Genomic DNA, 115,343 nt, shown 5'->3' on the forward strand with positions numbered 1-115,343 from the left:
TCCTACCCTAGCCCTGATAGCAATGGTTACCCCGCAGCTTGCGCCAGAGGGTGGTGGGTTTTAGGTGTGGGGGCCCTTTGGCTTCGCTCATGGTGAGAGCATTGGAGGGCGAGGGCGCGAGGAGTATAAATGGATAGCAGGAAATAGCTCCTAATAAAGTTCGAGAGTTCGAGAGTTTGAGAGTTTGAGAGGGAAGAAATTAAATGTAATGGTAAAGAGGGAATAAAAGAGGAATTTGAAATCCTGATGGATCCTCTGGAGGATATAAAAAAACATTCCGTAAGAATCCTAAATATGTGGGACTCCTACGGAATGGGGATAAAACGAAGTTATATTTCTAGTTAAGAACGTATGATGTTCCGTCTCTTCCGTCTTTTAATTCGATACCTTCTGCAAGCAGTTTATCTCTGATCTGGTCTGAAAGTTCGAAGTTTTTGGATTTTCTTGCCTGGTTTCTCAATTCGATCAAAACTTTTAAGGTCTGATCAAGTTTTTCATTGTTATTTTCTTCTACGGTCTGTAATCCCAGAACGTCGAAGATGAAAGCATTCAGTGTTGACTTTAAGTCTTCAAGATCTTCTGTTGCAATTGTTTCTTTGCCATCTTTCAGAGCAAAGATATATTTCACCGCTTCAAACAGGTGAGCAATCAGGATTGGCGAATTAAAGTCATCTGTTAATGCTTCATAGGCTTTATTTTTCCATTCTTTCAGGCTGAAACCAGATTGTTTTGAATCATCAGGGGTAATAGAAGCCAATACTTTCACAGCTTCCATTAATCTGATAAATCCTTTTTCGCTTGCTATCATGGCATCGTTTGAAATATCCAGAACGCTTCGGTAGTGCGCCTGCAGGAAGCAGAAGCGTACAATTGAAGGGTGGAACGGTTTTTCAAAGAAGTCGTTATCTCCTGTCACCAGCTGCATGGGCAGAATATAGTTTCCTGTAGATTTGCTCATACGCTGAGAATTCATCGTCAGCATATTGGCATGCATCCAGTAATTCACCGGTGCGACATCGTTGCAGGCTTTGCCTTGTGCAATTTCGCATTCGTGGTGAGGGAATTTAAGATCCATTCCTCCTCCATGGATATCGAATGTTTCACCAAGATATTTTGTACTCATTGCTGTACATTCAAGGTGCCATCCCGGAAAACCTTCTCCCCAAGGGGAATTCCATCTCATGATGTGAGCTGGAGATGCTTTTTTCCACAATGCAAAATCCTGTGGGTTTTTCTTTTCTCCTTGTCCGTCCAGGTCTCTGGTATTGGCAAAAAGCTCTTCTATATTACGTTTTGAAAGTTCACCGTAGTTCAGTCCTCTTTTGTTGTATTCTAATACATCGAAGTATACTGAACCGTTGCTTTCGTAGGCAAAACCTCTTTCAATCAGCTTTTGGGTTAATTCTATCTGCTCTACAATATGTCCTGTAGCAGTAGGTTCAATGTTTGGAGGAAGTAAGTTGAACATATCCAGTACTTTGTGGAAATCTACGGTGTATTTCTGTACAATTTCCATAGGTTCCAGCTTTTCAAGTCTGGTTTGTTTTACGAATCTGTCATTATCTACATTTCCATCATCGGTAAGGTGACCTGCATCGGTAATATTTCTTACATATCTTACTTTGTATCCCAAATGCATCAGAGTACGGTAGATAAAGTCGAAAGAAAGGAAAGTTCTTACATTTCCCAAATGTACATTACTGTACACGGTAGGTCCGCAGACATACATTCCGACATTTCCTTCCAAGATAGGTTTGAATATTTCTTTTTCCGCTGTAAGGGAGTTATATAATTTTAATTGCATTTATTTTTAAGTTAAAGATTTAATGATTTTAAAGATTCAAAATTGAGTTAAAAAATACTTTTGTCACAACAAATAATTGTCGTGATAAAAATCTTATCTGAAACTTTTTTAAATTTTATCATAATTAAATCGCTTTTAAATGATGATGCAGATGATCTACATAATCATTGATAATAAACTCCAACGTATAAACCTGCGGTTCTGTTTTGCTAGTATCACAGGTTCTTTGTAATGCTTCATCCGGGATATTTTCTACAATATGAACAATCTGATAGTTCAAGGATTTCCACAGATCAATAAGATCTGAAACAGGAACATTCTGATAGTTCTGAGCTTTCACCCAAAAGTTCTGATCATAAACGATATTCTCGTTCTCTTTGTATTGGGTTACAACAAATCTACGGATATTTGTTAAAGCACTGTCACAAAGATGGCCAATAATTTCTTTTTTGGACCATTTTTCCGGTGCATATTTGTAATTCCATTCGTCTTCAGAAATTGTCTGGAATCTCTGGAGCTCTGCATCAATAATATTTTTAAGGATCTGGTAGTTCATTGTTTATTAATCAAGCTTTGCATGACTTCCCACGTAATGTAAGAATTCCTGTCTTGTGATAGGGTTTGTTCTGAAAATACCACTGAGTTCCGCAGTAATTGTGGAGCTTGCTGTATCTTTTATTCCTCTGCAGTTGACACAAAGGTGTTTTGCATCAATAATGCAGGCTACATCTTTCGTTCCCAATGCTTCTTTCAATGCGTCTACAATCTGCATGGTAAGCCTTTCCTGAACTTGTGGTCTTTTCGCGTAATAATCAACAATTCTGTTAATTTTTGAAAGACCAATTACTTCGCCATTGGAAATATAAGCAACATGGGCTCTACCTATAATCGGTAAAAAGTGGTGCTCGCAAAAAGAGTATACCGTGATATCCTTTTCCACCAGCATCTGGCGGTATTTGTATTTGTTGGAGAAAGTGGAGATTCCTGGTTTGTTTTCAGGAAGAAGTCCTCCGAAAATCTCGTTCACATACATTTTGGCAACACGTCTTGGAGAATCTTTCAGAGAGTCATCTGTCATATCCAATCCCAACGTTTCCATAATTTCACCAAAAAGCTCAGTAATTTTTTCAATTTTTTCCTGTGGCGATTTATCAAAAGCATCTTCCCTTATAGGCGTATGTTCTTTTCCAGTGAAAATATCATCGTCGTTATCAGTAAAATCAACCATTTTTATTTAATTTGCAGCAAAAATACGGATAATATCTGTTCATCTATATTCAATTAGGATGAAAAACATTATCTTTTATAACCAGCTCAGATTAAAAAGCCTATGATTATTGTCGAAGAAGTACAAAACCAACTCCATAAAAGGGAATTTCTGGAATTCCCGGCCCGCCTTTATGAACACGACAAAAATTATATCCGGCCTTTAGATAAACATATTGAGGAGATTTTTGATCCTGCCAAGAATAAATTCTTTAAAAACGGAGAATGTAAAAGGTTTCTGTTTAAAAAGAATGGCAATACCGTTGGAAAAGTAGCTGTTTTTGTAAACGGCTGTTATGAGCAAAAGCAGCCTACGGGAGGAATTGGCTTTTTTGACTGTATTAATGATCAGGAAACTGCCAATTTTATTTTTGACCATTGTAAGGAGTGGCTTCAAAGAAAAGGAATGGAAGCAATGGACGGACCTATCAATTTTGGGGAACGGGATAAATTCTGGGGACTTTTAATTGAAGGTTTTATTGAGCCTTTATTTGGAATGAATTACAATTTCCCTTATTACAAAAATCTTTTTGAGAATTATGGGTTTCAGATTTATTTTGAGCAGCTTTGTTTTACGAGACCCATATTTGCAGAAGTCTCAAGAATCTTCACCATTGCGCATGAAAAGAACAGAAGAAATCCTGCGATTTCTGCACAATCTATGAAAAAGAATAATCTGCCGAAGTTTGCCAAAGACTTTACAGAGATTTATAATAAAGCATGGGCATCTCATGGAGAAGGAAAGCATCTTGAACAAGCAAAAGTTCTGAAGATGTTCAACACCATGAAACCTATCATCAATGAACATATCTCCTGGTTTGTATACGAAAACGAAAAGCCGATTGCGATGTGGATCAATATTCCTGATCTCAACCAGTGGTTTAAATATCTGAACGGGAAATTCGGGATTTTTCAAAAGCTTAAATTTTTGTTTTTAAAACGTTTTAAAAAGAATGAAAAAATGGTGGGGCTTGTTTTTGGTGTTGTCCCCGAATGGCAGAAGAAAGGTATTGACGGATATATGATCTGGGAAGGAACTCAGCATTTGAGAAAACATACGGATTTTACCATTACGGAGCTTCAATGGATTGGTGATTTTAATCCAAAAATGATCAAGATTGCAGAAACTCTTGACACCACAGTAACGCGCAAGCTTGCTACTTACCGGTATTTGTTTGACAGAAATAAGGAATTTGAGAGACACACTAGACTATAGTTAAATACTTTAACAAAACTTCATTATTTTAAGAATAATAATCGTATTTTTGAAAATAACTTTGAAAACTTTAATAAAACTAACAAAATGAGAAAAGTAATTATAAGTGCCTTATTGGTTGCTTCATGTATTGTATATGCACAAGATTTTACTCCTGACAACTACTCATCCGGCTACTCAAGTACAATGTCTGTAAACAGCCTTGGAGGAGATCACGCAGTATTCGGAGTACGATCAGAAAACTATGGGAGAGCATTAAAGTATGATGAAATAGCAGGTTCTCCTTATTACAATTCAGAGTTTCATCTTGCTAAAGTAGCTGAAAACTTTGAAAAAGTACCTGTAAGATACAATAGCTACAAGGATGAAGTGGAATTTCAGAAAGAAGGTAAACCATTAGTCCTGCCTAAAGATGAACAGTTTTCCAAAATTGAGATTTTATCGCCAAAAAGCACAATGGTATTATTAAAAACTAATGATGAACTGAGTGGTTATTTTTTTGAATTAGTTAATGGTAAAATACCACTTTTCAAAAAAATAAAGGTTAAATTTCAAGATGCCATCCCTGCAGCCAATTCATATGCAACTGATAAAGCGGCTTTTTTTAAAACATTAGATCCTGTTTACTATATCAAAACAGAATCAGGATATATTAAAAAACCAAAGAAAATAAAAGATATTACAGAGGCCTTCCCTGCAAAAAAGGATGAAATTGAAAACTTTGCAAAATCTAACAATATTAAAATCAACAAAGAAGAAGACCTCATCAAATTGGTTAAGTTCTTAAATCAATAAAAAAAATAAACCCCTGTGAAATTCACAGGGGTTCCTTCATTTTGGTACTTTTATTAGAATAGCTCACCGGCTACTTTTTTAATATTATCACTTTTCCCCATTGAGTAAAAGTGCAGAACAGGAACTCCAAAATCCAGCAATTCTTTGCATTGCGCAATGGACCATTCTATTCCGATCTGTTTTACGGCTTCATTATTCTTTGCATTTTCCACTTCATTGATGAGTTCTTCGGGAAGGTCTATTTTGAATACCTGTGGCAGGATTTTCAAATGTTTCTTTGTTGCAATAGGTTTGATTCCCGGAATAATCGGAACCGTAATTCCCATTTCTCTTGCTTTCTGAACGAATTCAATATACTTTTTATTGTCAAAAAACATCTGCGTAACGATATAATCTGCTCCGGCATCTACTTTTTGTTTCAGCCATTTAAGGTCATAGTTCATGGAAGGGGCTTCCATGTGTTTTTCGGGATATCCAGCAACACCGATGCAGAATTTGTTCAGTTCATCACAAACCTGTTCTTCGTTATGAAGATATTTCCCTCTTCCCAGATCATTAATCTGGTTGACAAGATCCATTGCACTGGCGTGTCCTCCCTGAGTAGGTTCAAAATATTGATGCCCTTTCATGGCATCACCTCTTAAAGCCATTACATTATCTATTCCAAGATACATACAATCTACCAGCAGATATTCTGTTTCTTCTTTTGTAAATCCTCCGCAAAGAAGGTGTGGCACTGTATCAACATTATATTTATGCTGAATGGCTGCACAAATCCCCAGTGTTCCCGGGCGCATTCTTGTAATACGTCGTTCCATCAAGCCATTTCCTTTGTCCAGATAGATATATTCTTCTCTGGATGTGGTAACATCAATGAAAGGAGGTTTGAACTCCATCAACGGATCTATGTTCGTATAAAGATCTTCAATACCTATTCCCTTTTGTGGTGGAACAACTTCTAAGGAGAATAAAGTTTTTCCATTTGCGTTTTTAATGTGTTCTGTTATCTTCATGTTAATGTTAATCTGCTAAATTGGGTGACAACCATTTTTTCGCTTCCTGGATGCTACAACCTCTTCTTGCTGCATAATCTTCAAGCTGGTCTTCTGTAATTTTTCCTAATCCGAAATATTTGGCATGCGGGCTTCCGAAATAATATCCGGAAACAGATGCTGTTGGGAACATGGCAAGGCTTTCTGTAAGGAAAACCCCAGTATTCTCTTCTACTTTTAAAAGATCCCAGATGGTTTTCTTCTCCAGATGGTCCGGGCATGCCGGATACCCCGGAGCCGGACGGATTCCTTTATATTTTTCGGCAATAAGCTCTTCGTTGCTTAAGTTTTCCTGATTGGCATATCCCCAGTATTCTGTTCTGACTTTTTTATGTAAGAATTCGGCATAAGCTTCTGCAAAACGGTCTGCCAAAGCTTTGACCATGATAGAATTGTAATCATCATTGGCTTTTTCGTATTCCGCAGACAGCTCATCGGTTCCAAATCCTGTGGTTACACAAAAAGCTCCCACATAATCGGTTTTTCCAGAGCTTTGAGGAGCAATGAAATCACTGAGTGCCAGATAGTCTTTTCCTTTTGATCTTTGGGCCTGCTGTCTTAGAGTTAAAAATTTTGCCTGCTCATTATTATTTTCATCAAAAATTAAAATATCATCAGATTCATTGGAATTGGCTTTAAAGATTCCGAAGATGGCTTTTGCGGTTAACAGTTTCTCATCCAGAATTCTACTCAAAATAACCTGAGCATCTTTGAATAGTTCTTTCGCCTGAACTCCTACCACCTCATCTTCCAGAATATTCGGGTATTTTCCGTGAAGATCCCAGCTTCTGAAAAACGGAGACCAGTCGATGAAAGGAAGAAGTTCTCTCAGATCCTGATTTTCAATTACTTTTATCCCAAGATGATTCGGTGTGAAAATTTCTTCTTTTTCCCAGTCAATTTTAAAGTGATTTTCCCTTGCTTCTTTAATGGAAACATAATCTTTATCCACCTGTCTGTTCAGAAACTTTTCTCTGAAATCAGAGTAGTCATTCTTTAAATCCAAAACATATTCTTTATTTCTGTCACCCAGCAATGAGCTTACCACGTTTACCGCTCTTGAAGCATCATTCACATGAACGACAGCATTTTTATATTTCAAATCGATTTTGACTGCGGTATGTGCTTTTGACGTTGTAGCACCACCGATTAATAATGGAAAATCTAAATTCTGTCTTTCTAATTCTGAAGCGATGTACACCATTTCATCCAAACTTGGGGTAATCAGTCCGCTTAGTCCAATAACATCTACTTTTTCTTCAATGGCAGTCTGAATAATCTTTTCGGCGGGAACCATTACACCAAGGTCAACAATTTCATAGTTGTTACAACCTAAAACGACACTCACAATATTTTTACCGATATCATGTACGTCTCCTTTTACCGTTGCCATTAAGATTTTTCCGTTAGCAGGTTTTGTTCCGTCTTTTTCTGCTTCAATGAAAGGCTGTAAATAAGCTACTGCCTTTTTCATTACCCTTGCGGATTTTACTACCTGTGGAAGAAACATTTTTCCACTTCCGAATAAATCTCCTACCACTCCCATTCCGGTCATCAGATTCACTTCGATGACGTGAAGTGGTCTTTCTGCCAATTGTCTTGCTTCTTCTACATCTTCTTCAATAAAACGGTCGATTCCTTTTACCAAAGCATGGGTAATCCTTTCCTGTAGGGGATTGTTTCTCCATTCTAAGTCTTCAGTTTTTTCTTTCTTAACTGATTTATGCTTTTCAGAATAGTCGAGAAGTCTTTCTGTAGCATCTTCTCTTTTATCCAGAATTACATCTTCTACCAGCTCCAGCAATTCTTTATTGATTTCATCATAAACCTCCAGCATAGCCGGATTTACAATACCGATGTTCATTCCTGCCTGAATCGCGTGATAAAGGAAAACAGAATGCATGGCTTCTCTTACCGTATCATTTCCACGGAAGGAGAAGGAAACATTACTCACTCCTCCACTCACGGATGCGTATGGAAGGTTTTGTCTTACCCAGCGTGTAGCTTCAATAAAGTCGATGGCATTTCTTCTGTGCTCATCCATCCCAGTTGCTACCGGGAAGATATTTAAGTCGAAAATGATATCTTCTGCGGGGAAACCAATCTGGTTTACCAAAATATCATAGGACCGTTTTGAGATTTCAATTCTTCGTTCAAGATTGTCAGCCTGCCCTACCTCATCAAATGCCATTACAATGACAGCTGCACCATACCTTTTGATGGCCTTGGCATGTTTGATAAATTCTCCCTCGCCTTCCTTTAAGCTGATGGAATTCACGACACATTTTCCCTGAGCTACCTGAAGACCTGCTTCAAGGATCTCCCATTTGGAAGAATCTACCATAATCGGGATTCTTGCAATATCCGGTTCCGAGGCAATTAAGTTCAGGAATTTGATCATGGATGCTTTTCCATCAATCAAACCATCATCAAAGTTAACATCCAGAATCTGAGCACCTCCTTCTACCTGATGGCGGGCAATATCTAATGCTTCAGAGAATTTCTCCTCTTTAATCAGTCTTAAAAATTTTTTGGAACCGGCAACATTCGTTCTTTCACCAACGTTGATGAAATTACTTTCCGGGGTTATGATAAGAGGCTCGAGGCCTGATAATCTTAAATACTTCATTTTATTCTTCTAAAATATAGTAGGCATTATTGGCATTCTGCTTCAATAAATCCCTATGCTTACTTAAAGCCGTAATCAGCGGAAATCTTTTGTATGCTAAACCATGTTCTTTAGCAAATTCTTCAATCTCCTCTGTAATTTCATTATAATACATATAACTGTAATTGGGAAACAGATGGTGAGCAACGTGAAAATTGAAATTTCCCAACACATTTCTTACAAACCAGTTATTTTCTTTGAGATCATTGGTTACTTCCAACTGGTGGCGAAGCCAGCTAAACGGCAGACCATTCTCTTTATTTAATTTTGGAAAGGCATTATCAGGAAGCGGATGCAAAGGCAGTAAAACAAACAATGCAAAAATACTTGCTGATATCACCTGTAAAAACCACGCTCCTAAAGCCAGTCCTATTGATACTTTAAAGAACACTACAGGAACCACGATCTGATAAAAGAAATAGAACAGCTTATAGCTTATCATTTTTACTTTTTCAATGGTGGGTATCTTTCCCTGGGTTTTTAAAATCACCCTTTCTTTATCAAAAAAGTCTCTGAAGTCTCTTATAAACATCCAGTTGAACAAATACAACGGATATACTAAAAAGAAAAACTTATCCTGATACTTCTGTATACCTTTCGCTTTGATCCACGGTACGATTAAAAGCAGTCCGCTCTGTTCTATATCCGTGTCCCATCCATCTACATTAGGATAGGCGTGATGGCTTGCGATATGTCTTTTTTTCCAGATATAGGAGTTGGCTCCTATAAAATCAAAAATGTGAAGAATCAGCCCATTGAGTCTTTTACTCTTATAAATGTTATTATGGGCCGCTTCGTGGATTAAGTTTAAATAAATCAAAACCAGAGAGATTCCCATTAAAACAAAACTCAGAATATAGATCCAGTGTTTTTCAGCATTCAAAAGAGCCAGAACATATAATCCCAGATAGATCATCGGCAGAATAACTGCTTTAATCTGAATATAGATGTCCCTGTTTTCAGAAATCCCTTCCACCCTTTGGTTTACTTTCTTCCTCAACTCATTAAAAAGCTTAACATCTTCTGAATCTTTTAAGTAAATCGGCTTTTCCATTACATTAAATTTTGTGGTTTATTTAAAGATAATATTTATAACCGAGCCTTCATTCTTGATTTTAATTAAAAAAATCTATCAAATCAGACAAATTCTTTCAATTTTCTAGGCGGATAATCTTTCACCAGATCTGCAATCGCCCTGATATGCTCAGGGGTAGTTCCGCAGCATCCTCCAATAATATTGATTAATCCTTTCTCTACATATTCTTTAATCTGTCTTGCCATGTCCTCAGGAGTTTCATCATATTTTCCGAAAGCATTTGGTAAACCGGCATTCGGGTATGCTGAAACATAGAATTCTGAATTATGAGCCAGTGTTTCAAGGTAAGGTGTCAGCTGATCTGCTCCCAATGCACAGTTGAAACCTACGCTTAGTAAGTTCAGGTGGGAAACTGAGATCAGAAAAGCTTCCGCGGTCTGTCCACTCAATGTTCTTCCTGAAGCATCTGTAATAGTTCCTGAAACCATAATTGGAATCTTAATTCCTCTTTCATCCTGCAGTTCATCAATCGCAAATAAAGCTGCTTTCGCATTCAGTGTATCAAAGATGGTTTCTACCAGAAGAATATCTGAACCTCCATCCAGCAGCGCTTCACATTGCTGCTTGTATGCTACTCTCAATTCTTCAAAAGTAATGGCTCTGTATCCCGGATCATTTACATCCGGACTTAAACTTGCGGTTCTGTTGGTAGGTCCGATAGATCCTGCGACGAATCTCGGTTTATCCGGATTTTTTGCAGTGTATTCATCACAGGCTTTTCTGGCAATTTTTGCTGACTCATAGTTCAGGTCGTATACCAGATCTTCCATATGATAATCTGCCATGGCAATCGTAGTTCCTGAGAACGTATTGGTTTCAATGATGTCTGCTCCGGCTTCCAGATATTTCTTGTGAACTTCTTCAATCGCCTGAGGCTGTGTCAGAGAAAGCAGGTCATTGTTTCCTTTTACCGGATGTTCCCAGTCTTTGAAGCGCTCCCCACGGTAATCTTCTTCTTCGAATTTGTATCTCTGAAGCATGGTACCCATCGCTCCGTCAAGAATTAAAATTCTTTCGGATAAAGCTTTATATAATTGTTCTGAATTTTTCATTTTAATCTTTTTTGGCTAAAACCAGTTGCTATTTGGATTAATCCAAAGCTTGTTTTAAATCTGCAATGATATCATCCACATTTTCCAATCCTACTGAACAACGTACCAGTCCTGCAGTAATACCTACTTCATTTCTTTCTTCGTCTGACAGTTTGGAGTGTGTCGTGGATGCCGGGTGCGTAACGATCGTTCTTGTATCCCCTAAGTTGGCGGACAATGAACACATTTGTATCTTGTCTAAAAAGTTTCTTCCTCCTTCTATTCCTCCTTTTATTTCAAAGGCTACGATATTTCCTCCAAGTTTCATCTGCTTTCTGGCTACTTCATAGCTTGGATGGGATTTCAGGAATGGATATTTTACCAGTTCAACATTTGGATGGCTTTCTAAAAACTCCGCTACTTTCAAGGCATTCTCACAATGCTTTTCTACACGGATAGCCAATGTTTCCAAACTTTTTGATAATACCCAGGCGTTGAAAGGAGACAATGCAGGCCCTGTATTTCTTGCGAAAAGATAAATTTCTCTGATCAGGTCTTCTTTTCCTACCGCTATTCCTCCTAAAACTCTTCCTTGTCCGTCAATCAGTTTCGTTGCTGAGTGTACAACAATATCTGCACCATATTTGATAGGCTGCTGAAGATAAGGTGTTGCAAAACAGTTATCTACAATGAAAATAAGGTTGTGTTTTTTTGCAATTTGTCCGAAAAACTCCAGATCCAGAATTTCGATAGCCGGATTGGTAGGAGTTTCAAGGTATAAGATCTTTGTATTAGGTTTGATGTATTGCTCCACATTCGCTGCATCTTCTGCCTTGAAATAAGAAGTTTCAATATTCCATTTCGGGAAATATTTGGTAAACAAAGTGTGTGTCGACCCGAACACCGACTGGCAGCTTACGATATGATCACCAGCATTCAATAACGCCGCAAATGTAGAATAGATGGCGGCCATTCCTGTCGCAAAGGCATATCCCGCTTCTGCACCTTCCATTTTAGCAATCTTATCTGTAAATTCTGTTACATTAGGATTGGAAAAACGGCTGTATAAGTTTTTTGGTTTTTCTTCTGCAAAGCTTGCTCTCATATCCTCCGCATCCTGAAATATAAAACTGGAGGTAAGATATAATGGTGTAGAATGTTCGTCAAACTGGGTTCTTTCAGTCTGGGTTCTTATTGCTGATGTTTCAAAATTTTCCATATAGTTTTAATTTGTCAATTTAACAGTATATCAATAAGATTCTTCGCTATGCTCAGAATGACAAACTGTTACATTGATACACTGTTACATTAAATATTATTTGGTTTCACTTACTCTTAAAATATCTCCGAATACTCCTCTTGCGGTTACCTTTGCACCAGCTCCGGCTCCCATAATCACGATTGGATTTTCTCCATAGCTTTCTGTGTAGATTTCAAAGATGGAGTCTGAACCTTTCAGTTGTCCCAATGCTGAAGTTGCAGGAACAGAAACCAGTTTTACATCCAGTTCACCTTTATCTTTCTGTAAATCTCCGTGTAGATCTCCCACATATCTCAATACATGTCCGGGCTCCTGGTTTTCTTTTATTTTCTGATATTCTTCGTCCAGTTCTTCCAGTCTTGAAAGGAATTCTGATTTTGAAACCTCCAGTAAGCTTTCCGGAACCAGGTTTTGAATATTGATATCTCCGAACTCGTTGATTAAGTCTAATTCCCTCGCCAGGATCAATAATTTTCGTGCTACATCATTTCCTGATAAATCTTCTCTCGGATCCGGTTCTGTGTATCCTTTTTCCAAAGCTTCGTTGATGATGGTTGAAAATTTATCATCTCTCAAAGAAAAATTATTGAACACATAGCTCAATGTTCCTGAGAATACGCCTTTGATTCTTGTGATATTTTCTCCTGAAAGGTGCAGTAATTTGATGGTATCAATTAAAGGTAATCCAGCCCCAACATTGGTTTCATACAGGTAACGTCTGTTATTTTTATTCAACGTATATCTTAGTTTTCTGTATTCTTCTATCGGAAGGGTATTGAAAATCTTGTTGGAAGAAACCAGATCGAAACCGTTTTCTGCCAGGGCATGATAGTTTTTAACAAAATCTTTGCTTGCTGTGTTATCCACAACGATCAGATTTTCCAGTTGATTTTCGTTGGAGAAATTAATCAGTTCTTCAACATTTGACGGCCGTTCTGCTGTTAAAACCTCATCGCCCCAATTGGCATCAAACCCTTTTTTATTGAAGGCAATTTTCTTTGAATTGGCTACCGCAACTACTTTAAGGTCTATTTTTTTACGTTTTTTAATTTCTTCTGCAGATTCAAGTACCTGTTCTATCAAGGTTTTACCTACGTTTCCGTGACCAATAATTGCCAGATGAACGGTCTTTGGCTTTTTGAAAATTTCAGATTCTATGATATTTCTTGTTTTTTCATCCTGCGAAGAGGTCACTACGATATTGACTCTGTTTTCTCCTGCCACCTGATTTAAAAGTAACGGGAAAACATTATTTCTTGCCAGCTCAGCAAAAACTTTATTGAAATCTTCTGCTACAAAACCAATCACAGAAACATTATTGATACTATAAATCTGAGAAACTTTTCCTGATTTTCTTTCTGCTTCAAATTCATCGATAAGACAAGCCACTGCCTTCTCTGCATCATTTTCATGAACCAGAATAGAGATTCCGTTTTCTACGGCCTGCTGAGAGATTACTCCTACACTGATACGCGCCAAAGTAAGCGCTTTAAAAATTCGTCCGTCAATCCCGATTTCTCCCAGGAAATCTTCTCCTTCAAATTTGACGATTGATCTGTTCTTCAAAAATTTTATTTCGTTAGCATTTTTCATTACTTCTATAAAATGTTTTTAATGATATTATTTAATTGTTGATATTCCATTAGGAAGGCATCATGCCCATGTATAGATTGGATCTCGTGATAAGAAACATCTTTATTTTTCTCTTTTAAGTTTTCAAAACACATTCGGATTTCAGAAGCCGGGAAAAATAAATCTGTATCTACGGAGATCATGTGCATTCGTGCCTGAATGTTCTCCAGTGCTGTATCAGCAGCATTTATATTCATTAAGAGATGATTCATCAATTTGTAAGCTTTTAAACTAAATCTTTCGTTTAGTGCATTACCATGATAAACCAGCCAGTCTTCTGATTCCAGGCGTTGTTTTTCCTGATTATATTGGTTTTGAAATCTGTCATTGAGCGACTGTGGAGTTCTGTAACACAACATAGCATGAATTCTTGCCTTCTGTAATGGTTCTTCCTTATCATTTAATAAAAATTTCTGAACCAGACACTGTGCATGAAGCCAGTCGTGCGTTCTGTAATCGCAGGCAATAGGAATAAAAATCTCCGCAAGATCCGGCTGCTGGGCCAGCATTTCCCAGGCAATTCCTCCTCCCAGAGAGCTTCCCATAATGGCATATAAGTTTTTGATCTGTAAAACTTCAAGCCCTTTCAGAAATATCGCAGCGATATCTGAAGGAGTAAAGTCTTCATAATCTTCAATTAAAAAATCGTCGTATCCGTTTCCTGGTATATTGAAGCACAGAACGGTATATTGATCGGTATCAACAATCTGATTTTTTCCTACCAGCTGTTTCCACCAGCCTTTTTCTCCGGATACATTTGAGTTTCCGGTAAGAGCATGGTTGATTAAGATAACTGGGGCTGTAAACAGATCTTTCCCAAAGAGCTGATAGCTCAACGGGATATGGTATTCCTTTTGGGAATGAGTTTGATAAGAAAGATTAATATAGTTTAGTTCTGTTTTCAATTCTATTAAATTTTAATACAATTGAAAATGCCACAGGAAATGGCTGAAAAAGAACTTCAGTGAGTTATCTGTCCAAAATTATTTGGTAGAACGTAGCACCTTCTTTGCTTGCGCAAAGGGTTGCTAAGGTTTCATAGGGTCTAATCCCTCAACCTTTCTTGATAACATTTTCAATATTTGAATGAACGAATGGTGCAAAGGTAGTTCTTTTCTTTTAATTTCAAAAAAAAATTATTTTAATATTTAAAAAAGCCCTTAAATACAAGTATTCCAAGACCATATTAATAATTGTTCAGATGAAAAAAATTGGAATTACTTCTCAAAAAAACTAACTTCGTATTGAAAAATGATGCCATATGACCGCCGAAAAAGATAGATTACAAGATACCAAATGGAAAAACTGGGGACCTTATGTAAGCAACCGGCAGTGGGGAAATGTACGTGAAGATTATAGCCCGAACGGGAATGCCTGGAATTTTACCAATCATAATAATGCCGAAAGCTACGCCTACCGCTGGGGCGAAGAAGGTATTGCCGGAATTTCTGATGTAAAGCAGCTTTTATGCTTTGCTTTTTCGTTCTGGAACAAGAAAGATAAAATGGTAAAAGAACGATTCTTTGGCTTGAGCAATCCTCAGGGAAACCATGGGGAAGACATCAAAGAAATCTTTTATTACCTGGATAATACGCCTACCCACAGCTATATGAAAATGCTGTATAAGTACCCGATCAATGAGTTTCCTTATGATGATATTCTAACCGAAAATGGAAAACGCAGCAAAAAGGAGCCTGAGTATGAGCTTTTCGACACCGGGATTTTTGATAATGATGAGTATTTCGATATTTTCATTGAATACTGTAAGGCTGATCACAATGATATTCTGGCCAGGGTAACGGTCTGTAACCGAAGCCAGCATGAGGCACCTATTGTGGTGGCACCTACAGCATGGTTCAGAAATAACTGGAAATGGGGATACAACACCTATAAGGCAGAACTCAATGCTTCTCATGACGGAAGTATCAATATTGCCCACGACAGTATTTCGATCAGGAAGCTGTATTCCAGAAATTCAAATGCACAAAGTGTATTTTGTGATAATGAAACCAATACTTCTAAGCTTTACGGAGCTCCTGCAGTTGAAAACACCTATTTCAAAGACGGAATCAATAATTATATTATCCATCAAACGGATACGGTAAACCCTGAAAAAAAGGGGACAAAAGCTTCTTTCCTGATCGATGAGCTTATCGGAGCCGGAGAATCAAAGGTTTTTGAATTCAGATTGTGCCCGGATGAAGCCGATGAGCCTTTTGAAAACTTTGATGAAATTTTCAATGCCCGGCAGACTGAAGCTGAAGAGTTTTATCAGGAAATTCAGAGTGATACCGTTAACGAAGATGAGAGAAATGTACAGAGACAGGCTTTTGCCGGGCTTCTCTGGAACAAACAGTTTTATCATTATAATATCGGAAAATGGCTGAAAGGTGATCCTAATTTTGAAGCGCCAAGAAATTTCAATGAATATGTAAGAAATACAGAGTGGAATCATCTGCATAACAAGGATATTATTTCCATGCCTGATAAATGGGAATATCCATGGTATGCAACGTGGGACCTGGCGTTTCACTGTGTTCCTTTTTCCATCATCGATGCAGAGTTTGCCAAGGGACAGCTGTTACTGCTTACGAAAGAATGGTATATGCACCCTAACGGACAGCTTCCTGCGTATGAGTGGAATATGAGTGATGTGAATCCGCCGGTGCACGCATGGTCTTGTTTCCGTGTTTTTAAAATTGATGAAAAAAATAACGGAAAGCCGGATTTATTATTCTTAGAAAAAGTGTTCCAGAAACTCCTGCTCAATTTCACGTGGTGGGTGAACCGAAAGGATAAAAACGGAAAAAATATTTTCGGTGGAGGTTTCCTGGGTCTCGATAATATCGGAGCTTTTGACCGGAATATGGTTTTAAAGGATGGCCAGCACCTCGAACAGGCAGACGGAACCAGCTGGATGGCCATGTATGCATTGAATATGATGCGTATTGCGATGGAACTTGCCCAATATTATCAGGTGTATGAAGATATGGCCATCAAGTTTTTTGAACATTATCTTTATATCGCTGAGGCTATGGAAAATCTTGGTGAAGGCACAAAAGGGCTTTGGAATGAAGAAGATGGATTTTTCTATGATGTATTGCAGCTTGGAAACGGAGACAGTGTTTCTTTGAGATTAAGAAGTATTGTTGGTTTGATCCCCATGTTTGCTGTTGAAATTGTAGACCATCGCTTACTGGAAAAGATGCCGAATTTCAGAACCCGAATGGAGTGGATCTTAAAAAATAAACCGGAGCTTACCAAACTCGTTTCCCATTGGGACGAGGAAGGACACGGACGCAAACACCTGATGAGCATACTTCGTAAAAACAGACTGACAAAAGTTCTGACCAGAATGCTTGATGAAAACGAGTTCCTGAGTTCTTACGGAATCCGCGCCATGTCTAAGGTATATGAAGAAAATCCCTTTATCTTTTCTGTGCACGGAACTGAAAATATGGTCTACTATACACCTGCCGAAAGTGACAGCCGGATGTTTGGCGGAAACAGCAACTGGCGAGGTCCCATCTGGTTTCCTATCAATTTCCTGATTGTGGAAAGTCTGCAGCGCTTCCATTATTATTATGGAAACAGTCTGAAAGTAGAACTTCCAACAGGCAGCGGTGATAAAAGAAACCTGGATGAAGTAGCCCAGAATATCAGCAAAAGACTCTGCTCAATATTTTTAAAGGATGAACATGGCCAAAGGGCGTTCAATGGAGGGAATCCAAAGTTCAATTATGATGAGCATTTCAGAGATTATATAACCTTCTTTGAGTATTTCCATGGTGATAACGGCCGTGGTGTGGGTGCTTCTCACCAGACAGGATGGACAGCCACTGTAGCAAAACTGATAAAACCAAGGCTCACCTTTTAATAAGCAATGAGTAATTGGTAATGAGTAATATAAAAGCCGGATGAAACATCCGGCTTTTCCTATTTTATATAAGAGATTAAATTTTTTCTCCGTTCACAAATACTTCGTATCCGATTTCCACATTCGGTTCTAATGTTTTTGATACGGAACAGTATTTTTCAAAAGAAAGCTCTGCGGCCTTTAATGCTTTTTTAGGATCAATTTCTCCTTCCAGAAGGAATTTAACTTTAATTGATTTAAAAGGTTTCGCATCTTCTACCTGTACTCTCTCTCCTTCTACCTCTGCCTGAAAGCTTCTGATCTCCTGACGCTGCTTCTTTAAAATAGAAACTACATCAATTCCGCTGCAGCCTGCCACAGCCATCAGTACACTTTCCATTGGGGAAACCCCTTTTGCTCCCGGCTGGGAAGTATTATCCAAAAGAATAGAATTTCCCTGAGCATTTGTACATTCAAATAAAAAATCGTCGTTTATTCTGTTAAGTGTAATTTTCATTGCTTATTGCTTATTGCTTCTACAAAGTTATAAAATTCCTCTCGCTTTTATCTCCAGATATTTATTGATAACATCGATATTCAAATTTTCCGGAAGGGTATAAACGGTATAGATTCCATATTTACGGAGTTCCTGGATGATCAGTTTCTTTTCAAACTCAAATTTTTCTGCAATAATCTCGTCATAAATTTCCTGCATACTTTCAGGATTTTTGTTGATCAGCGTCTGCAGTTCAGAATTTTTAAAGAATACCACGACCAGCAAATGGTTTTTTGCAATTCCGCGAAGATATTTCAGCTGCCGGTTTAGTCCGTCTAACGTTTCAAAATTGGTAAAAAGCAGAATTAAACTTCTCTGGTTGATGGAATATTTTACATCCTGATACAATCTGTTGAAATCACTTTCGAAGAAATCTGTTTTGATATTATAAAGAGCTTCAGAGATTTTTTTCAGCTGTCCGGATTTATTATCAGCAGCAATTTTATTTTCAGCTTTTTTGGAAAAGGTCATCATTCCGGCTCTGTCTCCTTTTCTCAAAATAATATGAGACAGCGCCATGGTTGCATTTATGGAATAATCCAGTAAACTCAATCCGTTGAAAGGCATTTTCATGGTTCTTCCTTTATCAATCAGCATAAAAATACGCTGTGATTTCTCATCCTGAAACTGATTAACCATTAAACGATTCGTTTTCGAAGTTGCTTTCCAGTTGATCGTTCTGATATCATCTCCGGGCACATATTCTTTGATCTGCTCAAATTCCATGGTATGTCCCAGCTTTCTGACTTTCTTGATTCCGCCTAATAAAAATTCACTCTGAATGGCCATCAGCTCATATTTTCTGAGATGAATAAAGGATGGATAGGAAGGAAGCATCGCATCTTTCTGGAAAATAAATCTTTTTGAAATCAATCCTATTGGTGATGATGCGTACACATTCAAACCTCCGAAATGATATTCTCCCCTTTCTTTAGGTTCTAATGAATATTGAAAAAATGTATTTGCTCCGGAAGTGATCTGTTTTTTGATCAGAAAATCTCTTTTCTGAAACTGGAACGGGATTTCGTCAATGATTTTAGTGTTTACAGTAAAGCTGTAATTATTTTTAATGTCAATTTTCACGAAATTCTCATCTCCATTGGACAATTTTTCCGGCAGAATCCTTTGAACCTGCAATGCATTCTTCTGATTAAAAATCAACAGAAAATCCACCATTGCTGCCAAAAAACAAATCAGGAGTGCGATATGGGCAACCCACATCAGCACCGGAAAGAAAAATGCAAGGACATACAGAATCCCCACTCCGATGAGTGCAAAAAAGAAACGTGTATTGATGTATAAGTTTTTCATTGGTTAGGTGGCAGGTTGCAGATGATAGGTTACAGGTTATGAGATTAGGTGAACGCACAATAGGTCTCACAGTTGTATTATTGTAATGAGTTAATGAGTCCGTTCAACATTTGGATATTTCTATAATCTTTTCATTTAATTTTAAATGCTCATTTTCATTTAAAAATTTGAGATTTTTTGAAATAATTAATTGTGTTTCTACTTCTGCACAACTGCCTCTTGATATTTTTAAAAATTGTACGTAATCAGGTTTGCTTCTCCTGGAGTTTCCCTCTGCAATATTGGAGGGTATAGAAACACCAGCCCTTCTGATTTGTGAGGTCAAGCCATAAATCTCATCCTTAGGAAAAGCTTCTGTAGTTCTGTAGATTTCAGTAACAAAATCAATAGATTTCTGCCAGACTAAAAGTTCTTTAAAATTTGCGATACATAATAATTTTGTAAATCTTTAAACATTCACTCACAATCAACTGCTACCGGCTACCTACCATCTACTACCTATTGTTCTATCTCGGTATTTCTATTCCTTCTAAAATCTGACGGATAATTTCATCTGCGCTAAGACCTTCCATTTCTCTTTCCGGAGATACGATGACTCTGTGTCTTAATACGGCGTAGCTTGCTTCTTTAATATCTTCAGGAGTCACAAAATCTCTGCCTCTTAAAGCGGCAAATGACTTTGATGCCGTAAGAAGTGCCAATGAAGCTCGTGGTGAAGCTCCCAGATATAAGAATTGGTTTTCTCTGGTATTGATGATAATTTTAGCAATATATTCCATCAGCTGGCTTTCCACAATAATTTCTTTTACCAGATGCTGGTAGTTTTTCAATTGTTCAGCTGTGATCACGCGGTTGATTCCTTCTGTCTTATCTTCTTTTTTGCTTTCGTGCTGATTTTTAATGATCGCAATTTCCTGCTCAAGATCAGGATATCCTACATTGATTTTGAATAAAAAACGGTCCAGCTGCGCTTCCGGAAGCCTGTACGTTCCTTCATGTTCAATAGGGTTTTGTGTAGCGATCACCAGGAAAGGTTCCTCAAGAGTATATCGTGTACCGTCCATCGTGATCTGCCTTTCTTCCATGACTTCAAATAATGCAGACTGCGTTTTTGCCGGCGATCTGTTAATTTCATCAATCAGGATGAAATTGGAGAAGATAGGTCCTTTTTTAAATTCAAATTCTGAGTTTTTCACATTGAATACGGATGTTCCCAAAATATCGGAAGGCATAAGATCCGGTGTAAACTGAATTCTGCTGAAACCTACATCAATGGTTTTGGCTAATAGTTTTGCAGTGATTGTTTTTGCCACTCCCGGAACACCTTCAATCAAAACATGTCCGTTTGAAAGCAAAGCTGCCAAAAGATGTTCAATCATTTTCTCCTGCCCTACGATCACTTTTCCGATCTCAGATTTTACTTTTTCCAAACTTGCACGAAGTTCAATCATATCAATTCTCGACTGAAACTGCTCCTCCTGCTTATTAAGATTAATAGAGTTTGAATTTTCTATGTTGGGGTTATCCAGGTTTTCCATAATAAAATTTTTATTTATCATTCTAACAGTGTATTCCTTTGAAGGGTGACAGCATTGAGCAAATCTACATTGTTAGGTTATTTCTATTGTTATATTATTTAAGTATTTCATCAAGGAGCTTATTGATCCTTGTAAGGTCTTCTTTCATTACGCTGGCGTAAGGATCCTGGGCTTTTTTGATAAGTACCATAGCTTCATTGATCATTTCCATCGTTTTCCCGGTTTTCAACTGTAATTTTTTCGCGAATTCTTCATCTAAATTCCGGGTGTCTATCAACAGATCCATTCTTACCTTGTTCAGGAAATATTGAGCTTTCTTGGCCATCATATCATGGAAATCGCCTTCCTGAAGATACAGATTTCCAATGCTTTTCACAAAATCCAGGGAAGTATTTCTCAAAGGTTCTGTTACAGGTACTATTCTCTGCTTTCTTTTTGCATTAAAAAAGATAAAAAGAACCATCCCTCCTAAAAATACCCACCATGCATATTTTAGAGCCGGATTTGACAATATAAATCTCATAAAAAAGCGCGATTCATAGCTTTTGTTTGAGACAAACCAAAGGGTTTCCCTATCCTGAAGATATGAAAATACGTCCTGAGCATATTTTACATTTCCGGGTTTCAGAAGATAATAATTCGTCAGGAAAAGAGGTTCGGTATGAGCATAGATATATCCTTTACCAAACTTCACCTTAATAAAATTGGCCTGATCTGTATTCTTTTTCTCTACCGTTTTTCCCAGTACTTCCACTCCCGGTTTTATGAATGAGAATCCTCTGCCTGATGGAAATTTATCCAGCTTTATAAAATCATTCTGAAATTTTTTGTCGGTAAGCTTCAGAACATTTTCTTCTTCAAAGGAGATCTCTGAATCATAGTATCCGATACTGTCTGAAATTTCTTTAGGCATACGGGTTACCATCAGAAATGCATCTGAGCCTTCAGATATCTGAGTCAGAATTTTATGCCAGGACTCTCTGTCAAGATTATTTTCAATGACGACAATATTGTGAGCCTGTTTTTTGTGCTGGCTGTAATATTCGTAAGGAACCTGCTCAATCTTCTTCAGCTTATTTTTAAAAAGATTGTTGGCTTCTTTATTAAAAACAAACAACCCGAACGGAGATTTTTCGTTGATATCAAAATTCTTCCGCCAGTCTGTCGTTTCTTTTTTGTTAACTTCAAGCAATGCCAGAATAATCATCACAATGACGAAAATTACAGCATATGTTTTGAAAGTTTTATTCATGGTTATTATTGTTATGGTTTAAAGGCCTGATATTGATTTTTAAATTTCCGGTAGTTCTCTTCATCAATACTGAATTCTCCGTACCAGACATAATCAAAAATATAGGACAGATCAGAAAAGTCATTTTTCAGGTGGGCCGCTTTTAACTCTGCAGTATAATCTTTATTGGTTTTTTCCGGATTCCAGTTGATCAGTTTTTTATCACTCAGCTTTTTAAGAATAAACAGGAACTGATAACGGACTGCTGAACGGTAATCTCCTGCAAGTTCAAATTTCGCGATACTTTCAGGAAAATTAATTTCATGGATATTCTCATGAAGTTCCTGCACATTAAGATCCAGCTTTTTATTCTTTTTACCAAAAATAAAATTCCCGTCTTTTCCCATAATATATCTGATGATGAAATAAAGCAGAAATCCAACAAGAATAATGGCAAACAGCCTGATAAGAACCGTAGTGAGTTCCGCCGACTTCGTGAGTGCTGTATCCCCAAAGATCCCCTGTATGATCTGATTGATCTTCCGCATCAGCTTTTGAAAGAAAGATTCTCTCGGTTTTGAAACGGAATAATCAAACTCATTTCCTTTATATCTTGACGGAATATTCTCTTTAAACGTTTTCGGGTACACTTCATTCTCCGATACCGGATATTTCATCAGTACAGAATCTGCACGCAGCATATTTCTGTAATGCCCGGTTGTGTACAATGAATCTACCAGATCATCAGAAGCAGGAGGGTTATCCTGAGCATGAACCAGCCCGGGAGAAAAGAAAAGCAGTATGAAAAAAAGAGTTTTATTCATTGATTCCAATCGTGTCTATTTCGGCCAATTCAACTTTCTGGTGAAGATCTGTTCTGCTGTCATAATACATTAATCCCGCATTCACATACATAAGGTTGGAAAGAAAAAATGAAAGTAACATAGAAACTCCATAGAATACAAAAAAAAGGATTCCGGCAGTTCCGGTAAAAGGATTCTGTTCAAAATTTCCGTCCGGTGTAGTGGTAAGAAGTGATCCGTAAAAAAACATCATCGGCATAAACGTAAATATAGAGGTTGTAATGTACATGATAATAAACATCACAAATGCAGCTCCCCAATATTTCCAGTAGGGTGATTTTTCACTTCCATTGGGATAAGAAAACTGAGAACGCAAAGCATAGCTCAAGCTTCCCCAGAACCCTCGGTCCGAATTAAAATAATCATACATCAGAAATGTAGTAAAATTAAATATCGTGGGATACAGAAGCAGAATCAGAAAAAATCCGATAATGATAAGAACCAGGATATACGAAAAGCCCACTACAAATAAAATGGCTGGAGTAACGATAAAGATCATTCCCAGACATAGTTTTCCAATTCTTCCGGCATTGTTTTTAAAGTCGCCGAGAATTTCATCAGTCTTTATTTTTTCTGCACCCTGTGCAATTCTTTTTAAATAAAAAACAGGATACAGATAATTGACAATCATCAGGACCATGAAAAGCAGGAAAGTCAGTAATCCTACTGTGATCAGCATTCCGGAATTTTCTGAAAAATACTGTTCAAAATAATAGGTTTCACCTTCAAGATTAGATCCGAATATCTGTGAAAACAGTTCCTTATATCCAAAAATAACAACAGTTACCATTAAAATCAAAAGCAAGCCGTTGATCAGAATATAGTTTTTAAAATAATTCTTCCCGTATAATTTGAAAAAATTGAAACTATCACTGATAAAAGTTCCGAAGTCCCTTTTTTTATAAAATTGTATCATTGATGTGTTTATTAGTTTTTTTGTAAACAACAGACGGATATACAAAATAGTAGTATCCAATAATTGCCAGTGAGCCAAAAATGATGATAAGGTTCAATAGTAAAGGCATCTTCAATGCGTGTCTGGTGACATATCCTTCGATAATCCCTGCACAAATAGTGAAAGGAACCGTACTCAAAAATATTTTAAATGAATCTTTAAATCCTTTTTTAAATGAATTAAATCTTGAAAACGTTCTCGGAAATAAGATAGAAGCTCCCAGAATCAATCCGCACATTGCTTCCACAACCATGGCAAAAATTTCAAAGACTCCGTGAAGCCATATTCCTCTTGCACTGTCTTTCAATGCTCCATAATCATAGAAAAAATATTGAAAAGCACCCAGCATCACACTGTTGGAGAGCAGTGCAAACAATGTTCCCACTCCTCCGGCAATACCGTAAATATACAACTTTGCTCCAACCTGAATATTATTAAAAATGATCCCGATTGTACTTCCCCAGGTGCTTCCGCTCTGATAAATGCCTACCGCATTATTATTTTTAATATTTTCGATCGTTTCATTCACATACTCTTCGCCCAGTATAATATTCACAAAGTTCTTATCATAAATGGCGGAAAGCACTCCTATTGATGTAAATAAAATGAAAAAGAGGAAAGCATACATCAGATATCTCCGATACTGGTACATCAGCAGCGGAACTTCGGTTTTGAAAAAATAAACCAGCCTGTTCTCCTCTACCCTTTTTGTTTTATAAATCTTCTGAAAAATCTGGGCAGATAAATGGTTCAGATAAACGGTAGTATTGCTTTTGGGATAATAAGTCTGGGCAAAAGAAAGATCATTGATCAGGTTTATATACAATGAAGACAGGTCATCAGGATTTTTTTTAACTTTCCCTTGAATAACCTGTTCGATTCCCAACCATTTTTCTTTATTTTGTTTAATGAAATAAACTTCTCTCATAATTATTAAGGCTAAAATAATAAAAAATATGTCTCAAATTGCGATAAATACCTCACAAAATGTAAATATTAATTTTACTGTTGCAGGTGTAGGAGAAAGGATGCTTGCCTTCATTATTGATCTTCTGATCAGGATTGCTTATGTAGTTGCTATCCTGTATCTGTTCTTCAATATTCTTGATTTGGGATATCTTCTGAATGGTCTTGATGGCTGGTCGATACGTGCGGTATATCTTGTCCTTACTTTTCCTGTTTACGTTTATCCTCTTGTATTGGAAAGTTTGATGGAAGGCCAGACTCCCGGTAAAAGACTCATGAAAATAAAAGTGGTGAAAATTGACGGCTACCAGGCCAGTTTCGCAGATTATATGATCCGGTGGGTTTTCAGAATTGTAGATGTTTCATTTGCCGGAGTAGTAGGACTTATTTCTATGATTGTTTCTAAAAACAATCAGCGTTTGGGTGATATCGCTTCCGGAACAGCTGTTATTTCTTTAAAGAACAATATTAATATCTCCCATACCATTCTGGAGAATATCCATGAAAATTATATTCCCTCTTTCCCTCAGGTGATTGCTTTGAGTGATAATGATATGAGAATTATCAAAGACAATTATACCAAAGCATTGAAAGCAGATGACCGCCAGATCATCAGTAAACTATCCGATAAAATTAAAAGTATTCTGAAACTGGAAATAGATCCCACTAAAATGACGGAAAGACAGTTCATCGGTGTAATTATCAAAGATTATAATTATTATACGGGGAAAGATAATTAGGTAGGTATTAAACAATGAATGTTTACCATACTAATACTTAAATAATTATATTTCTTCGTCTATATAATTGGTGAGTACGAACAATAATTTTTTACCTTCTAATAAAGAATAATTAAATTCTCCCTTAGAATATATTTTGTACATAAAATGCTGCAGGAATAATTTCCCTGTTTTTTTGCCTATATAAAGAAGTCTTTGCTCGAGAATTTCATACTTTTTTTGTTTCGCAGACAAAAGAAGGTACAGCAATCCTTCAGTATATACTTCGTTTCCAAAGTCTTTGGATGTTTTGATTTTTGCCTCATACAAAAGAATAAAATGAATATGAAATTCAATTAATTGATCGTTTACATTTTTAAAGCTTATATACTCAGTACTATATCCCAGCTTTAGTAAAATTTTACAGCAAACGTTAAATTCATAAGAGGTAATATGAGTATCACGAATACAATTTTCAATGTAGCTTATGAGATAATTGAAGAGTAAATTTAGACATTCCGAATGAGCAAATTTCCTGTAATAATTTTCCCCCACGTTGCTATTCCTATATCTAATCAAAAAATAGTTAACTAACCCTAATACCTGATCAATATATGGTTCTTCATACCCAATGTAAGAAAGTGTTATTTTATAAATCTGATCATCCACATCTTCTAAAATTTCATCGCTGTTAATGTTCAAGTATTTTTTTTGATGCAAAAAAGCGATTAGCCAGCCGAATCCCGTAATCCCATTTTCAAAACTATAATCTTTACAAGAAAATATTTTTTCAGCAATAAAATCCATCAAAGCCATCCCTTTTTTATGACAAGCTTCATTTTTACTTAAGAATAGTCGGAGAGCTTCTCCTGATAAACCATTGAGCAAGCCAACATTCATTGTAAAAGGTAAATTTCTTTAGTAATTCTAAGAGGCCATGTATTATAGCTTTCTTTAATTTTTATAATAGTATCAGTATCCTGTAAAGAAAATTTTCCTTTATTCAGCTCTAAAATCATAACATCCAACGCTTTTCTAAAAGCTTCTGTAAAGAGCTGATCTACTATATAAACTTTAGTAAATTGTATTTCTGTATAACTTTCGTCTTTTAATAGAGTATCGATCTCTTTTACTAGACTTTCAGGAATTATTATAGAATTGAAGATTTCAATAATGTTCTGATTTTCTTTGGTAAAGAAATACTTATTAAAATATTTCTTTCCAATATCTTCCATAAAAGAAAATGTAATATTCCTTAATTCTAGTCTTTGAGCATCACGTTCCTCTCTGCTTTTTTTTATAAGTTCGATAATTGGGAAACTACAGTTTGTATCAGGAATAAAATGTAAATTTTCATCATACCATGGGGCATAATGTACATAATCTCTCTTATAAAAAAATTGTTTTTTATCTTCATGGTCACCAGCATAATGAAGAATTGGGTTGGTCTTCCAATATTCAATAGGATATGTGGGCCATGAAAAGTTCATTTCTTCATGTATCCGGACTTCTTTATTAAAAAACCATAGATTCCAGAGTACAGACCACATATCAGCATACCATGCATGGATTTCTTTTGGCAGATAATCCTGAAGATTTATTTTTTTCTGCTTTTCTTTTGTATTATACTGAGTAAGTAAATTAAAAATATTTTCAGAATCTTCCTCTACTTTATCCCAGAATTCAGAGGAGATATCGTGTAAAAGATATTGGGCTCCACCCGCATGATCATCATTTCTAAAGACTGTCTTTACCGTAATTCCTACCAACTCAGCCATTTTATACAGAAGATCAGTATCGGCTCTTGAGGTAATATATTGACAGTTCAGGTAAGAGCGTGTATCGGAAACATAATTCATAGCATTAGTATCAACAACTGGAATCCTGCTTAACAAAATATCAGAATCATGATAAAAAATATAATGATTTTCCAGAAATGGAAATTGTTTCCAATGCTTTTTCAGCAAATGAGGTCTTATGGAAGAAAGGTATTTCTTCCTTTTCCTCGTATCGGGGTAAAGAAAAAAAAGAGCAAAATCCTTATTATTATGAATGAACACCTTAAAATCAGACTTCAATCCTACTATTGGATGGTAACCAATCACAATATGAATTTTTTCTTTTAAAATTCCTAAGGAACGAAAGTTTCTCAGTTGTATTTCCAGCTGCCATATAAAGTAAGTGTCATCTGGTTGCGCCGAAAGGAATATCATTTTTTGTGTATTTAACGACCATCTAACTCCATCGGATTATATTAAGTTCCAACTGTTACTGTTTCTTCAAAATAAAATCTGATTGAATTATCTTATCTATAACTGAAAGAAAATTATTGTAATAAGTCAAGCTCTATAATATTATTGTCCTTTAACATCATCCTCTTGCGCTCAGATTCTAAATTTTTAATTATTTGTGAGGGAGTAACTATATTTCCGGATCTGTCAGTATAACTCACCATTTTCCCTTCATTAAATAACTGTTTTAAATCTTTTACAGGATCTTGTCTGTATTCTTTAAATAACTTCCCATATTTCCTTTGATTAATCTCTATTTCTTTTTTTGATTGATCAATATTAGGATAAACCGTATTGTTAGATAATGACCTCATGCCCTTCAATACAAAACAATGGCTTTTCGTCTCATCTTCAATTTTCAATATTAAACCAGGTAATCCATGAAACTTATAAGGTCCATCTTGGATTGGGATTTCTGTGGTAAACCAAGCTATCCATTTTCTTCCCGCAAAATCCAGGCTGGCCTTTTGGACATTAAAACCGCTTATTTTATCCTTCACTTTATGTATTTTCCAATTTTGCTGCCTTTCGTCTAAAACCTTATATTTTTCTATATAGAATTTCGTACAAAGAAAAGTTTTATAATCAGGGTAATTTTTGCATACACGCTCATTAATTTTTCCTTCAGGCATAGTCATTTTTCCCAGTTTTGCATCAGCAATCATAGTTGAATCATTCACATAAGCACTACTGCTATAATAGACAGACCCATTTGACCTAATATCCAGATACATGGTTTCAGATTTTATTTCTGAGTGTTTTGTAGAATCCGAAACAAATTGATAGTCATATATAAATCTCTTATTTTGAGCATTAATATTTTTAATGATAAGAAGAAAAAATAGAATATTTTTCATTATTTGTAATGTATAAAGGAAAGGAGGAAAATCAGGTCATTTACATTTTTCTTGTATCATATTTCCATGTTACTATTGACTGGTTAGCTTACTTCAACATATGCTCGTAAAGTATTTAACCATTGTCTGATTTTACATACAATTTTGTGTTACTAGTGATTTCATCTGCAACCATTTATTTTATCCAATTGATTTCAATTATATTATTATCATGAAGAATTTTTTCTTCCCGTAGCTTTTGAACCATTATAATATGCTCACGTCTTTTTTCAGCAGATTCATAATAAATCATTCCATTCATTGCTTTTTGTCTAAATTCTCTCGCAGGATCTTTTCGGTACGTCCTGTAGAAAGCTATAAATTTGTCTTTGCTAAGTCTTTTTATATTTTTATTACTTTGGACATTGTCTTCATACAATGAATCTTGATTAATTTTTTTCACCCCTTTTAATTGAAAAATATGGTACCTTTGAGCATCCTCTATTTTTACGATTAAGCCAGGTAACCCCTGAAATTTATAAGGTCCATCATTAAATGGAAAATAGTTGGTAAACCAAGCATACCAAAATCTTCCTCCAAAAGCCACAGTGGCTTTTTGACAATCATATCCATTAATAAGTTGTTTATCTGTAAGGATTTTCCAATCCAATTTGACATTCTCATCAACAAGAAATTTTAAGATCGTCGAAAGATCATCAATAACCATAGTTGTTTTTGAGTCTGCATAATTTTTTTTGATTATATAGTATGTGCTGATAGTTTTATCCGGCATTGTAATCACTCCTTTTTTAGCATCAGCTTTCATTGTTGAATCTGAAATAAATCTTTTCCCATTATAGAAAATGGATTTTTTATTGGGTAACACATCTAAAAACATAACTTCTTTAATGATACTATCTTTCTGAAGAGTATCAGGAACTGATCTATATTCGTACATAAAACGAATATATTGTGCTTTTATAGATGAACATACATAAAACATAATCAGAATAAATAAAATTTGTTTTTTTTTCATCATTAAAAACTAAGTTATAAGATTACATAAAAAGCCACCATTATAGCTATTATAAATGGTGGCAATAATCTAACATTTCACAACATATGAGCCAGTACTACAAACAGGATTACTGTCGATATATACACATTCACTGCATCTATCACTATTATTTGAACAGCATTTATAATTACCGCCGCCGCCAGGGGATGTCGGAGTATTACCTCCAAAAACGTTTTTCAATTCTGTTCTGGATAATGGTTTTGCATCATGCAGATGTACCTTTTGTAATTTAATTTTTCTCATAATAATTTTTTTTTAAATTGTTTTGTGTGTTTTTACCATTCCAAATATATCAAACAAGAATGAAATAAATCCATGATTTTTATGTGAATTTTATGTGATTTTACCACATAAATACTAATTATAATTATTAAATAATATTTTTTCTGTAATAAAAAAATACTCATGAACTAAAAAAAGATATAGGTATGACTGTTTTATATTTATCTAATCCGTAAAATACTATATTTGTATCAACATAAAAACACAAGTATGATCAAAAATAAACTTATCAAAGCCCGAAAGGACAAAGAATACACGCAGGAAAGCATGGCCAAAATACTGCATATGACGCAATCGCAATACCATAGAAGAGAAAAGGGAGAAATTAAAATCTCAAACGAAGAATGGGAGCGCATTGCAGAGGCACTGAACACTTCTGTAGAAGATATAAAAGAGGATGATGCAGCTAATATTCATCAGGTAAATAATTATGACAATATTTCTGGTAATTATTCCGCTAGCAACAATTACTTTTATAACATTCCTGAATTTCTTTTTCAAAACCAGCAGGAATATATTAACCTTCTAAAAAAAGAGATTCAGGAACTTACAAAGCGTATAAAAATATTGGAAAAACAATAATAACAAATTTTTTACTGCAATGAAATTTGAAAACAATAAATCCGGGAACGGCGGAGTTATCATTTTAAATAACGAAATAAAAGAAGTCGGAAGGCTTACCTACACTATTTTCCCTGAAGATCATAAATTTATTATTTCTTTTGTATTGGTACATCCCGAATTTGAAGGCAGAGGAATGGGAAAATTTTTAGTGGAAGAAGCCATCAGATTTGCCAGAGAAAACAATTGGAAAGTATATCCGCATTGTTCTTATGCAAGGTCTGTGATGATGAGAATGAGTGATGTGGACGATATCTTTTTAAAGAATTAAAACCTCGTTTACCAGGATATCCTCAATATCATCCGGATAATCTACTCTGAGATGATGATCTGATGCTACCCATTCCATTATTTCCTGAAGATTTAACACCTTGGAATTGGGAATTCCCATTTTATCCAGAGCACATGCATTGCATTCCTGCTCATATTGATTGTGGATAGGAATCACAAATAGTTTCTTATCCATAAACAGTGCTTCTGCCGGGGTTTCAAAACCTGCATTGCACAAAATTCCGTCACAGCCTTCAAAATATTTCAGGTACTGGTTTTCATCAATGGGAAATACTTCTACATTTTTTATTTTCACCTGTACTTTGCTGTATTTTGAAAAAACTTTCCACTCCACAGGAATTTTTCTTAAAACCTTGATGATATTCTCATCTGCAAAACTAGGCAGGTAAACAAGATAATATCCCTGTTTGTAAGGATTAAGGTTTCTGATCTTTCTCCTGATCACCGGTTTTTTGATCTGTGGATGATAATTTTCAAAATGAAATCCTATTTTTCTTTCGCTGGGAACATAATATTTCAGGATCATTTCTCCCAGAAAATCGTTTTCCTTTGGTTTGGGTGTTTCAGGAAAACTCATAGAAGCCTGATGGCTGAGTTCTATCAACGGAAGCTTTTTCAGTTTGGAAGCCCAGCCTGTCAGAGGTTCATAATCATTAATAATTAAATCATACTGTGACAGCTCTAGTTCTCTGATTGTTTTAGCGGCTTCAAAGAATTTATTTTCGGTAAATGTTTTTCGGTAAGATAAACCTCCTGTTTTATTATAAAGAAGGGAAATGCCTCTGTATTGAAAGTTAATAGCAAAATCAGCCTTCAATTGCGACTGATGGCCACTGATCAAGGTATCCACAGACGCATGCTTTTTGAGAAGAGGAATAATTTCCTGTGCCCTGGCAATATGTCCGTTTCCGGTACCCTGGAATGCATACAGAATCTTCATTTAAGAAAAATTAGTTACAATTTTTAAAAGAGCAGAATTATCCATCTCCGGGATTTCTTCTGCTTCATCATCTTTCAGTAAATGTTTATGCTCATCATAATAAAAAATACTCCATTGTTTATTATGATATTCCAAAGCAGAAAGATTTTCTATCCAGTCACCGGAATTCAGATAAGTGCAGGATCCTTTTTTATTAACAACCTCACGAATCTGCGGCTGGTGAATATGCCCGCATACCACATAATCATATTGATTGTCAATAGCCAGCTCAGAAGCTGTCAATTCAAAATCCCCGATATATTTTACCGCTTTTTTCACATTGTTTTTGATCTTTTTGGAAAATGAGTATTTCTCTTTACCCATTTTTTCCAGGAACCAATTTACAACATTATTGATAATAATAAGGAGATCATAACCTTTTCCGCCGAGTTTGGCGATCCATTTGGAATGCTGGACGGATGCATCGAAAACATCACCGTGAAAAATCCAGGTTTTTTTCTGATCGATATTCAGACAGATCTTGTTACAGACTTTAAGTTTTCCCAGTTCAAAATCTGTGAACTTACGGAACATTTCATCATGATTGCCTGTAATGTAATAGACATCTGTGTTTTTGGTAGCCAGTGAAAGTATCTTTCTGATTACCTTCAAATGAGGTTTAGGGAAGTAAGACTTTTTAAACTGCCAGATATCGATAATATCACCGTTTAAAACTAAAGTTTTAGGCTGGATGGAATTGAGATACCTTAGCAATTCTTTAGCCTTACATCCATAAGTTCCCAAATGAACATCCGATATAACAACCAATTCAACGTTTCTTTTCATAGTTTTGTACAAAGAAACTAATTGAAAATTAACTGTATATGAATGCTATATTATTTTTTATAAAGAGTTCATCAGCTCTTCTGTGATTTCCATGTTGTGGTAAACGTTTTGCACGTCATCATCTTCTTCGAAACGCTCAAGCATTTTCATATTCGCTTTGAACTGTTCTGCGTTCACTTCTTTCGTATTATTTGGAATTCTCTGAAGTTCTGCACTTTTTGCTTCAATTCCAAGCGCATCCAATTTGTGAGATAAAGAACCGAAATCTTCAAAAGCAGTGGTAATCATTACTTCTTCTTCATCTTTTTCTACATCTTCTGCTCCTCCGTCAATCATTTCCATTTCAAAATCATCCCAATCCATTTTGATCTGAGCTAAATCTATGGTGAAAATTCCTTTTCTGTCGAAGATAAATGCCAATTCACCATTTTTACCAAGGTTACCGTCAAACTTATTGAAGATAGCTCTTACATTGGCTACCGTTCTTGTAGTATTGTTTGTAGTACATTCTACAAAAAAAGCAACACCACCTTGTCCGTAACCTTCATAAGTGATTTCTTCATAGTTTTCTGCATCCGCACCGCTTGCCTTTTTAATTGCTCTTTCAACATTATCCTTAGGCATGTTAGCCCCTTTTGCGTTTTGGATACATCTTCTCAAGGCAGGATTAGATTCAGGATCTGCTCCTCCAGCTTTTACTGCCAGTGCGATATCTTTTCCTATTTTAGAGAATGTTTTGGCCATCTTGTCCCATCTGGCCATTTTAGAAGCTTTTCTATATTCAAATGCTCTTCCCATTTTAATTTTTAAATTTCCAACAAAATTACTCAAAAGTCCACAAAAAAAAAATACCTCCAATCAAATTGGAGGTATTCATTATTTAGAAAAATTAATTATTTTTTCTTTTTAGCAGCAGCTTTTTTCTTAGCTGGAGCTTTTTTAGCTTTCTTCACTACAGTCTTCTTCTCTACAACTTCTAGATCAGATTTCTTAAGTGCATCCCAAGCAGCACCGTTTACAGCTTCAACAACTACTTTTCTGTCAACCATTCTTTCTGCATCAGAAGCTTTTTCAGAAACAGTAGCGTCTCTTTCTCCAACTCCTACAGATTTTAACTGGTTAGCATTAACTCCTCTAGATTCTAGAGCACCTACTACTGAAGCAGCTCTTTGTCTAGAAAGTTTCAAGTTGTAAGCATCAGCACCTTTCTTATCTGTGTGACCAGTTACTAAGAATGTACCATCGTTAGATTGCTTAATGATTGTAGCCGCTTGATCTAATTTAGCACTAGATTCAGGTCTGATAGTAGCTTTATTGAAATCAAATAAGATATCTTTAAGAGCTCCTGTAGCTTCTTTAGCGATTACATCTTTTGGTTTAGGACATCCGTTGTATTCTGGAAGACCTGGAACAGTAGGACAAGCATCATCTTTATCTAAGATACCGTCACCGTCTGTATCTGGCCAAGGACAACCGTTGTTTTCAGCAGGACCTGCTACTGTAGGACAAGCGTCATCTTTGTCGATTACACCATCACCGTCAGTATCTGGCCAAGGGCATCCGTTGTTTTCAACCGGACCAGCCACTTCTGGACATTGATCGTCTTTATCTGGAACTCCGTCACCGTCAGTATCAGGACATCCTTGGAATTCTGGTAAACCTGGAGTATCTGGACAAAGGTCATCTTTATCTAGGATACCATCCTTATCTCTGTCTCTGTTTCCGAATCTGAATAAGATGGAAGCAGAAGCTTGCCAGAAGTTAGCAACAGTAGATTTGTCACCTGGAGTTGATACATAATCTCCCTGAACACCAAGACCGAAGTTCTTAGTTACCCAGAAGTTAGCACCAGCACCTGTAGCTACAGTAAAGTGGTTAGCTTTACCGTTTTCGTTACCATCCTTACCATTTGTTACAGTTTCGATTGGGTTACCGTTATCATCAACAGATGTTCTAGGGAAAGTAAGAGCTGTATAGTCATGTCTTAAGTAGTTAGCACCAACTCTTAAATATGGATCAAACCAAGATTCTTCGTTCCATAAAAGACCTGCAGCGTGAGCCTGGAAACCAAGACCTGTCATTAGGAAAAATTCTTTCCCCATGTTGAATCTTTTGTTTTCAACATTTCCAACAGAAGTTTGCCAGTCAATTACTAAACCTTTACCAACGTTTCTAGCAACTGTTAACTTAGATAGTGGAGGTGTAATAGAAAAGTTGTTCACATTGAACATACTTTTTGTCAAATTGTTAGCAGAGAACGTATTACTGAAGTTACTTCTTGCTGCTACGTGGTTTTCAGCATGAGCACCAACTCCGATTAACCACGGATTGTTGGTAGTCTGTGCGAAAACAGTAGAGGCAACAGTAAGCGCCAATGCTGAAATTCCTAATTTTAGATTTTTCATAGAATTAAATGATTAAATAATTGATAATGCAAAATAAATATAATTTTTCTTTATATACAAAGTTTTTCAAATGATTTTTAACTTTTCTTTAATATTCTGTCGAGGTTCCGTTTATTTTCTCTATCTTTTATCGCCTCTCTTTTATCGAAAAGTTTTTTCCCTCTACCAAGCGCTATCAGCACCTTTGCTTTCCCTCGGTCGGTGATATATAATTTTAAAGGTATTATGGTGTTCCCGGCATCCTTTAACTTTTTTTCAAGTTTTTGTAATTCTTTTTTGTGCAAGAGCAATTTCCGTTCCCTTTTTGTTTTGTGGTTGTAAAAAGTTCCCAATTTGTACTCATCAATCATCATGTTGATGATGTACAATTCCCCATCAATAAACTGACAGAACGATTCTGTGATCGATGCTTTGGATGAACGTAAAGATTTTATTTCGGTACCCGTTAAAACCATTCCGGCTTCATATTCTTCAAGAATTTCGTATTCAAAACGGGCTCTTTTGTTTAATATGTTAACTGTTTTCTCAATCTTCATCATTTTAAAATTTCGTTAATGAAATATATAAAAAATACCGTACATTTAAAAACTTGACTATTATATTATTACAAAATACCCAAATTCTTTTCGTATTTTTGCGCCAAATTTACAAAACTATATGTTAACAGTATCTAACTTATCTTTACAATTCGGGAAAAGAGTTCTTTTTGACGAGGTAAATATTATGTTTACCAAAGGAAACTGCTACGGAATCATCGGAGCAAACGGTGCGGGAAAGTCTACATTCCTGAAAATACTAACAGGAAAGCAGGATCCTACAACAGGACATGTATCTCTGGAGCCAGGGAAAAGAATGTCAGTTTTGGAACAGGATCACTTTGCTTATGATCAGTTTACAGTTCTTGAAGCTGTTTTAAGAGGTAATAAGAAATTATTTGAGATAAAAGAGGAAATGGATGCGTTATACGCAAAAGAAGATTTCTCTGACGAAGACGGTATTAAAGCCGGTGAATTAGGTGTAATTTATGACGAAATGGGTGGCTGGACTGCAGAATCTGATGCGCAAACCATGCTTTCTAACGTAGGAATCACCGAGGATATGCATTGGCAGCTAATGGGGGAGCTTGAAAACAAAGACAAAGTAAAGGTTCTTTTGGCTCAGGCACTTTTCGGTAATCCTGATGTATTGATTCTGGATGAGCCTACCAACGACCTTGACATTGATACCATCTCATGGCTGGAAGATTTCCTTGCTGATTATGAAAACACGGTAATCGTTGTATCTCACGACCGTCACTTCCTGGACACTGTTTGTACACACATCGGTGACCTTGATTATTCTAAACTTAACCTTTACACAGGTAACTATTCTTTCTGGTACCAGGCATCTCAGCTGGCAACCAAACAGAGAGCCCAAGCAAACAAAAAGGCTGAAGAGAAGAAGAAAGAACTTCAGGACTTCATTGCAAGATTCAGTTCTAACGTAGCGAAGGCGAAACAGGCTACTGCAAGAAAGAAAATGATTGATAAATTAAACATCGATGACATCAAGCCAACATCAAGAAGATACCCTGCAATCATTTTCGAAATGGAAAGAGAAGCCGGAGATCAGATTTTAGATGTAAAAGGTCTTGAAAAAACAAAAGACGGGGAATTATTATTCTCAAATATTGATTTAAATCTTAAAAAGGGGGACAAAGTAGCAGTACTTTCTAAAAACTCTTTAGCCATCACAGAATTCTTCGAGATTCTTGCTGGAAATGTAGAAGCTGATAAAGGAACAGTTGCATGGGGAGTGACAACAAACCAGTCTCACATGCCTTTAGACAACACCAACTTCTTCCAGGAAGACTTAAGCTTAGTTGACTGGTTGAGACAGTTTACAAAAAATGATGAAGAGCGCCATGAAGAATTCGTAAGAGGATTCTTAGGAAGAATGCTATTCTCAGGAGATGAAGCTTTGAAATCCTGTAAAGTACTTTCAGGAGGTGAAAAAATGAGATGTATGTTCAGTAGAATGATGCTTCAGAAAGCTAACGTTCTTTTATTGGATGAACCTACCAACCACCTGGATCTTGAGAGTATCACAACTTTGAACAACTCTTTATCCAACTTTAAAGGAAACCTTTTACTGGCATCTCATGACCACGAAATGCTGTCAACAGTCTGTAACAGAATCATCGAATTGACTCCTTCCGGAATTATCGACAGAGAAATGACTTATGATGAGTACCTTGCTGATAAAAAAGTAAAAGAATTAAGAGAGAAAATGTATTCTTAATCTGAACAACATTAAAATCTATATAAAAACACCTCAAAGCAGTGCTTTGAGGTGTTTTCGTTTAAACAATAAATAATATTTATTTCGTCAATTTTACAGCAGGTAAAGTAACCGTTCCCGGATCTTTCCATAAGCCTTCTTTCTCTGCTTTCTTTTTGATAGATTCAGCTCTCTTGTTGCTATCGGGGTGAGAATTGAACATTTTTTCAAAATTAGTCTGTGTGCTTCCCTGTGAAAGTAAGGCTAACTTTTTAAAAGCTGTATACGCTCCTACCACATCATACTTATTGGCCTTCATGAAATCATAGGAATAAGTATCTGCTTCAGATTCCTGCTTTTTGCTGTGCGAAGCATCTAAAAATGCATTTGCCATCTTCCCTACCTGACTATCATTTAGCGCAGCTACATCTGACGAAGCTGAGGAAGCGGCATCTAATGCAGCCGCCTTCAAATAAGCTGATTTCATAGCATCTTTGGTATCCTGATTCTTTACGTGCCCGATCTCATGTCCGATTACGGCAAGCAGTTCATTATCAGTCATAATATCCATTAAGGAAGAGAATACACGTACACTTCCGTCTGCACAGGCAAACGCGTTGATATCTTTTACTTTATAAACTTTATAATTAAGGTTCAGACCATCCTGAGATTTGTGTTTTCCAAACAGCCTGTTCAGTCTCACAGTGTAAGGATCTTTCGGTCCTGCTACAGGATTGTTTTTATCCATCCATTCTACTGATTCTTTGGATAATTTAATAGCATCTTCGTTGGTAAATGTTAAGGCTTTTGCACCATTTGAAACCATTCCGGCTGCTTTGCCAAGATTAATTTTCTGTGCGTTGATCGAACATGCTGTTCCCAGTAACAGGAAGCATAGAGTAATTTTTTTCATAGTCATTTAAAAATTTGGAGCACGAAGATAGTCTTTTTTTAACAATTATTAAGTCAAAACTTCGTTTCAGTTCTTCCCTGAATGCTATTTTTTTTCCTTATTTTTGTGAAATGAGTCAAAAATGGATTTACAAGCCTGAACCCGATGAGGAAGTTGTGGACAGACTAAGTTCGTCACTTGGTTTTGGTACTTTTGAATCTAAAATCCTCGTTCTTAGGGGAATTGACAATTATCAAAAGGCCAGAGAATTCTTCAAACCGAACCTTAACGATATCCACAACCCTTTTTTAATGGCAGATATGCAAAAAGCTGTAGAGCGTATTGCTACCGCCATTGAAAACGGTGAAAAAATATTGGTATATGGTGACTATGATGTGGACGGAACCACAGCGGTTGCTTTAATGTACCTGTATCTCAGCAAAATTGTTGAGAAAAAATATTTAGATTATTATATCCCGGACAGAAATTCTGAAGGATATGGAATTTCCACAGAAGGAATTGATTTCGCCAAAGAAAATGGATTTTCATTAATCATTGCTCTGGACTGTGGAATCAAGGCACTTGATATGATCAACTATGCCAGCAATCTGGGTATAGATTTTATTATCTGCGACCATCACCTTCCGGGTGAAGAGATTCCAAATGCTGCGGCTGTTCTTGATCCTAAAAGAAGTGACTGCCGATATCCTTTCAAAGAACTTTCCGGATGCGGTGTTGGCTTTAAGCTTTGCCAGGGACTGAATACGATTTATAAATTACCGGAGGCAGAATTATTTGAACTTACAGATCTTCTCGCCATTTCCATTGCAGCAGATATTGTTTCGATGACGGGAGAAAACAGGGTCTTGGCTAAAATGGGATTAAAAACCCTGAGGAAAACCAGAAATCTTGGTTTAAGGTTATTGATTCCTGAGGACAAACTTTCTCATTTCGAAATTTCCAATATCGTTTTTGAAATAGCTCCCAAAATTAATGCTGCCGGAAGAATTTCTCATGGTAAAGCAGCTGTAGAGCTTATGGTTTCCGACAATCTGAAACATGCCAACCAGATTGTGAATGATATCATGAACCTCAACGATGAAAGGCGTGAACTGGATATGAATTCCACTCTTTCCGCTCTGAATCAGATTATAGAATCCCAGCAGGAAACCAAGCATACTACTATCGTTTATCACCCGGAATGGAATAAAGGAGTGATTGGTATTGTAGCCTCAAGACTTATCGAAACGTATTATAAACCTACACTTGTATTTACCGATGGTAATAACGGAGAAATGGTAGCTTCTGCAAGGTCTGTTTCTGATTTCGATGTACATGAAGCTCTTGATATGTGTTCTGAGTATTTCCTTAAATTCGGAGGCCATCATGCTGCCGCCGGACTTTCGATGGAAAAAGATAAGTTTGATGCCTTCAAGGAAAAATTTGAAAGAATTGTTTCTGAAAAAATCCAGGAGCACCAAAAGGAACCTTCTATTACGATTGATACGGAAATAAGAATTGACGAAATCAACAGAGAGTTTATCAATTTCCACAGAAAACTGGCGCCATTCGGGCCTCATAATATGAAGCCTATTTTTACATTAACCAATCAGAAGCTTTCCGGATATGTAAAAACCATGGGAAAAGATAATAATCACCTGAAGTTTTATATCAAGCAGGAATCTACGGGACGAAATATTGAATGTGTCGGATTCAAACTCGGACAGTTTGCTGAAGATTTTAAAAATAAAAATTTTGATCTTGCTTTTACCCTGGAAGAGAATCACTGGAAAGGCAATGTCACTCATTATCTTAATATCAAGGATGTAAAATTCAGGGATTAATTACTATTATTTATAATCTTCTACCTGCCACCTGAACAAATGAAAAAAATCGGTTTATTTTTCGGATCATTTAATCCTATTCATATCGGGCATCTTATTCTGGCCAATTATATTCTGGAAAATTCTGATATGGATGAGCTTTGGTTTGTGGTAAGCCCGCAAAACCCATTTAAGGACAAAAAGTCTTTACTGAATGACCATAACAGACTTGATATGGTACAACTGGCAGTAAAGAATTACCCCAATATGAGAGCTTCCAATGTGGAGTTTTCTCTTCCGAAACCAAGTTATACTATTGATACCTTAACGTATCTGCATGAGAAATACCCTGATTATTCTTTCAGTCTGATCATGGGAGAAGATAATCTGAAAAGCCTTCACAAATGGAAAAATGCTGATATCCTGATCAAAAATCATCATATTATTGTTTACCCAAGAGTATTTGAAGGCGAGAAAAAAGATCCGGAATATTTACAGCATGAAAATATCTCTCTGGTAAAAGCACCCATAATAGAGCTTTCAGCTACGGAAATCCGTAATATGATAAAGGATGGTAAAAATGTAAGACCTATGCTGCCACCAGAAGTTTTTGAATATTTGGATGGTAGTAGTTTTTATAAGTAATTTTGTAAATCAGAAATGAGAGGCTAAAACCAAGCCTGGAGAAAGACTCTTACCTTTTAACTCTCACCACAATCTTAAGAAATGAACTTCATCGAAAAAATATTCTCAAAATATTCTCAGGAAAAAATCATCAGATGGTTTAAGCAGATTTGTCTTGCAGAGGCCATTTCATGTCTTTTGTTGTATGGTGTTGCGATGATCTGGATACGATACGATGAAAATTTATATTCTATTATCTTCATCAGTGTTATTGGTAGTTTACATGGTTTATTTTTTACCCTTTACCTTCTACTCTGCCTACCTGCCAGAAAAATTTATAATTGGGATGATGAAGATTTTGTTTTTGCCTTATTATCGGCATTCTTCCCCTTTGCAACGGTTTGGGTAGATAAAAAACTGGCCCGATTCGACAGAGAATAAACAATATTATGAAAGGACCTTTTCGGTCCTTTTTTATTTTACGGATATTACAGCCCAGCTTCACAGATACCTTTGTGTGGAGCATAATTCCTGGACCATGGGGATAAATTCCAGGTATTAATTATCCATTTTTTTAAAAAAATCTTTCATAATTTCTTTCATTGATGTAACATTTAGCATCATTTATTTGTCTTATTATACAGAAAGATCAAGCAATCAATATTTTAAACTAAATTTTTATCAACTGACAATCAATCAATTGCGATAATTAAAAAATATTTTTAAGTACTTTGTATTGCATAATACTAAATTTATTATATATCTTTGTAATGTTAAATAACAAACCATACAAGCTATTAATTAAAAAAGAATAATCATGAAGACTCAAATTCTTATTGCAGCACTATTTTTCGGTGGACTTATCACTGCCCAGCAGAAAAAAGACAGTTTGAAAGTAAATGCTATTGATGCAGTGACTCTCAAGAAGCAGGTTTTCAAAAAACAAGGTGACCGTTTGGTATACGATGTAGCTTCTTCATCTATTGCTAAAGGGACCAACACCTTTACTCTTTTGAAACAAACACCGATGATTTCCAGCATTGACGGAAAGACGCTGAAGATTTTGGGAAAAAATGATGCAATCATTTACATCAACAACAAAAAAACCAATATGGATTCCGAGGCGTTGATTGAAATGCTGAAGTCTACTCCCTCTGAGGATATCCAGAAAATTGAAGTGATTACAGTTCCCGGCAGTGAATTCCAGGTTGAATCCAAAGAAGGGGTGATCAATATTGTGATGAAAAAAAGCAAAAACAACGGCTACAACGGAACGCTGAAAATGCAGAACGAGCAGGCTTATTACAATAACCCTAATGCAGGAGCTTCTTTTAATTTCAGACAAGGTAAATGGTCTGGTAATTCCAATTTCAGAACGGGAAGCTGGACAGACAGACAAAGATATACGCTGTCCAACGGAGATCCTACTTTCAAAAATGAATCCTTTGGATTTAATGATGATCCTAACAAAAATTTTGGAGGCGGTTTCAATGTTGATTATGAGATTAATAAAAAACACAGTTTGGGATTTTCCTACAACATGAGATACAATAAAAGTTTCAATTCTGTACTGGATATTACCAACTGGCAAAACGGAGTCTTAAACAACAGAACAGTGAATAACGAGGATGCACAGACCAGAAATCATTCTTTCAATTTAAATTATGAGATGAAAACAGATTCTCTGGGAAGTAAACTTACATCAAACGTTTCTTACCTGTGGTTCAACAGAGATAAAGTAAGTTTCAATGAGAGTTTTCCTTTAACGAATGATACAATCAATAAATATTCTGCATTGCATCAGGCGGTACCCCAAATTATCAACAACTATGCAGCCAATATTGATTATCTGAAAAAGACGGCAAAGGGTGCAACATGGTTAATGGGAATCAGCTACAATCACACCAATACAGATAACGATACCAGACAGGATAAACTAATAAAGGGAGAATTTATCATCGATCCCAACCAAACCAATCACTTCATTTATAAAGAAAATATTCTTGGAATTTACCTGAACTATGAAAGAAAACTGACTGAAAAAATATCAGGAAAGATTGGTGCCCGCTACGAAATGACCAGAAGTACCGGAGATATTGTGGATAAAACAGGTTTTGAAAGAAATTACAACAACCTTCTGCCTTATCTGAATTTAAATTACGCCATCAATTCCGATCATAATCTGAGCTATACTTTCTCCAGCAGAATCAGAAGACCGAGATTCTGGGAACTGAATCCTTCAAGAACTTATTTTACTCCAACCAATTATACACAGAACAATCCATTTATACTGGCTTCCAAATATTATAATCAGGAGTTAAATTATATGTACAAAAATGCATTCTATGCCAATCTTAGTTTTAATATGGTGGAAGATGCAGCAGCTTCAGACCTGATTCCATTGCAGGGAACGGTAACAGCTCCTAAAAAAGATGCTGACGGGAAAATCATCAAGGATATCAAAGGAAATCCAATTATGGAAACTACCCGATTCCTGAGATACATCAGAACCAATTATGGTAAAAACAGGGAAATTGCTCTGACCCTAGGAATGAACAAGTCCTGGTTCAAAGACATCTGGACAACCAATTATTCTGTCAATCTGGGATATGTTACCTACAAAGGCGGAGTATTTGAAGATCCTACTTCCATGCCGGTTCCGGGAGAAACTGAAGTAGTGGATCCTTACATCATTGATGTCAAAAACTACAATATGTCTGCAACCCTCAATAATATCATCAGACTTTCTTCTAAAAAAGACTGGTTCCTGGGAGTGAATTACTTCTTTGCCAGCCAGACTGCCATGGAAGGAGGAATGATCCGAGCAAGACAAAGCTTCGATCTCAGTCTGAAAAAAATTGCAGGAGACTGGACTATTGTAGCGGAAGTGAGTGACTTATTCAATCAAAGTTTCTACAGCATTAGAGGCGTACAGCCCGATGGAAAATTTAACAATATCACCAACTTCAATTATCCAAGGTTGATGAGCCTAGGGGTTACTTATAATTTCGGAAATCAGAAACTGAAAAAAGCAAGGGAAATGAAATCGGCTAACGATGCTGTAAAATCAAGAACCTAATCTATAAAAACTTATTTCACTAAATCCACTCTTAAATAAAAACAACATGAAACGTATAATTTTGTCAATGGCTATTGTATTCGGTACCTGTGCATTTGCACAAGAGAAGAAATCTGATACGGCAAAAACAAAAAACATAGAAGGTGTTACCATCACAAAGCAGGTTTTCAAAAAGCAAAGTGACCGTTTTGTATACGATGTGGCAGCATCACCAGTTGCCAAAGGAAACACCACTTTTGATCTTTTAAAACAAACTCCTTTATTATCTTCTACAGATGATAAAACATTAAAAATAGCAGGAAAAAATAATGCTCTGATCTATATCAACGGAAGAAAAAGCAATATGGATTCTGAGTCACTGGCTCAGTTTCTGAAAAATACTCCGGCTGAAAATATCCAGAAAATAGAAGTGATTACTGTTCCCGGCAGCGAGTATCAGGTAGAATCTTCTGATGGAATCATCAATATCGTTTTAAAGAAAAAAATGAGTGACGGTCTGAACGGAAACATGAGAATGTCTAACACAACCAATAAGTATAACGGAAGCCAGGCAAGTTTCTCAGCCAATTACAGAAAAGATAAACTGGGAGTAAGTGCCAGTCTTAGCGGTGGTGAAAATATCGAAGCACAAACCTATACCCTGAGAAACGGAACCTCAACAACGTCCAACGAATCTACCGGAGATATTGACGATCCGAATAAAAACATAGGAGGTTATCTGAATATCGATTACCAGCTGAACGACAAAAGCAACCTTGCCTTATCATGGAATACATGGGCCAATAAAAGTTATAATTCAACGGTAGATTTATTCAATACCATAAAAAAAACGAATACGGAATATACGTGGTCTAAAAACAGAGAGAATACACGATCTTATAACAATTCTGTGAATTTAAACTATGAATTAAAAACGGATTCTCTGGGTAGCAAACTGAATGTAAATGCAGCCTACCTCAACTACAGAAGGTTCCAGTTTACGGATAACCAAACCTTTACCTCAGATATCAACCGAAATGTAGGAGCAAGAACAAAACAAGTTATTCAGGACCTTCCGCAGATCATTAATAATTTCTCCGGAATGGTGGATTATAATCAAAAGTTTAAAAATGATCTTACCGTTTCCGTCGGTGGAAATTATAACAAGACTAAAACAGATAACGATTCTAAAAACATCACTTATTCATTTAATCCCGTAACAGCTCCGGATTCAAGACCCAACCATTTTATCTATGATGAAAACATCTACGGAATGTATCTTACCGTTGAGAAAAAAATTTCCGACAAACTTTCAGGAAAAGTAGGTGCCAGATACGAGATCACCAACAGTCTTGGAACGTCTGACAATGCACCCACAGAAGCCCTGAGAAGAATTGAGAGAAATTACAAAAACCTTCTTCCCTATCTCAGCCTGAATTATGCGATTAATGATAAAAACAATATTTCCTATTCCTTTTCAAGCAGAATGAGAAGACCAAGCTTCTGGGAACTTAATCCGGTAAAAAATATTCTGACCGATGATAACTATACTCAGAATGATCCGTTTGTAAAGGCCTCTTCCAACTACAATCAGGAACTTACCTATATGTACAGAAATTCGTATTTCCTGATTTTAAACCATTCTTACATTCAGGACGTCATTACACAGGTTCCGCTTCAGGGATATCCGGTATCGCCGGATGGTAAAATTGGTGATAACCCTGCATTACGATATATCAGAACCAACTTTGGAAATAAGCAGGAAATGTCGGCCATGGTAGGTATTCAGAAGTCGTTTTTCAAACAGTACTGGACAACCAATTTCAATATCGGAGTGCAGCATAATATCAACAATGGAAGTCTTGATACTGATCCTACAACCGGAGACCGCTTCAAAGATCAAAAAGGGCCTAATGGAAACTTTATTACCTACACCAATAAAACCAATTCTACCAGTCTTCTGATCCAGACCAATAATACCATCCGTCTTGATAAAAAGAAAACATGGTTCTTCGGACTTAATTATTTCTTTGTAGACAAGCAGCAGATTGAGCTTGGTTCACTGAAAAACTTAATGAGTCTGGATCTCAGTCTTAAAAAAATGTGGAACGACTGGACTTTTGCAGTGAATGTAAATGATGTACTGAATACCAACATCGTGAAAATTGAAGACTTTCAGGAGAACGGAAATTATAATTATATCCACCAAAACCGTTACAACAGAAGTTTAATCGTAAGCCTTACCTACAATTTCGGAAACCAGAAAGTGAAAAAGGTGAGAGACATCGAAGGGGCATCAGATGCCATCAAAAGCAGAACAAGATAGAGAATTATCTTTCTTCATATTTAATTATTCTTACGGTATCCGCTGATTCTTCTCAGCGGATTTTTTATGTATATTTTAAACAAAAAATAACACGTCCTGAATCCTCAAAACGTGTTATATTTATTTTTAAATTGATTTATTCAGATTTTGCAACAGCTGTTCTTTCCGAAACGCCATTGGTATTGAAAGCTTCAATCTGGAAATAGTAAGCATCCGTTCGGTCTGCTCCGGTAAAGAAATACTCATTCTTTCCGTATACCATGATGCTTCCGTACAATTTATCGGGAGACTTTCCAAAATAGATTACATAGCCGTCTGCATCAGGGTTCTGCTGCCACTTCATCCAGATACTTCTTCTTTCACCATACTTCTTTGGATCAGCTCTCAAAGGAACAAACCCTTCCACTTTAGCAGGCTGCTTTCCTGCTCCTTTTCCGAATACTCTGAAACCGCTTAATGCAAATTTTCCTGTTGGCATTTTAAGGTTTTCCATTTTAAGGAAACGAGCTTTTGCGGGCTGTTCAAGTTCTACATAGTCGTGAGGAACATCTTTCATGTTTTTGCTTTTATCCACAATCACATTCCATTTTTTCCCGTCATTGGAGCCATAGATTTTATATTGATGCATTTTCCCCAACGTTTTTCCCATAAATTCTGCATCCTGATCCGCATAATTGATCTGAATGGCATTAATTGTAGAAACTTCCCCCAGATCCGTCTGGAACCATTCCCCGGAATTTCCGGTCTTAGCACTCCAATACGTTTTGATATCTTCATCTACCGCATAGTTGGGCTGATACCCTCCCAAAGTAGATGAAACCTGCACCGGTTTATTATAGTTCAGAAGCATCCATCCGGCAAAAAGACCTTTTGTAAAATCTTTTCCCTGTGCATACTGCGGAAGGTATGTAGGATAATCGCCATAAGCCGTGTTACAATACATCACATCATCTTTATCAAATCCTGCCGGCCAGATTCCCAATCTTCTTTCAAAATTATTTTTAGTTGAAATAAAGATGGTCGAAACATGCCACCAGTTTTTGTAATTGTCTTCAAATGTCGCTCCGTGCCCTGCACCTCTTGCAAAACCACCCGGTTTATAAGAGAACGGATTATGCTGCTGATATTCGAAGCCTTCCAGAGGATTTTTACTCACATACACTCCATCGGAATAGCCGCTGAATTCTGTTGCCGGAGCACCATACTGCATATAATATTTCCCGTTATGCTTCGTCATCCACGCTCCTTCTACAAAAGGCTGAAGAAAAACATTATCATTGTATTCCCCAAACCTTTCCCAACCGTGGTCTTCAGGTTTTAGCTTAATAATCGGTTTTACGAAACCTTCGGACTGAAGGTTTTTTACTTTCACTTCTGTTCCCAGCAATGGCCATTCATTGCTTGAACCCCAGTACAGATATAATTTATTCTTATCTTCATCATAATGGAATGCAGGATCCCATGCTCCTACCTTCAGTGTATCCATTGCAATTTTCCAGTCGTCTTTGGTGGGATTGGTGCTTTTCCAGATCGGGAAATCCTGTTCCCAGGTAGAGCCATACACATACAAAGTATCTTTCATTGCCCAGACTGCCGGGGCATTAAGATCATGGATGTATTTGTTATCTCTGAGGAATTTCCTTTTTACAAACTTCCAATCCAGCATATCATCACTGTACCAGTATCCTTCCTGATTGGTAGAAAAAAGGAAAAGTTTATTTTTAAAATTGACAATTACCGGATCTGCTGTAGCGCGGTGCTTTCCCTGTTTGGAAAAGGCTTCAAAAGGGGTATATCCGTAGTCGATATTGATAGGATTGCAGAATGTTTTCTGCTGGGCTCCAACAATAATTCCAATAAAAATTGTTAATGATAAAAAATATTGTCTCATTTTCAGATTTTAAACGTTCCGGACAAAGTTAACTAACTTTTTTTGGTTTTCTCCAAATAAAGCCGTCCAGAAGATAATGAGTGAGCTGCGGAACAACCAGTAAAGGAACCAGAAACTGAAAAAGATTTTCTGAGATCACCATATTCAGGGAAAAATGCTCATTCCAGACAAGCGTTTCCCACAAAAATTCTTCGAGAAAGGCAAACAATAAAATGACTCCGACAAATAGGAAGATTCCTGAAAAGGATTTAAAAATCTGCATCCGGTTCAGCTGATGATTTTCTTTTTGCTTTATTTCCCGGATATAGATCAATGCGATATAGGGAATACCGTGAGAAACTACATTCAGAAACGTAAAAAGGAGATCATTGTTAAAGTAGATAATTCCGAAATACCAGGAAAGAAAAGTTCCCGTGATCAGTGCTGTTTTCGGAATGTTAATTTTTTTTGTTTTAAAAGCTTCAACAACAGTTTTAGTGATCCAAATAATCAGAATGACAAAATAGATAACGGTAATTATAGGAACATAATCCGGAAGATTCTGAAGCCAGTCAAACTCATTGTTGACAAACCAGGTGAAGGCACGGGGCGTTTTAAACCAGTACAGCATCGGATAAATCGTTGCGGAATACACAGCCACCTTATCTATTTTTTTGCTCCAGTTATCCGGTTCAAAGCGCGCATAGATTCTCATAAATCCGTATTGCTGCCGTATAAAATGAAAAACGGCAATCAATGCCAGGACCGACCAGAAGGTCAGACTTCCAAACTGAAACAGGATCATTCCCAATATCCAGCTCAGAACAGGAATTCCCAGATACAACAGCTTATTTCTCTGAACCTCTCCTTTTACAAAATAGGTTTTAAACAGCGTGGAATATACATGGGCTACATCTACAAAGACGATAAGAAAAAGCCAGGTATAAAAGGAATAGTAATTTTCCAGCCCCTGAATCTGTTTCTGAAAAAGAAAAATAACAAGCAATACAAGGAAAGGCGGCGATAAAATAAACCACCAGTCTGTTTTTGCGTTATGTATCCACGGCTGTTTCATTGTATTATTTTAAATCATTTGTTCTGCAGTCCGGAACCCTTGATAGAAAGCTTCTTCAAAAATAGATATTCCCGAAAGATCGGAATGGGCAAAGAAAATTTTATTTTCTATCGGTTCTTTTGCTTTTTGGGTTTCTTCTCCAAAAATCTGGTAGGGAACCGGAGCAATCATGGCATGTCCAATTTTATGGAACTGCATTTCCAGAATGAAATCTCCTATCAACGGATGGGCTTTCTTCAAATCATCCAAAACTAAAGTTTTAAGTTCAGATTCTTTCATGGCATACAGCTTTTTCCTCGCTTTTTTGCAATCTGCAGTTGAAAAACTTTTATAGTGAGTAATCACTTTTTCGCCTATAACCTGGTTCAGATTCTGGTGCTGGTCGAAGATATAACCTAATCCCGAAGAACCGTAGATCACATTATCCCAGGCCAGCTCTTCATCTCCTCCGAATTCATTCTTCAGGGTAATGGTGGTTAAAAGCCACGGAACATAATGAAATGATGATGCTCTTTTTTGATTAAAAATTCTTTCATTCACAAATTGTGGGGTTGCAAACAGTACTTTATCCGCAATGATTTTCTTCGTTTTCTTTTGGGTATTATCAAAACTTAAGACCTCAACTTTATCATTGATTTTTATATCAAAAACCAGATTTCCCGGCAAATGTTTTCCCTCCGTATATTTTGAAAAATGTTTTGCCAGTCTTGCATTTCCTTCCGGCCAGGTAAAGACCTGATCTTTATATTTTGTGCTCCAGTTGTTTTTTCTTCCGGCAAAATAATGAATGCCTGCCCATGCTGAAACGTAGTCTATTCCTAATCCGAAATCATCCCTGCAGGAATAATCCAGCAGCCAGAGAAGTTCTTCCGAATAGAAGTTATTTTCTTTGAGCCAGTCTTTAAAAATGATTTTTTCAAGCTTTACAACCTCATCGTCTTTGCTGGAATCGTGTACCGGAATGGCAAACCAATATTTTCCCTCCGTGTCTTTCTTTGTACGAAATTCATCCATCAGCTTAAAAAAGCGGGCAAGCTCTTGCTGGATCTGTGCGGAAATTCCTCTTTGCGGAACAATATCGTTCTGCCAGGCATTTTTATAAAACAGTCTTTCCTGTTGTGGAAAAGTCATTTGGTATTCATCAAGGATGGGTTCTCCGTTTTCTTCTGTTCCTAAGCAGATTTCACATTCTTTCAGGAAGTCGATGATTTCTGTATTCTCTTTGTTCGGTAACGGTAAATAATGAGCGCCTAAAGGAAATTTTGAAAATGAATTCTGTCCGTTCGAAGAATTGCCGCCAAGATGATTTTCCATTTCCAGAAGAAGATAATCCTGCTCATGTTGCTGGCTGAAGAACCTGCACGCTGAAAGTCCGGAAATTCCTCCTCCGACAATAAGATACTTAGTGTGGATAACTTCTGAAAACTGTGGAAAATCTTTTGCCCATAATCTATGCCCGAGAACATGATTGGTCCCTGTGATCTTTAACAGCAAAGCTTTTACTTTCTTTCCGCAATACTGCAAAAAAGGAAGCATAAGGCTACCTAAAAATATAGTTGTAAGAAAATCTTTTCTACTGTACTTTCCCCCACTCTTCATCGAAATAACGGACTAATATCTGGTTGTCCAGACGGTTAACTTCTACGTCTTTCACTTTCATATCTTTATTGAAATAAGACATCTGTGAAAAATTGTAATCATAATATTTTAATCCAGGCAGCTTTCTGTAGATTCTGTTGTTGATGGGTTCAAATGAAGCCATAGTGAATCCCCATTCTCCAAAAGATGGAACATAGGTGTGATACGCTGCTGTGAAAGGAAAAATCTGATTGATCGTTTTTTCAATACACCAGAAAGATTTTGGTGCAAAATACGGAGAGGTGGTCTGAACCACAATCCTGGTATCAAGAGTTGTAAGTCTTTCCAATTCTTTATAAAACTGCAGGGAATAGAGTTTTCCTAAGCTGTAATTAGACGGATCGGGAAAGTCTATGATGATGACATCAAACTTCTTTTTGCTATCTTTTACCCAGATGTAAGCGTCTTTATTGATCACTTCCACTTTAGGATTGGAAAATGAGCTTTGATTCAGTCTTCGCATGGTTTCATTGGTTTTGAAAAACTGAGTCATTTCCCCATCAAGATCTACAAGGGTTACTTTTTTAACGTCTTTGTATTTTAAAACTTCTCTTGCTGCAAAACCATCACCACCGCCAAGAATCAGAACATTATCAATGTTTTTTGCCATAGACATCGCAGGATGTACCAAAGCTTCATGATAACGGTATTCGTCGGTGGATGAAAACTGCAGGTTGTTGTTTAGATATAAACGAAACTCGTGAGTGTTTCTCGTTAATACGATTCTTTGATAGGGTGAGCTTTTGGTATAGACTACATTTTCACCATATAGCTTTTCTTCAGAATATGATAAAATAGTATCTGAAAAAATGAAAAGTCCCAGAAGAAATGCAAACGCTGCAATAGATTTTACTTTGAGTGATAGAGGTTTTGATAATTCCTTTGTAAGATAATAGCAAAGGAATATCGCAATGGAGATATTGATTAATCCAAAAAATAATGGGGTTTTGACAATCCCTAATTTTGGAATTAAAACCAATGGAAAAAGAATCGAGGCCAATAAGGCTCCGATATAGTCGAATGCAAAGACGTTTGAAACTAAATCTTTAAATTGTACCCTGTCTTTTAAAATATTCATCAGAAGCGGGATTTCCACCCCTACAAGACATCCGGTGAAGAAGACAAAGAGATAGAGAACGCTTTCAAAATGTGCCAGTGTATTAAACAGAATAAAAAGCACAACAGAACTGATTCCGCCTACAATTCCTACGAGGATTTCGATCTCAATGAATTTATCAATAAGATTTCCTTTGATGAATTTCGCAAGGTAGGAACCTACTCCCATTGAAAAGAGATACACTCCGATAATGAAAGAAAACTGCTTTACAGAGTCTCCTAAAAGATAGCTCGCCAGGGCTCCGGCCACCAGCTCATAAATCAATCCACATGTAGCAATGACGAATACTGAAAACAATAAAAGCAGCTCAAGAGGAATCCTCTTCTTATCCATGAATTGCCGCGCTTATGATCATTGAAATTCCGATAATAAATGCCGCGAAGACAATAGCAATGGCTATATTTTTGTTCTGGGCGATCTCGTGCCATGTTTTTTCAGGAGTCAGTTTTTCAATAATGAAATAACATACAAGTAAAATGGCGATTCCTAAAAATGAATAAAGAACCGAGTTTAGTATGGGTAAGAAATTGATGTTGTCCATAGTTTTATATTTTTATTTGTGATAGTATCTGTAGAATCCTACTCTGGAATGGCTTCTTGTAGTTCCGTCACGATATGTTTCCGTTTTGGCACAGTCGCAGACCTGATTTCCCCGGTACGTAAGGTATACAAACCAGGTCATGAAAAATCCTCCGATCAGGCAGAGTATCCAGTTTTGTCTTATGTAATTGGTTATATTAGTTATCATTGGCAGGATAAGGTGAGTTTGAACTATTCTTCCATTTGTTTACATTAAAGTAATGTTTTCCTATCCACATCGCCACAAACAGAGCAATCATTATGAATAAAATAATTCCGAAGTTCCAGAATGAAACGGGAAGCCAGGTTGCTTTGAGCTGTACATAGGTATTGTTTGAAATAGGATCTGTAGTAAGTCTAAGGGCTTCAGTATTAATCAGGGAATCCAGTTTCTGAGTTCCGAACGATGCTTTGGCAAGTCTGATTACTTCTGATGTATCTTTTTCCAGCGTCTGTCCGTCTGTAAAAGTCTTGGTCTGCACCTTGAATATATCAGTAACCTCAATTGTTCCTGATTTATCCCGTGAAATCATGACCTTCGAATCAGGTGATGTAAGGCCTGAAAATGAGGGTAAGCCTCCTTCTTTTTCGGCGGAAATAATGAAATGATATTTCCCGGAGCCTACTCCACACAGGTTAAAATCTTCAGACTGGCTTCCTTCTGTCCAGCTTTCTCCACCTTCGTACCCATGATACTGTTCGATATCTTTGGAGGTATAGATAATTTCGTTGGTATTCTCATTCACAAGGCTTAGCTGAACATTCGCCCAGGAATTATCAACACCTGAAAAAGCATTCACCTTTAACGGAGCTGAACCGCCGGACAAGGTAAAGCTTTTGCTGACCAGCTCTTTGTCTTTTACATCTGCAAAATTGATAGTCTCTGCAAAAACGGTTTCGTTCGTTCTTGAAGTGTAGACATACATCTGGAGCAGACAAATCATTAATGCAGCCACACAAAAGATGTTCACGGCTTGTCTGATATCGAAATAATAGGGCTGAACAATCCCTATTCCCGTATAATAGGGCAGATTAGCTATTTTAAAAGCTTTCTTAACTTCATATTTTGAAATGTGAACTCCATAGAAATACTGGCTTTTTCTGCTGGTCTTCTCCTGAGAGATCATACGGGTTCCGTTGACATACTCTTTGTAGGTAGCAATGGTGAAATCCAGATGTTCATCAAAAAATCCGGCTGCAGCGTCAATAGTGCATGGAGTATTTTCGTACCACCGGTAGGTTCGTCCGAGATAGGTTGGAAATTTTGAATCTTTGCCTTTAAAATCATCAGGATGTATAGAAATCAGGAAAACCCAATGTCCATCGCTCTCACTCAGGAAAGCATCATTTCCTTTGCTGTCTTTTAAAGAATATTCACGCCAGAAAATACTGTTTCCGTATTTTTTAACAGTAATCGCAACGACCGTATATTCTGTACCGTCAATTTTTCCTTTTTGTCCGACATCTAATACAACATTTTCCGTTGGGACTTTCAGATGTTTAATTTTTTTGTTCCAGGCTACATCAATGAGATGGGAGCAGGTCATACAAACGTATTCTTCAACAGGAAAGGTGAGATCTAATGTATTTTCGGATTCGCATGCTGGGCAGACATAGTGCATTTTTATCTGTAAATTTTGTGTTTTTGAATGGTATTAGCTTTAAAATACTGAACCACTTCATCTGCAATCTGCTCTACTTTTGTGGTATTGTCCTGGGTATAATTACAAAGGAAAATATCGAAAGTAAGCTGTTTAAATTCCGGCCACGTGTGGATACAAAGGTGAGACTCTTTAAGGATCACGGCGGAAGTAAAGCTGTCATTCTCAAAAATATGATTGGTAACGCCTACAATTTCCACCTCTTTGGTTTCCAGAATTTCTTCTGTAAACGCCAGAAAACCTTTGCTGTCTAATAACAAATCTTCTGACTCTGTTTCCAAAGTCAGAAGAATATGTAAACCTTTACTTGATAATGGTTTCAATTAATTTTTTTGTAAATATATTATTTTTTTGGAAGAAATACCTCAGCAAGCATACATCTTGCGCTTCCTCCACCATTTACTTCAATGGTATTCAGGTCTGAATAGATAATTTCGCAGTATTTTTCAATAGCAGCTACCTGTTCCGGAGTTAAAGACTGATAAGCAGTCTGGCTCATCACCAGGAATTTTTTACCTTCTTTATTCTGAACCTGAAGCATGTTTCCTGCAAACTGCTGCATCTGTTCTTCAGAAATTTCAATGATTTCTTTTCCGGATCCTTTAATAGCTTCCACTACTTTTTCTCTTTCCAGTTCATCATCAATACAGTCAAGGCAGATTACGACAAACTTGTCTGCCACACACATCATTACATTGGTGTGATAGATTGGAAGTCTTTCTGTGCCTACAGTCTGGAATGAATGGAATACAACGGGAGTAAATCCGTATTTTGTACAGAATTCTCTGAACAGTTTTTCATCCAGCCTCAAAGAAACAGAACCGTAAGCAATTTTGTTATCGTGATCAAAAATCATACTTCCTGTTCCTTCCAGAAAGTGTCCCTGGGTTTCAGAGAAAGACCAGTCATCAATTTCAGCGACTTCAAACCCTTGATCTTTGATACTTTCGATAATATCTTCCCTTCTTTCCACTCTTCTGTTGGAAGCGAACATCGGATATAAAACCACTTTTCCATCCTTATGGAAACTTACCCAGTTATTCGGGAAAATAGAATCCGGAGTGTGGGGATCCAACGTATCTTTTATAGTGATCACATTAATTCCCTTTTCTCTCAGCTTTCCGACAAAGGTGTTGAATTCTGCCAACGCTTTTGACTGGATATCAGAGCCTGTCTGTTCTACCTGAAAGTAATTGTTTTTCGCCGTTTCAGCGTTGTAACCGAATGCAATCGGTTCTATCATTAATACTGTATCTGTTGTTTGCATTTTTTTTAAGTTTGAGGGTGTTGGTATATGAGAGTTTGAGAGTCTTGCAACGGTTTATTACTCTCTCACAAGCGGCATTGTAGAGCATCTCAGCAAGCCTCCCATTTTAGAGATTTCTCTGTAAGGAATTTCTTCAACAGTCATTCCCCACTCGTTTCTCAGGTGGTTATTCATTCTTGTGAATGCTTTGTCTGAAACGACAACATCAGGAGAAATGGAGAAAATATTCGGAAACATTTCAAACATTTCTTCATCGTTGATATGGAAACAGTTTTCTTCTCCGAAAATATCAATGATTAAACGGTAGTCGCTTTCATCTACAAATCCGTTTTTATAAATAATACATTTGTCTTCACCTACCGGATTAAATGTACAATCCAAATGCAGAATGCCTTCAAAAGGAACCTTATCATTTTTCTTCAGTTCCAGGTCAATGATTCTTTTCTTCGGAAAATATTCTTTTAAGATTTCGATGGCATATTCATTGGTTCTTGCTGTCTTATAGTTTCTGTAATCTTCGCTGAAGCAGGTTCCGATGAAAAGGAAGTCATTCCATACGATCACATCACCTCCTTCGATATGTGCAGTTTCGGGAAGATTGATGATCTTTCTCCATGCTACTTTTTCAAAAACGCTTTTATAGGCTTCCTGCTCGTCTGCTCTGTCTGCAATCACATTGGAAATGATCATTTTATCATCAATTACAAAGGCTACATCTCTTGAAAAAACCTGATTGTAATCTTTGATGATGCTGGGACGCAGTACTTCAACGCCATACTTTTTTAAAACCGCTTCAAAAGCGTTCATTTCATTGATAATATCCTCTTCTTTAGGATAAATGTTGTGTTCGATTGAGTAATATGACTTTGCGTCATAACTTTCCTCTAGTGTGGGAACCGGCCCCAATGAATTAGGCTGGCCCAGAACTACTGACTTCAGCCTGCCCGTTTCGTTTTTAATGTTTAGTCTCATAAAGATTTATGCAATACTACAAATATAAGTAAAGGTCTCTACCTATAAAACTTTTGGATTATTTTATGCATTAAATTGGGTTCCCAAAATCAATACACTTCAACAAAATTTCCTTGTATATGAGCCAACTGTAGTGAATAGTTCCAAAAACATCTACAACTTACTATTTTCCATCTACATAAGAACAAAAAAATAGATAATCATATTATTTAATTTCCTATATTAGTGATATAATTTTCGCGAAATTATAAACCCTAAAATTGAACTATTAACACCAAAAATCAAAGTCATGAACAAGAACAATCCGGTGCTGAAAAATGCACAAAAGTTAGGAAGAGATCAACAAAAATCCGTAATGGGAGGCGCTCCAATCTCAACAGGCAGAAGATGCTGTGAATGGGATGATGCAGGAAACTGTTATATCTGGACTTGCGACAGATGTCAATGTCCGTAATAAAATGAAAACCTGCTTTTACAAGCAGGTTTTCTTATCTTGTTCTGTTCTCTTCTTCCGTCTTCTGTGTCTCTTTGACCTGATATTTTGAACTTCCTATGTTATAACTGAGTGAAAATACCAGCCTGCTGCTGTCCCACCAGTGTGTAAAACGGTTATCCATAATCTGCTTATGCCGGAATTCCAATCGCTGATCATAAGAATCGAAAAGATTATTAAAACCGATTTTTGTGTTCAGTTTATTATCAAGCCATGCCTTTTGCACCGATACATCTACGGTATACCGTGGTTTAATAATATAGAGGCTGTTTCCTGTTTTAGATTCATAAGCACCAAATACATTTACGGTAAATCCTTTCGGAAGTGAAAATACATGGTTGATTCTCACTTCATAATTATATATGTTCAATGCAAAAACCTCATCCAGATAAGGTCTGAATTCATAATTATACTATCCTGCAATCTGACTGCTGATATTCCACCATTTTGTAATTCTGACCGGAAAGCTTGTTTCCAGCATAGCAAAATTCCGGTATGGAAGATTCGTTCCTAAGTATTCCAATACATTTGTTTCCGGATTGTAAAGGGGATAGCGTGTCATCACATCTTTTTCTTTTCCGATTGTAAAGCTTGTGATCCAGTTTTTATACCGGTATGTTGCTTTAATCTGGCTGGTAAAGGAAGGCAACAGATATGGGTTCCCTATCCAGTAATTTAACGGACTGAAATAAAATCTGAATGGGTTAAGCTGCGAAAACGCTGGTCTCGTTATTTTTCTGCTATAGGAAAGAGAAAATTCACTGGATTTATTAAAAGTATAGCTTGCGCTTAAAGACGGCAGCCATTTCAGATAGTTCCTTGAAACCACGGAGTCTACAGTAATCGCATTTGAAATACTGTTTGTGTTTTCAAATCTCAATCCTGCATTGATCTGAAGATTCCCCATTTTTTGTCTGTATGCCAGATAACCTGCCCAGATCTTTTCTTTGTATGAAAATATATTGCTTCTCGAAGGATCAAAAACGAACTGATTGTCAACAGATAATGTATCATACCTGATATTATTATCCGTATCTGAATGGCTGTATTTAAGCCCTGCTTCAATATCTATCCCTTTTATTTTCTGAGATGCATCTATCTGTGCCGTATAAATGCCAATGTTGTTCACCAGATCAGATTTCCAGTATGACAGAACATCAGCATTAACCTGGTTTTTATTGATAAAATCATCATTCTGTTTATTTTTAACTGAGAGATAGTTCCCTAAAAAAACAAGTTTAAATCCCTTATTCTGAAAAGAATAATCGGCTGTCATCCCATAATTATCCTGCGAATACTCTGTGGGGTTTTCACTGGCTGTATTGGATACCAACCGGGTTTCGTTTTTATCAGTTGTATATAGTGATCCGCTTCGTGTACGGTCATTATTCCGGAAATTACCTCTCAGATTAATCCCAAGCCGGTTTTTATCATTCAGTTTAAAGTCTGCACCTGCCTGAAAATTGTAAACTTTTCCAAGATCTTCCTGATAGGTTTGGGTACGCATGATATTGGTATTGGCCAATCGCTGCAAGGCATGATAACGATAGCTTGAAAGCCCTTCATTATAGCCCGTTTGCAGATTGTATGTCACTCTACCTGTATGGTAAGATATGTTGAATGCATTTTCCCGATAGTTGAATTTATTAACATACATATTACCATTATAGCTTGCTTTCCAGCCAAGGCTGATATTCTTTTTCAGTTTAATATCAATAATTCCTTTAAATTCTGCATCATATTTAGAGGATGGATTGGTATTGACTTCCACCGATTCTACCATTTCAGGAGATAAAGACCGTAAATAGGCCTGCAATTCCTGATTGCTCATAACAACAGGTTTCCCATCAATAAAAAAAGCAGGAGTCGTTCTGCCGCCAATAAAAATTCCATCTTCCTGGTCTACTGTAACACCGGGTGTTTTTCTTAAAACATCCAGGAGATGAGTGGAGGTTTTAAAGTCTTTATTTCCGGCAACAGACAGTACAAGATTACCTTCATTCAGCTTCATTTTTCGTGGAACTGACTGAATAATGACTTCTGAAATATTCGTTGTTGAAGATTGTACCTCTGCCAGGGAGTCGGGGATTTTTCCTTTGACAGCTTCCTGTGCTTTTCCAAAAATTGACAGAAACAGCATAAGCAGCAAGAGCCATAATTTGATGATCATAGATTTTAAATTTTATGAAATCAAAAGTATCGGCTTGAGGCAGAAAAGCGGTTTTGAAATTAAAATTCCGCAGTACTGAATTATAAATTTGAACTCTGGAACCTGGATTCAGTAAGGGTTTGAGACTGTTTATACAAAAGAGGTGTTGTATTTTTAATTTTCTTGAATGTAGAAAAGAAAGTCGATTTGGAATTAAATCCTACTTCATATCCTATTTCTTCAATTTTCAGATAGGAGCCGTTTTCTATCATTTCGCAGGCTTCATTAATACGATATTCATTGATATAGGTAGAAAAGCTTTTACCCAGATTATCATTCAGCAGCTGGGAAAGCTGATGGGCAGAGATATTCATTCTGGATGCCACATCACTTAATTTCAGGTTGGGATTCTTATAAAGCTCCTCAGTATTCATCAGTCTCTCTAATCTGCACGAAAAGCTACCAGCCTGTTCTTCAGAGATCTTTTTATTGGAATATCTTTCAGTTTCTTTTACCGGAAGCTGCTGATATTTTTTATTGAATAAAATCAGAAAATTGGCATACAGCACGAATGAAAATACCAGGCTTCCTCCCGCGCAGTAAATCTGCACCCAGCCCGTTGAAATAAGCTGATAGGTCAGAAAGATGATGATATTACTGACCAGAACCGGAAGAACAAATTGGTTGGGATTTTTATGATTCTGCTTTGAATAATTGTAGTACTGATACACTGTAAGGAATACAAATACGGACCAAACAGTATAAATAAAAGTTCCGAAATAATGTTCCCACGTAACAGGAAAAAGCAGATATAATAAACCGACAGTCCCTAAAATGATTGTCAGTATTCCAAACCATTTCTGGCAGCACTTCCAATCAAACAGTTCCTGCTGGAAGGAAGATCTTACATAGTAATAGAGTGCCGGCCCGGTAAAAAATAAGGCAGAGAGTCCCAGATGCGGAATAATTCTTGGCAGATCCGGGTAAAAGTAAATGCATACAGCAATACCAACTCTGGTGCTCAGCATCAACAAAAGAAGCCCCAGGAAAAAATCCGGGAGGTATTTCAGTTTCTTAACAAACAGCAGATAAATGCCCAGCAGAAGTCCGTTGAATGCTCCTACTGCGCTGAAGAAAAATAACATCTGTTGTCCGAAAGTCATTGGGTATTAATTTTTTACAGTAGTAAATTTAATAATTTATTGGATTCAAATTCAACAATATATATTATTTTCTTCGAGATTGACTCAGCTAACTGCTGAGTTTAAAGTTTATGGTTATTTAAATAAAAAATCCCAAAGCATGCTTTGGGATTTTTTTATAGTATAGGCAAATATTATCTGCTTGCAATATCGATGTAGTTTCTTTGCTGAGCACCTTGGTAAACCTGTCTTGGTCTTCCGATCGGGTCTCCTTTCAGTCTCATTTCTTTCCACTGAGAAATCCATCCCGGAAGTCTTCCTAATGCAAACATTACGGTGAACATTTCTGTAGGAATTCCTAAAGCTCTGTAGATGATACCTGAGTAGAAGTCTACGTTTGGATATAGTTTTCTTTCTACGAAGTACTCGTCTTCCAGCGCTACTCTTTCCAGCTGCATTGCAATGTCAAGAGCTTTATCCTGGATACCTAATGCTTTAAGGATATCGTCAGCAGCTTTTTTGATGATTTTCGCTCTTGGGTCGAAGTTTTTGTACACTCTGTGTCCGAATCCCATTAAACGGAAGTTATCATTCTTATCTTTAGCTTTAGCAACATATTTAGATACGTCACCACCGTCTTTCTCGATCAGTTCAAGCATTTCGATTACAGCCTGGTTAGCACCACCGTGAAGCGGCCCCCAAAGGGCAGATACTCCGGCAGAGATAGAAGCGAAAAGACCTGTGTGGGCAGAACCTACCATTCTTACTGTAGAAGTAGAACAGTTTTGTTCGTGGTCTGCGTGAAGGATTAATAATTTATCTAAAGCATTTACAACTACCGGATCGATTTCGAAATCAGCGTTTGGTAATCTGAATGCCATTTTGTAGAAGTTCTCTACGTAGTTCAGGTTGTTATCACCGTGGTTTAATGGTAAGCCCTGAGTTTTTCTGTAAGTCCATGCACAAAGGTGAGAAAACTTAGCGATCATAAGCTCAGCAGCGTGATCCATTTCTTCTTTAGAGTTTACGTTAACGGCTTTCGGGTTGAAAGCTGTTAAAGCAGACGTTAAAGAAGATAAAACTCCCATAGGGTGGGCAGAACGAGGAAAAACATCAATAATCTTTTTCATTTCGTCTGCGATGAAGTTATATTTTTTAATATTGTTGTCGAATGAAGTAAACTGATCCTGAGTAGGTAATTCTCCATGTAATAAAAGATACATTACTTCAGTGAAGTTAGATTTTTCAGCAATCTGCTCGATTGGATAACCTCTATAGAATAATTCTCCTTTATCTCCGTCTAAGTAAGTGATGTCGCTAATAGTAGCTCCTGTATTTTTGTAACCTAAATCCAGAGTGATTAAACCTGTCTGGTCTCTTAATTTTGAAATATCAATCCCTCTGTCTCCGATAGTACTATCCACGATTGGATATTCATATGAATTACCGTCGTAATTCAATATTACTTTGTTGTCTGACATTATTTATTTATTTTTTTTAAATATACCACTTTCCATAAAATACGGCAAACTAAAAATTTCGCTTGCCGTTATTTATAAATTCGATTAATTATCTTTTGATTTTAAAAGCTTCTAATCCCGGGAAAATTGCAGTTTCGCCTAAAGCTTCTTCAATTCTTAATAACTGGTTGTATTTTGCCATTCTGTCTGATCTTGAAGCTGAACCGGTTTTGATCTGTCCACAGTTCATTGCTACTGCTAAATCAGCAATTGTAGAATCTTCAGTTTCGCCTGATCTGTGAGACATCACTGAAGTGAATTTGTTATTCTGAGCCATTTGTACAGCAGCCATTGTTTCAGAAAGAGAACCGATCTGATTTACTTTTACAAGGATAGAGTTCGCAATATTTTCTTTTACTCCTCTGGATAATCTTTCTACGTTGGTTACAAATAAATCATCTCCTACCAGCTGTACTCTGTCACCAATTTTATCTGTTAACATTTTCCAACCTTCCCAGTCGTTTTCCTGCATACCATCTTCAATTGAAATGATTGGATATTTTGCAGCCAGTTCCGCTAAATAAGAAACCTGCTCGCTGCTTGAAAACTGGGCTGCATCCGGAGTCTGGAATTTTCTGTAATCATAGATTCCGTCTTTGTAGAATTCCGAAGCTGCACAGTCAAGTGCCAACATAATATCGTCACCTGGCTTATAACCTGCTTTTTCAATAGCTTGAAGTAAAGTATCCAAAGCATCTTCAGTTCCTTTGAAAGTTGGCGCAAAACCACCTTCATCACCTACCGCGGTAGATAATCCTCTTGAATGAAGAATAGACTTTAGGTTGTGGAAAATTTCAGTTCCTTTTCTCAATGCATGAGAGAAAGAATCAGCTTTTACCGGCATAATCATGAATTCCTGGAATGCGATAGGAGCATCTGAGTGAGATCCACCGTTGATTACATTCATCATTGGAACAGGAAGTGTGTTGGCGTTCACGCCACCTACATATTTATAAAGAGGCATTCCCAATTCAGCAGCAGCAGCTCTTGCTACTGCCAGAGAAACACCAAGAATAGCATTGGCACCAAGATTTCCTTTGTTAGGCGTTCCATCAAGATCAATCATAATCTGATCGATATAGTTTTGTTCAAAAACCGGCTGTCCTACTAAATTCTCTGCAATTACTTCTTTTACATTTTCAACAGCTTTCAGAACTCCTTTTCCCAGATATTCTGAACCACCGTCACGTAATTCTACCGCCTCGTGTTCTCCTGTAGATGCTCCTGAAGGTACAGCTGCACGGCCCATTGCCCCGCTTTCTGTAAATACATCTACTTCAATGGTAGGATTTCCTCTGGAATCTAAAATCTGTCTTGCTTCTATGTAAGAAATTGCACTCATTTTTTAATTTTTTTAGTTTAGACAAATTTAATCAAAATTTAACTTTCAAGGGTATTTCACAGCATTTTTTTGAAATAAATCCAAGTTAAATTTTAGTTAATTTATATTATGATAATTCCCCATTTTTGAGGGAATGGATCAGGAATTAAAAAATGGAAGATCATAACAAAACTCACCTTGAAAGTGAGCTTTATTATACGGCATATAGGGTTATATTATTTTCTGGGTGTGGGAGATAAAAGACCGGCCAGGGCACCTATTGCTCCTGATGAAATAGTAGCAAATATAGTGACCAGCTGATTATCTTTGGAGGAGCCGTCGTTCCAGTAAGCAATGAGTATAAGCCCTGCAATGATTGCGATAACTGCCAGCCCGAGCATCAGGACAATAATCCTGTAAATCCAGTAGTCTGTATCCTTAGGATTTCTTATTTCTACATTTTTTATAGCCTCTACAGGATTTATTCTGAACTTTTCCTGAAGATCACTGCTGTTTTTTAAAGCAACTTCCAGATCTTCGATACTGTCGTTAATAAGAGTTTTGATGGCCTTTGATTTTATATCAAATTTCTCTCTAAAAAACGGACCAGTCAATTACACAAAAGGGTAATTTATAATTTGGTTTTGAAGACCAGACAGGTTCCGGGATTTCCGGAAATGATTGTACAATCGCCGGATAATTCGCTCATTCTTCGTTTCATATTTCTAAGACCATTCCCTTCTTTATGGTCGTTGGAAATTCCCTTTCCGTTGTCAGAGATTTTCATAGAGAAGTTATTTTCTTCCTGCGAAAATGAAAGCTTCAGGCTATTGGCATGGCTGTGTTTATAAACGTTATTAACAGCTTCTTTTAGGCAGAGAAAAAGATTACGTCTCATTTCAGTGGAAATCGGTGTTTCCGGTATGATATCTTCATATTCTGAATACACGATTATTTTTGTTTTCTTCAAAAAGTTTCCGGTATAAAGGACAGCATAATCGATAAAGCTTCCCAATGTGTCATTTCCTGAGTTCAGGCTCCACAGCATTTCTCTCATGGAAATATTCATTTCTTCGGAGGTTTTCAGAAGTTCATCGATGTCGTTTAACAGATCATCATCTTCCGCTTTCTGTTTCAGAAATTCTGCCTGAAGCTTCAATGCAGAAATTCCGGCTCCAAGATCATCATGCATATCGTGGGAAATACGTTCCCGCTCCTGTTCCAGCACCTTTTGTTTTTCCAGTTCTTTCTGAAGAAGCTGGTTTTGGTGCTCAGATTCTTTAAGCTTCTGCTGCTGAATAAAAAAAAGCTGTCTTTTGTTATACAGAACAACGATTAAAACAATAAAGATGACAAAAGTTATTAATAAAATAACCGCAATAATATAAGCCAATCTTATTGTATCCGGCAGTTGCTTCATATTGTGTTTTTATTTTCAAATTTCCTTAAAGCAATATAGAACATTCCATACATAATGATATTTACACAATACTGCATCACTTTCAGAATCTGCAGAAGCCCCGGATCATTATCCCGAAGAAAAAACATGGGTATGGATCTGAAAATAAAGAAAATACTCCAAAAAAGTAAACCACAGGAAACCCAGAAATGCGGATCGTCCAGAATTTTTATTTCGTCAAAATTCTTCAGTCTTATGTACAACCAAACCAACACATTAATGATGAAATAAAAGCATACTAATATTCCCAATGTATTTTCATAGTTATCACTATAAAACTTTATAAACAGAATAATATACGCAAGTATGGCCATCAGAACATACCGGGAAAATACACTGATTTTTTTGGGGAAAATTTTAGCATAGTAGATGCAAAAAAAAATAATCAAAAAAATGCTGTAGTAATTAAACAGATAAGCAAAATCAAATTCTTTATTCCATATTTTATAATGCCCATACAGTTCCAGACAAAGCGACAGAAATAAAAATATCACAAAATAGTTTTGGCTGGAAAGACCTTTCTTTCCAGCTAAAACTATGGACTTTACAGTAGCCGCCAGGAGTACTGCGATGTATATTATCTGGATTACCATTTTACGGATATAATGAACCCATATCGTAATATCCCTCGTCTGTACTAAAAACCAGTGTCATTTGTTTTTCGTGGGTTTCAAAATGTCTTTTATATTGGTCTTCGCGAAATTTATCGCCAAGATTATTTTCAAAAACCACTTTCTTCACATCACTGATCTCGCATAGGTTGATGATAAATGTATCACTACCGTCTTTTGACAAGGTATCTATCAGATCAACGATATGATAACTGATATAAAATGTATTATTTCGTCCTAAGTAATTAGTCAATACCTGATGTCCGTTCTTGAGATAAAAATCATTAAGTGCTTTTACATTCTCATCGGAGATTTTCAGATCCTTAAGTGAAAGATTCTGATTGGCATTGATGATAAGATAATTATGTTCATCAATGGTATTTTTCCCTTCTGTTTGCAAAGAAGCCACCATATACATCATTTTGTTTTCAGAATAAGGTGTAAGTCGTAATCTGGAATCCCGGGGATCTATCTGTACGAAAGTAAATGTTAAATAGGTCGCCTTAATATCTTTCATAATCTCACAAATATCTTTCAGGAGAGAATGTTTTACAGCATAAATACCTCCAAGATTAAAATTCACCTCCCGATTTTGCATAAAAGGCAAAACGCCCTTTTTAGCACTGTCAATAAAACTTTCTGCCAGAATGTGGCTAATGGGCCTCATTTCCGACACATCTTCAACCAGCTGTTCAAGTTTATTACCGATAGGGCCTTCTCTGTAAGCTAAATTGTCATCAAGGACTACCTGACTTGTTGCATTTGAATTTTCCATAATTTCTTAGTTTTTTGATTGGTTAAATTTATTGACTGCCTCCACTTTGTTGTTGACGTGGAGTTTTCTGTAAATATTTCCTACGTGCTTCTTGACGGTGTCAATACTGATGAATTTTTTATCTGCAATCTCTTTGTAAAGAAGCCCCTGTGAAAGAAGTTCTAGAATTTCTTTTTCGCGTTCCGTAAGTTCATCAAAGCCTTTTATTTCCGGAAGCTTTTTTTCGAAATGATTCAATACTCTTCTGGCAATGGAAAAGCTCATAGGAGCACCTCCCTGATATACGTCCCGTATTGAAGAAAGAATCTTATCCATACTTTCACCTTTTACAAGATATCCCATAGCACCAGCCTTTAAAGAATTAAAGATCTTTTCATCATCATCAAAGCTGGTACACATAATAAATTGGGTATCGGGAATTTCTTTTCGCAGTTTTTCTATGATTTCGATTCCGAGCATATCCTGTAACTGGATATCCATCATCACAACATCAGGAGAGATATCTGGCAGGTTCGTTATGGCATCATTGCCGTCAAAGAACTGGGCAACCACTTTCATATCCTTCTGATAATTGATAACCTTCTTCAACGCATTGTTGTAGTTTTTTTCGTCTTCTACTATGGCTATGGAAATGCTCATGACTTTGTTTGTTTGAAGCAAATTTCAACAGAAAACAATTTGAAATCAATTACACCTTTGTGTAATATTACTGTTTGAGTTTGAAGTTATGGCTTAGTGTTTTAGCTGTATTAAATTTAATCAATTTTTCACTTCAAAAACAATATTATCATAAATATTTCATAATAAATTAAAATAAAAAATTACAAATACATATTTAAAATCAATTATTTTTCACAATCTGATCAAGGATAGGATGATCAATACTGCTTATTGTATGATGGGACTTAATCTGTTCAAAGATCTGAATCCTGTTTTTGCCTTTTTTCAGCCATACTCCGGGAATGTAAAGTGTTTGCTGAGGACCTGCAGTACTCCAGTATCTTCCTGCATTTTTCCCGTTAATAAAAACAATACCTTTTCCAAAATTTCTCATATCAAGAAAAGTATCACCGGTTTCTTCAAGCACAAATTCTGCCTCCTGAATAACAGGTGAATGGTCTGCAATTTCTTTATTTTTAAAGTGATATTTTGGAAAAGTATCAAAAGGAAGAGGAAGCATTTCCCAGTTCCCGGAAACTTCAGCGCCATTAATTTTTACGGGGCTGATAATTCCTTTTAAATTATGAACAATCTCTGCTCCGTAATTGATTCTTCCCATATTTTCAACAAGAATTTCTAACTGATCTCCGGATTTTATTTCAATATCAAGATCATACTTTTTATATACTCTGTTCAATTCGCCTTTCCATTGGCCATTGATATAAATATTCGCATAATCACGGAGTCCTTTTATTTCCAATATCCCTTTATGGTCTTTGTCAAGCTTTCTTCTGTAAAGAACATATCCGTTTCCGATGTTCAGATCTTCAAACGTTAATGGCTGGTCATTAATAACAGGTTTCTGATGTTCGGTAAGATCAAACAGAGAATTTACTTTTGAAAATTTTATATGTGGAATAGTGATGACTTTTACTGGTTTTGGAACATCCGGAAGTTTACTTTTATTGAGGGATTGAAAAATTTCTCTCAACGCATTATATTTAGGGGTTGCCCATCCTGCTTCACTAATGGGAGCATCATAATCATAGCTCGTAAGATCCGGCTGGATATCATGATCTTTATCGTAATTGGCACCACTGGTAAATCCAAAATTGGTTCCGCCATGAATCATATAATAATTAAAAGAAATATCATTTTCTATGTAAAGCTTTGTTTGCTTCACCACTTCTTCTGTGGAAACTTTAACGAATGGCTCTGCCCAGTGATCAAGCCATCCGGGATAATATTCTGCAACCATATACGGACCTTTTCCACCATTATACTCATTGATGCTTTTCTTTAAAACAGCAATATCACCTTCTCCGTTTGCGGTAGGTAAAGCACCTTCAATAGATCCTCCTTTAAAAAGTGAACTGCCGTCTGAGGTAAATAAAGGTACCGAGATTCCGCTTTTCAACAGCATGTCTTTAATCTTATGGCTGTATTTTCTGTGCTCTTCCAACGGAATATCTTTTCGCTGGGCAACGTAAGATCCAAATTCATTTTCTGCCTGTACCATAATAACCGGGCCGCCATTATTAATCTGCAGAGGTACGATCTGCTTTGCCAGCTGACTGATATATTTACGGCATTCCTCTAAGAAGGCTTTGTTGTCTCTTCTTATTTCAAGGTCTTTATTTTTCTGCAGCCACCATGGATATCCGCCGAATTCCCACTCTGCACAAACATAAGGCCCCGGACGAATGATAACATATAAGCCAGCTTCCTGCGCCGTTTTGATGAACTTCTGCAAATCTTTTTCACCTGAAAAATTCCATTTTCCCGGAGTTTCTTCATGATAATTCCAAAAAACGTAAGTCGTAACAGTATTCAGACCCATTGCTTTCATCATCTCCAGACGATGCTTCCAATACTCCGACGGAACTCTGGGATAATGCATTTCTCCCGAATACACGGTAAATGGTTTTCCGTTCAGGAAGAAATGTCCCTCTTTAATTTCGAAATTTCCTTTCTGTGAAAACACAGTATTCAAGGAGAAAAATAAAAGAATTATGCATAAATAACGGTTAAAATTTCTCATATTGTAAGGCATGATTTTTGTAAAATTTAAAATATAAAAATCAATTGAATATCAAATAATATAATCATGAAAAAAAGTCTTTTAGCACTGGGTGCTGTATTGGCACTGGCAGTAGTCAGCTGTAAAAAAAGTGAAAGCGGAAACAAAAGCGTTATCAAAACAGACAGTTCAGAAACTGTAGTTACAGACAACAACGGAAAGATAGATTCGGTAACACAAAGTTCTTCGACAGTAGATACCAACGGTCAGAAAACTGAGAAAACAGATTTTGTGTATAAAGCTACTGACGGAACACTGGTGAAAGTAGTATTTAAAAACGATCCGAAAGAAAGTACGGTAGCCATCACCAGCAATAAGAAAACGTTTACCTTGCCTAAATCGGAAACCAAAGGAGATGAAACGATTTACAAAAAAGATGATATGACTGCAAGGGTAAAAGGAGACAGCCTTCACCTTGAACAGGGTAACAATATTATTGAGCTTAAAAGAACAAAGATTTAAATAAAAAATTGTCCTTCCATATTGAGGGACATTTTATTTGATAAGTAGTACATAAAAAAAACCATCCGGAATCCGGATGGTTTTTTTTATATATCTGAATGAATATTATTCTTCAGTTTTTTCCTCAGTAGTATCAGCTTTAGCTTCTTCTACTTTCTCTTCAACTGCAGGAGCATCAGCAACTACTGCTTCAGCTTTTTTAGCAGTTGTTGATCTTCTGCTTCTTCTTGTAGCTTTTTTCTCTTCAGCATTAGGGTTGTAAAGCTCGTTGAAATCTACTAATTCGATAAGAGCAGTATCAGCAGCATCACCTGGTCTGAATCCTGTCTTGATGATTCTTGTATAACCACCGTTTCTTTCAGCGATTTTAGGAGCTACAGTTCTGAATAATTCAGCAACCGCAAATTTATTTTGAAGGTAAGAGAATACTACTCTTCTGTTGTGTGTAGTATCTTCTTTTGCTTTTGTTAATAGAGGCTCAACATATACTCTTAAAGCTTTAGCTTTAGCTACAGTAGTGTTGATTCTTTTATGCTCAATTAGAGAACAAGCCATATTAGAAAGTAAAGCACTTCTGTGAGAAGCTGTTCTTCCTAAGTGATTGAATTTTTTACCGTGTCTCATTATTAATTATTTATCAGCGTCTAACTTATATTTTGCAACGTCGAAACCGAAGTTAAGACCTTTTGAATGCACTAATTCTTCTAGTTCTGTCAAAGATTTTTTACCAAAATTTCTGAATTTCATCAAATCAGACTTACTGTAAGAAACCAGTTCTCCAAGAGTTTCTACTTCAGCCGCTTTCAGACAGTTAAGGGCTCTTACAGAAAGATCCATATCTGCTAATTTAGACTTAAGAAGTTGTCTTGTGTGAAGAGTTTCTTCATCGTACTGGATAGATGCTTTTACAGCTTCAGTTTCAAGCGTGATTCTCTCATCAGAGAATAGCATGAAGTGATAAATTAATATCTTAGAAGCTTCAGTTAAAGCATTCTGAGGGCTGATAGACCCGTCAGTTTCTATATCTAATACAAGTTTTTCGTAGTCTGTTTTTTGCTCTACACGATAATTTTCAATGCTGTATTGTACTTTCTTGATCGGCGTAAAAATAGAGTCAATAGCAATAGTTCCTACAGGAGCATTGTTTGATTTATTTTGTTCAGAAGGAACATACCCTCTACCTTTTTCAATATTGAAAGTAATTTCGAAAGTTACATCACTGTTTAGGTTGCAGATCACTAGATCCGGGTTCAGAACCTCAAATCCATTGATAGACTTTCCTAAATCACCAGCAGTAATAACCGTTTGACCTGAAACTTTAGCAACAACCTGCTCGTTAGCCTGGCCTTCTGCTGCAGCTTTTAATCTTACCTGCTTAAGGTTAAGAATAATTTCGGTAACGTCTTCGATTACTCCTGGAATAGTTGAAAATTCGTGCTCTACACCTTCTATTTTGATAGATGAAATAGCGTATCCTTCCAGAGAAGAAAGCAACACTCTTCTCAAAGCATTACCGATTGTAAGCCCGAAACCTGGTTCTAAAGGTCTGAATTCAAATTGACCTTTAAATTCATCAGAGTTAAGTAAAATTACTTTATCGGGTTTTATGAATTGTAAAATTGCCATATTATTGGGTTGAGCAAAAATTTGATTAAAAAATTATTTAGAGTAAAGTTCGACGATAAGGTTTTCCTTAATGTCCTCCGGAATCTGGATTCTTTCAGGAGCAGAAACGAAAGTTCCTTCTTTCTTCTCATCGTTGAATTGTAACCACTCATAGTTTGACTTAGAAGCCAATGCATTGGTAACAACTTCAAGAGACTTAGACTTTTCTCTTACAGCGATTACATCACCAGCTTTTACCAAGTAAGAAGGGATATTAAGAATTTCTCCGTTCACAGTGATGTGTCTGTGAGAAACCAATTGTCTAGCTCCAGATCTTGTTTTAGCAAAACCTAATCTGTATACTACGTTATCCAATCTTGATTCACAAAGTTGTAATAGAACTTCCCCTGTTACACCTTTACTTCTGTGTGCTTTGTCAAATAGGTTAGCAAACTGTCTTTCTAAAATACCGTAAGTATATTTAGCTTTTTGTTTTTCAGCTAACTGAATTGCATATTCTGATTTTTTAGCACCTCTTCTTTTGTTAGGACCGTGTTGTCCTGGCGGTTGGTTCTTTCTTTTTTCGAAGTTTTTATCATCTCCGTAGATTGCAGCACCAAACTTTCTAGCAATCTTAGTTTTAGGTCCAATATATCTTGCCATAATGGGTAAATTCTAAAAATTAAACTCTTCTTCTTTTTGGTGGTCTACATCCATTGTGTGGCATAGGAGTCACATCAATGATTTCGCTAACTTCAATTCCTGAATTGTGGATAGATCTGATAGCAGATTCTCTACCTGCACCTGGACCTTTCACAAACACCTTTACTCTTCTTAAACCAGCTTCGTGAGCTACAGCAGAGCAATTTTCAGCTGCCATCTGAGCAGCAAATGGAGTATTCTTTTTAGAACCTCTGAAACCCATTTTACCGGCAGAAGCCCAAGAGATAACCTCTCCGTTTTTATTTGTTAAAGAAATGATGATGTTATTGAAAGAAGCCTGAATATGAGCTTCACCAATAGCTTCAACTTTTACTTTTCTTTTCTTAACTACTTTAGTTTGTTTTGCCATAATTCCTAACGATTATTTACTAGCTTTTTTCTTGTTAGCAACAGTTTTTCTCTTCCCTTTACGTGTTCTAGAGTTGTTTTTCGTTCTCTGGCCTCTTAAAGGTAATCCAAGTCTGTGACGTATTCCTCGTTGGCATCCTATGTCCATCAATCTCTTGATGTTCAATTGCACTTCAGATCTCAATTCTCCTTCTACTTTTACGTTTTCAGAGATATATGTTCTGATTGCAGCCAATTCATCGTCATTCCATTCGTTGACTTTCTTGTCTTCGCTGATACCGGCAGCTTTAAGGATTTCAGAAGAAGTACTTCTTCCTACTCCATAGATGTAAGTTAAACCGATAACACCTCTTTTGTTTTTTGGTAAATCAATACCTGCAATTCTCGCCATAATTTAATGTTAACCTTGTCTTTGTTTAAATTTTGGGTTCTTCTTGTTGATTACGAATAGTACACCTTTTCTGCGTACGATTTTGCAATCAGCGCTTCTTTTTTTAATTGATGCTCTTACTTTCATTTTGATAGTATTTATTTTTTACAAATGCCAAATGGAATGTGTATTCCATTTGGCTAATTGTTTTAATATCTAAATGTGATCCTCCCTTTTGTTAAATCATAGGGAGACATTTCTAGTTTTACCTTATCTCCAGGTAAAAGTTTAATATAATGCATTCTCATTTTGCCGGAGATATGAGCAATAAGGATATGCCCATTTTCCAGCTCTACACGGAACATGGCGTTAGAAAGTGCTTCCACGATCACGCCATCTTGTTCAATATGTTTTTGTTTTGCCATAAATTAATATCCAGTCGTTCTTGATAATTTAGACTGCATTAAGCCATCATAATGATGGTTCAGCAGATAAGTATTAATCTGTTGAACTGTATCTAAAATTACACCCACCATAATTAATAATGATGTTCCCCCGAAAAATAGGGCAAACGCATCTGTCTGAACAAAGCTTCCATGCACAATTGCTGGAAGGACTGCAAAGATAGATAAAAAAATTGCACCTGGCAAGGTAATTTTTGATAAAATATCATCTAAATAATCAGCGGTCTCTTTACCGGGTCTTACTTTCGGTACTAAACCTCCATTTCTCTTCAAGTCATCAGCCATCTGGTTTACCGGAATTGTAATCGCAGTATAGAAAAATGAGAAGATAATAATTAATAGCGCAAACAATACGTTGTACTGCCAGCTAAAAACATTCTTGAAACCTGCAAGAAAAGTGTTAGACTCATCGAATTTTGTTAATAATCCTGGTACGAACATCAATGCCTGGGCAAAGATAATCGGCATTACACCAGCAGCATTTACTTTCAATGGAATCCATTGTCTTGCTCCCTGCATAAGATTTCTGTTTACACCTCCTCTTGCTTGAGCTCTGCTTACATACTGAATTGGAATTTTTCTAACAGCTACTGATAAGATTACTGCTAAAAGAACTACCAACATCCAGAATAATACTTCAATAAGGATCATGATAGATCCCATTCCTCCTTTTCCGTTCTGCACGGCCATCTCCTGTACGAATGCCTCAGGTAATCTTGAAAGGATCCCCACCATAATAAGGATAGAGATACCATTTCCGATTCCTTTATCGGTAATCTTTTCACCCAGCCACATTGCGAATACTGAACCGGCAACCAAAATAACAATACTTGGCAACCAGAACATGATTGAATTTGGCTCTACATAGTATGCAGACTGGAACTGAGCATATGGTAAGAATAATTGAGTAATAGAAGTTAAGTAAGAAGGTGCCTGTACCAGACAAACTCCAATTGTTAACCATCTTGTAATTTGGTTCAATGTATTTCTACCTGACTCTCCATCTTTCTGAAGCTTCTGAAGATAAGGAATAGCCATCCCCATCAACTGAACAATAATAGAAGCAGAAATATAAGGCATGATTCCCAACGCCATTACGGAAGCGTGGCTGAAAGCTCCCCCCGTAAACGACGAAAGCAAGCCAAGGAGACCTGCTCCTTGCTTGTTACCGCCTTGATTTTTATAATGCTCTAAGAGATCTCCCACCTCTGCAAGGTTAATTGCAGGAAGCGAGATATAAGATGCGAATCTATACACAAGGATAATCCCTAAAGTGAAGAGAATTTTATCTCTAAGTTCTTTAAGACTCCAAATATTTTTAAGTGTTTGTATAAATTCTTTCATTAGTAAGTATTATAAGGTAATTGCTTTTCCACCTGCTTTAGCAATAAGCTCTTCAGCAGATTTAGTGAATTTGTCAGCAGAGATTGAAACCGCAGATTTCAATTCTCCTCTACCCATAATTTTCACTAATTCGTTTTTAGAAATTATTCCGTTTGCTACTAAAACTTCTTTCGTGATATCTCCGGTGATGGATTTGTTCTCGATTAAAGTCTGGATAGTATCAAGGTTAACTCCTCTAAACTCTTTTCTGTTTACGTTTTTGAATCCGAATTTAGGTAATCTTCTTTGTAAAGGCATCTGTCCACCTTCGAAACCGATTTTTTGAGAATAACCAGCTCTCGCTTTCTGACCTTTGTGTCCTTTTGTTGAAGTACCTCCTTTTCCACTACCTTGACCTCTACCAATTCTCTTTGAGTTGAAAGTAGATCCTGCAGCAGGTTTTATGTTATTTAAATTCATTTTAATTTCTCTTTTATAAAATTATTTTTGAACTTCAAGTAAGTGGCTTACTGCAGCGATCATTCCTAAGATAGAAGGAGTAGCTTCGTGTTCTACAACTTGGTGAAGTTTTTTTAATCCTAATGCTTCAAGCGTTCTCTTTTGGGTTTTTGTTCTACCAATAGCGCTTCTTACTTGCTTTACTTTAATTGTTGCCATTGTTTTAATTATTAACCGTTAAACACTTTACTTAGAGAAATTCCTCTCATTCTAGCGATTTCTTCAGGTCTTCTGATGTCTAATAACGCTTTGAAAGTAGCTTTCACTACGTTGTGAGGGTTAGAAGATCCTTTAGATTTTGAAAGGATATCGTGAATACCAGCAGATTCCAATACCGCTCTTACCGCACCTCCGGCGATCAATCCTGTACCGTGAGAAGCAGGTCTTAGGAAGATATCTGCACCACCGTATCTAGCAGTAGTTTGGTGAGGGATAGTATGGTTCATTACAGGAACTTTCACAAGGTTTTTCTTAGCGTCTTCAACTGCTTTAGCAATTGCAGAAGCAACCTCTTTAGATTTTCCTAAACCGAAACCGATAACACCTTCTTCGTTACCTACTACAACAATAGCAGAAAATCCGAAAGCTCTACCTCCTTTTGTTACTTTTGTTACTCTGTTAACAGCTACGAGACGATCTTTTAATTCTAATCCTCCCGGTTTTACTCTTTCTATATTATCTAGTCCTAACATATTTTCCGAAATTTAATGATTAGAATTTAAGTCCTCCTTCTCTTGCACCATCAGCAAGAGCTTTTACTCTACCGTGGTATACGAATCCGTTTCTGTCAAATACAATACTTTCGATTCCTGCAGCGATAGCTTTAGCAGCGATAGCTTTACCAACAGCAGCAGAAACTTCAGTCTTAGTCCCTTTAGCGTCTACACCTTTCTCTCTTGAAGAAGCTGAAACTAAAGTTTTACCATTTTTATCGTCGATTAACTGAGCGTAAATTTCCTTATTACTTTTGTATACAGATAATCTTGGCAATTCAGAAGATCCAGAGATTTTCCCTCTTACTCTTCTTTTGATTCTTATTCTTTTTTCTAATTTACTTAATGCCATAATACTTATAATTTATTAAGCAGATTTACCAGCTTTACGTCTAACAATTTCTCCTACGAATCTTACACCTTTTCCTTTGTATGGCTCAGGCTTTCTGAAAGAACGGATCTTTGCAGCTACCATTCCTAGAAGTTGGTTGTCGTGAGACGTTAAAGTAATAATTGGGTTTTTACCTTTTTCAGTCAATGTATCCACTTTTACTTCACTTGGAAGTTCTAATACGATACCGTGAGAGAATCCTAAAGCCAACTCAAGTTTTTGACCTGCGTGTGAAGCTCTATATCCTACCCCTACTAGTTCAAGTTTCTTTTCGAAACCTGCACTTACACCAACAATCATATTGTTGATTAACGCTCTGTATAAACCGTGAAGCGCTTTGTGTTGTTTAGAATCAGATGGTCTGTTTACGTTAAGTTCACCATCTTTTTGTTCTATAGTAATTCCTGCAGTAAGCTCCTGAGAAAGTTCTCCTTTAGCTCCTTTTACAGTTACTACACCGTTGTTTTCAGTGATTGTAACTCCTGCTGGAATTGTTATAATTGCTTTACCAATTCTTGACATTTTCCTCTGATTAAAAATTAATAAACATAGCAGATTACTTCACCGCCTACTTTCTCTTCTCTAGCTTTCTTGTCAGTCATTACTCCTTTAGAAGTAGAGATGATAGAAATACCCAAACCGTTTAGTACTCTTGGAAGCTCAGCTGAACCTTTGTACTGTCTCAAACCTGGTCTAGAAGCTCTCTGAATAGACTTGATAGCCGGTTTGTTAGTTTGCTTATCATACTTTAAAGCGATTTTGATCACTCCTTGAACAGCGTTATCTTCAAACTTGTAGTTTAAGATATACCCTTGATCAAATAAGATCTTAGTAATCTCCTTTTTGATTTTCGATGCAGGAATTTCCACCACTTTGTGGCCTGCGCTTTGTGCGTTCCTTACTCTTGTTAGGAAATCTGAAATTGGATCTGTTACCATTTTTCTTTTATAAATTATTGGTTAAAGAACAATCAGTTTTGCAAAGACTTGAAGAGTAAAATATCAGACTTCAGAAATCTTCGGTCTGATATTTTTATCTTTAGTATCTGAACAACTTAATTGTCCCGATTTTTAATTAGTAATAATTACCAACTAGCTTTTCTTACACCTGGGATAAGACCGTTGTTTGCCATTTCTCTGAAAGTTACTCTGGAAATACCGAACGTTCTCATGTATCCTCTTGGTCTACCTGTTAGTTTACATCTGTTGTGTAATCTTACAGGAGAAGCATTTTTAGGCAATTTTTGAAGTCCTTCGTAATCACCAGCTTCTTTAAGAGCTTGTCTTTTAGCAGCGTATTTAGCAACTAGTGCTTCTCTTTTGCGCTCACGCGCTTTCATTGATTCTTTAGCCATTTCTTAGTTCTTTTTAAATGGTAAACCGAAGTGAGTTAATAATGCTTTAGCTTCTTTATCTGTTTTCGCAGTAGTAACGAAAGTGATGTCCATCCCCTGGATTTTTTTCACTTTGTCAATTACGATTTCAGGGAAGATAATCTGCTCAGTAATACCTAAGTTGTAGTTACCTCTACCATCGAAACCATCAGCTTTGATTCCAGAGAAATCTCTGATACGAGGCAAAGCAGAAGCAGTAAGTCTGTCTAAGAATTCATACATTCTGTCAGCTCTCAATGTTACTTTAGCACCTACCGGCATTCCTTTTCTCAATTTGAAAGCAGCTTCGTCTTTTTTAGAGATTGTACCAACAGCCTTTTGACCAGTGATATTTGTAAGCTCTTCTACAGCATAATCAATGATTTTCTTGTCTGCAGTAGCATCACCTAAACCTTGTGATACAACGATTTTCTCTAATTTAGGTACTTGCATTACTGACTTATACCCGAATTCTTCCATCATTGCAGGAACAATTGTCTCTTTATATGCTTTTTTGGGTCTTGCTATATATTCCATGTGTTATTTAAAATTATAAAGTTTCACCCGTTTTTTTGTTGATTCTTACTTTCTTATCTCCTTCGATTTTGTAACCGATTTTGATAGCTTTTCCGTCTTTACCAACTAAAGCTACGTTTGAGATATGAATAGAAGCTTCCTTCTCAGTAATTCCTCCTTGAGGATTAGAAGCTGAAGGCTTAACGTGTTTTTTAACGATGTTAAGTCCTGCAACGATTACTCTTGGGTCTCTACCTTCTTTCTTGATCACTTCAATAACTTCACCAGTCTTACCTTTGATATCTTTCTTACCAGTAGTAATGATTACGTTATCTCCTCTTTTTATTTTTAACTTTGACATTTCTTTTAAAAATTTTTAAAATTAAAGTACTTCAGGAGCTAATGAAATGATTTTCATATATTCTTTGTCTCTCAACTCACGAGCAACTGGTCCGAAAACACGCGTTCCTCTCATTTCTCCCGCTGCGTTTAGTAATACACAAGCATTGTCGTCGAATTTGATGTATGAACCATCTTTTCTTCTTACTGCTTTCTTAGTTCTTACTACTACAGCTTTAGATACCTGACCTTTTTTAGCGTTTCCAGATGGCGTAGAATCCTTGATCGTAACAACGATTTTATCACCAACTGAAGCATATCTTCTTCTGGTTCCTCCCAGAACTCTGATCACTAGTACTTCTTTAGCACCTGTGTTATCAGCAACTTTTAATCTTGATTCTGTTTGTAACATTATTACTTAGCTTTTTCAATGATTCTTACTAATCTCCATCTCTTGCTCTTGCTCAAAGGTCTAGTTTCCTGGATCAAAACTGTATCACCTTCTGTGCATTCGTTGTTCTCGTCGTGTGCAGTATATTTTTTCGTTTTCAAAACGAATTTACCGTACATCGGGTGCTTTACTCTTGTAGTTTCACTAACAACAATAGTTTTTTCCATTTTATTGCTGGAAACCACTCCGATTCTTTCTTTTCTTAAATTTCTATCCATTGTAAAATGAAATTATTGTTTGTTAGTTAACTCAGTGTTTAGTCTTGCGATTGTTTTTCTCAAATCTCTGATTTGAATCGGGTTTTCAATTGGGCTGATTGCATGAGCCAATTTCAATTTAGAATATTGAGCTTTTGCTTCAGTTAATTGAGCTTGAATATCACCCGCGCTTAAATTTTTAATATCAGCATTTTTCATTGTATTCAAAGATTATAGAGGTTTAACAAAATCGTTAGCAACGATGAATTTAGTAACTACTGGTAATTTTTGTGCAGCAAGTCTTAAAGCTTCCTTAGCGATATCGTAAGGTACACCTCCAACTTCGAACATAATTTTACCTGGTTTTACTACAGCTACCCAATATTCAACAGCACCCTTACCTTTACCCATACGTACTTCCGCTGGTTTCTTAGTAATTGGCTTATCTGGGAAGATTTTGATCCATAGTTGACCTTCTCTCTTCATATATCTTGTCGCAGCGATACGAGCTGCTTCAATCTGTCTTGCAGTGATCCAAGCTCCTTCCGTTGCTTTGATCCCAAAAGTTCCGTAAGCAAGTTGACTACCTCTCTGGGCATTCCCCTTCATCTTCATCTTATGAACTCTACGGAATTTGGTTCTTTTTGGTTGTAACATAATTTCTAAATTTTAGATTTTAGATTTTAGATTTTAGATTTTTTTTATTTTAAAAAAGTAACGGTAATTTAAAATTCAAAATTTCTAATCTAAAATTTTAATTATTATTGTTATTGTTGTTGTTTTTTCTAGGTCTTCTGTTGTCTCTGTCTCCTCCTCTGTTTCCTCTGTCTGACTGACCTCCTTTTTTCTGTTGTCCCACTAATGGAGAAAGTTCTCTTTTACCGTAAACTTCACCCTTCATGATCCAAACTTTTACCCCTAGTCTACCGTAAGTAGTGTGAGCTTCTGCCCAGTGGTAATCGATATCAGCTCTGAAAGTTGACAATGGAATTCTTCCTTCTTTGAAAGATTCTGATCTTGCCATTTCAGCTCCGTTTAATCTACCAGAGATTTGAACTTTGATACCTTCAGCACCCATTCTCATAGTACTTGCCATTGCCATTTTAACAGCTCTTCTGTAAGAAATTCTGTTTTCAATTTGCTTAGAAATACTATCAGCAACTAATACAGCATCTAATTCAGGTCTTTTGATTTCGAAAATGTTGATTTGAATATCCTTACCAGTCAATTTCTTCAACTCTTCTTTCAATTTATCAACTTCCTGACCTCCTTTACCGATGATAAGTCCCGGTCTAGCAGTAGTAATAGTTACTGTAACTAATTTTAAAGTTCTTTCAATATAAATTTTTGAAATACCACCTTTAGATAATCTAGCTTCAAGGTATCTTCTGATTTTGTAGTCTTCAGCGATTCTGTCTCCATAATCGTTTCCACCAAACCAGTTAGAATCCCATCCTCTGATGATACCTAATCTGTTACCAATTGGATTTGTCTTCTGTCCCATACCTTGATTAATTTTCTTTGTTACCTAAGATTAATGTAACGTGGTTAGATCTTTTTCTGATTCTATACCCTCTACCTTGTGGAGCTGGTCTTAGTCTCTTCAATTGTCTTGCACTATCCACAAATATTTCTTTAACGATAAGGTTTGCTTCCTCGATGTCAGCACCTTCGTTTTTCACTTGCCAGTTAGCCATAGCAGAAAGAAGTAATTTCTCTAACTTGTTAGAAGCATCCTTCTTAGAATATTTTAGGATATAAAGTGCTTTGTCTACCTGCTCTCCTCTAATGATATCAGCAACTAATCTCATTTTTCTTGGAGAAGACGGGCAATTATTTAATGAAGCTTTTACAACGTCTTTGTTAGCTTCTTTTCTTGCGATTGAACTATCTTGTTTTCTTGATCCCATGATTATCTGCTTCCTTTGTTTTTGTTACCACCATGACCTCTGAAAGATCTTGTTGGAGAAAATTCGCCTAACTTGTGACCAACCATGTTTTCTGTAACGTAAACAGGGATAAAAGATTTCCCGTTGTGTACAGCAATAGTTTGTCCTACGAAGTCCGGAGAGATCATAGATGCTCTAGACCAAGTTTTGATAACTGTCTTCTTACCAGACTCTATATTTGCCTGAACCTTCTTATCTAAAGTATGATGAATGAACGGTCCTTTTTTAAGTGATCTTGCCATAATTATTTTCTTTTAGATACGATGTAACGGTTAGACACTTTGTTTTTCTTTCTAGTTTTGTAACCTTTAGCCGGTTTACCGTTTCTAGATCTTGGGTGACCTCCTGAAGAACGTCCTTCACCACCACCCATTGGGTGATCTACTGGGTTCATTACAACCGCTCTTGTTCTTGGTCTTCTACCTAACCATCTGCTTCTACCAGCCTTACCTGATACAGTTAATTGGTGATCTGAGTTGGAAACAGAACCAATCATTGCCATACATTCAGTAAGGATCATTCTTGATTCTCCTGAAGGTAACTTGATGATTGCATATTTACCATCTCTTGAAGTTAATTGAGCTGAAGAACCAGCACTTCTTGCTAAAATTGCACCTTGTCCAGGCTTCATTTCAACACAAGAGATTACAGTACCCAATGGAATATTTTTCAATTTCATTGCGTTACCTACGTTTGGTTCAACGCTTTCTCCTGATACTACTTTCTGATCAACTTTGATACCGTTTGGAGCGATGATATATCTCTTCTCTCCGTCTGCGTACTCTAATAAAGCGATAAATGCAGTTCTGTTTGGATCGTATTCTACAGATTTTACAGTAGCTTCAACGTTTGCTTTGTTTCTTTTGAAGTCAATAATTCTGTATTTCTTTTTGTGTCCACCTCCGGTGTAACGCATGGTCATTTTACCTGTTTGGTTACGTCCACCTGACTTTTTAATACCAACTGTTAGAGATTTCTCTGGTTTATTGGTAGTAATTTCCTCAAAATTGTTTACAATTCTGAATCTCTGTCCCGGGGTGATAGGTTTTAATTTTCTAACAGACATTACTATTATTTATAATTAATAATTAATTTACAGCAAAAATATCGATAACCTCACCTTCAGCAAGTTTGATTACCGCTTTTTTCAATTTATTTGTCTTTCCTACTTGAAGACCTTTTTTAGTGTATTTTGAAGAAACCTTCGGAGCATAAATCATTGTGTTAACGTCTGCTACTTTTACACCGTAAGCCGCTTCAACAGCTTTTTTGATCTCGATTTTATTCGCCTTAGGATTCACTAAGAAAGAATAAGAACCTCTTAAATCTGTAAGGTAATTAGCCTTTTCTGAAATAACTGGTTTAATAATAACTGACATGATTTATTTCTTTAAATTTTCCTGGAATTTTTCAACTGCACCTTCGAAGAAAATGATCTCACCAGCGTTTACTAAATCGTAAGAACTGATCTCGTTGAAGTTCATTACTTTAGTTTTAGGTAAGTTTCTTGAAGATAAATACACATTCTTGTTAGCTTCAGGAAGAACGAATAAAGATTTTTTACCGTTAAGTTCCAATGCATTTAATACATTGATGAAATCTTTAGTCTTAGGAGCGTCAAAGCTCACATCTTCTAAAACTTTAATGCTGTTGTCTCTCATTTTTTGAGATAAAACAGATTTCTTAGCCAATCTCTTAAGAGCTTTGTTCAATTTGAATCTGTAGTCTCTTGGTTTTGGTCCGAATACTCTACCTCCACCTCTGAATACTGGAGATTTGATATCACCGTATCTAGCAGATCCTGATCCTTTTTGCTTCTTAAGCTTTTTAGTAGAAGCAGTAATTTCGCTTCTTTCTTTTGCTTTATGAGTACCTTGTCTTTGAGCAGCAAGATACTGTTTAACTTCTAAGTAAACCGCGTGCTGATTTGGCTCAATTCCGAATACTGTTTCGTCTAGAGTTACTTTTCTTCCGGTCTCTTTTCCTGATGTATTTAATACTACTAGTTCCATTTTCTGATAATTACATAAGAATTTTTAGCTCCCGGAACAGCACCTTTTACTACTAAAAGATTTTGTTCTTGATCAACTTTTAACACTTGAAGGTTTTGAACAGTTACCTGCTTACCTCCCATTCTTCCAGCCATTCTCATCCCTTTGAATACTCTTGAAGGGTCTGAACCAGCACCGATAGAACCTGGAGCTCTAAGTCTGTTGTGCTGACCATGAGTTGCCTGCATTACACCTCCAAATCCGTGTCTCTTAACAACACCCTGGAAGCCTTTACCTTTTGAAGTTCCTGTTACGTCAACATATTCACCTTCAGCGAATAAATCAACTTTTACTTCTTCTCCTACTTTTACTTCATCAACGAACTCTCTGTAGAATTCAACTAATTTAGCTTTAGGAGCAGAACCAGCCTTTTTAAAATGACCAGCTAACGCTTTACCAACGTTCTTCTCACTCTTGTCATCGAAACCTAACTGAACAGCTTTATAACCGTCTTTTTCTAAGGTTCTGACCTGTAAAACCGAGCATGGACCAGCTTGGATAACTGTACAAGGAATGTTTTTTCCTTCTTCGTTAAACAAAGATGTCATACCGATTTTTTTACCAATAATACCTGACATTGTTTATATTATAATAAAATTTATCCTTTATTTATCCCCATTTTTCGGAAGTCTGAAGTAATTTCTACTTTTGATATAGGCATACTACGCCCCTAAAATGAGTGTGCAAATTTATGAATAATTTTGTAACTGACAAATATTTCGACTAAAATATTTTGATTTTTAATCATTTAGCAGTTTCAGAAAAAAAACTATCCAAAATTTTGAAATTATTCTTTGAAGTTTAAAAGAAAGTCATTAATATATTTTTTTCCGGCATCCGATTTTCTTACCACCAGATAATGTTTTCTTTTCAAACCCTTACTTCCGATTTTTTTAAATTTCAGCTCATCAGACAGCCTGAATGAATGTAATGCCCATTTCGGCATACAGGTAATCCCCATATTGGCCTGCACCATTTCCAAAGTAACTTCTGTTAGCGGAACTGCTGAAATCTTCACAGGCATCATTCCGCTGGGATTAAGAAACCGATCGTAAACAGAAACGGTTTCTAAAGGAAAAGAATGAATGATTAAATGAGCATCCCGAAAATCCTCAGCACTAAGATATTCAGTATCATTTAAAAGGTTTTCCTGATGAATTACTGCATAAACTTCATCCTCAAAAATCTCAATGCAGGTCAATTCCTTATTTACGGAAGGTTTTGAAGTGACCACTGCAATATCAATTTCATTGGATATGATTTTTTCCACAGGCTTATGAGTTGCTTCCAATACCAGATCCACTTCAATCTCAGGATATAATACTTTCATTTTCTGAATAAATAACGGCAGTCCCTGATAAAATGAGTAACATTCTGTACTGATTTTTATGGTACCCGCCGCTCCGGCTCTTATCTGTTGAATCTCATTCAGGCCATTCCCTATACTATCTATTACCGTACATGCAGTTTTGTAAAGCACACTTCCCTCCTCAGTAAGCTCCCATTTGTTCCTTGCCCTGTAAAACACTTTAAACCCGAGCTGGATTTCCAGATCTTTAAGCTGATGGCTTAATGCTGACTGTGTCAAAAAAAGTTTTTCAGAAGAACCTGCAATACTCCCTTCCTCCGCAATTGTTTTAATAAGTTTTAAAAACTTGATTTCCATAGCGCAAAGATAATCATATAACAAAAAACACTATCTGAAAATATTTCATGTAACACTGCAGAACATTCAATTTCAATCTTAGGAAAAGAATAAACCCTAACATAGTTTTGCACTACAAACAATTTAACATTATGCAAGAACAAATTGAATTCTACCAGAAAAAATTAATGTATGAAATGGATCCTTCAGATTTATATGATGTATTTCAAAACAGTACAGATTATATAGCAGTGGATACAAGAAAACGAAATGGCTACAGCAAAGAGCACATCCCATCTGCAATTAATCTGCCGCATCGGGAAATGACAGAAGAAAGCACCCGGCACCTTGACAAGTCAAAAATATATGTCTGCTACTGCGACGGGATAGGCTGTAATGCTTCCACAAAAGGAGCTTTAAAAATGACTCAATTAGGATTTAAGGTGATGGAATTAATAGGAGGAATTGAATGGTGGAAATTTGACGGCTACGCCACAGAAGGAACAGATCCTACCAATGGTTCCGCTTTTGTATGCGCCTGCTAATCCATCAACAAAAAGATATGAAAATAAGATTCGCCGAAGAAAAAGACATAAGTTCCATCATTGAATTGTGTAAAGCCCATGCGCACTATGAAAGAAACTTTTTTAAGGAAGAAAACAAAAAGAAACAGCTCGCTAAACACCTCCTTGATCCGGATTCCCATATAAAATGTCTGGTAGCAGAATCTGATACTGAAATAACAGGATATGCAACATTTTTCAAACAGTTCTCCACCTGGGACGCAGGTTACTATATGTATGTTGACTGCTTATTCCTAAAAGAGAATGCAAGGGGAAACGGAACAGGAAAACAAATAATGGAATTAATAAAAATCCACTCAAAAGAAGAAGGCTGCTCGATGATTCAATGGCAAACCCCGGATTTTAATACAAGAGCCATTAAGTTCTACACTCTGCTTGGAGCGGAAAGAAAAAACAAAAAGAGATTTTTCTGGAAAGTACAAGTCAAATGATTTCTATTTTAAAATAGAGACCGCCTGAAGTCAGATGGTCTCTATTTTTAACTATTTGATTAAGCTGAATACAATCTATTTTACAATAACCGTAACACCTCTCTCTTCCAACGCGGACCGGTCTTCTTCACCGATACCATTATCTGTGATCAGATAATCTACTTCGTCCAATGAGGCAATTTTACCAAACCCCTTCTTATTCAGTTTGGACGAATCTGCCAAAACGACTGTCTTATCCGCACACTCAATCATTACCTGATTAAGATGTGCCTCCGCCGCATTGGAGGTACTGATTCCAAATTCAAGATCAATACCGTCTACCCCCAGAAAAAGTTTATTACATGAAAACTGTTTGAGAATTCCTTCCGAAATGGATCCTACAATTGAAGTTGAACTTTTCCTCACCTCCCCTCCCAGTTGGATCACATTAATATTAGGATTGTTACAAAGCTCAATAGCCACCCTCAATGAGGACGTTAAAACAGTAAGCGAATTGAAATTCACAAGCATTCTGGCAAGATAATGCATGGTTGTTCCGGACGCCAATATAATACAGTCATTTTCCTGAATCAGTGATAATGCCGCTTTGGCAATAATCTGCTTCGCTTCCACATTGATGTTTTCTTTCTCCCCGACGTTTTTCTCGTAAGCATATCTTACCTGCTTACTTGCTCCTCCATGATTCCTGAAAAGAAGCCCCAGGCTTTCGAGATAGTTCAGATCCTTTCGGATCGTAACTGAAGAAACATTGAGCTTTTCACACAGATCCTGGACAAGTACATGTCCTTTCTCATCCAGCTCTTTAAGTATTTCATCCTGCCTTGGTAATAGCTTTTCCATTTTATTCGTTTCATCAAAATTACCGATTTTTTCCGATATTTTAAAATTTCATTTATTTTCTTTTTGCTTTCATTTTTAATTTATATATTTGAAAACGAAACATAAACGAAACATTTATGAAACGAAACGAAGAACTCAGTAAGTTAACCAATGTAAAAGAATGGGACTTTATTGTCATAGGAGGAGGAGCCAGTGGTTTAGGTTCAGCATTAGATGCGGTAAGCAGGGGATTCAAAACTTTATTGCTTGAATCTCATGACTTCGCAAAAGCAACATCCAGCAGAAGTACCAAATTGGTACACGGCGGAGTTAGATATCTCGCTCAGGGAGATGTCGGATTGGTAAAAGAAGCATTAAAAGAAAGAGGACTCTTAGCAAAAAACGCAGCACATATTGTAAAAAATCAGTCTTTTATTATTCCTAACTATACCTGGTGGGGAGGAATCTATTATAAGATAGGACTATCTGTTTATGATTTTCTTGCCGGAAAATTGAGCTTAGGTAAAACGAAATACATCAGCAAATCAAAAACCATCGAAAAGCTTCCCACTATTGAACAAAATCACTTAATGAGTGGAGTTGTTTACCAGGACGGACAGTTTGACGATGCCAGACTTGCGATCAACCTTACCCAGACTATCATTGAAAAAGGCGGAAGTGCTGTCAACTATGTTAAAGTAATCAACCTTTTGAAAGATGATTCGGATAAAATAATCGGTGTAGTTGCAGAAGACCAGTTTTCTAAACAGCAATATCAGATCCATGGTAAAGTAGTGATCAATGCAACAGGTGTGTTTACAAATGACATTCTGAACATGAACAACCCTAAACATGGTAAACTTGTGGTACCAAGCCAGGGGATTCACCTCGTACTGGATAAATCCTTCCTGAAAAGTGATGATGCCATCATGATTCCAAAAACATCGGACGGCAGAGTCTTATTTGTTGTTCCATGGCATGACAGGGCTTTGGTAGGAACTACAGACACCCTTTTGAAGGATGAAAGCTTTGAACCTCGTGCACTGGAAGAGGAAATCAGTTTTGTATTGAATACAGCGAGACAATATTTAGCTAAAAAACCGACACGTGAAGATGTAAAATCTGTTTTCGCAGGTCTTCGTCCGCTTGCTGCTCCTAAAGACGGAAGCAAAAGTACAAAAGAAGTATCAAGAAGCCATAAAGTCATTACTTCAGAGACCGGATTAGTTTCTATTATCGGAGGGAAATGGACTACCTACCGTAAAATGGCAGAAGATACCGTAAACGAAGCCATGAAAGTTCACAAATTGGGAAACAGCCCGTCTAAAACAGAACATCTTTCCATCCATGGAAATGTAAAACCGGAACAGGTAGACAGAACCAATCATCTGTATGTGTACGGATCTGATATTCCGGCTATCAAAAAATTACAGGAAAGTAATCCGCGCTATGCTCAAAAAATCCACCCTGATCATCCCTTCACCGTAGCAGAAGTAGTATGGGCAGTAAGAGCTGAAATGGCAGAAACCATTGAAGACATCCTGGCAAGAAGAGTACGTTTGCTTTTCCTGGATGCCAGAGCAGCGATAGACAGTGCTCATAACGTAGCAAAAATCATTGCTGAAGAAAAAGGATATTCTGAAGAATGGGCTCAGCAGCAGGAAAATGAATTCATTGAACTGGCAAGAGGATATTTACTGACTCCTTATTCACCTAAAGTAATCAACCTAAATTAGCATTATATACATGAATGAAAAACTAATTCTCGCTCTAGACCAGGGAACAACTTCCTCCAGAGCGATTCTCTTCAATCACAGTGGAGAAATAGAATATGTATCTCAAAAAGATTTCAGACAAATATTTCCTACTCCGGGTTGGGTAGAACACGATCCAAACGAAATCTGGTCTTCACAGATCTCTGTAGCAGCTGAAGTTATTGCAAAGGCAGGAATCTCAGGACTGGAAGTTGCAGCCATCGGAATAACCAACCAACGTGAAACTACAATTGTTTGGGATAAGGAAACCGGTGAACCCATCTATAATGCCATTGTATGGCAGGACAGGAGAACTTCAAAATACTGCGACGAGCTGAAAGAACAGGGACATGCAGAAACCATCAAAGAAAAAACAGGACTGGTTCTGGATGCGTACTTTTCAGCGACCAAGCTGAAATGGATTCTTGATCATGTAGAAGGAGCAAGACAGAAAGCCAAAGAAGGGAAATTATGTTTTGGAACTGTTGACACATGGCTTGTGTGGAAACTTACCCGCGGAAAAATGTTTATCACAGATGTTTCCAATGCCAGCAGAACCATGCTTCTGAATATTCATACTTTAGAATGGGACAATGATTTATTAGAATTGTTTGACATTCCAAGAAACATTCTTCCTGAAGTAAAGCAAAGCAGTGAGATATACGGAGAGACCGCTACTACTCTATTCTCCACTAAAATTCCAATCGCAGGTATTGCCGGCGATCAGCAGGCAGCTTTATTCGGACAGATGTGCACCACTCCGGGAATGGTAAAAAACACTTACGGAACAGGATGTTTCTTATTAATGAACACAGGAACGGAAGCTGTTTCTTCTAAGAACAACCTTCTTACCACTGTAGCCTGGAAAATCAATGGAGAAGTCAACTACGCTCTGGAAGGAAGTGTATTCGTAGGAGGTGCGGCTATTCAATGGCTAAGAGATGGTCTTAAGCTTATTCATTCTTCTGATGAAATCAATAAACTGGCAGCTTCCGTACCAGATAATGGTGGTGTTTACTTCGTACCTGCGCTGACAGGTCTTGGTGCTCCTTACTGGGATCAGTATGCCCGCGGAACCATTGTAGGAATTACCCGGGGAACTACCGATGCACATATAGCAAGAGCAACACTGGAAGGAATTGCATTTCAGGTGTATGATATTGTAAAAGCAATGGAAGCCGATTCAGGAAGAGCTAGTCTTGAATTAAGAGTAGACGGTGGTGCTTCTGCAAGTGATCTTCTGATGCAGATCCAGTCTGACTTATTCGGATTTAAAATTACAAGACCCAAAACACTGGAAACTACAGCACTTGGTGCAGCCTACCTTGCAGGACTTGCAGTAGGATATTGGAAAAGTATTGACGAAATCCAGGAACAATGGATTGTGGACAAGGATTTCCACCCTCAGCTGGCCAGAGAACAAGTGGATAAAATGACCCACTTCTGGAAGAAAGCTGTAAAAAGTGCCCAAAGCTGGATAGAAGATTAACTCATACATTAAAAAAACTTATATGACCCCATTTATTGCAGAAGTTATCGGAACGATGCTTCTTATATTGTTAGGCAACGGTGTTGTAGCCAATGTTGTCTTAAAAGATACGAAAGGAAATAATTCCGGATGGATTGTTATTACTACCGCATGGGCATTGGCTGTATTTGTGGGAGTAACCGTTGCAGGGCCAATAAGTGGGGCCCATCTGAATCCGGCTGTAACCATTGGTCTTGCAACCGCAGGAAAATTTTCATGGGACCTGGTTCCCTCTTATATTGCAGCACAAATGATCGGCGGAATGCTGGGTGCATTTCTGGTATGGCTGTTTCATAAAGATCATTTTGCGATTACGGAAGATGAAGGAGCAAAACTGGCATGTTTCAGTACAGGTCCTGCTATCAGAAAAACATCGTCCAATCTTATCAGTGAGATTATCGGAACATTTGTACTGGTATTCTGTGTATTCTATTTTGCAGATCCAAGTATTTCCCTGCAGGCAGATCCAACCGCCAAAGTAGGCCTGGGTTCCATCGGAGCGATCCCTGTTACCTTTGTCGTTTGGGCAATCGGTTTATCTTTGGGAGGAACTACAGGATATGCCATTAACCCGGCAAGAGATCTTGCTCCTAGAATCATGCATGCCATTTTACCTGTAAAGGGAAGCAGTGATTGGGGATATGCGTGGATTCCTGTAGTAGGTCCGATTACAGGGGCTATTATCGCAGCAGTATTATATGGATTTTTAAAATAAAACAAATGATGAGAAAAATCTTAAAGGGAATCTTCGTTCTTGCTTTAGGCACAGGAAGGTTATTTTCACAGGAAAGTAGTGAAGCTAAGGAAACCAAAGAAGGAAGACTTGATTTTACGGCCAACATTCAGAACAATCACTTATGGAGAGGGCTTATCATTACGGATAAACCTGTAGTGATGGGGAATCTTTCTTACGCCCTGGATGCAGAGAAAAAATGGAAGGTAGGAATCTGGGGAGCTTCTGCATTAGCCGATGATAAGGACAACACCCATTATAAAGAGATCAATTATTATGTTCAGTATTCTGACGGTCGTTTTTATATCGGATTATGGGATCTTTATAATTCCAGAAATATTAATACTGCAGTTGCAGCAGATGACATTTTCAGTTATTCGCAGAGAAGAACTGCCCATATTATTGATTTAAGAACCAATTATACTTTCGGGCCTTCATTCCCGATCAATATTGAAGCTGATATAATGTTATACGGAGGTGCCAATGCCGGAGAAGTAATTCTGGAACCTGACGGAAGCTACAAGAAAAACAGATACTCTACTTACGTTCAGGCAAGCTATCCTGTTATTAAGGGGCAGAAAGTCAATCTGGATGCATTTGTAGGAGCAGGATTCGCGCTCAATGATAAAACGTTCTTATATGGCAATGGCAAAAACAGCTTTGACATCGTAAATGTAGGCCTAAAAGCCGGAAAGGTAGTTAAGATTACTGATCATTATAGCCTTCCGGTGTCGATGATGGCTATGTGGAATCCATCCAATAAGTTTGCAAGGATTCAGCTTGCTGCAACCGTTTTTTAATCTGATTTTAACTCATTATAGAAAGCCACTTCTTTTGGGAGTGGCTTTATTGTTATAAAAAAACTTTCAGTGAAAGAGATTTTGCACAACGCATCATTTAAACAACCGTGTTTTTACGGTGAATGTTTTGCATAAAAATTTTTACATTTGAAAAAAATATCTATGAAAAAGTTTTTCAGTGTAATGATTCTGTGTATCGGTATTTTTACGTGGGCACAGCAGACAGAGCTTCCTTTTATCGGATACAGAGCTTTTGACATTCTGAAAGGATATAGCGGCACCGGTACTCCTCATTATTATCTGGATGTGAAAAATAATGGTGATGTATATTTTGGATATGTCCAGATCAATCAGGCTAGCGGAGAAGAAACAACGGAAGAAATCAATGCAGGGAAATATGCTCCTAATAAGGTCATGAAAGTGGTCTTTAAAAAATATGGGGAAACGTTTTTCCTGAAATTTGATAAAGATAAAATCTACCTTACCGATGAAAAGGGAAATGTTAAAAACCTTGAAGGCTGCTGCTCATCTTCTGACAGCATCAATAAAGAAACCTGCACCTGTGAAAGCGAATTTTTTAAGTAGTACAATAATATATAGAGAGAAGCCACTCCATTTGGGGTGGTTTTCTTGTTGTGGAAAACCACCCCGTCAAATTATAAATTTGCCACCCCTCCGGAGGAGGGGAATCGTTATACAACCTACTGCATTTGAACAAATCATACTACATCAATACAATATTTTTTGCTTATTCCCTTTAATCACCGGGATTTTACGGTTTATATTCTGCCAAAATATCTTTAATTTTGAAGGGTGATTTGCACCAATGAAACATTTAAAAATTTTATTTCTATTTCTTCTTTTCCTTATTGTATCATGCAGCAGGAAAGAGAATCATCCTTACACATTTTATTACTGGAAAACCAGACTGAATCTTGACAATACAGAAAAGAAAGCATTGGATAAAGCAACAGTTCCTTATTTGTACACCAGATTCTTTGATGTAGATAAGGTGAATGGGAAATTTCAACCTGTTGCAGTAATCACCAAAGCCCCAAGTTTTCAGACAAACAAACAGATTGTTCCTACGGTTTTCATTACCAACCAGACATTGCTGGGCATTTCTGCAGATGAGATCAGATTTCTGGCAGAAAGCATTTATCTTTTAATTCAGAAGAAAGCAGAAGAATATCAACTGAAAACCAACAATGAAATTCAAATTGATTGTGACTGGACCGCCGGTACACGAAATGATTATTTTAAATTTCTGAAAGAACTCAAAAGAATTTCCGGAAAAGAAATTACCTGTACCCTTCGTCTTCATCAGGTGAAAGATAAAAAGCAGACCGGAATTCCTCCCGTAGGAAAAGTATATCTGATGTGCTACTCTACTTCATCACCTCTTGAAAACTCCGATAAAAACTCTATTCTGGATGTGAATATTCTGAAAAGTTATCTTTCGAAAATAGAAGATTATCCGATCAAAAATGTTGAAGTGGCACTTCCCATTTATTCATGGGGAATTGTTACCAATCATTTAGGAAAACACAGACTTATTAATGCCTTATCGAAAAGAGATCTGGAAAACTCCAGTTTCAAAAAAATTTCAGATCACGAAGTTGAAGTCATGAAAGACGGATTCTACTTCGGAAGTTATTTGAATAAAGGTTTCAAAATAAAGGCAGAAGAAATCTCTGAAGAACAGCTTAATGACGTTATTGGTTTTTTACAGAAAAAAATCCCACATTTTAATATCATTTATTATCAATTAGATAGTAAATTTGTGTCAGACCGGAAATTTTAAACTCCTGGAGAGAGACACCTGCCAGAACACTACCATCATACAATATTAAACTAAAAAAAAAACACTGCACACCCTATGAAAAAGTATATTCTTTCACTTGCGGTTGTATCACTTTTCTATACGCAATCTGACGCCTGCGCGTGGTCGGATCCTGATTATGATTACTTCAACCTTTTTACGCAAACTATCATCAAGGATAAGGCTTACCTTCCTTTCCTGCATAATTACTCCAGCAGATTTTATGGAGGATATAATTCTGCATTGATTCCTGATGATAATGTGGAAACATGGAAAAAGTTTTTTAACAATCAGCTGAGCTATTCTGAAACCCAGAATCTGGTGTATAAGATCAGTATGAACGACCTGAATGCTTTAAAGAACGGAAACCCAACCAACCCTCTTTTACAAAAGCTAGGCACCGGATTTTACCAGAAATATAAGGAAGGTATTGATTATTTGATTGAAGCCAAGTATCTTGAGCCTTATATGAGCATCAATTATATAGAAAGTGAAAACTCATTCTATTACGACAGGGATGCCAACAGAAAAAATGCTACTGCTCTTGATTATCATAAAACCATCGCTGCTTTAACCTCTTTGTACAACGCAGCGACAAATCCTGAAATCAAGCAGCGTTACGGATATCAGCTGGTACGTCTTAATCATTATACAAGAAATTACGATTCTGCCGTACAGGCTTTCAAAACGTATGTTGCTCCTATCAAATTAAAAGGAACGGTGTACTTTATGTCCTTGGACCAGCTGGCAGGAGCACAGCGGGGATTGGAAATGAACAGTGATGCCAACTGGAACTTCTTCCAGGTATTCATGAACAGTAAAGACCGTAAGGAGTCTGCATTTGTTTCGATGAAACTTTCGGACACAGCCTCCTTCAGCAATATTCTGAAAAGAGCCAACACCAACGAAGAAAAGAACATGGCTTATTTCCTTTTGGGCTATGAAGATTTCAACAATCCTATTCCGATGATGGAAAAGATGTATGAAATTGATCCAGATTCCGAGATTCTGAAGGTTATGGCTGCCAGAAGCATCAACGAGCTTGAAAGAAGCTATCTGCCTACCTATTACTACACTTCAGATGCTCAAAAAGCAACGACGAAGGAAAATTCAACGGATAACACCTCAAAAGATACATCTGCAGATTCAACCAAAACTGAGGTGAAAGAAGAAAAACTTTCTTTCTGGCAGAAAATTGTAAGGTTCTTCAAAAATCTTTTCGGAGGTTCCAAATCTGATAAAACAGGGGATAATGCTAAAGCTGACCAAAGTGATGATGAGCTGTTCAGCAATCCGGACAGAATTCCATTCTATAACAGAACCGGGTATTATTACGATGAGAAGACACAGGACTTCCTTGACAGTCTGGAAAAATTCACAGATAAAACAAAAGAAAAGTCTAAAGATGAATACTGGCAGATTGCAGATGCTTATCTTAAGTTTTTAAAGAAAGACTATAAACAAAGTTCTGAAATACTGAATGATATCAAAACGACCAATCCGGAATATCTGGAAGAGATCAAAAGAATGAAAGTTCTGAACGATATTGTTTCCCAGCCTAAAATTGATGCAGAGTATGAAGATCATCTGATGAAAGAGTATGCAGAATACTTTGTAGAAAAAAAGGTAGAAAAAGATACAGCAACTACAGATCAATTCGATTATTATGGTGAAGTACCTTCAACGGCAGATTTCCTTAAGGATGTTATTGCGAACCGTTACTTCCTTCAGGGTGAAGACGGAAAATCATTCCTGATGAATAATAAGCTTTCGGATCTGCAGTATAATCCGAATTCCAGCCTGGTAAAAAGTGTGGAAGAGTTTTACAGAAAACCAAATAAAACACAGTTTGAACAGCAGATCATCGCCAAAAACATGGACAGCGTAGGTAATATTGATGCCTTCTTCAATACCATTTATGGAGACAGAGCCATGAGACTTGCCGATTTTGAAAAAGCAAAAGCATATTATGAAAAAGCAAAAAGCTTTGCGGGTATTCCAAGACAAAATTATGAATGGACAGAAAAGACTGGCCAAACCATCACTCCAAAACAATACGCTCCCACAGAGTACGATGGATTTAAAAATATTTCAGATCTTGTATTCGGACATAATGTATGGGAAAGTTTCGGAAGCCCTGATACCGAAAGTATGAAAGCGGAAAATTACGCGGATTTCCCATTCATCAAAACAAGTATGAATAAACTTGAGCTGGCAGACGCTTTGATTCAGCTGAAAAAGATCGGAAACGGTACGGATGAAAAAGCGGCAAAAGCCAATCAGCTTATCGGAAACTTATTGTACAATACTTCTATTTTAGGATATTACCGAGAATTGTTTGTTATGGACATTGACAACAGCAACGGAGGTAAATATGATTTCTGGAATACAGACAGAAAGAATCCTTACAAGTATTATTATAAAAACTTCCTTGATACTTCTTATATTGAACCTGATAATTTTGACCTTTCCATCAATTATTATCAAAAGGCGCTTAAGCTTTCCAATAATAAAGAAGAAAAAGCAAGAATCCTATTCCAGATGGCAAGTGCTGAACAGGGTAAATATTATCAGTATGAAGCCAAGGCACCTAAGGATTTTGATTATTCTGATCCGAAATGGTCTGAAAAAGAAGATGCCAGACAAAAAGAAATGGACAATCTTAAAAACCAGAAGTACAGAACTTATTTTGCTCAGCTGAAGGCTCAGTATTCTGACACTGAAACTACCCGAAATCTGATGGGAAGCTGTAGTTATTTCAATTATTTCATGAGATAATATCATCCAAAAAAACCTCTGAGTGATCAGAGGTTTTTATTTTAATTGTTGGCAGGATTATTTTTTTACAAACTTAGTTGTACTCTTTTCTTCTTTATTGTTAATCGTGATAAAGTAGACTCCTTTCACAAGAGCTTTTACATTAATTTTGCCGTCGCCTATAGTTCCCCTTGCAATGATCTGCCCCGGAGCACTGAAAATTTCATAAGAAGCGCTTGAAGAAACATTCGTGACGTTCAATACATCTTCTGCAGGGTTTGGATAGATCTTAACAGATTTCACATTCCCGGCTTCAGACACAGCCAATAAACCGGATACGGTAGCCTGTTTCACTGCGTAGAAAACATTTCCGATTGCTGAAACTCTCAGATGAATCGTTTTTCCGGCTAAAGATGCAGGAATGAAAACGTTTGCCGATCCGTTATTCGGAACTGATGCAGCCAGGTCATTCCAGGTTGCTCCGCCATCTGCTGTATAATCAATTTTTACGTTAGCTACGTTATATGGAGCAGCTGTTGTTCCGGAAACAGTCCATGCAATTGCAGAATTTGCATTGGGTGTCAATGTTGTTGTATTTACAGTAAATGCCGGCGCAGAGCCTACTACAATGGTTTGGGTAGCATAGGCGGTTTGGGCCTGTCCACCCGGTTTATTGTCTCTTACCGTTACACGGAAGTTTGTAGTTCTTGCAACGGTACTTGCTGCTTCAAAATCTGCTGTTTTTTTTACTGTACCTCCCAATACGGTTGCCAGCTTAGGGAAATATCTGGTAGGACTTGTGCTAGGAGCCCAGGATCTGAAGTTTGCACCTGAACTTGTATTTCCGATGTTCGTTTTGGAAACTCCATTACTCAAACTACTTGAGTTCACCTGTTCCCAGCAGTAACTCAAAGTATCTCCATCAGGATCTGTTGCAGATGCTGTTAGCACAAACGCCGTGGATTTTGGAATAGTATAGGTTGTATTCATTGCAGCGACAACAGGTGGATTATTAACAATAGGTGTTTCCACATCAGCAGTTACCGTAACAAGATTAGCCTGTACCTGGTCAATACTTACATTATGAAAATAGGCGTCAGAATGTTGCTGAACATCTGTATTGGCTCCTGTAATTCCGGCGTAGCCCATAATGGTAGATCCCGATCCTGGTTCCACACATACGCCTGTTCCTTCATTAAAACTGTAGGTGTGATTGTCTCCCAATTGATGCCCTATTTCATGAGCTACATAATCTATGTCAAAGTTGTCGCCTTGAGGTATACCGTCCGCAGGAGAAGTAAAACCGCTTCCTTTGTAGTTATTTGGGGATGGTGAGTCACTACAATCAGGATCAACAGTTGTAGATGTATCATTACTTCCGATACAGCCAATACAGCCTGCATTTCCACCACCACCTGTAGCGCCGAACAAGTGTCCTATATCAAAATCGTCATCTGTAACCCCATAAGCTCCTCCATGCAATGTATTCATCAGTTCATAATTCCATTTACACATCTGCCCGGAATCACTGTAAGGATCATTAGCAGCATCGGTAAAGATCAGCCCCGGAGCGTTAATGGCATTGACGTGTACATTAAATTCTTTTTCAAATACACCGTTTACTCTTGATAAAGTGGCATTAATCTGAGTAAGCGCACCGGCAACTCCTCCAAAATAAGCAGTGTATTCACCTGTCACAGACATAGCCAATCTTAAGGTGTGAAAAGTTTTATTACCAGATTTTGCTGCACTGCCTGCATTTTTCAGTTTTTGGAGATTGGCAACAGATTCTTTATCTTCCTTTGTAGAACAGGTAAATGCATGTCCGCTTTTATTAGTCTTTCCATGTACGGAATAGTAGGACTTATCAGATGTTGCCGGCTCTATAAATTCATATTGACCGTCGGCACCAATGATCATAGACTGAAAATCATGGGGAGCAACACTGAACCTGATATATTTGGTTGGATCATCCACTCCGATCCCAACATAGGAACCCAACTGGTATTTGTTAGCCAGAGTCTCATCCATTACTGGAAAGCTGTTGACTATAAATTTCTCTATTTTTCCATCAAGAGTAGGAATAGTAATGGTGATGGGAGAACCTTCGTCTATTTTAGAAGCTCTTAGCAGCTGTGTCCTTATCTGATCAATATCAAGCTGGTAGTAAACAGAATGATCACTTTTTTTTATTATTTTTTGTTGAGGCAGCCCTCTGCTCCATTGTGCATTTGCTGATAATGCTAACAGAAATACCGGCAAACAAAATAATTTTATTTTCATATGTTTTTTTTAATAAAAGTAGATATTTATCAAAAAAAACACTAAAAGCATGGCGGAAAATTAAAAACAATCATTAAAAACGCCATAATATGAATAAAAAAATTAAGAATATATCACATTATTTCACATATTCTGAAAATTTTAAATTAATCCTTTTTTTGTTTCTGTATCCATTCTTCATGTTTTCTTTTGAAGAATTCATATTTATAGTCATGGTTTCTTTCCGCAGCATCAATAGAATGAGAAGTATGAATATCTGCCTCCTTTTTGGCCAGATGTCCTAGCCTTTCATAATAAACATGAAGCTGATCAAGTTCTTCTTCTGTAAGGTCTTCAATATCCACAATACGGTTGCTTGCTTTTTCGTGAGCAGCTATAAGTTCATTCAGTTTAATCTGTATGGCTTTGGAGTCTTTGTTCTGCGCTTTCTGAATCAAAAATACCATCAGAAAGGTAATGATTGTAGTTCCGGTATTGATCACCAGCTGCCAGGTTTCGGAATAATCAAAAAAAGGTCCGGTTACCGCCCATAGCACTACGATAACAAAAGCTCCGATAAAAGCATATGGACTTCCTGTAAATTTTACAGCCCAGTTTGAAAATTTTTCAAAAAAGCGATGGCTCTTTTTTCCCATGACTGTCATTTTAAAGATTAATTAAATGTATAAAATTAACAGGAATCATGAACAATAAATACTGACAAAAAAAACATTAAAACAGAAGTTCTGTCTTAATGTTCTCTGAATTAAAATTGATATGAATGATTGAAATTAAATTATTTGATTTTTCCTGAGAAATGCTTTTCAAGATTTTGTTTTTCTTCTGCTATCATACTCTTACCGATTTGGGGAGGAGAAAACGTTTTTGGATAAAATGTATTGTGGTCCCTCCAGGGAGAAATGTTACCCCATGAGTATATGCTTCTGGGATTTGTGTAATGTTTTTCAATATTTTCCCTTGCTGTTTTCAGTTCTTCTTCGGATAAATGTTCTTCGGAACATGAAGTTAAGCCGGCAATGGCAATAAATACTAAAAATACTATTCTGGCAATTTTCATAATAATTTTTATTTGTTTTAGAATTTATAGTTTACCTGTACAGCAAAGTTTCTTGGCTGAATCTGATCGATATATCCACCTCTGAAATAAGAGCTGTATCCTACGCTATCAAAAATGTTATTGAAGAATACTCTTATTCCCATACCATTTTTCAGGGTATATCCTGCCTGGGCATCTACTGTAGTATATTCCGGCATATCGAAAGGTTTGTCCCCGGGCTTTACACTATTCAGGTGGCCCGCTGTAAATGTTTTCTGAGTCCATTCGTCAACCGGTCTTTTACCTACGTAATAAATTCCTGCCCCTACATCAAGTCCTGATAAAGTACCTTTATTGAATTTATAATTCAACCATCCGTTTGCAGTATGTTTAGGAGCATTCATTGGTGCGGATCCGTTCATATAAGCAGGGCTGTCCTGGTATTGAGCATCCAGATATGCCCACCCTGACATCACCTGAAGGTTGGGAAGAATTCTTCCGATCAACTCTACTTCCACCCCTTTTCTTCGAAGATTTCCTGCAAGACCATACATCGTCTGTTTGTCGATCACAACAGGGTTATAATTTTCGTCAAGAATAGTGAACGAAAGATGATCTGTTTTAATATCAAATACAGTAACGTTAAATCTTAAACGCTCATTAAACCAGTCTGATTTAATACCTGCTTCCCATTGTTTAGTCATTGACGGGCCTACTCTTCCACCCTCTAAAAGGAGGTTATTAGAAGATCGTAAAGAGGTTGTTGTAGTATATGATCCAAACACATTAACATTCGGAAGTGGAGAAACGATCAATCCGAAATTAGGATTCCACGTATCTACAGATTCATTGGTGGATCCGTTCAGTCTGCTGTAACGAAGTCCCAAATGAGCTTTTACATATTTCCCGATAGTCATTACGTCCTGGGCCATCGCTCCGATACTTGGAGTTAAAACAGCATTTGATCTTCCCAAATTTTTATAGATGACATTTACCGGAAGCTGATTAGGAATACTTCCATTCACTACGTCAAAAATATCAAGCGGATTGGCTGCATAAGTTATATTATCAATTTTTGTATCACGCGCAGTAATTAAATTTTCGGGTGCAATTGAATTTTTATAAGCTCCGTAAGTTGTGGATGAAGTTTCTGTTTCTCTCCAGTCAAAACCCACCTGGAAAGTATGATTGATAAATCCTGTCTTGATTTGCTCTCCGATGAAATCCAACTGTAATACTTTGTTGATATCTTCTCCCTGTGATTTTCCAATGGTACGCTGTCTGATATTATAGTTGGTTTCACCAGCCGGTAATGATACTGATGAAGCTTCAGAATCTGTATTGCTTACGGAATTAACGAAAGCGGCTCTCACTTTTAATTTGTCTGTAAGGTTACGTACGATGGTAGTCGCAAAGTTGAATGTCTCTGTCTTTGAATAATCAGATGTATATCCTAAAAACTTTCCTTTCGGCATGTGATACAATGCTTCAACAGTTCCGGGAGCAAGATTGATTGTCCCTCTGTCCGGTGTTCTTTTATCATGAAGATAATCCATTTCCACATTGATTATGGTTTTATCATCCGGGCGGAAAGCAACAGATGGATTCACATAAATTCTTTCGCCCTGTACGTGGCTTCTGAATGAATTATTATTCTGATATGCTCCGTTAAATCTCACAGCTACTTTTCCCTGGGAATCCAATACTCTTTGGAAATCTACTGTAGGTCTGTAAAAATCCCAGCTTCCATAACGGAATCCTACATTAGTCTGATCAATAAACTGAGGTCTTTTTGTTACCACATTAATTACACCTCCTGCAGATCCCAAACCATTTCCGATCCCCTGGCCGATAGCTGCAGATCCTTTGATGACCTGAATACTTTCTACTCCCTGCATATCTGTAATCATCCCTGCAGTACGGAAATCTGAATCCAGCTGAACCCCGTTTTTCAGTACAGGAACTCCTCGATATCCTCTGATAGACATACTCTCATTTCCTCCGCCATAGCTTGAAAATAAGGTTACCCCGGGAACGTTTTTGGCAACATCAGTGACTGTAAGTGCTCCTAATTCTTCAATCGCTTTATGGGAAATTACAGAAATACTCTGAATCTGATCTCTGGTCTTCAATGGCAATCTGGTAATTGCGTCCAGCCCTTGCGGCTGTTTCTTTTTCTCACCAAATAGTTCTACTTCTTCAATTTTTTTGTGTTTAACTGAATCATTTACTTTCTGCGCATTGGCCAGAACCCCACCCAATAATAGCAGAGAAAAGGATACTACTTTATTCATCTGATAATTTTTTACAAAATTATTATTTTTATTAATTCTAAATAAATAAACGAGTGTGACATATGTCACCACGAAAAGTCCTGCTAATATCAGATCATTAATCCCATCAGGAGACTCATTACAATCATCAAACAGATCTGATTCATTATTAAGACAAATCCTTTAAAGTTTTTTTATGATTACAAAAAGTATAATTCAAAAAAAAGCAGATTTGATGTATTACAAATCTGCTTTATGCTATTGATGCAATTATATAAAATAGCATGTACATAAAAAAATCCGTCCCTGAAAAGGAACGGATTGTATAATCATTGCAAAGTATGCATTTATCACACTTTAATTTCAACGTCTACACCTGAAGGAAGTTCTAATTTCATTAGAGCATCAACAGTCTTAGAAGAAGAAGAGTAGATATCCATTAGTCTCTTGTGAGCTGAAAGTTGGAACTGCTCTCTTGCTTTCTTGTTTACGTGCGGAGATCTCAACACTGTGAAGATTCTCTTATTCGTTGGTAATGGAATAGGACCGTTTACAACAGCACCAGTAGCCTTTACCGTTTTTACGATTTTCTCAGCAGACTTGTCTACCAAGTTGTAATCGTAAGATTTTAGTTTTATTCTGATTCTTTGTGACATTTCTTTAATTTAAAAATTAACCTTTTGCTTTAGCTATGATTTCTTCAGCAACGTTTTGTGGAGTTGGTGCGTATTTCTCTAATTCCATAGAAGAAGTAGCTCTTCCTGATGAAAGTGTTCTTAGAGTAGTTACATATCCAAACATTTCAGAAAGTGGAACAGAACCTTTGATTACAACAGCTCCGTTTTTCTCTTCCTGGCCACTGATAGTACCTCTTCTCTTGTTAAGGTCACCAATGATGTTACCCATATATTCTTCCGGAGTTACAACTTCCAGTTTCATAATAGGCTCCATAATTACTGGTTTAGCAGCTTTACCAGCTTCTTTAAATCCTAGCTTAGCAGCCATTTCGAAAGAAAGAGCGTCAGAATCCACTGCGTGGAAAGATCCATCTTTAAGAGTAACTTTAATACCTTCAACTTCGAAACCAGCCAATGGACCGTTCTTCATTGCAGCTTTAAATCCTTTTTCAATTGCAGGAACGAATTCTCTAGGAACGTTACCACCTTTGATCTCATTGATGAATTCTAAACCAACTTTACCTTCGTCTGCAGGTCCTAGTTCAAATACAATGTCAGCAAATTTACCTTTACCTCCAGATTGCTTTTTGTAAACTTCTCTGTGGCTGGCAACTTTTGTTAAGTTTTCTTTGTACTCTACCTGAGGTTGTCCCTGGTTTACTTCAACTTTGAACTCTCTCTTCATACGGTCAACGATGATATCTAAGTGAAGCTCACCCATACCAGAGATGATCGTTTGTCCAGAAGCTTCGTCAGTTCTAACAGTAAACGTTGGATCTTCTTCAGCCAATTTAGCTAAAGCGTTACCCATTTTATCCTGGTCAGCTTTAGTTTTAGGCTCAACAGCGATACCAATTACCGGATCAGGGAAAACCATCGATTCAAGAACGATTGGGTTTTTCTCATCACACATAGTATCACCAGTTTTGATAGACTTGAATCCTACCGCTGCACCAATATCTCCAGCTTCAATATATTCTACCGGGTTTTGCTTGTTAGCGTGCATCTGATAGATTCTTGAGATTCTTTCTTTATCTCCTGAACGGGAGTTCAAGATATAAGAACCAGCATCCAGTCTTCCAGAGTAAGCTCTGAAGAATGCCAATCTTCCCACGAACGGGTCAGTAGCAATCTTAAATGCTAAAGCTGCGAAAGGCTCATCTACAGATGGCTTTCTTGTAATTTCAGCGTCTGTTCTTGGATCAGTACCTTTGATGTCATCTTTATCCAATGGAGAAGGCAAGTATTTACATACTGCATCCAACATAAACTGTACTCCTTTATTCTTGAATGAAGAACCACAAGTCATTGGGATAATAGATAAATCGATAGTAGCAGCTCTCAATGCAGCATTGATTTCTTCTTCTGTAATTGAATCCGGATCTTCGAAGAATTTCTCCATCAAAGTTTCGTCATATTCAGAAACAGCTTCTACCAGTTTTTCTCTATATTCAAGAACTTCATCTTTCATATCTTCAGGAATTGGCACTACTTCGAAAGTAGCTCCTTGTCCTGCTTCATCCCAGATGATCGCTCTGTTTTTAATTAAGTCAACAACTCCTTTGAAATCTTCTTCAGCACCGATTGGTAAAACGATTGGAACTGCGTTAGATCCTAACATTTCTTTAACCTGGTTTACCACGTTAAGGAAGTCAGCACCTTGTCTGTCCATTTTGTTTACGAATCCCATTCTTGCAACTTTGTAGTTGTCAGCAAGTCTCCAGTTTGTTTCAGACTGAGGCTCTACTCCATCTACTGCAGAGAATAAGAATACCAATCCATCCAATACTCTTAAAGATCTGTTTACCTCTACTGTGAAGTCAACGTGTCCCGGTGTATCGATGATGTTGAAGTGGTAAGGTTTAGTTTCTGGTAAAGCTTTTCCTTGATCTGTTGGAAAGTTCCAAGAACAAGTGGTAGCTGCAGAAGTAATAGTAATACCTCTTTCTGCTTCCTGCTCCATCCAGTCCATTGTAGAAGCACCATCGTGAACCTCTCCAATTTTGTGGTTTACCCCTGTATAGAATAGAATCCTTTCTGTAGTGGTAGTCTTACCTGCGTCAATGTGAGCAGCGATACCAATATTTCTTGTAAATTTAAGATCTCTTCCCATTTCAGATTAGAATTTGAAGTGTGAGAAAGCCTTGTTAGCTTCCGCCATTTTGTGAGTATCAGATTTCTTTTTGAAAGCAGCACCTTCTTCTCTTGAAGCAGCTACAACTTCGTTAGCTAATTTCAAAGCCATAGACTTATCATTTCTAGCTTTAGAATATTTGATTAACCATTTCATTGCCATAGAAATTTTTCTGTCAGCTCTGATTGGCATAGGGATCTGGAAGTTAGCTCCACCTACTCTTCTAGAACGTACTTCTACGTGAGGCATTACATTTGTAAGTGCATCTTTCCAGATTTCAAGTGCAGTTTTTTCGTTATCTCCTTTTTTAGTTTCTACGATATCTAATGCATCATAGAAAATTTTGAATGCGATTGACTTCTTACCGTCAAGCATTAAGTTGTTTACGAATCTCGTTACCAATTGATCATTAAATTTCGGATCTGGTAACAACGGTCTTTTTTTCGCTTTTGTCTTTCTCATTGCTTTTGTACCTTATTTAATGATTATTTTTTCTTTCCTTTTGCAGGAGCAGCAGCTGCTTGTCCTGGTTTAGGTCTCTTAGCTCCGTACTTAGATCTTCTCTGTGTTCTTCCATTTACACCAGCTGTGTCTAATGCACCTCTTACGATGTGGTAACGTACTCCCGGTAGGTCTTTCACCCTTCCGCCTCTAACCAATACTATCGAGTGCTCTTGAAGATTGTGTCCTTCGCCCGGGATATAGGCATTAACTTCTTTACCGTTAGAAAGTCTTACCCTTGCTACTTTTCTAAGTGCAGAGTTAGGTTTCTTCGGTGTAGTTGTATATACTCTCGTACATACACCACGTCTTTGTGGACAAGAATCAAGGGCAGCCGATTTGCTCTTCTTGGCAAGCGTGGCTCTTCCTTTTCTTACTAATTGTTGAATAGTAGGCATTTAATTGCTTTTTATTTTAGGGTGCAAAAATAGTAATATTTTTTTAATCTGCAAACACTTATATAAAAATTAAAATCAAATACTTACACCAAAAATAGAAGACGTTTCCATATAACAATAAAAGAAGTATAGTATATAAGAGGAAAAGGGATAGAAAAAGTATCTTTTTTTAAACTTAAAAATTGTGTATTAAATAATTATGAATTTATAATTCTAAATCAGATCTGTAAATCATAATCTCATACCCGATATATCCAAACTATATTTAAAAACTTTCTTATAGTTATGATCTATGAATAATCCAGCGAGTTCGGCACGATATTTCGTAAATTTGGGATATACAATGATAAACACAGCAGTCATCATTAAAAAGCTTCATATTCTACTGAACCGAAGTGGTGATTGTATCACATTTTAAAAATAAATATATACATATGAAAAACGCAAGTATTATCGGCCTTAAAGAAGCCGACTGTAAAAACATCTCAGAAAAATTAAATGTACTATTAGCTAACTATTCAGTATTCTACCAGAACACAAGAGGTTCTCACTGGAATATTAAAGGTGATCAGTTCTTCACCCTTCACCCAAAGTTTGAGGAATTGTACAATAGCCTTGTCTTAAAGATTGATGAGATTGCAGAAAGAATCCTGACGTTAGGAGCTACTCCTGCACATAATTATTCAGATTACTTAAAGGTAGCAACCATTAAAGAAAGCAAAGAAGTAACGGACGGTACCAAAAGTGTGGAACAGATTTTAAGTTCATTCAAAGTGGTAATTGATCTGCAGAGAGAACTTTTAGATATTACAGATAAAGCGGGAGACGAAGGTACCAATTCGCAAATGAGCGACTATATCACCGAGCAGGAGAAAGAAGTTTGGATGTACAATTCCTATCTTGGAAAATAACTCCATCAAAAGCATGGAAATATTTTAAAAAAATCGCCTTACATTTAGGCGATTTTATTTTTTATTTTTATATTTGCGTTAAAATTACACATATTATGAGCGACGTCAGATTAAACTCTATCCTTGATAATGATTTCTATAAAATAACCATGCAGAATGCTGTGGTAAAGCTATTCCCGAGTTCTATTGTAAAATATGAATTTATCAACAGGGGAAAACACCACTTTCCGGAAGGGTTTGACGCTGCTTTAAGAGAAGCTGTCAACAAAATGGCCGAACTTAAACTTACGAAAGATGAAAAAAAGTTCATGGCAAGAACATGTCCTTATATAGATCTGCCCTATCTTGATTTTTTAGAAGGTTATCATTATGATCCGTCTGAAGTAAAAATCCATCAGGAAGGAGGTGATCTTTCTGTCATTGTGGAAGGACTTTGGTACAGAACAATTCTTTGGGAAGTTCCACTGCTGGCATTGATCAGTGAACTGCATTACGAAATGAACCACATGGAAAGAGATTCCAACGAAGTGGTCATGAGCAAAACGATAGAAAAAGCAGATTCATTGGGCAGGCTTGGAGTAACGTTTGCAGAATTTGGAACGAGAAGAAGACACTCTTATAAGGTACAAAATCTGGTGATGGAAGCTTTAACCCAGAAAAAAGACTCTACTTTTATCGGAAGTTCAAACGTGCATTTTGCAATGAAATACGGGGTAAAACCAATCGGAACGCATGCTCATGAATGGTTTATGTTCCATGCTGCCGAATATGGATTCAAGATGGCTAATGAACTGGCGCTGGAACACTGGGTAGATGTGTACAGAGGAGATCTTGGAGTAGCTTTGTCTGATACTTATACCACAGATGTTTTTTTCCAGCAGTTTGACAAAAAATTTGCTAAGCTTTTTGATGGCGTTCGCCATGACAGTGGAGATGCTCTGGAATTTGCAGATAAAACCATTGCTCACTATCAAAGAAATGGGATCAATCCTATGTTTAAATATATTATTTTTTCAGATGCATTAAATCTTGAAAAAGTGGAGGAAATTACCAATTATTGCAGAGGAAAAATTGGCATCTCATTCGGAATCGGCACCAACCTTACGAATGATGTGGGATTGAAGCCCATGAATATCGTCATGAAACTGATTGGCGTACAGGCTCCCAATAAAGAATGGATTCCTACAGTAAAACTTTCCGATGAGCATGGTAAATATACCGGAGATCCAAAGATGATCGAACTGGCGAAAGAATTTTTAAGAATAAAAGATTAGCAACCTCATCAGAACAATTAGATATAAACCTCGAAATCATCGAGGTTTTTTTGTTTCATATCACCATTAAAAATTCAGTTTTCAGAAATCTATATGGATTTATTATATTTATCAAAATAAAACAAGATGAAATCAGGAACATTACTACTTGCAGGTCTTCTTCTATCAGCATTTTCTTTTGCTCAGGAAAAGAAAGCAGAAAAGCTCAAATACAACCAGGAACTGGCTACTTCTTTAGGTGCTGACAAATATGGGATGAAACCTTATACGATTGTCATGCTGACAACAGGTTCTGCTAAAATTGAAGACAAAGTTAAAATGGGCGAACTCATGAAAGGGCACATGGCCAATATCGGTAAACTGGCCAATGAAGGCAAAATTGTTGTTGCCGGACCTTTTCTTGAAAAGAATAAGGAAAACTACCGCGGTATGTTTATTTTCAACACCAAATCTAAGGAAGAAGCCGAGCAGTGGGTAAAAACAGACCCCGCAGTTCAGGCTGGTGTATTCAGCTATGAAATTTTCCCTTGGTATGGTTCTGCAGCGCTGCCTTTGTATCTTAAACATCATAATGAAATCTCGAAAGAAAATCCTTAATAAATAAGAAATCCCTCAGTTGAGGGATTTTTTTCTTAATCGAAACAGATAAATGGTTTTCTTGGTGGATAGCAACAATAAGGGTTGCTGCAGAATGTGTACCCTGCCGGACATCCCCCATCTACAGGTGCTTCACAGGCTAATGCTGCACCTCCTAAAACAGTCTTTAACTCTTTTCTGTTTAAGCTTTTTAAATTTTTCATGATTAATTTAGTTTAATTTGATTTCCTACTCTTGAAGATTTTCGGATTCCTCTTTATTATTTCTCTTTACCTGGAATTAAATATACAATTTATTTTTTAATCCTAGATTCAAATAATTATCCGTAAGCATTTGAGAAATAAAAAGAGACTGTCTTGTGTGACAGTCTCTTTTTTACAGTTATAATTTTAAATTAAAAAATATCGCTACCTATTGTATAACCATTAGTTCCATTTATTTTTTTAACTGCATTATTATTAAATCTATATTTATTATAAATACCAATATTGGGAATATATCTTAAAGTATTACCTTCTCTCATATAGATCTTATTGGTATAATTATCCTGTTTAAGATCATTATCAGGAGTTAAATCTGCTCCGCGTTCCACTGTAGATAAATTGCTTGGGCTCACAGTAGCGATTTCACCACTGGTAATGTTAAATAATCCGTAAAGTGTCATGGGGCTTTGGATATATCTCAATTTGTTTTCAAACATAAAAAAGATCTGGTTGGTCGCAGGATTTCTAACAAAATTACCATTGACAAGGTTTGCCGTATTGGTATAATCTAATTTCACCTGATTATCGATTAAATACTGATCGATATAAGCTTTCAATTGAGCTTTCTTTACTGGATCTTTAATAAATTCATAAAGAGGTATCAAACCATTACTTCCAAATTCTACCAATACCGCATTCGTTGGTGTTGAACTGTTCTGCCAGCTGGAAATATTAATTTTAGGATTCGCCTGATCAAGGTTTAACTCTCCTACCAAACTCTTAGAGGGATCACCTCCTCTTGTTTTAAAAGATAGTTTTCTGGAAAAGTTTTTATTGGATTCTGAAGTATCTACGTCATTATCAACATTGGCATCAAAAATACTTTTTACACCGACTTTAACCCCTATTCTGGCAGCTTTTTCACGGCTTTGATTCGTTGTTTCGGATTGAAACATTACATCTAGTTTAGCACCGGTATAAATATCTACCGCAACATGGGTTCCATAATCATTTACAATCTGTGCAGGGCTATTGGTCTGTAAATCACTCGTAAACTCCGGAGTCAAATAATCTGATAATAAAACAGGAGTTGCATTAAATCTGAATCTTCTTTGTTTAATTAAAAGATTATAGCTTCCATAAATATATTTAGCATCAAATTTATTGGTCGTCGTGTTACTCACTGAAGAGCTAAAAGTAACCGAGATAAGCTTTTTGAATAAAGAGAATCCTGCCGTTGCTCCTACCTTTGTGGAAACCATTTTTGAATACGCTTCTGCATTTTCTCCATATTCTTCAACATATTCCTGAGAAAATACATTATCAGTAATCAATCTTCCTGCCTGCGCATTTTTGAACTTTTCAAGATCAATTACCTGATATCCTGAGGAGTTTGAATTTGCGTATTCTCCTGTTGCGTTATAACCGTATCCTAAGATGTCATAAGCGCCATCACCAGCAAATTTAGCAAAATTTCTCCCTGAGCTTTTTTTTGAGATTTCATTTTGGTTAGAATTTTCAAATTCTTCAGTAGAGCAAGATGTTAAAAACAGCAAAACAATACTGGTAAAAAAGAAACTTAGTTTTTTCATATTTTTATTTTAAGTGCACAAACTTAATTCTTTGCATTCAAAACCAGAATGACATAAATCATAAACAAGGGAATTAATAAACAATTAACAATAGAAAACAACAATAATTTATATCTCTTGATATAGAAATAAGCACATCATTTAAAACGCAACCTATTTTATTTCAAACGATTACATATGAAATAAAGTGAAAAATTCAAAACAATTACTTTTATCAATGAATTAATTTAATTATTTTAGCTAATCAGCAACTCAACTCACTCTATTAATGTTGAGCGGGTTACAACAAACCAATACCATAATTAAAAATTAAACTCATGAAAAAATTAAACATTACAAAACTTTCAAGAACAGAGCTGAAAGATGTATTCGGCGGAACCCTATATCCGGCAGAATGTCCCGGAGGATGCCCTGGTGAAGGCATGATCAGATGTCCTGACGGCACTACTACCATGACCAATTTTATATGCATGGGAGGAACCTGCCAACCGGCCGCCATGTGCAAGCCACTGATTCTTGAACCTTTTCCTGATCCGATTATCATCACTGATCCGGTTATCATCACCCCATAATCAGAATAACAATACATAAAGAGGCTGTCTCAAAAGTCAAACAATTGGCTTTTGTCATTGACTACGTCGAATCTTTTCTGACGAAGGAAGAATCTTATTGATAAACAACTACATGTGATTCTTCACTACATTACATTTCGTTCAGAATGACAATTTTGAGACGCCTCTTTTTTAGTATCTTTAAGTAAACAAAAACCATCATGAAAACCATTGAGGAAGTTCTGAAAAAACTGGATGAAATTATCATCTGGTGCAAGGAAAACAAGAGTCCCGCAGGATATTTTGCCTGTACCTACAGAATTATGACCGCACAGGTTCTGAAAGGTATTCAGCAGAAAACATTTCAAGACAATCCGAGGATGACTTCACTTGATATTGCTTTTGCACAGAGGTATCTTCAGGCATGGGACAGCTACAGTAAAAATGAAAGATGCACTACCTCATGGTACATCGCTTTTGAAGCTGCTAAAAACAAAAATCTGCTGATCTTACAGCATATATTTCTTGGTATGAATGCTCACATCAACCTGGATCTTGGGATTTCTGCTGCTTCTATTATGCCTTACCGGAAAATAAACACCTTGAAAAAAGATTTTGAAAATATTAATAATGTCATCGCTTCCATTAATCAGAATGTACAGGATTCTTTAAACAAAATCTGTTATCCTGTAGATCTTGTTGACCAACTTTCCAACGGAAAGGATAATGCTGTCCTTGATTTTGCCATATCCAAAGCAAGAGATACTTCATGGGCAACAGCAGTCATTGCCTCCAATACCCCTAATTTCTTAAGGGAATCGGTGATCGGTATTGTAGATTACGCCGCCGCAAAAGTTGCCACCCAAATTCTGAACCCGGAGATCCTCACTCCTGCTCTTTTAAAAGAACTAAAAAAATGTGAAAGCAGTGATGTGGTAAAAAATATTGAGATTTTAGAATCTACAAAAAATTCGTAAAAAAAGGCCGGGATCTTCCTCACGGATCCCGGCCTCATAATGAACAAAATGAAAGAAACTATATGGCTTCCTTATACTTTTTGCGATAGGCATAGTGGAAAATAATTGGTAACACTGTAAATGAAAGCAGCATACAGATAATTAATCCTCCTACAATCATAATGGCTAAAGGTTTCTGAATTTCCGATCCCATTCCATTCGACATGGCTGCCGGAAGAAGTCCCATAGAACCCATCAGGGCAATCATCACCACCGGGCGGATTCTGCTTTTCACTCCCTGAGCTATGGATTCTTTGAGTGACATTCTGTTTTGCAGATTTTCTTTCATCACTCCAATGAGTACGATACCGTCTATGGTAGCCACTCCAAACAGGATGATAAACCCGATTCCCGCTGAAATTCCAAAGATGGTTCCCGTAAACCAAAGGGATAAAAACCCTCCGATGAATGCAAAAGCGAGTGTAATGGATGAAATCAGCGTATCTTTTATATTTCCGAAATTGAAGTACAACAGCATCAGAATAAGAACTAAAGAAATCGGTATCACCATAGCCAGCTGTTTTGCTGCCCTTTCTTTACTTTCAAATTCTCCGGCCCACGTCATTTTATGCTTTTTCGGAAGCTTCACTTCTTGATCTACTTTCGTTTTGGCTTCTTTGATGGTACTTCCCAGGTCGCGTCCTTCAATATTGAAGCCAACTCCGATATATCTGCTGTTTCCTTCACGGTAAATAAATGATGGCCCCGTATGATAATCAATGGTTGCAATTTCTTTCAGCGGAACTTTTTTATTGTCCTGAGTCGGGATCAAAATATTTCCCATCTTTTCAGGCGTATCTCTGTAATCTTTTTCAAACCTGAGCATTACGTCAAACATTCTTTCCTGCTCATAAAACTTGGTAGCAGCCTGTCCTCCGATTGTCATTTCAATCACAGCCTGTGCATCTGCTGTGGAGACACCATATTTTGCCATTTTGGAATCGTGTAGCTGTATTCTCAACTCAGGAAGTCCGATATTTTTGAAAACATTCACATCCGATATTCCCGGAACTGTTCTGATGGAATTAGCTACTTTATTGGCGTAATTTTCCAGCTCAAATAAATCATTCCCGAAAATTTTAATCACCAGCGGAGCTTTTACTCCTGCCACATATTCTTCCACATTATCCTGTATCGGCTGGCTAAATCCAAAATTGATACCCGGAAATTTCTCAAGAGAGATTCTCATTTCTTCAAGGAGTTCTTCTTTGGATACTTTTTTCTTCCATTCATTTTCCGGTTTCAGCTGAATATTAAATTCGATATTAAAAAATCCGGTGGGATCGGTTCCGTCATTGGGACGACCTGTCTGGGTCATGACAAATTTTACTTCATCATATTTCATGAGAATCTCCTTCATTTCTTTGGTCAGTCTTACAGATTCATCCAGATTGACACTGTTGGGAAGGGTTGCTCTTACATAAATTGCGCCTTCGTTCAGTTTGGGTAAAAACTCAGATCCATAATTGGAAAATCTCCATCCACATACGGCAAGCAAAGCAACGAAACCAACAATGAATCCTTTTTTATGGCGGTCACTGAATTCGTAAATTTTATAGATATTAACTCTGAAAAATCTTGAAATAAAGTTTTCTTTTTCTTCGATATTTTTTGTCAATAGCAGTTTACACATTGCCGGAACATATGTTAAACTTAAGATCAATGATCCTAATAGTGCATACCCAAGTGTAAATGCTAATGGAGAGAACATCTTACCTTCTACTTTCTGGAAAGAGAAGATTGGCATCAGAGCAACAATAAGAATCAATAATGCGAAGAAAATATAGCTCGCTACGCTTCCTGCACTTTTCTTGATGATTCCGAGTTTTGAAATTTTATTAAATCTACGCAGCCCTATTTTTTTTGCTTTAAGTTCGAGGGCGACAAAGACATGTTCCACGATAACCAGCGTTCCTTCCAGCAGCAATCCGAAATCCAGTGCTCCCATGGAAATAAGGTTGGCCGGCAGTCCCTGAATTTTAAGCATAATAATAGCAAACAGAAAAGCCAGAGGAATCACTGATGCCACGATGAAAGTTGTTCTCCAGTTGTAGAGAAAAATAAATACAATGATGGAAACCAGAATAACTCCTTCAATAAGGTTCTTGGAAACAGTATCAACAGTAGTATTCACCAGTTCTGTACGGTCAATGATCGGAACAATCTGAACATCACCGGGAAGTTCTCCTCCATTCAGTTCTTCTATTCTGTCTTTCAGTCTTGCAATGACTTCACTTGGATTTTCACCCCGAAGCATAATTACAATTCCCTGTACAACATCATTTTCTTTGTTGTATCCTACCTGTCCCAATCTGGGTTTCGCAGAAACTTTCACTTCCGCAACGTGTTTCACCAAAATAGGTGTGGAGCCTTTTACTTCGATCTGAATATTCTCAATATCTTCTTTTTTCTCCAAAAGACCGATCCCCCGCACAACATAAGCCTGATCTCCCTTTGCCACTACATCTCCTCCTACATTGATATTACTCCTCGAAACTGCTTCATACACATCCAGGGGGGAAAGGTCGTAATTGTGTAATTCCGTAGGATTAATTTTTATTTCATATGTCTTTTCTTCTCCTCCAAAGCTCACGACATCAGCCACTCCGGGAACGGCCAGCAATTCTCTTTCTACTACCCAATCCTGAATGGCTGTCACTTCTTTGATCGGCAGTTTACTCTTGATAATATATCGGTAAATTTCGCCTGTAGCACCGGACGGAGGCTCAATGCTATATTCTGCTCCGGCAGGAAGTTCTACATTTCCCAGTTTATTGGAAGCATATTGCTGGGCATAAAAATCATTGACATGATCATCAAAAATAACCGTCACCACAGATAATCCAAACAAGGAAATTGAACGTACCGAAGTTTTGTTCGGGATGGCATTCATTTCCTTTGAAATGGGTAATGTGACGAATTTCTCTATTTCTTCAGCACTTCTTCCCGGCCACTGGGTAATCACTCTCACCCTGGTATTGGTAACATCCGGAAATGCTTCAATGGGTGTATGCAGATAGGAATAGATTCCTCCGGCGAGCAATAGAAAAGTTCCCAAAAGAACAATCAATGAGTTTTTTAAAGAGAAGGAAACTATATTCTGTACAAATTTTCGCATTACTTCGTGGAATTATTTAATTGGTTTTTCAGGTTTTCATAGATCAGCAGTCCGTTGGAAGCAATGACATTTTCACCTGGTTTTAAATTACCTTCTACATAAATATATTGACTGTTGGAAGCAATTTCTGTTACGGGTCTGATCTCCAGTTCACAGTCTTTTTTGTAAACCACTACATAGCTTTGGTTATTATCAAAGATTAATGCTTTCGCAGGAATAGCCAATGCGCTTTTATTTTGTGAATTCACTGGCAATACAACATCTGCAGACATCCCCGGTCTCAGTTTCATTCCGTTATTATCCATAATGATTTTGGCTTTGAGTACTCTTTCATTTTCATTGAAAACCTGGGAAATAGTATTAATCTTCCCCGAAAAACTATCATCAGGATAAGCAAGCGTTTTCACCACTACCGGCTGATCCACATAAACGTGTCTCATATTGGTGGCATACACATTGGCCATTACCCATACCTTATCCAGATTGGAAATAGTAAAGAGCTGATCTCCTCCGGCAGTAACAGGCATTCCTTTTGAAATATTCTTGGAGATAACATATCCGTCCGCAGGTGCTTTTATCTGAATCGTGCTTCCTCCTGCGGAATACAACTGCATATTTTTCTGTGTTTTGGAAATATTGGATTGTAATATGGCTACTTCTGATCTTGCTTCCTGCAAATCTTTCTGGGAGGCAATATCATCTTTATACATGGCTTCTACAGAAGACAGTTTTCTTTTCGCAACAGCCAGCTGCGCCTGCAGGGTCCGGGTATCATCCTGCATTTCGTTAACGGCTGTACTTTTTACACTAGCCAGCGTTTGTCCTTTTTTCACATAATCACCAAGAGAGAAATAAGTATCTATTACCACTCCGTCTACAAGACTTACAAAAGGAACCGTTTTATCAGAATTACTTTCCACTTCCCCTGTAAGCGTAATACTTTCTTCTATGGGAAGCATTTCTGCTTTGGCCAGTTTAATCTCTTGTTTAAGTTCTTTGCTGATGCAATAGGCTTTTTCAGTTTCTTTATTTTCTGCTTTTCCGGCACAGCCTGTAAAAATGACGAGGGCAGACAGGTAAGCCGCAGCAATGTATGGGTTCATATTCTTGTTCATATCTTATAAATCTTGTCCTACAACATACTGCAGGTTTTCGTAGTATTGATTCAATTCTTTTTTAGTATCCAGGATGATCATTTTATTTCCGATGTAGGTATCCAGAAAATCCATATATTCAAGCATGCTGATATTTCTGAGTCTGAAATTTTTCTCGTGGCTTACCAGCAAACCATCCAGCGTAGATTCATAATTTTCATCAATTTCTTGTGAGACCTGTTGTGTTCTGATATAGTTTCTGA

General features: G+C 36.9%; 118 protein-coding genes, 1 pseudogene and 1 riboswitch (1 of these 120 running past the window's edge). Of the genes and pseudogenes, 28 read left to right on the top strand and 91 right to left on the bottom strand.

The window, feature by feature from the left end:
• Nucleotides 1-337: 337 nt before the first annotated feature.
• From cysS to folE, 3 genes are all read right to left on the bottom strand, one after another.
• On the bottom strand, nt 338-1,804 hold the full coding sequence (gene cysS / locus LIV57_RS00005; RefSeq protein WP_227940827.1) for a cysteine--tRNA ligase: 1,467 nt from the start codon (nt 1,802-1,804) through the stop codon (nt 338-340).
• A gap of 124 nt (nt 1,805-1,928) precedes the next feature.
• Entirely contained in the window at nt 1,929-2,360 is a 432-nt protein-coding gene (locus LIV57_RS00010) for a DinB family protein (protein ID WP_227940829.1), read from the bottom strand.
• Nucleotides 2,361-2,366: 6 nt separating this feature from the next.
• Nucleotides 2,367-3,032 (bottom strand): GTP cyclohydrolase I FolE, encoded by a 666-nt coding sequence (folE, locus tag LIV57_RS00015; RefSeq protein WP_002983392.1) that lies wholly within the window; start codon nt 3,030-3,032, stop codon nt 2,367-2,369.
• A 102-nt stretch (nt 3,033-3,134) separates the two neighbouring features.
• On the opposite strand from folE, the gene LIV57_RS00020 reads away from it, so the two are divergent.
• Together LIV57_RS00020 and LIV57_RS00025 are read left to right on the top strand one after the other, a co-directional pair.
• Nucleotides 3,135-4,286, top strand: coding sequence for a hypothetical protein (locus tag LIV57_RS00020; protein ID WP_227940831.1), 1,152 nt, complete (start codon nt 3,135-3,137; stop codon nt 4,284-4,286).
• Between the two features lie 87 nt (nt 4,287-4,373).
• Nucleotides 4,374-5,081: a hypothetical protein gene (locus LIV57_RS00025; protein WP_227940832.1), complete on the top strand. Its 708-nt coding sequence runs from the start codon at nt 4,374-4,376 to the stop codon at nt 5,079-5,081.
• Nucleotides 5,082-5,134: 53 nt separating this feature from the next.
• Here the strand turns inward: LIV57_RS00025 and metF are convergent, their stop codons facing one another.
• From metF to LIV57_RS00060, 7 genes are all read right to left on the bottom strand, one after another.
• Nucleotides 5,135-6,094 (bottom strand): methylenetetrahydrofolate reductase [NAD(P)H], encoded by a 960-nt coding sequence (metF, locus tag LIV57_RS00030; RefSeq protein ID WP_110008601.1) that lies wholly within the window; start codon nt 6,092-6,094, stop codon nt 5,135-5,137.
• A 7-nt stretch (nt 6,095-6,101) separates the two neighbouring features.
• Nucleotides 6,102-8,762 (bottom strand): methionine synthase, encoded by a 2,661-nt coding sequence (gene metH / locus LIV57_RS00035; protein ID WP_227940835.1) that lies wholly within the window; start codon nt 8,760-8,762, stop codon nt 6,102-6,104.
• A gap of 1 nt (nt 8,763) precedes the next feature.
• Nucleotides 8,764-9,855: a fatty acid desaturase family protein gene (locus LIV57_RS00040; RefSeq protein WP_227940837.1), complete on the bottom strand. Its 1,092-nt coding sequence runs from the start codon at nt 9,853-9,855 to the stop codon at nt 8,764-8,766.
• An 83-nt stretch (nt 9,856-9,938) separates the two neighbouring features.
• On the bottom strand, nt 9,939-10,949 hold the full coding sequence (locus LIV57_RS00045; protein ID WP_202840782.1) for a homocysteine S-methyltransferase family protein: 1,011 nt from the start codon (nt 10,947-10,949) through the stop codon (nt 9,939-9,941).
• Nucleotides 10,950-10,986: 37 nt separating this feature from the next.
• The gene (locus tag LIV57_RS00050; RefSeq protein WP_110008597.1) at nt 10,987-12,147 is read right to left on the bottom strand and encodes an O-succinylhomoserine sulfhydrylase; all 1,161 of its coding nucleotides are present in this window, start codon (nt 12,145-12,147) and stop codon (nt 10,987-10,989) included.
• A 96-nt stretch (nt 12,148-12,243) separates the two neighbouring features.
• On the bottom strand, nt 12,244-13,782 hold the full coding sequence (locus LIV57_RS00055) for an ACT domain-containing protein (RefSeq protein ID WP_227940838.1): 1,539 nt from the start codon (nt 13,780-13,782) through the stop codon (nt 12,244-12,246).
• A gap of 5 nt (nt 13,783-13,787) precedes the next feature.
• Nucleotides 13,788-14,726 (bottom strand): alpha/beta fold hydrolase, encoded by a 939-nt coding sequence (locus tag LIV57_RS00060; protein WP_227940839.1) that lies wholly within the window; start codon nt 14,724-14,726, stop codon nt 13,788-13,790.
• 61 nt (nt 14,727-14,787) lie between these two features.
• Nucleotides 14,788-14,894: riboswitch (SAM riboswitch) on the bottom strand.
• A 188-nt stretch (nt 14,895-15,082) separates the two neighbouring features.
• Between LIV57_RS00060 and LIV57_RS00065 the strand changes: the two genes are divergently transcribed.
• The gene (locus LIV57_RS00065) at nt 15,083-17,698 is read left to right on the top strand and encodes an MGH1-like glycoside hydrolase domain-containing protein (RefSeq protein ID WP_227940840.1); all 2,616 of its coding nucleotides are present in this window, start codon (nt 15,083-15,085) and stop codon (nt 17,696-17,698) included.
• Nucleotides 17,699-17,774: 76 nt separating this feature from the next.
• Here LIV57_RS00065 and LIV57_RS00070 read toward each other — a convergent pair whose 3' ends face one another.
• From LIV57_RS00070 to LIV57_RS00105, 8 genes are all read right to left on the bottom strand, one after another.
• A complete protein-coding gene (locus tag LIV57_RS00070) occupies nt 17,775-18,194 on the bottom strand; it encodes an OsmC family protein (RefSeq protein ID WP_227940841.1) in 420 nt (139 codons plus the stop codon).
• 27 nt (nt 18,195-18,221) lie between these two features.
• Nucleotides 18,222-19,544, bottom strand: coding sequence for a DUF58 domain-containing protein (locus LIV57_RS00075; protein ID WP_227940842.1), 1,323 nt, complete (start codon nt 19,542-19,544; stop codon nt 18,222-18,224).
• Between the two features lie 103 nt (nt 19,545-19,647).
• A complete protein-coding gene (locus tag LIV57_RS00080; protein ID WP_227941367.1) occupies nt 19,648-19,971 on the bottom strand; it encodes a four helix bundle protein in 324 nt (107 codons plus the stop codon).
• 79 nt (nt 19,972-20,050) lie between these two features.
• Entirely contained in the window at nt 20,051-21,082 is a 1,032-nt protein-coding gene (locus LIV57_RS00085; protein WP_227940843.1) for an AAA family ATPase, read from the bottom strand.
• 94 nt (nt 21,083-21,176) lie between these two features.
• Nucleotides 21,177-22,334 (bottom strand): hypothetical protein, encoded by a 1,158-nt coding sequence (locus LIV57_RS00090; RefSeq protein ID WP_227940845.1) that lies wholly within the window; start codon nt 22,332-22,334, stop codon nt 21,177-21,179.
• A gap of 11 nt (nt 22,335-22,345) precedes the next feature.
• Nucleotides 22,346-23,137 carry a DUF4129 domain-containing protein gene (locus LIV57_RS00095; RefSeq protein WP_227940847.1) on the bottom strand — a complete coding sequence of 264 codons (792 nt, stop codon included), beginning with the start codon at nt 23,135-23,137 and terminating at the stop codon, nt 22,346-22,348.
• Nucleotides 23,130-24,092, bottom strand: a complete 963-nt coding sequence (locus LIV57_RS00100) for a DUF4013 domain-containing protein (protein WP_227940849.1) — start codon at nt 24,090-24,092, stop codon at nt 23,130-23,132. The genes LIV57_RS00095 and LIV57_RS00100 overlap by 8 nt, the downstream gene beginning before the upstream one ends.
• Nucleotides 24,076-25,059, bottom strand: coding sequence for a stage II sporulation protein M (locus tag LIV57_RS00105; protein ID WP_227940851.1), 984 nt, complete (start codon nt 25,057-25,059; stop codon nt 24,076-24,078). The genes LIV57_RS00100 and LIV57_RS00105 overlap by 17 nt, the downstream gene beginning before the upstream one ends.
• A gap of 28 nt (nt 25,060-25,087) precedes the next feature.
• Between LIV57_RS00105 and LIV57_RS00110 the strand changes: the two genes are divergently transcribed.
• Nucleotides 25,088-25,837: an RDD family protein gene (locus tag LIV57_RS00110; protein WP_227940853.1), complete on the top strand. Its 750-nt coding sequence runs from the start codon at nt 25,088-25,090 to the stop codon at nt 25,835-25,837.
• A gap of 45 nt (nt 25,838-25,882) precedes the next feature.
• On the opposite strand, the gene LIV57_RS00115 is transcribed toward LIV57_RS00110, so the two are convergent.
• From LIV57_RS00115 to LIV57_RS00130, 4 genes are all read right to left on the bottom strand, one after another.
• On the bottom strand, nt 25,883-26,716 hold the full coding sequence (locus tag LIV57_RS00115) for a hypothetical protein (protein ID WP_227940855.1): 834 nt from the start codon (nt 26,714-26,716) through the stop codon (nt 25,883-25,885).
• Nucleotides 26,713-28,029: a hypothetical protein gene (locus LIV57_RS00120; protein ID WP_227940857.1), complete on the bottom strand. Its 1,317-nt coding sequence runs from the start codon at nt 28,027-28,029 to the stop codon at nt 26,713-26,715. The genes LIV57_RS00115 and LIV57_RS00120 overlap by 4 nt, the downstream gene beginning before the upstream one ends.
• Before the next feature lie 113 nt (nt 28,030-28,142).
• A complete protein-coding gene (locus tag LIV57_RS00125; protein WP_227940859.1) occupies nt 28,143-28,964 on the bottom strand; it encodes a GLPGLI family protein in 822 nt (273 codons plus the stop codon).
• 175 nt (nt 28,965-29,139) lie between these two features.
• A complete protein-coding gene (locus LIV57_RS00130) occupies nt 29,140-29,982 on the bottom strand; it encodes a GLPGLI family protein (RefSeq protein ID WP_227940862.1) in 843 nt (280 codons plus the stop codon).
• A 531-nt stretch (nt 29,983-30,513) separates the two neighbouring features.
• On the opposite strand from LIV57_RS00130, the gene LIV57_RS00135 reads away from it, so the two are divergent.
• Both LIV57_RS00135 and LIV57_RS00140 read left to right on the top strand, forming a co-directional pair.
• Complete coding sequence (locus tag LIV57_RS00135) at nt 30,514-30,885, top strand: helix-turn-helix transcriptional regulator (protein ID WP_227940864.1); 372 nt, start codon at nt 30,514-30,516, stop codon at nt 30,883-30,885.
• A 19-nt stretch (nt 30,886-30,904) separates the two neighbouring features.
• On the top strand, nt 30,905-31,195 hold the full coding sequence (locus LIV57_RS00140; RefSeq protein WP_227940866.1) for a GNAT family N-acetyltransferase: 291 nt from the start codon (nt 30,905-30,907) through the stop codon (nt 31,193-31,195).
• Here LIV57_RS00140 and LIV57_RS00145 read toward each other — a convergent pair.
• From LIV57_RS00145 to smpB, 5 genes are all read right to left on the bottom strand, one after another.
• Nucleotides 31,184-32,155 (bottom strand): glycosyltransferase family protein, encoded by a 972-nt coding sequence (locus LIV57_RS00145; RefSeq protein WP_227940868.1) that lies wholly within the window; start codon nt 32,153-32,155, stop codon nt 31,184-31,186. The two genes, LIV57_RS00140 and LIV57_RS00145, sit on opposite strands and share 12 nt — an antisense overlap.
• Nucleotides 32,156-32,980 carry a UDP-2,3-diacylglucosamine diphosphatase gene (locus tag LIV57_RS00150; RefSeq protein WP_227940870.1) on the bottom strand — a complete coding sequence of 275 codons (825 nt, stop codon included), beginning with the start codon at nt 32,978-32,980 and terminating at the stop codon, nt 32,156-32,158.
• A 57-nt stretch (nt 32,981-33,037) separates the two neighbouring features.
• Nucleotides 33,038-33,778 carry a YebC/PmpR family DNA-binding transcriptional regulator gene (locus LIV57_RS00155; protein WP_227940872.1) on the bottom strand — a complete coding sequence of 247 codons (741 nt, stop codon included), beginning with the start codon at nt 33,776-33,778 and terminating at the stop codon, nt 33,038-33,040.
• 95 nt (nt 33,779-33,873) lie between these two features.
• A complete protein-coding gene (locus tag LIV57_RS00160) occupies nt 33,874-35,385 on the bottom strand; it encodes an OmpA family protein (protein ID WP_227940874.1) in 1,512 nt (503 codons plus the stop codon).
• 77 nt (nt 35,386-35,462) lie between these two features.
• Nucleotides 35,463-35,921 carry an SsrA-binding protein SmpB gene (smpB, locus tag LIV57_RS00165; RefSeq protein WP_047427948.1) on the bottom strand — a complete coding sequence of 153 codons (459 nt, stop codon included), beginning with the start codon at nt 35,919-35,921 and terminating at the stop codon, nt 35,463-35,465.
• Nucleotides 35,922-36,042: 121 nt separating this feature from the next.
• Here smpB and LIV57_RS00170 point away from each other — a divergent pair, with 121 nt between their 5' ends.
• Nucleotides 36,043-37,665: an ABC-F family ATP-binding cassette domain-containing protein gene (locus LIV57_RS00170; protein ID WP_227940876.1), complete on the top strand. Its 1,623-nt coding sequence runs from the start codon at nt 36,043-36,045 to the stop codon at nt 37,663-37,665.
• 79 nt (nt 37,666-37,744) lie between these two features.
• Here LIV57_RS00170 and LIV57_RS00175 read toward each other — a convergent pair whose 3' ends face one another.
• Complete coding sequence (locus LIV57_RS00175; protein ID WP_137905041.1) at nt 37,745-38,557, bottom strand: M48 family metallopeptidase; 813 nt, start codon at nt 38,555-38,557, stop codon at nt 37,745-37,747.
• 110 nt (nt 38,558-38,667) lie between these two features.
• Here LIV57_RS00175 and recJ point away from each other — a divergent pair, with 110 nt between their 5' ends.
• From recJ to LIV57_RS00200, 5 genes are all read left to right on the top strand, one after another.
• Nucleotides 38,668-40,380, top strand: coding sequence for a single-stranded-DNA-specific exonuclease RecJ (recJ, locus tag LIV57_RS00180; RefSeq protein ID WP_227940877.1), 1,713 nt, complete (start codon nt 38,668-38,670; stop codon nt 40,378-40,380).
• Between the two features lie 39 nt (nt 40,381-40,419).
• Nucleotides 40,420-41,004 carry a nicotinate (nicotinamide) nucleotide adenylyltransferase gene (nadD, locus tag LIV57_RS00185; protein ID WP_110008577.1) on the top strand — a complete coding sequence of 195 codons (585 nt, stop codon included), beginning with the start codon at nt 40,420-40,422 and terminating at the stop codon, nt 41,002-41,004.
• 81 nt (nt 41,005-41,085) lie between these two features.
• Nucleotides 41,086-41,424 carry a DUF3817 domain-containing protein gene (locus LIV57_RS00190; RefSeq protein ID WP_110008576.1) on the top strand — a complete coding sequence of 113 codons (339 nt, stop codon included), beginning with the start codon at nt 41,086-41,088 and terminating at the stop codon, nt 41,422-41,424.
• 376 nt (nt 41,425-41,800) lie between these two features.
• Nucleotides 41,801-44,062: an outer membrane beta-barrel family protein gene (locus tag LIV57_RS00195; RefSeq protein ID WP_227940879.1), complete on the top strand. Its 2,262-nt coding sequence runs from the start codon at nt 41,801-41,803 to the stop codon at nt 44,060-44,062.
• 46 nt (nt 44,063-44,108) lie between these two features.
• Nucleotides 44,109-46,367, top strand: coding sequence for a TonB-dependent receptor domain-containing protein (locus tag LIV57_RS00200; protein WP_227940881.1), 2,259 nt, complete (start codon nt 44,109-44,111; stop codon nt 46,365-46,367).
• A 136-nt stretch (nt 46,368-46,503) separates the two neighbouring features.
• On the opposite strand, the gene LIV57_RS00205 is transcribed toward LIV57_RS00200, so the two are convergent.
• The 10 genes from LIV57_RS00205 to LIV57_RS00250 all read right to left on the bottom strand — a co-directional run bounded on the left by LIV57_RS00205 (nt 46,504) and on the right by LIV57_RS00250 (nt 56,546).
• The gene (locus tag LIV57_RS00205; RefSeq protein WP_227940883.1) at nt 46,504-48,258 is read right to left on the bottom strand and encodes a discoidin domain-containing protein; all 1,755 of its coding nucleotides are present in this window, start codon (nt 48,256-48,258) and stop codon (nt 46,504-46,506) included.
• Between the two features lie 28 nt (nt 48,259-48,286).
• Nucleotides 48,287-49,312, bottom strand: a complete 1,026-nt coding sequence (locus LIV57_RS00210; protein WP_227940885.1) for a hypothetical protein — start codon at nt 49,310-49,312, stop codon at nt 48,287-48,289.
• A 9-nt stretch (nt 49,313-49,321) separates the two neighbouring features.
• Nucleotides 49,322-50,848 carry an NAD(P)/FAD-dependent oxidoreductase gene (locus tag LIV57_RS00215; protein WP_227940887.1) on the bottom strand — a complete coding sequence of 509 codons (1,527 nt, stop codon included), beginning with the start codon at nt 50,846-50,848 and terminating at the stop codon, nt 49,322-49,324.
• Between the two features lie 37 nt (nt 50,849-50,885).
• Entirely contained in the window at nt 50,886-52,400 is a 1,515-nt protein-coding gene (locus LIV57_RS00220; RefSeq protein ID WP_227940888.1) for a polyamine aminopropyltransferase, read from the bottom strand.
• The gene (locus tag LIV57_RS00225; RefSeq protein WP_115956693.1) at nt 52,393-52,608 is read right to left on the bottom strand and encodes a DUF350 domain-containing protein; all 216 of its coding nucleotides are present in this window, start codon (nt 52,606-52,608) and stop codon (nt 52,393-52,395) included. Before LIV57_RS00225 ends, LIV57_RS00220 begins: the two co-directional genes overlap by 8 nt.
• Nucleotides 52,609-52,620: 12 nt before the next feature.
• Entirely contained in the window at nt 52,621-52,815 is a 195-nt protein-coding gene (locus LIV57_RS00230; protein WP_167456636.1) for a hypothetical protein, read from the bottom strand.
• Nucleotides 52,805-54,193, bottom strand: a complete 1,389-nt coding sequence (locus tag LIV57_RS00235) for a DUF4178 domain-containing protein (protein WP_227940889.1) — start codon at nt 54,191-54,193, stop codon at nt 52,805-52,807. Before LIV57_RS00235 ends, LIV57_RS00230 begins: the two co-directional genes overlap by 11 nt.
• A gap of 77 nt (nt 54,194-54,270) precedes the next feature.
• Nucleotides 54,271-54,630: an S-adenosylmethionine decarboxylase family protein gene (locus LIV57_RS00240; protein WP_227940890.1), complete on the bottom strand. Its 360-nt coding sequence runs from the start codon at nt 54,628-54,630 to the stop codon at nt 54,271-54,273.
• 20 nt (nt 54,631-54,650) lie between these two features.
• Nucleotides 54,651-55,574, bottom strand: a complete 924-nt coding sequence (gene ctlX, locus LIV57_RS00245; RefSeq protein WP_227940891.1) for a citrulline utilization hydrolase CtlX — start codon at nt 55,572-55,574, stop codon at nt 54,651-54,653.
• Between the two features lie 57 nt (nt 55,575-55,631).
• On the bottom strand, nt 55,632-56,546 hold the full coding sequence (locus LIV57_RS00250; RefSeq protein WP_076596983.1) for a dimethylarginine dimethylaminohydrolase family protein: 915 nt from the start codon (nt 56,544-56,546) through the stop codon (nt 55,632-55,634).
• 289 nt (nt 56,547-56,835) lie between these two features.
• Between LIV57_RS00250 and LIV57_RS00255 the strand changes: the two genes are divergently transcribed.
• Nucleotides 56,836-57,000 (top strand): hypothetical protein, encoded by a 165-nt coding sequence (locus LIV57_RS00255; protein WP_156121335.1) that lies wholly within the window; start codon nt 56,836-56,838, stop codon nt 56,998-57,000.
• Between the two features lie 34 nt (nt 57,001-57,034).
• Here the strand turns inward: LIV57_RS00255 and LIV57_RS00260 are convergent.
• From LIV57_RS00260 to LIV57_RS00305, 10 genes and pseudogenes are all read right to left on the bottom strand, one after another.
• Nucleotides 57,035-59,209 (bottom strand): annotated as a pseudogene (locus LIV57_RS00260) (TonB-dependent receptor domain-containing protein).
• A gap of 80 nt (nt 59,210-59,289) precedes the next feature.
• Complete coding sequence (locus tag LIV57_RS00265; protein WP_227940892.1) at nt 59,290-60,351, bottom strand: helix-turn-helix domain-containing protein; 1,062 nt, start codon at nt 60,349-60,351, stop codon at nt 59,290-59,292.
• A 173-nt stretch (nt 60,352-60,524) separates the two neighbouring features.
• Entirely contained in the window at nt 60,525-61,811 is a 1,287-nt protein-coding gene (locus tag LIV57_RS00270; protein WP_110008563.1) for a citrate synthase, read from the bottom strand.
• Between the two features lie 88 nt (nt 61,812-61,899).
• Nucleotides 61,900-63,192 (bottom strand): phosphopyruvate hydratase, encoded by a 1,293-nt coding sequence (eno, locus tag LIV57_RS00275; protein ID WP_047427629.1) that lies wholly within the window; start codon nt 63,190-63,192, stop codon nt 61,900-61,902.
• Nucleotides 63,193-63,407: 215 nt separating this feature from the next.
• Nucleotides 63,408-63,785, bottom strand: coding sequence for a hypothetical protein (locus LIV57_RS00280; protein WP_227940893.1), 378 nt, complete (start codon nt 63,783-63,785; stop codon nt 63,408-63,410).
• A 17-nt stretch (nt 63,786-63,802) separates the two neighbouring features.
• On the bottom strand, nt 63,803-64,591 hold the full coding sequence (locus LIV57_RS00285; protein WP_227940895.1) for a sensor histidine kinase: 789 nt from the start codon (nt 64,589-64,591) through the stop codon (nt 63,803-63,805).
• A complete protein-coding gene (locus LIV57_RS00290; protein WP_227940897.1) occupies nt 64,588-65,223 on the bottom strand; it encodes a hypothetical protein in 636 nt (211 codons plus the stop codon). The genes LIV57_RS00285 and LIV57_RS00290 overlap by 4 nt, the downstream gene beginning before the upstream one ends.
• 1 nt (nt 65,224) lies before the next feature.
• Complete coding sequence (locus LIV57_RS00295) at nt 65,225-66,016, bottom strand: hypothetical protein (RefSeq protein WP_227940898.1); 792 nt, start codon at nt 66,014-66,016, stop codon at nt 65,225-65,227.
• Nucleotides 66,017-66,022: 6 nt separating this feature from the next.
• Nucleotides 66,023-66,655 (bottom strand): response regulator, encoded by a 633-nt coding sequence (locus tag LIV57_RS00300; protein ID WP_227940900.1) that lies wholly within the window; start codon nt 66,653-66,655, stop codon nt 66,023-66,025.
• A gap of 202 nt (nt 66,656-66,857) precedes the next feature.
• A complete protein-coding gene (locus LIV57_RS00305; RefSeq protein ID WP_227940902.1) occupies nt 66,858-68,717 on the bottom strand; it encodes a glycoside hydrolase family 35 protein in 1,860 nt (619 codons plus the stop codon).
• A 66-nt stretch (nt 68,718-68,783) separates the two neighbouring features.
• On the opposite strand from LIV57_RS00305, the gene LIV57_RS00310 reads away from it, so the two are divergent.
• Nucleotides 68,784-69,218 (top strand): hypothetical protein, encoded by a 435-nt coding sequence (locus LIV57_RS00310; RefSeq protein WP_227940903.1) that lies wholly within the window; start codon nt 68,784-68,786, stop codon nt 69,216-69,218.
• Between the two features lie 105 nt (nt 69,219-69,323).
• On the opposite strand, the gene rplQ is transcribed toward LIV57_RS00310, so the two are convergent.
• From rplQ to LIV57_RS00455, 29 genes are all read right to left on the bottom strand, one after another.
• Complete coding sequence (gene rplQ / locus LIV57_RS00315) at nt 69,324-69,842, bottom strand: 50S ribosomal protein L17 (protein ID WP_110008555.1); 519 nt, start codon at nt 69,840-69,842, stop codon at nt 69,324-69,326.
• 6 nt (nt 69,843-69,848) lie between these two features.
• The gene (locus LIV57_RS00320) at nt 69,849-70,844 is read right to left on the bottom strand and encodes a DNA-directed RNA polymerase subunit alpha (protein WP_047376582.1); all 996 of its coding nucleotides are present in this window, start codon (nt 70,842-70,844) and stop codon (nt 69,849-69,851) included.
• Nucleotides 70,845-70,877: 33 nt separating this feature from the next.
• Nucleotides 70,878-71,486: a 30S ribosomal protein S4 gene (gene rpsD, locus LIV57_RS00325; RefSeq protein WP_110008554.1), complete on the bottom strand. Its 609-nt coding sequence runs from the start codon at nt 71,484-71,486 to the stop codon at nt 70,878-70,880.
• 19 nt (nt 71,487-71,505) lie between these two features.
• Nucleotides 71,506-71,895, bottom strand: a complete 390-nt coding sequence (rpsK, locus tag LIV57_RS00330; protein WP_002983263.1) for a 30S ribosomal protein S11 — start codon at nt 71,893-71,895, stop codon at nt 71,506-71,508.
• Between the two features lie 12 nt (nt 71,896-71,907).
• The gene (rpsM, locus tag LIV57_RS00335; protein ID WP_002983260.1) at nt 71,908-72,285 is read right to left on the bottom strand and encodes a 30S ribosomal protein S13; all 378 of its coding nucleotides are present in this window, start codon (nt 72,283-72,285) and stop codon (nt 71,908-71,910) included.
• Between the two features lie 9 nt (nt 72,286-72,294).
• Nucleotides 72,295-72,411 (bottom strand): 50S ribosomal protein L36, encoded by a 117-nt coding sequence (gene rpmJ, locus LIV57_RS00340; RefSeq protein ID WP_007839480.1) that lies wholly within the window; start codon nt 72,409-72,411, stop codon nt 72,295-72,297.
• Nucleotides 72,412-72,473: 62 nt separating this feature from the next.
• Nucleotides 72,474-72,689 (bottom strand): translation initiation factor IF-1, encoded by a 216-nt coding sequence (gene infA, locus LIV57_RS00345; protein WP_002983257.1) that lies wholly within the window; start codon nt 72,687-72,689, stop codon nt 72,474-72,476.
• Between the two features lie 3 nt (nt 72,690-72,692).
• Nucleotides 72,693-74,072: a preprotein translocase subunit SecY gene (gene secY / locus LIV57_RS00350; protein ID WP_002983253.1), complete on the bottom strand. Its 1,380-nt coding sequence runs from the start codon at nt 74,070-74,072 to the stop codon at nt 72,693-72,695.
• Between the two features lie 9 nt (nt 74,073-74,081).
• Nucleotides 74,082-74,531: a 50S ribosomal protein L15 gene (gene rplO, locus LIV57_RS00355; protein WP_110008553.1), complete on the bottom strand. Its 450-nt coding sequence runs from the start codon at nt 74,529-74,531 to the stop codon at nt 74,082-74,084.
• A 21-nt stretch (nt 74,532-74,552) separates the two neighbouring features.
• Entirely contained in the window at nt 74,553-74,729 is a 177-nt protein-coding gene (gene rpmD, locus LIV57_RS00360; protein WP_029297759.1) for a 50S ribosomal protein L30, read from the bottom strand.
• Nucleotides 74,730-74,740: 11 nt separating this feature from the next.
• The gene (gene rpsE, locus LIV57_RS00365) at nt 74,741-75,262 is read right to left on the bottom strand and encodes a 30S ribosomal protein S5 (RefSeq protein WP_002983245.1); all 522 of its coding nucleotides are present in this window, start codon (nt 75,260-75,262) and stop codon (nt 74,741-74,743) included.
• 19 nt (nt 75,263-75,281) lie between these two features.
• Entirely contained in the window at nt 75,282-75,635 is a 354-nt protein-coding gene (gene rplR, locus LIV57_RS00370) for a 50S ribosomal protein L18 (protein ID WP_002983242.1), read from the bottom strand.
• A 15-nt stretch (nt 75,636-75,650) separates the two neighbouring features.
• Nucleotides 75,651-76,196 carry a 50S ribosomal protein L6 gene (rplF, locus tag LIV57_RS00375; protein ID WP_110008552.1) on the bottom strand — a complete coding sequence of 182 codons (546 nt, stop codon included), beginning with the start codon at nt 76,194-76,196 and terminating at the stop codon, nt 75,651-75,653.
• A gap of 17 nt (nt 76,197-76,213) precedes the next feature.
• On the bottom strand, nt 76,214-76,612 hold the full coding sequence (gene rpsH, locus LIV57_RS00380; protein ID WP_002983236.1) for a 30S ribosomal protein S8: 399 nt from the start codon (nt 76,610-76,612) through the stop codon (nt 76,214-76,216).
• Between the two features lie 146 nt (nt 76,613-76,758).
• Nucleotides 76,759-77,028: a 30S ribosomal protein S14 gene (gene rpsN / locus LIV57_RS00385; protein ID WP_002983233.1), complete on the bottom strand. Its 270-nt coding sequence runs from the start codon at nt 77,026-77,028 to the stop codon at nt 76,759-76,761.
• Nucleotides 77,029-77,031: 3 nt separating this feature from the next.
• Complete coding sequence (rplE, locus tag LIV57_RS00390) at nt 77,032-77,583, bottom strand: 50S ribosomal protein L5 (RefSeq protein ID WP_062673609.1); 552 nt, start codon at nt 77,581-77,583, stop codon at nt 77,032-77,034.
• Between the two features lie 13 nt (nt 77,584-77,596).
• Nucleotides 77,597-77,923: a 50S ribosomal protein L24 gene (gene rplX / locus LIV57_RS00395; RefSeq protein WP_047427597.1), complete on the bottom strand. Its 327-nt coding sequence runs from the start codon at nt 77,921-77,923 to the stop codon at nt 77,597-77,599.
• 21 nt (nt 77,924-77,944) lie between these two features.
• Nucleotides 77,945-78,313: a 50S ribosomal protein L14 gene (gene rplN, locus LIV57_RS00400; RefSeq protein WP_002983226.1), complete on the bottom strand. Its 369-nt coding sequence runs from the start codon at nt 78,311-78,313 to the stop codon at nt 77,945-77,947.
• A 2-nt stretch (nt 78,314-78,315) separates the two neighbouring features.
• Nucleotides 78,316-78,570 (bottom strand): 30S ribosomal protein S17, encoded by a 255-nt coding sequence (gene rpsQ / locus LIV57_RS00405; RefSeq protein ID WP_027371715.1) that lies wholly within the window; start codon nt 78,568-78,570, stop codon nt 78,316-78,318.
• Nucleotides 78,571-78,582: 12 nt separating this feature from the next.
• Nucleotides 78,583-78,768, bottom strand: coding sequence for a 50S ribosomal protein L29 (rpmC, locus tag LIV57_RS00410; RefSeq protein WP_034694678.1), 186 nt, complete (start codon nt 78,766-78,768; stop codon nt 78,583-78,585).
• A gap of 12 nt (nt 78,769-78,780) precedes the next feature.
• On the bottom strand, nt 78,781-79,206 hold the full coding sequence (gene rplP, locus LIV57_RS00415; RefSeq protein ID WP_076596996.1) for a 50S ribosomal protein L16: 426 nt from the start codon (nt 79,204-79,206) through the stop codon (nt 78,781-78,783).
• A 97-nt stretch (nt 79,207-79,303) separates the two neighbouring features.
• Nucleotides 79,304-80,053, bottom strand: coding sequence for a 30S ribosomal protein S3 (rpsC, locus tag LIV57_RS00420; RefSeq protein ID WP_034694675.1), 750 nt, complete (start codon nt 80,051-80,053; stop codon nt 79,304-79,306).
• 7 nt (nt 80,054-80,060) lie between these two features.
• Nucleotides 80,061-80,459 carry a 50S ribosomal protein L22 gene (gene rplV, locus LIV57_RS00425; protein WP_002983214.1) on the bottom strand — a complete coding sequence of 133 codons (399 nt, stop codon included), beginning with the start codon at nt 80,457-80,459 and terminating at the stop codon, nt 80,061-80,063.
• A 2-nt stretch (nt 80,460-80,461) separates the two neighbouring features.
• Entirely contained in the window at nt 80,462-80,740 is a 279-nt protein-coding gene (rpsS, locus tag LIV57_RS00430) for a 30S ribosomal protein S19 (protein WP_002983209.1), read from the bottom strand.
• 2 nt (nt 80,741-80,742) lie between these two features.
• Entirely contained in the window at nt 80,743-81,564 is an 822-nt protein-coding gene (gene rplB / locus LIV57_RS00435; protein WP_027381305.1) for a 50S ribosomal protein L2, read from the bottom strand.
• Nucleotides 81,565-81,586: 22 nt separating this feature from the next.
• Entirely contained in the window at nt 81,587-81,877 is a 291-nt protein-coding gene (gene rplW / locus LIV57_RS00440; RefSeq protein WP_002983204.1) for a 50S ribosomal protein L23, read from the bottom strand.
• A 3-nt stretch (nt 81,878-81,880) separates the two neighbouring features.
• Nucleotides 81,881-82,510 (bottom strand): 50S ribosomal protein L4, encoded by a 630-nt coding sequence (rplD, locus tag LIV57_RS00445; RefSeq protein ID WP_034694672.1) that lies wholly within the window; start codon nt 82,508-82,510, stop codon nt 81,881-81,883.
• Nucleotides 82,501-83,127, bottom strand: coding sequence for a 50S ribosomal protein L3 (rplC, locus tag LIV57_RS00450; protein ID WP_002983195.1), 627 nt, complete (start codon nt 83,125-83,127; stop codon nt 82,501-82,503). The genes rplD and rplC overlap by 10 nt, the downstream gene beginning before the upstream one ends.
• Nucleotides 83,128-83,336: 209 nt before the next feature.
• Nucleotides 83,337-84,215: a LysR family transcriptional regulator gene (locus LIV57_RS00455; protein ID WP_227940905.1), complete on the bottom strand. Its 879-nt coding sequence runs from the start codon at nt 84,213-84,215 to the stop codon at nt 83,337-83,339.
• A 131-nt stretch (nt 84,216-84,346) separates the two neighbouring features.
• On the opposite strand from LIV57_RS00455, the gene LIV57_RS00460 reads away from it, so the two are divergent.
• Together LIV57_RS00460 and LIV57_RS00465 are read left to right on the top strand one after the other, a co-directional pair.
• The gene (locus tag LIV57_RS00460) at nt 84,347-84,739 is read left to right on the top strand and encodes a rhodanese-like domain-containing protein (RefSeq protein WP_227940907.1); all 393 of its coding nucleotides are present in this window, start codon (nt 84,347-84,349) and stop codon (nt 84,737-84,739) included.
• 17 nt (nt 84,740-84,756) lie between these two features.
• Nucleotides 84,757-85,209: a GNAT family N-acetyltransferase gene (locus LIV57_RS00465; RefSeq protein WP_227940908.1), complete on the top strand. Its 453-nt coding sequence runs from the start codon at nt 84,757-84,759 to the stop codon at nt 85,207-85,209.
• Between the two features lie 75 nt (nt 85,210-85,284).
• Here LIV57_RS00465 and LIV57_RS00470 read toward each other — a convergent pair whose 3' ends face one another.
• On the bottom strand, nt 85,285-86,049 hold the full coding sequence (locus LIV57_RS00470; protein WP_110008548.1) for a DeoR/GlpR family DNA-binding transcription regulator: 765 nt from the start codon (nt 86,047-86,049) through the stop codon (nt 85,285-85,287).
• A 116-nt stretch (nt 86,050-86,165) separates the two neighbouring features.
• Between LIV57_RS00470 and LIV57_RS00475 the strand changes: the two genes are divergently transcribed.
• The 7 genes from LIV57_RS00475 (at nt 86,166) to LIV57_RS00505 (ending at nt 95,443) form a co-directional block, all read left to right on the top strand.
• Nucleotides 86,166-87,764, top strand: coding sequence for a glycerol-3-phosphate dehydrogenase/oxidase (locus LIV57_RS00475; protein WP_227940910.1), 1,599 nt, complete (start codon nt 86,166-86,168; stop codon nt 87,762-87,764).
• Nucleotides 87,765-87,774: 10 nt separating this feature from the next.
• Nucleotides 87,775-89,271, top strand: coding sequence for a glycerol kinase GlpK (gene glpK / locus LIV57_RS00480; protein ID WP_227940913.1), 1,497 nt, complete (start codon nt 87,775-87,777; stop codon nt 89,269-89,271).
• Between the two features lie 22 nt (nt 89,272-89,293).
• Nucleotides 89,294-90,025: an MIP/aquaporin family protein gene (locus LIV57_RS00485; RefSeq protein ID WP_227940921.1), complete on the top strand. Its 732-nt coding sequence runs from the start codon at nt 89,294-89,296 to the stop codon at nt 90,023-90,025.
• Between the two features lie 5 nt (nt 90,026-90,030).
• A complete protein-coding gene (locus LIV57_RS00490) occupies nt 90,031-90,843 on the top strand; it encodes a hypothetical protein (protein ID WP_227940923.1) in 813 nt (270 codons plus the stop codon).
• A gap of 162 nt (nt 90,844-91,005) precedes the next feature.
• Nucleotides 91,006-91,428 (top strand): hypothetical protein, encoded by a 423-nt coding sequence (locus LIV57_RS00495; protein WP_227940929.1) that lies wholly within the window; start codon nt 91,006-91,008, stop codon nt 91,426-91,428.
• Nucleotides 91,429-91,669: 241 nt separating this feature from the next.
• A complete protein-coding gene (locus LIV57_RS00500; RefSeq protein WP_227940931.1) occupies nt 91,670-92,647 on the top strand; it encodes a hypothetical protein in 978 nt (325 codons plus the stop codon).
• A gap of 75 nt (nt 92,648-92,722) precedes the next feature.
• Nucleotides 92,723-95,443 carry a hypothetical protein gene (locus LIV57_RS00505; protein ID WP_227940933.1) on the top strand — a complete coding sequence of 907 codons (2,721 nt, stop codon included), beginning with the start codon at nt 92,723-92,725 and terminating at the stop codon, nt 95,441-95,443.
• Nucleotides 95,444-95,500: 57 nt separating this feature from the next.
• Here LIV57_RS00505 and LIV57_RS00510 read toward each other — a convergent pair whose 3' ends face one another.
• The 8 genes from LIV57_RS00510 to rpsL form a co-directional block, all read right to left on the bottom strand.
• Complete coding sequence (locus tag LIV57_RS00510; RefSeq protein WP_227940935.1) at nt 95,501-97,705, bottom strand: zinc-dependent metalloprotease; 2,205 nt, start codon at nt 97,703-97,705, stop codon at nt 95,501-95,503.
• A 146-nt stretch (nt 97,706-97,851) separates the two neighbouring features.
• Nucleotides 97,852-98,340: a low affinity iron permease family protein gene (locus LIV57_RS00515; protein ID WP_227940937.1), complete on the bottom strand. Its 489-nt coding sequence runs from the start codon at nt 98,338-98,340 to the stop codon at nt 97,852-97,854.
• A 140-nt stretch (nt 98,341-98,480) separates the two neighbouring features.
• Nucleotides 98,481-98,762, bottom strand: a complete 282-nt coding sequence (locus LIV57_RS00520) for a hypothetical protein (RefSeq protein ID WP_227940939.1) — start codon at nt 98,760-98,762, stop codon at nt 98,481-98,483.
• Nucleotides 98,763-98,779: 17 nt separating this feature from the next.
• Nucleotides 98,780-101,035: a TonB-dependent siderophore receptor gene (locus tag LIV57_RS00525; RefSeq protein ID WP_227940941.1), complete on the bottom strand. Its 2,256-nt coding sequence runs from the start codon at nt 101,033-101,035 to the stop codon at nt 98,780-98,782.
• 329 nt (nt 101,036-101,364) lie between these two features.
• Nucleotides 101,365-101,670, bottom strand: coding sequence for a 30S ribosomal protein S10 (gene rpsJ / locus LIV57_RS00530; RefSeq protein ID WP_002661363.1), 306 nt, complete (start codon nt 101,668-101,670; stop codon nt 101,365-101,367).
• 16 nt (nt 101,671-101,686) lie between these two features.
• Nucleotides 101,687-103,804 carry an elongation factor G gene (gene fusA, locus LIV57_RS00535; protein WP_062673585.1) on the bottom strand — a complete coding sequence of 706 codons (2,118 nt, stop codon included), beginning with the start codon at nt 103,802-103,804 and terminating at the stop codon, nt 101,687-101,689.
• 6 nt (nt 103,805-103,810) lie between these two features.
• On the bottom strand, nt 103,811-104,287 hold the full coding sequence (rpsG, locus tag LIV57_RS00540) for a 30S ribosomal protein S7 (RefSeq protein ID WP_062673583.1): 477 nt from the start codon (nt 104,285-104,287) through the stop codon (nt 103,811-103,813).
• A 23-nt stretch (nt 104,288-104,310) separates the two neighbouring features.
• A complete protein-coding gene (gene rpsL, locus LIV57_RS00545; protein ID WP_002983146.1) occupies nt 104,311-104,724 on the bottom strand; it encodes a 30S ribosomal protein S12 in 414 nt (137 codons plus the stop codon).
• Between the two features lie 434 nt (nt 104,725-105,158).
• Between rpsL and LIV57_RS00550 the strand changes: the two genes are divergently transcribed.
• The 3 genes from LIV57_RS00550 (at nt 105,159) to LIV57_RS00560 (ending at nt 107,506) form a co-directional block, all read left to right on the top strand.
• A complete protein-coding gene (locus tag LIV57_RS00550; protein ID WP_062673577.1) occupies nt 105,159-105,635 on the top strand; it encodes a Dps family protein in 477 nt (158 codons plus the stop codon).
• Nucleotides 105,636-105,730: 95 nt separating this feature from the next.
• Nucleotides 105,731-106,909 carry a nicotinate phosphoribosyltransferase gene (gene pncB, locus LIV57_RS00555; protein WP_227940943.1) on the top strand — a complete coding sequence of 393 codons (1,179 nt, stop codon included), beginning with the start codon at nt 105,731-105,733 and terminating at the stop codon, nt 106,907-106,909.
• Nucleotides 106,910-107,035: 126 nt separating this feature from the next.
• On the top strand, nt 107,036-107,506 hold the full coding sequence (locus tag LIV57_RS00560; protein WP_227940945.1) for a YciI family protein: 471 nt from the start codon (nt 107,036-107,038) through the stop codon (nt 107,504-107,506).
• Nucleotides 107,507-107,541: 35 nt separating this feature from the next.
• On the opposite strand, the gene LIV57_RS00565 is transcribed toward LIV57_RS00560, so the two are convergent.
• The gene (locus LIV57_RS00565; protein ID WP_157885768.1) at nt 107,542-107,709 is read right to left on the bottom strand and encodes a bacteriocin-like protein; all 168 of its coding nucleotides are present in this window, start codon (nt 107,707-107,709) and stop codon (nt 107,542-107,544) included.
• Nucleotides 107,710-107,900: 191 nt separating this feature from the next.
• Complete coding sequence (locus LIV57_RS00570; RefSeq protein ID WP_227940947.1) at nt 107,901-109,301, bottom strand: MAC/perforin domain-containing protein; 1,401 nt, start codon at nt 109,299-109,301, stop codon at nt 107,901-107,903.
• Between the two features lie 317 nt (nt 109,302-109,618).
• On the opposite strand from LIV57_RS00570, the gene LIV57_RS00575 reads away from it, so the two are divergent.
• Complete coding sequence (locus tag LIV57_RS00575) at nt 109,619-109,873, top strand: hypothetical protein (RefSeq protein WP_227940949.1); 255 nt, start codon at nt 109,619-109,621, stop codon at nt 109,871-109,873.
• Nucleotides 109,874-110,073: 200 nt separating this feature from the next.
• Complete coding sequence (locus LIV57_RS00580; protein WP_227940951.1) at nt 110,074-110,829, top strand: DUF5995 family protein; 756 nt, start codon at nt 110,074-110,076, stop codon at nt 110,827-110,829.
• Between the two features lie 58 nt (nt 110,830-110,887).
• Here LIV57_RS00580 and LIV57_RS00585 read toward each other — a convergent pair whose 3' ends face one another.
• The 3 genes in view from LIV57_RS00585 to LIV57_RS00595 are tightly spaced (at most 15 nt apart) and all read right to left on the bottom strand, a layout consistent with a single transcriptional unit that may run on beyond the window.
• Entirely contained in the window at nt 110,888-113,986 is a 3,099-nt protein-coding gene (locus tag LIV57_RS00585) for an efflux RND transporter permease subunit (RefSeq protein WP_227940953.1), read from the bottom strand.
• Nucleotides 113,986-115,089 carry an efflux RND transporter periplasmic adaptor subunit gene (locus LIV57_RS00590; protein ID WP_227940955.1) on the bottom strand — a complete coding sequence of 368 codons (1,104 nt, stop codon included), beginning with the start codon at nt 115,087-115,089 and terminating at the stop codon, nt 113,986-113,988. Before LIV57_RS00590 ends, LIV57_RS00585 begins: the two co-directional genes overlap by 1 nt.
• Before the next feature lie 15 nt (nt 115,090-115,104).
• On the bottom strand, nt 115,105-115,343 hold the final stretch of the coding sequence (locus LIV57_RS00595; RefSeq protein ID WP_227940957.1) for a TolC family protein. It continues 1,036 nt past the right edge of the window; 239 of the gene's 1,275 nt are visible here — the last part of the coding sequence; its start codon lies beyond the right edge, outside the window; its stop codon occupies nt 115,105-115,107.

It is taken from the genome of Chryseobacterium sp. X308 (genome assembly GCF_020733145.1).
Lineage (GTDB): Bacteria > Bacteroidota > Bacteroidia > Flavobacteriales > Weeksellaceae > Chryseobacterium > Chryseobacterium cupriresistens.

Excerpts from the sequence above, each read along its gene's own strand:
- cysS (WP_227940827.1), bottom strand. The coding sequence starts at position 1,804 with ATGCAATTAAAATTATATAACTCCCTTACAGCGGAAAAAGAAATATTC.
- LIV57_RS00010 (WP_227940829.1), bottom strand. The coding sequence starts at position 2,360 with ATGAACTACCAGATCCTTAAAAATATTATTGATGCAGAGCTCCAGAGA.
- folE (WP_002983392.1), bottom strand. The coding sequence starts at position 3,032 with ATGGTTGATTTTACTGATAACGACGATGATATTTTCACTGGAAAAGAA.
- LIV57_RS00020 (WP_227940831.1), top strand. The coding sequence starts at position 3,135 with ATGATTATTGTCGAAGAAGTACAAAACCAACTCCATAAAAGGGAATTT.
- LIV57_RS00025 (WP_227940832.1), top strand. The coding sequence starts at position 4,374 with ATGAGAAAAGTAATTATAAGTGCCTTATTGGTTGCTTCATGTATTGTA.
- metF (WP_110008601.1), bottom strand. The coding sequence starts at position 6,094 with ATGAAGATAACAGAACACATTAAAAACGCAAATGGAAAAACTTTATTC.
- metH (WP_227940835.1), bottom strand. The coding sequence starts at position 8,762 with ATGAAGTATTTAAGATTATCAGGCCTCGAGCCTCTTATCATAACCCCG.
- LIV57_RS00040 (WP_227940837.1), bottom strand. The coding sequence starts at position 9,855 with ATGGAAAAGCCGATTTACTTAAAAGATTCAGAAGATGTTAAGCTTTTT.
- LIV57_RS00045 (WP_202840782.1), bottom strand. The coding sequence starts at position 10,949 with ATGAAAAATTCAGAACAATTATATAAAGCTTTATCCGAAAGAATTTTA.
- LIV57_RS00050 (WP_110008597.1), bottom strand. The coding sequence starts at position 12,147 with ATGGAAAATTTTGAAACATCAGCAATAAGAACCCAGACTGAAAGAACC.
- LIV57_RS00055 (WP_227940838.1), bottom strand. The coding sequence starts at position 13,782 with ATGAAAAATGCTAACGAAATAAAATTTTTGAAGAACAGATCAATCGTC.
- LIV57_RS00065 (WP_227940840.1), top strand. The coding sequence starts at position 15,083 with ATGACCGCCGAAAAAGATAGATTACAAGATACCAAATGGAAAAACTGG.
- LIV57_RS00070 (WP_227940841.1), bottom strand. The coding sequence starts at position 18,194 with ATGAAAATTACACTTAACAGAATAAACGACGATTTTTTATTTGAATGT.
- LIV57_RS00075 (WP_227940842.1), bottom strand. The coding sequence starts at position 19,544 with ATGAAAAACTTATACATCAATACACGTTTCTTTTTTGCACTCATCGGA.
- LIV57_RS00085 (WP_227940843.1), bottom strand. The coding sequence starts at position 21,082 with ATGGAAAACCTGGATAACCCCAACATAGAAAATTCAAACTCTATTAAT.
- LIV57_RS00090 (WP_227940845.1), bottom strand. The coding sequence starts at position 22,334 with ATGAATAAAACTTTCAAAACATATGCTGTAATTTTCGTCATTGTGATG.
- LIV57_RS00095 (WP_227940847.1), bottom strand. The coding sequence starts at position 23,137 with ATGAATAAAACTCTTTTTTTCATACTGCTTTTCTTTTCTCCCGGGCTG.
- LIV57_RS00100 (WP_227940849.1), bottom strand. The coding sequence starts at position 24,092 with ATGATACAATTTTATAAAAAAAGGGACTTCGGAACTTTTATCAGTGAT.
- LIV57_RS00105 (WP_227940851.1), bottom strand. The coding sequence starts at position 25,059 with ATGAGAGAAGTTTATTTCATTAAACAAAATAAAGAAAAATGGTTGGGA.
- LIV57_RS00110 (WP_227940853.1), top strand. The coding sequence starts at position 25,088 with ATGTCTCAAATTGCGATAAATACCTCACAAAATGTAAATATTAATTTT.
- LIV57_RS00115 (WP_227940855.1), bottom strand. The coding sequence starts at position 26,716 with ATGAATGTTGGCTTGCTCAATGGTTTATCAGGAGAAGCTCTCCGACTA.
- LIV57_RS00120 (WP_227940857.1), bottom strand. The coding sequence starts at position 28,029 with ATGATATTCCTTTCGGCGCAACCAGATGACACTTACTTTATATGGCAG.
- LIV57_RS00125 (WP_227940859.1), bottom strand. The coding sequence starts at position 28,964 with ATGAAAAATATTCTATTTTTTCTTCTTATCATTAAAAATATTAATGCT.
- LIV57_RS00130 (WP_227940862.1), bottom strand. The coding sequence starts at position 29,982 with ATGATGAAAAAAAAACAAATTTTATTTATTCTGATTATGTTTTATGTA.
- LIV57_RS00135 (WP_227940864.1), top strand. The coding sequence starts at position 30,514 with ATGATCAAAAATAAACTTATCAAAGCCCGAAAGGACAAAGAATACACG.
- LIV57_RS00140 (WP_227940866.1), top strand. The coding sequence starts at position 30,905 with ATGAAATTTGAAAACAATAAATCCGGGAACGGCGGAGTTATCATTTTA.
- LIV57_RS00145 (WP_227940868.1), bottom strand. The coding sequence starts at position 32,155 with ATGAAGATTCTGTATGCATTCCAGGGTACCGGAAACGGACATATTGCC.
- LIV57_RS00150 (WP_227940870.1), bottom strand. The coding sequence starts at position 32,980 with ATGAAAAGAAACGTTGAATTGGTTGTTATATCGGATGTTCATTTGGGA.
- LIV57_RS00155 (WP_227940872.1), bottom strand. The coding sequence starts at position 33,778 with ATGGGAAGAGCATTTGAATATAGAAAAGCTTCTAAAATGGCCAGATGG.
- LIV57_RS00160 (WP_227940874.1), bottom strand. The coding sequence starts at position 35,385 with ATGAAAAATCTAAAATTAGGAATTTCAGCATTGGCGCTTACTGTTGCC.
- smpB (WP_047427948.1), bottom strand. The coding sequence starts at position 35,921 with ATGAAGATTGAGAAAACAGTTAACATATTAAACAAAAGAGCCCGTTTT.
- LIV57_RS00170 (WP_227940876.1), top strand. The coding sequence starts at position 36,043 with ATGTTAACAGTATCTAACTTATCTTTACAATTCGGGAAAAGAGTTCTT.
- LIV57_RS00175 (WP_137905041.1), bottom strand. The coding sequence starts at position 38,557 with ATGAAAAAAATTACTCTATGCTTCCTGTTACTGGGAACAGCATGTTCG.
- recJ (WP_227940877.1), top strand. The coding sequence starts at position 38,668 with ATGAGTCAAAAATGGATTTACAAGCCTGAACCCGATGAGGAAGTTGTG.
- nadD (WP_110008577.1), top strand. The coding sequence starts at position 40,420 with ATGAAAAAAATCGGTTTATTTTTCGGATCATTTAATCCTATTCATATC.
- LIV57_RS00190 (WP_110008576.1), top strand. The coding sequence starts at position 41,086 with ATGAACTTCATCGAAAAAATATTCTCAAAATATTCTCAGGAAAAAATC.
- LIV57_RS00195 (WP_227940879.1), top strand. The coding sequence starts at position 41,801 with ATGAAGACTCAAATTCTTATTGCAGCACTATTTTTCGGTGGACTTATC.
- LIV57_RS00200 (WP_227940881.1), top strand. The coding sequence starts at position 44,109 with ATGAAACGTATAATTTTGTCAATGGCTATTGTATTCGGTACCTGTGCA.
- LIV57_RS00205 (WP_227940883.1), bottom strand. The coding sequence starts at position 48,258 with ATGAGACAATATTTTTTATCATTAACAATTTTTATTGGAATTATTGTT.
- LIV57_RS00210 (WP_227940885.1), bottom strand. The coding sequence starts at position 49,312 with ATGAAACAGCCGTGGATACATAACGCAAAAACAGACTGGTGGTTTATT.
- LIV57_RS00215 (WP_227940887.1), bottom strand. The coding sequence starts at position 50,848 with ATGCTTCCTTTTTTGCAGTATTGCGGAAAGAAAGTAAAAGCTTTGCTG.
- LIV57_RS00220 (WP_227940888.1), bottom strand. The coding sequence starts at position 52,400 with ATGGATAAGAAGAGGATTCCTCTTGAGCTGCTTTTATTGTTTTCAGTA.
- LIV57_RS00225 (WP_115956693.1), bottom strand. The coding sequence starts at position 52,608 with ATGGACAACATCAATTTCTTACCCATACTAAACTCGGTTCTTTATTCA.
- LIV57_RS00230 (WP_167456636.1), bottom strand. The coding sequence starts at position 52,815 with ATGATAACTAATATAACCAATTACATAAGACAAAACTGGATACTCTGC.
- LIV57_RS00235 (WP_227940889.1), bottom strand. The coding sequence starts at position 54,193 with ATGACCTGCTCCCATCTCATTGATGTAGCCTGGAACAAAAAAATTAAA.
- ctlX (WP_227940891.1), bottom strand. The coding sequence starts at position 55,574 with ATGCAAACAACAGATACAGTATTAATGATAGAACCGATTGCATTCGGT.
- LIV57_RS00250 (WP_076596983.1), bottom strand. The coding sequence starts at position 56,546 with ATGAGACTAAACATTAAAAACGAAACGGGCAGGCTGAAGTCAGTAGTT.
- LIV57_RS00255 (WP_156121335.1), top strand. The coding sequence starts at position 56,836 with ATGAACAAGAACAATCCGGTGCTGAAAAATGCACAAAAGTTAGGAAGA.
- LIV57_RS00265 (WP_227940892.1), bottom strand. The coding sequence starts at position 60,351 with ATGACTTTCGGACAACAGATGTTATTTTTCTTCAGCGCAGTAGGAGCA.
- LIV57_RS00270 (WP_110008563.1), bottom strand. The coding sequence starts at position 61,811 with ATGTCAGACAACAAAGTAATATTGAATTACGACGGTAATTCATATGAA.
- eno (WP_047427629.1), bottom strand. The coding sequence starts at position 63,192 with ATGAGTGCAATTTCTTACATAGAAGCAAGACAGATTTTAGATTCCAGA.
- LIV57_RS00285 (WP_227940895.1), bottom strand. The coding sequence starts at position 64,591 with ATGAAGCAACTGCCGGATACAATAAGATTGGCTTATATTATTGCGGTT.
- LIV57_RS00290 (WP_227940897.1), bottom strand. The coding sequence starts at position 65,223 with ATGGTAATCCAGATAATATACATCGCAGTACTCCTGGCGGCTACTGTA.
- LIV57_RS00295 (WP_227940898.1), bottom strand. The coding sequence starts at position 66,016 with ATGGAAAATTCAAATGCAACAAGTCAGGTAGTCCTTGATGACAATTTA.
- LIV57_RS00300 (WP_227940900.1), bottom strand. The coding sequence starts at position 66,655 with ATGAGCATTTCCATAGCCATAGTAGAAGACGAAAAAAACTACAACAAT.
- LIV57_RS00305 (WP_227940902.1), bottom strand. The coding sequence starts at position 68,717 with ATGAGAAATTTTAACCGTTATTTATGCATAATTCTTTTATTTTTCTCC.
- LIV57_RS00310 (WP_227940903.1), top strand. The coding sequence starts at position 68,784 with ATGAAAAAAAGTCTTTTAGCACTGGGTGCTGTATTGGCACTGGCAGTA.
- rplQ (WP_110008555.1), bottom strand. The coding sequence starts at position 69,842 with ATGAGACACGGTAAAAAATTCAATCACTTAGGAAGAACAGCTTCTCAC.
- LIV57_RS00320 (WP_047376582.1), bottom strand. The coding sequence starts at position 70,844 with ATGGCAATTTTACAATTCATAAAACCCGATAAAGTAATTTTACTTAAC.
- rpsD (WP_110008554.1), bottom strand. The coding sequence starts at position 71,486 with ATGGCAAGATATATTGGACCTAAAACTAAGATTGCTAGAAAGTTTGGT.
- rpsK (WP_002983263.1), bottom strand. The coding sequence starts at position 71,895 with ATGGCAAAACAAACTAAAGTAGTTAAGAAAAGAAAAGTAAAAGTTGAA.
- rpsM (WP_002983260.1), bottom strand. The coding sequence starts at position 72,285 with ATGGCGAGAATTGCAGGTATTGATTTACCAAAAAACAAAAGAGGTGTT.
- rpmJ (WP_007839480.1), bottom strand. The coding sequence starts at position 72,411 with ATGAAAGTAAGAGCATCAATTAAAAAAAGAAGCGCTGATTGCAAAATC.
- infA (WP_002983257.1), bottom strand. The coding sequence starts at position 72,689 with ATGGCAAAACAAAAACATATTGAACAAGATGGCGTGATCGTGGAAGCA.
- secY (WP_002983253.1), bottom strand. The coding sequence starts at position 74,072 with ATGAAAGAATTTATACAAACACTTAAAAATATTTGGAGTCTTAAAGAA.
- rplO (WP_110008553.1), bottom strand. The coding sequence starts at position 74,531 with ATGAATTTAAATAACATAAAACCTGCTGCAGGATCTACTTTCAACTCA.
- rpmD (WP_029297759.1), bottom strand. The coding sequence starts at position 74,729 with ATGGCAACAATTAAAGTAAAGCAAGTAAGAAGCGCTATTGGTAGAACA.
- rpsE (WP_002983245.1), bottom strand. The coding sequence starts at position 75,262 with ATGTTAGGACTAGATAATATAGAAAGAGTAAAACCGGGAGGATTAGAA.
- rplR (WP_002983242.1), bottom strand. The coding sequence starts at position 75,635 with ATGGCATTAAGTAAATTAGAAAAAAGAATAAGAATCAAAAGAAGAGTA.
- rplF (WP_110008552.1), bottom strand. The coding sequence starts at position 76,196 with ATGTCAAGAATTGGTAAAGCAATTATAACAATTCCAGCAGGAGTTACA.
- rpsH (WP_002983236.1), bottom strand. The coding sequence starts at position 76,612 with ATGGTAACAGATCCAATTTCAGATTTCCTAACAAGAGTAAGGAACGCA.
- rpsN (WP_002983233.1), bottom strand. The coding sequence starts at position 77,028 with ATGGCTAAAGAATCAATGAAAGCGCGTGAGCGCAAAAGAGAAGCACTA.
- rplE (WP_062673609.1), bottom strand. The coding sequence starts at position 77,583 with ATGGAATATATAGCAAGACCCAAAAAAGCATATAAAGAGACAATTGTT.
- rplX (WP_047427597.1), bottom strand. The coding sequence starts at position 77,923 with ATGTCAAAGTTAAAAATAAAAAGAGGAGATAACGTAATCATTACTACT.
- rplN (WP_002983226.1), bottom strand. The coding sequence starts at position 78,313 with ATGTTACAAACAGAATCAAGATTAAAAGTTGCTGATAACACAGGTGCT.
- rpsQ (WP_027371715.1), bottom strand. The coding sequence starts at position 78,570 with ATGGATAGAAATTTAAGAAAAGAAAGAATCGGAGTGGTTTCCAGCAAT.
- rpmC (WP_034694678.1), bottom strand. The coding sequence starts at position 78,768 with ATGAAAAATGCTGATATTAAAAATTTAAGCGCGGGTGATATTCAAGCT.
- rplP (WP_076596996.1), bottom strand. The coding sequence starts at position 79,206 with ATGTTACAACCAAAAAGAACCAAATTCCGTAGAGTTCATAAGATGAAG.
- rpsC (WP_034694675.1), bottom strand. The coding sequence starts at position 80,053 with ATGGGACAGAAGACAAATCCAATTGGTAACAGATTAGGTATCATCAGA.
- rplV (WP_002983214.1), bottom strand. The coding sequence starts at position 80,459 with ATGGGATCAAGAAAACAAGATAGTTCAATCGCAAGAAAAGAAGCTAAC.
- rpsS (WP_002983209.1), bottom strand. The coding sequence starts at position 80,740 with ATGGCAAGATCACTTAAAAAAGGACCGTTCATTCATCATACTTTAGAT.
- rplB (WP_027381305.1), bottom strand. The coding sequence starts at position 81,564 with ATGTCTGTTAGAAAATTAAAACCTATCACCCCGGGACAGAGATTCAGA.
- rplW (WP_002983204.1), bottom strand. The coding sequence starts at position 81,877 with ATGTCAGTTATTATTAAACCAGTTATTTCAGAAAAGGCTAATTACCTT.
- rplD (WP_034694672.1), bottom strand. The coding sequence starts at position 82,510 with ATGGAACTAGTAGTATTAAATACATCAGGAAAAGAGACCGGAAGAAAA.
- rplC (WP_002983195.1), bottom strand. The coding sequence starts at position 83,127 with ATGTCAGGTATTATTGGTAAAAAAATCGGTATGACATCTTTGTTTAAC.
- LIV57_RS00455 (WP_227940905.1), bottom strand. The coding sequence starts at position 84,215 with ATGGAAATCAAGTTTTTAAAACTTATTAAAACAATTGCGGAGGAAGGG.
- LIV57_RS00460 (WP_227940907.1), top strand. The coding sequence starts at position 84,347 with ATGCAAGAACAAATTGAATTCTACCAGAAAAAATTAATGTATGAAATG.
- LIV57_RS00465 (WP_227940908.1), top strand. The coding sequence starts at position 84,757 with ATGAAAATAAGATTCGCCGAAGAAAAAGACATAAGTTCCATCATTGAA.
- LIV57_RS00470 (WP_110008548.1), bottom strand. The coding sequence starts at position 86,049 with ATGGAAAAGCTATTACCAAGGCAGGATGAAATACTTAAAGAGCTGGAT.
- LIV57_RS00475 (WP_227940910.1), top strand. The coding sequence starts at position 86,166 with ATGAAACGAAACGAAGAACTCAGTAAGTTAACCAATGTAAAAGAATGG.
- glpK (WP_227940913.1), top strand. The coding sequence starts at position 87,775 with ATGAATGAAAAACTAATTCTCGCTCTAGACCAGGGAACAACTTCCTCC.
- LIV57_RS00485 (WP_227940921.1), top strand. The coding sequence starts at position 89,294 with ATGACCCCATTTATTGCAGAAGTTATCGGAACGATGCTTCTTATATTG.
- LIV57_RS00490 (WP_227940923.1), top strand. The coding sequence starts at position 90,031 with ATGATGAGAAAAATCTTAAAGGGAATCTTCGTTCTTGCTTTAGGCACA.
- LIV57_RS00495 (WP_227940929.1), top strand. The coding sequence starts at position 91,006 with ATGAAAAAGTTTTTCAGTGTAATGATTCTGTGTATCGGTATTTTTACG.
- LIV57_RS00500 (WP_227940931.1), top strand. The coding sequence starts at position 91,670 with ATGAAACATTTAAAAATTTTATTTCTATTTCTTCTTTTCCTTATTGTA.
- LIV57_RS00505 (WP_227940933.1), top strand. The coding sequence starts at position 92,723 with ATGAAAAAGTATATTCTTTCACTTGCGGTTGTATCACTTTTCTATACG.
- LIV57_RS00510 (WP_227940935.1), bottom strand. The coding sequence starts at position 97,705 with ATGAAAATAAAATTATTTTGTTTGCCGGTATTTCTGTTAGCATTATCA.
- LIV57_RS00515 (WP_227940937.1), bottom strand. The coding sequence starts at position 98,340 with ATGGGAAAAAAGAGCCATCGCTTTTTTGAAAAATTTTCAAACTGGGCT.
- LIV57_RS00520 (WP_227940939.1), bottom strand. The coding sequence starts at position 98,762 with ATGAAAATTGCCAGAATAGTATTTTTAGTATTTATTGCCATTGCCGGC.
- LIV57_RS00525 (WP_227940941.1), bottom strand. The coding sequence starts at position 101,035 with ATGAATAAAGTAGTATCCTTTTCTCTGCTATTATTGGGTGGGGTTCTG.
- rpsJ (WP_002661363.1), bottom strand. The coding sequence starts at position 101,670 with ATGTCACAAAGAATCAGAATAAAACTAAAATCTTACGATTACAACTTG.
- fusA (WP_062673585.1), bottom strand. The coding sequence starts at position 103,804 with ATGGGAAGAGATCTTAAATTTACAAGAAATATTGGTATCGCTGCTCAC.
- rpsG (WP_062673583.1), bottom strand. The coding sequence starts at position 104,287 with ATGAGAAAGACAAAAGCGAAAAAAAGACCGTTGTTACCAGATCCGAAA.
- rpsL (WP_002983146.1), bottom strand. The coding sequence starts at position 104,724 with ATGCCTACTATTCAACAATTAGTAAGAAAAGGAAGAGCCACGCTTGCC.
- LIV57_RS00550 (WP_062673577.1), top strand. The coding sequence starts at position 105,159 with ATGAAAAACGCAAGTATTATCGGCCTTAAAGAAGCCGACTGTAAAAAC.
- pncB (WP_227940943.1), top strand. The coding sequence starts at position 105,731 with ATGAGCGACGTCAGATTAAACTCTATCCTTGATAATGATTTCTATAAA.
- LIV57_RS00560 (WP_227940945.1), top strand. The coding sequence starts at position 107,036 with ATGAAATCAGGAACATTACTACTTGCAGGTCTTCTTCTATCAGCATTT.
- LIV57_RS00565 (WP_157885768.1), bottom strand. The coding sequence starts at position 107,709 with ATGAAAAATTTAAAAAGCTTAAACAGAAAAGAGTTAAAGACTGTTTTA.
- LIV57_RS00570 (WP_227940947.1), bottom strand. The coding sequence starts at position 109,301 with ATGAAAAAACTAAGTTTCTTTTTTACCAGTATTGTTTTGCTGTTTTTA.
- LIV57_RS00575 (WP_227940949.1), top strand. The coding sequence starts at position 109,619 with ATGAAAAAATTAAACATTACAAAACTTTCAAGAACAGAGCTGAAAGAT.
- LIV57_RS00580 (WP_227940951.1), top strand. The coding sequence starts at position 110,074 with ATGAAAACCATTGAGGAAGTTCTGAAAAAACTGGATGAAATTATCATC.
- LIV57_RS00585 (WP_227940953.1), bottom strand. The coding sequence starts at position 113,986 with ATGCGAAAATTTGTACAGAATATAGTTTCCTTCTCTTTAAAAAACTCA.
- LIV57_RS00590 (WP_227940955.1), bottom strand. The coding sequence starts at position 115,089 with ATGAACCCATACATTGCTGCGGCTTACCTGTCTGCCCTCGTCATTTTT.